The 115,343-nt window shown below is 42.3% G+C and carries 89 protein-coding genes, 2 pseudogenes and 2 CRISPR repeat arrays (1 of these 93 running past the window's edge); of the genes and pseudogenes, 39 read left to right on the top strand and 52 right to left on the bottom strand.

Features of this window, described 5'->3' with window-relative positions; translation table 11 throughout:
- The 3 genes and pseudogenes from N5J47_RS03245 to N5J47_RS03235 all read right to left on the bottom strand — a co-directional run.
- A protein-coding gene (locus N5J47_RS03245) for a DUF4132 domain-containing protein (protein ID WP_279959244.1) crosses the window boundary here: on the bottom strand, positions 1–94 show its beginning. It extends 3,677 nt beyond the left edge of the window; only the first 94 of its 3,771 coding nucleotides appear in the window; the start codon lies at positions 92–94; its stop codon lies off the left edge, out of view.
- 261 nt (positions 95–355) lie between these two features.
- The gene (locus tag N5J47_RS03240) at positions 356–1,147 is read right to left on the bottom strand and encodes an OmpA family protein (RefSeq protein WP_279959245.1); all 792 of its coding nucleotides are present in this window, start codon (positions 1,145–1,147) and stop codon (positions 356–358) included.
- Positions 1,148–1,204: 57 nt separating this feature from the next.
- Positions 1,205–5,620: pseudogene (locus N5J47_RS03235) on the bottom strand (ESPR-type extended signal peptide-containing protein); the annotation flags it as partial.
- Between the two features lie 489 nt (positions 5,621–6,109).
- Here N5J47_RS03235 and N5J47_RS03230 point away from each other — a divergent pair.
- The 5 genes from N5J47_RS03230 (at position 6,110) to N5J47_RS03210 (ending at position 12,224) form a co-directional block, all read left to right on the top strand.
- Entirely contained in the window at positions 6,110–6,697 is a 588-nt protein-coding gene (locus N5J47_RS03230) for a 5-formyltetrahydrofolate cyclo-ligase (protein WP_279959246.1), read from the top strand.
- Positions 6,698–6,842: 145 nt separating this feature from the next.
- Positions 6,843–9,272: an endopeptidase La gene (gene lon, locus N5J47_RS03225; protein WP_279959247.1), complete on the top strand. Its 2,430-nt coding sequence runs from the start codon at positions 6,843–6,845 to the stop codon at positions 9,270–9,272.
- A gap of 316 nt (positions 9,273–9,588) precedes the next feature.
- Positions 9,589–10,068, top strand: a complete 480-nt coding sequence (gene rlmH / locus N5J47_RS03220) for a 23S rRNA (pseudouridine(1915)-N(3))-methyltransferase RlmH (protein ID WP_279959248.1) — start codon at positions 9,589–9,591, stop codon at positions 10,066–10,068.
- Positions 10,069–10,174: 106 nt separating this feature from the next.
- Positions 10,175–10,948, top strand: a complete 774-nt coding sequence (locus N5J47_RS03215; protein ID WP_279959249.1) for a class III extradiol ring-cleavage dioxygenase — start codon at positions 10,175–10,177, stop codon at positions 10,946–10,948.
- Positions 10,949–11,120: 172 nt separating this feature from the next.
- Complete coding sequence (locus N5J47_RS03210) at positions 11,121–12,224, top strand: META and DUF4377 domain-containing protein (protein ID WP_279959250.1); 1,104 nt, start codon at positions 11,121–11,123, stop codon at positions 12,222–12,224.
- 80 nt (positions 12,225–12,304) lie between these two features.
- On the opposite strand, the gene gdhA is transcribed toward N5J47_RS03210, so the two are convergent.
- A complete protein-coding gene (gene gdhA, locus N5J47_RS03205) occupies positions 12,305–13,648 on the bottom strand; it encodes an NADP-specific glutamate dehydrogenase (RefSeq protein ID WP_004776793.1) in 1,344 nt (447 codons plus the stop codon).
- Positions 13,649–14,060: 412 nt separating this feature from the next.
- Between gdhA and N5J47_RS03200 the strand changes: the two genes are divergently transcribed.
- Positions 14,061–14,852, top strand: coding sequence for an RnfABCDGE type electron transport complex subunit B (locus N5J47_RS03200; protein WP_279959314.1), 792 nt, complete (start codon positions 14,061–14,063; stop codon positions 14,850–14,852).
- On the top strand, positions 14,853–15,539 hold the full coding sequence (nth, locus tag N5J47_RS03195) for an endonuclease III (protein WP_279959251.1): 687 nt from the start codon (positions 14,853–14,855) through the stop codon (positions 15,537–15,539). It begins immediately after the preceding gene.
- Here nth and N5J47_RS03190 read toward each other — a convergent pair.
- The 4 genes from N5J47_RS03190 to N5J47_RS03175 form a co-directional block, all read right to left on the bottom strand.
- A complete protein-coding gene (locus N5J47_RS03190) occupies positions 15,536–15,718 on the bottom strand; it encodes a hypothetical protein (RefSeq protein ID WP_279959252.1) in 183 nt (60 codons plus the stop codon). The genes nth and N5J47_RS03190 overlap by 4 nt on opposite strands.
- Positions 15,719–15,778: 60 nt before the next feature.
- Positions 15,779–16,432 carry an adenylate kinase gene (adk, locus tag N5J47_RS03185; RefSeq protein WP_267980963.1) on the bottom strand — a complete coding sequence of 218 codons (654 nt, stop codon included), beginning with the start codon at positions 16,430–16,432 and terminating at the stop codon, positions 15,779–15,781.
- Between the two features lie 82 nt (positions 16,433–16,514).
- Positions 16,515–17,828: a hypothetical protein gene (locus N5J47_RS03180; protein WP_267980964.1), complete on the bottom strand. Its 1,314-nt coding sequence runs from the start codon at positions 17,826–17,828 to the stop codon at positions 16,515–16,517.
- A 60-nt stretch (positions 17,829–17,888) separates the two neighbouring features.
- A complete protein-coding gene (locus N5J47_RS03175) occupies positions 17,889–18,407 on the bottom strand; it encodes a hypothetical protein (RefSeq protein WP_267980965.1) in 519 nt (172 codons plus the stop codon).
- 229 nt (positions 18,408–18,636) lie between these two features.
- Here N5J47_RS03175 and mrdA point away from each other — a divergent pair, with 229 nt between their 5' ends.
- Positions 18,637–20,661, top strand: a complete 2,025-nt coding sequence (gene mrdA / locus N5J47_RS03170) for a penicillin-binding protein 2 (RefSeq protein ID WP_267980966.1) — start codon at positions 18,637–18,639, stop codon at positions 20,659–20,661.
- Positions 20,661–21,209, top strand: coding sequence for a 16S rRNA (guanine(966)-N(2))-methyltransferase RsmD (gene rsmD, locus N5J47_RS03165; protein ID WP_279959253.1), 549 nt, complete (start codon positions 20,661–20,663; stop codon positions 21,207–21,209). Before mrdA ends, rsmD begins: the two co-directional genes overlap by 1 nt.
- Here rsmD and N5J47_RS03160 read toward each other — a convergent pair.
- Both N5J47_RS03160 and N5J47_RS03155 read right to left on the bottom strand, forming a co-directional pair.
- Positions 21,206–21,613 (bottom strand): hypothetical protein, encoded by a 408-nt coding sequence (locus tag N5J47_RS03160; protein WP_279959254.1) that lies wholly within the window; start codon positions 21,611–21,613, stop codon positions 21,206–21,208. The genes rsmD and N5J47_RS03160 overlap by 4 nt on opposite strands.
- Positions 21,614–21,680: 67 nt before the next feature.
- Complete coding sequence (locus tag N5J47_RS03155) at positions 21,681–22,325, bottom strand: GNAT family N-acetyltransferase (protein WP_279959255.1); 645 nt, start codon at positions 22,323–22,325, stop codon at positions 21,681–21,683.
- A gap of 190 nt (positions 22,326–22,515) precedes the next feature.
- On the opposite strand from N5J47_RS03155, the gene N5J47_RS03150 reads away from it, so the two are divergent.
- Both N5J47_RS03150 and N5J47_RS03145 read left to right on the top strand, forming a co-directional pair.
- Positions 22,516–22,863 carry a hypothetical protein gene (locus tag N5J47_RS03150; protein WP_267980970.1) on the top strand — a complete coding sequence of 116 codons (348 nt, stop codon included), beginning with the start codon at positions 22,516–22,518 and terminating at the stop codon, positions 22,861–22,863.
- Positions 22,864–22,904: 41 nt separating this feature from the next.
- The gene (locus tag N5J47_RS03145; RefSeq protein WP_279959256.1) at positions 22,905–23,540 is read left to right on the top strand and encodes a DUF2238 domain-containing protein; all 636 of its coding nucleotides are present in this window, start codon (positions 22,905–22,907) and stop codon (positions 23,538–23,540) included.
- Positions 23,541–23,572: 32 nt separating this feature from the next.
- Here the strand turns inward: N5J47_RS03145 and sohB are convergent, their stop codons facing one another.
- The 7 genes from sohB to N5J47_RS03110 all read right to left on the bottom strand — a co-directional run bounded on the left by sohB (position 23,573) and on the right by N5J47_RS03110 (position 32,720).
- Entirely contained in the window at positions 23,573–24,535 is a 963-nt protein-coding gene (gene sohB, locus N5J47_RS03140; protein ID WP_279959257.1) for a protease SohB, read from the bottom strand.
- A 146-nt stretch (positions 24,536–24,681) separates the two neighbouring features.
- Positions 24,682–25,596, bottom strand: a complete 915-nt coding sequence (gene pstB, locus N5J47_RS03135) for a phosphate ABC transporter ATP-binding protein PstB (RefSeq protein WP_279959258.1) — start codon at positions 25,594–25,596, stop codon at positions 24,682–24,684.
- 14 nt (positions 25,597–25,610) lie between these two features.
- Positions 25,611–27,005 carry a phosphate ABC transporter permease PstA gene (gene pstA, locus N5J47_RS03130; RefSeq protein ID WP_279959259.1) on the bottom strand — a complete coding sequence of 465 codons (1,395 nt, stop codon included), beginning with the start codon at positions 27,003–27,005 and terminating at the stop codon, positions 25,611–25,613.
- Entirely contained in the window at positions 27,002–28,381 is a 1,380-nt protein-coding gene (pstC, locus tag N5J47_RS03125) for a phosphate ABC transporter permease subunit PstC (RefSeq protein ID WP_279959260.1), read from the bottom strand. The genes pstA and pstC overlap by 4 nt, the downstream gene beginning before the upstream one ends.
- 99 nt (positions 28,382–28,480) lie before the next feature.
- Positions 28,481–29,512 (bottom strand): substrate-binding domain-containing protein, encoded by a 1,032-nt coding sequence (locus N5J47_RS03120; protein WP_267980977.1) that lies wholly within the window; start codon positions 29,510–29,512, stop codon positions 28,481–28,483.
- Positions 29,513–29,813: 301 nt separating this feature from the next.
- A complete protein-coding gene (locus N5J47_RS03115; protein WP_279959261.1) occupies positions 29,814–31,346 on the bottom strand; it encodes an aspartate aminotransferase family protein in 1,533 nt (510 codons plus the stop codon).
- Between the two features lie 3 nt (positions 31,347–31,349).
- On the bottom strand, positions 31,350–32,720 hold the full coding sequence (locus N5J47_RS03110; protein ID WP_267980979.1) for a diaminobutyrate--2-oxoglutarate transaminase: 1,371 nt from the start codon (positions 32,718–32,720) through the stop codon (positions 31,350–31,352).
- A gap of 467 nt (positions 32,721–33,187) precedes the next feature.
- Here N5J47_RS03110 and N5J47_RS03105 point away from each other — a divergent pair, with 467 nt between their 5' ends.
- Positions 33,188–33,889 carry an SIMPL domain-containing protein gene (locus N5J47_RS03105; RefSeq protein WP_279959262.1) on the top strand — a complete coding sequence of 234 codons (702 nt, stop codon included), beginning with the start codon at positions 33,188–33,190 and terminating at the stop codon, positions 33,887–33,889.
- A 44-nt stretch (positions 33,890–33,933) separates the two neighbouring features.
- Here N5J47_RS03105 and N5J47_RS03100 read toward each other — a convergent pair whose 3' ends face one another.
- Positions 33,934–34,563: a TetR/AcrR family transcriptional regulator gene (locus N5J47_RS03100; RefSeq protein WP_279959263.1), complete on the bottom strand. Its 630-nt coding sequence runs from the start codon at positions 34,561–34,563 to the stop codon at positions 33,934–33,936.
- 111 nt (positions 34,564–34,674) lie between these two features.
- On the opposite strand from N5J47_RS03100, the gene N5J47_RS03095 reads away from it, so the two are divergent.
- On the top strand, positions 34,675–35,142 hold the full coding sequence (locus N5J47_RS03095; protein WP_279959264.1) for a hotdog fold domain-containing protein: 468 nt from the start codon (positions 34,675–34,677) through the stop codon (positions 35,140–35,142).
- Positions 35,143–35,196: 54 nt separating this feature from the next.
- On the opposite strand, the gene N5J47_RS03090 is transcribed toward N5J47_RS03095, so the two are convergent.
- Both N5J47_RS03090 and N5J47_RS03085 read right to left on the bottom strand, forming a co-directional pair.
- Complete coding sequence (locus tag N5J47_RS03090; RefSeq protein WP_279959265.1) at positions 35,197–36,291, bottom strand: acyl-CoA desaturase; 1,095 nt, start codon at positions 36,289–36,291, stop codon at positions 35,197–35,199.
- A gap of 14 nt (positions 36,292–36,305) precedes the next feature.
- Entirely contained in the window at positions 36,306–37,373 is a 1,068-nt protein-coding gene (locus N5J47_RS03085) for a ferredoxin reductase (RefSeq protein WP_279959266.1), read from the bottom strand.
- Between the two features lie 269 nt (positions 37,374–37,642).
- Here N5J47_RS03085 and fabR point away from each other — a divergent pair, with 269 nt between their 5' ends.
- Both fabR and dps read left to right on the top strand, forming a co-directional pair.
- Positions 37,643–38,341, top strand: a complete 699-nt coding sequence (gene fabR, locus N5J47_RS03080; RefSeq protein ID WP_004755822.1) for an HTH-type transcriptional repressor FabR — start codon at positions 37,643–37,645, stop codon at positions 38,339–38,341.
- A gap of 220 nt (positions 38,342–38,561) precedes the next feature.
- The gene (gene dps, locus N5J47_RS03075; protein WP_279959267.1) at positions 38,562–39,059 is read left to right on the top strand and encodes a DNA starvation/stationary phase protection protein Dps; all 498 of its coding nucleotides are present in this window, start codon (positions 38,562–38,564) and stop codon (positions 39,057–39,059) included.
- A 65-nt stretch (positions 39,060–39,124) separates the two neighbouring features.
- Here the strand turns inward: dps and rapA are convergent, their stop codons facing one another.
- The 12 genes and pseudogenes from rapA to N5J47_RS03015 all read right to left on the bottom strand — a co-directional run bounded on the left by rapA (position 39,125) and on the right by N5J47_RS03015 (position 60,767).
- Positions 39,125–41,962 (bottom strand): RNA polymerase-associated protein RapA, encoded by a 2,838-nt coding sequence (gene rapA / locus N5J47_RS03070; RefSeq protein WP_279959268.1) that lies wholly within the window; start codon positions 41,960–41,962, stop codon positions 39,125–39,127.
- A gap of 145 nt (positions 41,963–42,107) precedes the next feature.
- Positions 42,108–42,752: an RluA family pseudouridine synthase gene (locus N5J47_RS03065; protein WP_279959269.1), complete on the bottom strand. Its 645-nt coding sequence runs from the start codon at positions 42,750–42,752 to the stop codon at positions 42,108–42,110.
- A 171-nt stretch (positions 42,753–42,923) separates the two neighbouring features.
- Positions 42,924–43,911: direct repeats of the CRISPR family, unit length 28 nt; unit sequence TTTCTAAATGACGTATGCCGTCATGAAC.
- 235 nt (positions 43,912–44,146) lie between these two features.
- Positions 44,147–45,448, bottom strand: a complete 1,302-nt coding sequence (gene hemL, locus N5J47_RS03060; RefSeq protein WP_279959270.1) for a glutamate-1-semialdehyde 2,1-aminomutase — start codon at positions 45,446–45,448, stop codon at positions 44,147–44,149.
- A gap of 83 nt (positions 45,449–45,531) precedes the next feature.
- Positions 45,532–46,143, bottom strand: coding sequence for a thiamine phosphate synthase (gene thiE, locus N5J47_RS03055; RefSeq protein ID WP_279959271.1), 612 nt, complete (start codon positions 46,141–46,143; stop codon positions 45,532–45,534).
- Between the two features lie 182 nt (positions 46,144–46,325).
- On the bottom strand, positions 46,326–47,198 hold the full coding sequence (locus tag N5J47_RS03050) for a hypothetical protein (RefSeq protein ID WP_004681346.1): 873 nt from the start codon (positions 47,196–47,198) through the stop codon (positions 46,326–46,328).
- 169 nt (positions 47,199–47,367) lie between these two features.
- A CRISPR array of direct repeats spans positions 47,368–52,021; the repeat unit is 28 nt; unit sequence TTTCTAAATGGCGTATGTCGCCATGAAC.
- Positions 52,022–52,152: 131 nt separating this feature from the next.
- Entirely contained in the window at positions 52,153–52,746 is a 594-nt protein-coding gene (cas6f, locus tag N5J47_RS03045; RefSeq protein ID WP_279959272.1) for a type I-F CRISPR-associated endoribonuclease Cas6/Csy4, read from the bottom strand.
- Between the two features lie 2 nt (positions 52,747–52,748).
- Positions 52,749–53,762 (bottom strand): type I-F CRISPR-associated protein Csy3, encoded by a 1,014-nt coding sequence (gene csy3, locus N5J47_RS03040; protein WP_279959273.1) that lies wholly within the window; start codon positions 53,760–53,762, stop codon positions 52,749–52,751.
- A 26-nt stretch (positions 53,763–53,788) separates the two neighbouring features.
- Entirely contained in the window at positions 53,789–54,673 is an 885-nt protein-coding gene (gene csy2 / locus N5J47_RS03035; RefSeq protein WP_279959274.1) for a type I-F CRISPR-associated protein Csy2, read from the bottom strand.
- Positions 54,673–55,926: a type I-F CRISPR-associated protein Csy1 gene (gene csy1, locus N5J47_RS03030; RefSeq protein ID WP_279959315.1), complete on the bottom strand. Its 1,254-nt coding sequence runs from the start codon at positions 55,924–55,926 to the stop codon at positions 54,673–54,675. Before csy1 ends, csy2 begins: the two co-directional genes overlap by 1 nt.
- Before the next feature lie 18 nt (positions 55,927–55,944).
- Complete coding sequence (cas3f, locus tag N5J47_RS03025) at positions 55,945–59,325, bottom strand: type I-F CRISPR-associated helicase Cas3f (RefSeq protein WP_279959275.1); 3,381 nt, start codon at positions 59,323–59,325, stop codon at positions 55,945–55,947.
- A pseudogene (gene cas1f / locus N5J47_RS03020) lies at positions 59,322–60,286 on the bottom strand (type I-F CRISPR-associated endonuclease Cas1f). Before cas1f ends, cas3f begins: the two are co-directional and overlap by 4 nt.
- 109 nt (positions 60,287–60,395) lie before the next feature.
- The gene (locus tag N5J47_RS03015; RefSeq protein ID WP_279959276.1) at positions 60,396–60,767 is read right to left on the bottom strand and encodes a DUF962 domain-containing protein; all 372 of its coding nucleotides are present in this window, start codon (positions 60,765–60,767) and stop codon (positions 60,396–60,398) included.
- Positions 60,768–60,944: 177 nt separating this feature from the next.
- On the opposite strand from N5J47_RS03015, the gene N5J47_RS03010 reads away from it, so the two are divergent.
- A complete protein-coding gene (locus N5J47_RS03010; RefSeq protein ID WP_279959277.1) occupies positions 60,945–62,402 on the top strand; it encodes a CYTH and CHAD domain-containing protein in 1,458 nt (485 codons plus the stop codon).
- Between the two features lie 232 nt (positions 62,403–62,634).
- Here N5J47_RS03010 and N5J47_RS03005 read toward each other — a convergent pair whose 3' ends face one another.
- Positions 62,635–63,267, bottom strand: a complete 633-nt coding sequence (locus N5J47_RS03005; protein WP_279959278.1) for a hypothetical protein — start codon at positions 63,265–63,267, stop codon at positions 62,635–62,637.
- A gap of 106 nt (positions 63,268–63,373) precedes the next feature.
- On the opposite strand from N5J47_RS03005, the gene N5J47_RS03000 reads away from it, so the two are divergent.
- On the top strand, positions 63,374–63,763 hold the full coding sequence (locus N5J47_RS03000; RefSeq protein WP_279959279.1) for a DUF3144 domain-containing protein: 390 nt from the start codon (positions 63,374–63,376) through the stop codon (positions 63,761–63,763).
- A 56-nt stretch (positions 63,764–63,819) separates the two neighbouring features.
- On the opposite strand, the gene N5J47_RS02995 is transcribed toward N5J47_RS03000, so the two are convergent.
- From N5J47_RS02995 to icd, 3 genes are all read right to left on the bottom strand, one after another.
- A complete protein-coding gene (locus N5J47_RS02995) occupies positions 63,820–66,588 on the bottom strand; it encodes a pitrilysin family protein (protein ID WP_279959280.1) in 2,769 nt (922 codons plus the stop codon).
- 144 nt (positions 66,589–66,732) lie between these two features.
- The gene (locus N5J47_RS02990; RefSeq protein ID WP_279959281.1) at positions 66,733–67,551 is read right to left on the bottom strand and encodes a PhzF family phenazine biosynthesis protein; all 819 of its coding nucleotides are present in this window, start codon (positions 67,549–67,551) and stop codon (positions 66,733–66,735) included.
- Between the two features lie 188 nt (positions 67,552–67,739).
- Complete coding sequence (gene icd / locus N5J47_RS02985; RefSeq protein ID WP_279959282.1) at positions 67,740–68,996, bottom strand: NADP-dependent isocitrate dehydrogenase; 1,257 nt, start codon at positions 68,994–68,996, stop codon at positions 67,740–67,742.
- 197 nt (positions 68,997–69,193) lie between these two features.
- On the opposite strand from icd, the gene N5J47_RS02980 reads away from it, so the two are divergent.
- Positions 69,194–69,997: an rRNA large subunit pseudouridine synthase E gene (locus tag N5J47_RS02980; protein WP_279959283.1), complete on the top strand. Its 804-nt coding sequence runs from the start codon at positions 69,194–69,196 to the stop codon at positions 69,995–69,997.
- A 398-nt stretch (positions 69,998–70,395) separates the two neighbouring features.
- Here N5J47_RS02980 and N5J47_RS02975 read toward each other — a convergent pair whose 3' ends face one another.
- Positions 70,396–72,627 (bottom strand): NADP-dependent isocitrate dehydrogenase, encoded by a 2,232-nt coding sequence (locus tag N5J47_RS02975; RefSeq protein ID WP_279959284.1) that lies wholly within the window; start codon positions 72,625–72,627, stop codon positions 70,396–70,398.
- A 503-nt stretch (positions 72,628–73,130) separates the two neighbouring features.
- Positions 73,131–74,834 (bottom strand): PDZ domain-containing protein, encoded by a 1,704-nt coding sequence (locus tag N5J47_RS02970; RefSeq protein WP_279959285.1) that lies wholly within the window; start codon positions 74,832–74,834, stop codon positions 73,131–73,133.
- Positions 74,835–75,004: 170 nt separating this feature from the next.
- On the opposite strand from N5J47_RS02970, the gene N5J47_RS02965 reads away from it, so the two are divergent.
- The 9 genes from N5J47_RS02965 (at position 75,005) to N5J47_RS02925 (ending at position 85,658) form a co-directional block, all read left to right on the top strand.
- A complete protein-coding gene (locus N5J47_RS02965) occupies positions 75,005–76,327 on the top strand; it encodes a D-alanyl-D-alanine carboxypeptidase PBP6B (RefSeq protein WP_279959286.1) in 1,323 nt (440 codons plus the stop codon).
- A gap of 93 nt (positions 76,328–76,420) precedes the next feature.
- Entirely contained in the window at positions 76,421–77,707 is a 1,287-nt protein-coding gene (locus tag N5J47_RS02960; RefSeq protein ID WP_279959287.1) for an NAD(P)/FAD-dependent oxidoreductase, read from the top strand.
- Between the two features lie 125 nt (positions 77,708–77,832).
- Entirely contained in the window at positions 77,833–78,315 is a 483-nt protein-coding gene (locus N5J47_RS02955) for a peptidylprolyl isomerase (protein WP_267981014.1), read from the top strand.
- 122 nt (positions 78,316–78,437) lie between these two features.
- On the top strand, positions 78,438–79,880 hold the full coding sequence (locus N5J47_RS02950) for a deoxyribodipyrimidine photo-lyase (protein ID WP_279959288.1): 1,443 nt from the start codon (positions 78,438–78,440) through the stop codon (positions 79,878–79,880).
- A 185-nt stretch (positions 79,881–80,065) separates the two neighbouring features.
- Positions 80,066–80,812: a hypothetical protein gene (locus N5J47_RS02945; RefSeq protein WP_279959289.1), complete on the top strand. Its 747-nt coding sequence runs from the start codon at positions 80,066–80,068 to the stop codon at positions 80,810–80,812.
- The gene (locus tag N5J47_RS02940) at positions 80,812–81,717 is read left to right on the top strand and encodes a hypothetical protein (protein WP_279959290.1); all 906 of its coding nucleotides are present in this window, start codon (positions 80,812–80,814) and stop codon (positions 81,715–81,717) included. Before N5J47_RS02945 ends, N5J47_RS02940 begins: the two co-directional genes overlap by 1 nt.
- Positions 81,704–82,954 (top strand): glycosyltransferase, encoded by a 1,251-nt coding sequence (locus N5J47_RS02935; RefSeq protein ID WP_267981017.1) that lies wholly within the window; start codon positions 81,704–81,706, stop codon positions 82,952–82,954. The genes N5J47_RS02940 and N5J47_RS02935 overlap by 14 nt, the downstream gene beginning before the upstream one ends.
- Positions 82,955–84,802, top strand: a complete 1,848-nt coding sequence (locus N5J47_RS02930; RefSeq protein WP_279959291.1) for a hypothetical protein — start codon at positions 82,955–82,957, stop codon at positions 84,800–84,802. It begins immediately after the preceding gene.
- The gene (locus tag N5J47_RS02925) at positions 84,780–85,658 is read left to right on the top strand and encodes a hypothetical protein (protein ID WP_279959292.1); all 879 of its coding nucleotides are present in this window, start codon (positions 84,780–84,782) and stop codon (positions 85,656–85,658) included. Before N5J47_RS02930 ends, N5J47_RS02925 begins: the two co-directional genes overlap by 23 nt.
- A gap of 49 nt (positions 85,659–85,707) precedes the next feature.
- Here N5J47_RS02925 and wecB read toward each other — a convergent pair whose 3' ends face one another.
- Both wecB and N5J47_RS02915 read right to left on the bottom strand, forming a co-directional pair.
- A complete protein-coding gene (gene wecB, locus N5J47_RS02920; protein WP_279959293.1) occupies positions 85,708–86,838 on the bottom strand; it encodes a UDP-N-acetylglucosamine 2-epimerase (non-hydrolyzing) in 1,131 nt (376 codons plus the stop codon).
- A 2-nt stretch (positions 86,839–86,840) separates the two neighbouring features.
- Entirely contained in the window at positions 86,841–88,055 is a 1,215-nt protein-coding gene (locus tag N5J47_RS02915) for a hypothetical protein (protein ID WP_279959294.1), read from the bottom strand.
- Positions 88,056–88,285: 230 nt separating this feature from the next.
- On the opposite strand from N5J47_RS02915, the gene N5J47_RS02910 reads away from it, so the two are divergent.
- Both N5J47_RS02910 and N5J47_RS02905 read left to right on the top strand, forming a co-directional pair.
- Positions 88,286–88,987, top strand: coding sequence for a VIT family protein (locus N5J47_RS02910; RefSeq protein WP_279959295.1), 702 nt, complete (start codon positions 88,286–88,288; stop codon positions 88,985–88,987).
- Positions 88,988–89,105: 118 nt separating this feature from the next.
- The gene (locus N5J47_RS02905) at positions 89,106–90,149 is read left to right on the top strand and encodes a nitronate monooxygenase (RefSeq protein ID WP_279959316.1); all 1,044 of its coding nucleotides are present in this window, start codon (positions 89,106–89,108) and stop codon (positions 90,147–90,149) included.
- Positions 90,150–90,687: 538 nt separating this feature from the next.
- Here the strand turns inward: N5J47_RS02905 and N5J47_RS02900 are convergent.
- Positions 90,688–91,086: a hypothetical protein gene (locus tag N5J47_RS02900; protein WP_279959296.1), complete on the bottom strand. Its 399-nt coding sequence runs from the start codon at positions 91,084–91,086 to the stop codon at positions 90,688–90,690.
- A gap of 392 nt (positions 91,087–91,478) precedes the next feature.
- Here N5J47_RS02900 and N5J47_RS02895 point away from each other — a divergent pair, with 392 nt between their 5' ends.
- Entirely contained in the window at positions 91,479–92,198 is a 720-nt protein-coding gene (locus N5J47_RS02895) for a response regulator transcription factor (protein ID WP_279959297.1), read from the top strand.
- A 110-nt stretch (positions 92,199–92,308) separates the two neighbouring features.
- A complete protein-coding gene (locus tag N5J47_RS02890) occupies positions 92,309–94,063 on the top strand; it encodes an ATP-binding protein (RefSeq protein WP_347815009.1) in 1,755 nt (584 codons plus the stop codon).
- A 51-nt stretch (positions 94,064–94,114) separates the two neighbouring features.
- Here the strand turns inward: N5J47_RS02890 and ppk1 are convergent, their stop codons facing one another.
- The gene (ppk1, locus tag N5J47_RS02885) at positions 94,115–96,193 is read right to left on the bottom strand and encodes a polyphosphate kinase 1 (protein WP_279959299.1); all 2,079 of its coding nucleotides are present in this window, start codon (positions 96,191–96,193) and stop codon (positions 94,115–94,117) included.
- Positions 96,194–96,317: 124 nt separating this feature from the next.
- Positions 96,318–96,992 carry a monofunctional biosynthetic peptidoglycan transglycosylase gene (gene mtgA, locus N5J47_RS02880; protein WP_267981027.1) on the bottom strand — a complete coding sequence of 225 codons (675 nt, stop codon included), beginning with the start codon at positions 96,990–96,992 and terminating at the stop codon, positions 96,318–96,320.
- Positions 96,993–97,116: 124 nt separating this feature from the next.
- On the opposite strand from mtgA, the gene N5J47_RS02875 reads away from it, so the two are divergent.
- From N5J47_RS02875 to N5J47_RS02865, 3 genes are all read left to right on the top strand, one after another.
- Positions 97,117–97,941 (top strand): rhomboid family intramembrane serine protease, encoded by an 825-nt coding sequence (locus N5J47_RS02875; protein ID WP_279959317.1) that lies wholly within the window; start codon positions 97,117–97,119, stop codon positions 97,939–97,941.
- Positions 97,942–98,026: 85 nt separating this feature from the next.
- The gene (locus tag N5J47_RS02870) at positions 98,027–98,404 is read left to right on the top strand and encodes a type II toxin-antitoxin system RelE/ParE family toxin (protein ID WP_004681411.1); all 378 of its coding nucleotides are present in this window, start codon (positions 98,027–98,029) and stop codon (positions 98,402–98,404) included.
- Complete coding sequence (locus tag N5J47_RS02865; RefSeq protein WP_279959300.1) at positions 98,391–98,711, top strand: helix-turn-helix transcriptional regulator; 321 nt, start codon at positions 98,391–98,393, stop codon at positions 98,709–98,711. The genes N5J47_RS02870 and N5J47_RS02865 overlap by 14 nt, the downstream gene beginning before the upstream one ends.
- Before the next feature lie 39 nt (positions 98,712–98,750).
- On the opposite strand, the gene N5J47_RS02860 is transcribed toward N5J47_RS02865, so the two are convergent.
- Together N5J47_RS02860 and N5J47_RS02855 are read right to left on the bottom strand one after the other, a co-directional pair.
- Positions 98,751–101,234, bottom strand: coding sequence for an FtsX-like permease family protein (locus tag N5J47_RS02860; protein WP_279959301.1), 2,484 nt, complete (start codon positions 101,232–101,234; stop codon positions 98,751–98,753).
- On the bottom strand, positions 101,231–101,935 hold the full coding sequence (locus tag N5J47_RS02855) for an ABC transporter ATP-binding protein (protein ID WP_279959302.1): 705 nt from the start codon (positions 101,933–101,935) through the stop codon (positions 101,231–101,233). Before N5J47_RS02855 ends, N5J47_RS02860 begins: the two co-directional genes overlap by 4 nt.
- A 36-nt stretch (positions 101,936–101,971) precedes the next feature.
- On the opposite strand from N5J47_RS02855, the gene N5J47_RS02850 reads away from it, so the two are divergent.
- Positions 101,972–102,601, top strand: a complete 630-nt coding sequence (locus N5J47_RS02850) for an arylesterase (protein ID WP_279959303.1) — start codon at positions 101,972–101,974, stop codon at positions 102,599–102,601.
- A 27-nt stretch (positions 102,602–102,628) separates the two neighbouring features.
- Here the strand turns inward: N5J47_RS02850 and aac(6')-I are convergent, their stop codons facing one another.
- Positions 102,629–103,069, bottom strand: a complete 441-nt coding sequence (aac(6')-I, locus tag N5J47_RS02845; RefSeq protein ID WP_267981031.1) for an AAC(6')-Ighjkrstuvwx family aminoglycoside N-acetyltransferase — start codon at positions 103,067–103,069, stop codon at positions 102,629–102,631.
- A gap of 106 nt (positions 103,070–103,175) precedes the next feature.
- On the bottom strand, positions 103,176–103,790 hold the full coding sequence (locus tag N5J47_RS02840; RefSeq protein WP_004674784.1) for a carbonic anhydrase: 615 nt from the start codon (positions 103,788–103,790) through the stop codon (positions 103,176–103,178).
- 237 nt (positions 103,791–104,027) lie between these two features.
- On the opposite strand from N5J47_RS02840, the gene N5J47_RS02835 reads away from it, so the two are divergent.
- Both N5J47_RS02835 and N5J47_RS02830 read left to right on the top strand, forming a co-directional pair.
- Positions 104,028–105,041: an alpha/beta hydrolase gene (locus tag N5J47_RS02835; RefSeq protein WP_279959304.1), complete on the top strand. Its 1,014-nt coding sequence runs from the start codon at positions 104,028–104,030 to the stop codon at positions 105,039–105,041.
- 20 nt (positions 105,042–105,061) lie between these two features.
- Positions 105,062–106,072, top strand: a complete 1,011-nt coding sequence (locus N5J47_RS02830; RefSeq protein WP_279959305.1) for a hypothetical protein — start codon at positions 105,062–105,064, stop codon at positions 106,070–106,072.
- 317 nt (positions 106,073–106,389) lie between these two features.
- Here the strand turns inward: N5J47_RS02830 and N5J47_RS02825 are convergent, their stop codons facing one another.
- Positions 106,390–108,420, bottom strand: a complete 2,031-nt coding sequence (locus tag N5J47_RS02825) for a ligand-gated channel protein (protein ID WP_279959306.1) — start codon at positions 108,418–108,420, stop codon at positions 106,390–106,392.
- A gap of 226 nt (positions 108,421–108,646) precedes the next feature.
- Positions 108,647–109,285, bottom strand: coding sequence for a Fe-S biogenesis protein NfuA (gene nfuA, locus N5J47_RS02820; RefSeq protein ID WP_267981035.1), 639 nt, complete (start codon positions 109,283–109,285; stop codon positions 108,647–108,649).
- A 153-nt stretch (positions 109,286–109,438) separates the two neighbouring features.
- On the opposite strand from nfuA, the gene N5J47_RS02815 reads away from it, so the two are divergent.
- Both N5J47_RS02815 and N5J47_RS02810 read left to right on the top strand, forming a co-directional pair.
- Positions 109,439–110,056 (top strand): rhomboid family intramembrane serine protease, encoded by a 618-nt coding sequence (locus tag N5J47_RS02815; RefSeq protein WP_279959307.1) that lies wholly within the window; start codon positions 109,439–109,441, stop codon positions 110,054–110,056.
- 165 nt (positions 110,057–110,221) lie between these two features.
- Positions 110,222–111,352 (top strand): helix-turn-helix transcriptional regulator, encoded by a 1,131-nt coding sequence (locus N5J47_RS02810; RefSeq protein WP_279959308.1) that lies wholly within the window; start codon positions 110,222–110,224, stop codon positions 111,350–111,352.
- Positions 111,353–111,373: 21 nt separating this feature from the next.
- Here the strand turns inward: N5J47_RS02810 and epmA are convergent, their stop codons facing one another.
- The 3 genes from epmA to N5J47_RS02795 form a co-directional block, all read right to left on the bottom strand.
- Positions 111,374–112,345: an EF-P lysine aminoacylase EpmA gene (epmA, locus tag N5J47_RS02805; protein WP_279959318.1), complete on the bottom strand. Its 972-nt coding sequence runs from the start codon at positions 112,343–112,345 to the stop codon at positions 111,374–111,376.
- 8 nt (positions 112,346–112,353) lie between these two features.
- On the bottom strand, positions 112,354–113,421 hold the full coding sequence (locus tag N5J47_RS02800; RefSeq protein WP_279959309.1) for a 4-phosphoerythronate dehydrogenase: 1,068 nt from the start codon (positions 113,419–113,421) through the stop codon (positions 112,354–112,356).
- Positions 113,422–113,650: 229 nt separating this feature from the next.
- Positions 113,651–115,180, bottom strand: a complete 1,530-nt coding sequence (locus N5J47_RS02795) for a YadA C-terminal domain-containing protein (RefSeq protein WP_279959319.1) — start codon at positions 115,178–115,180, stop codon at positions 113,651–113,653.
- Between the last annotated feature and the right edge of the window lie 163 nt (positions 115,181–115,343).

Raw genomic sequence — 115,343 nt, 5'->3', positions numbered from 1 at the left:
TTGTGCTGAGCAAAGCTAGGGTTTCTGACTCCAGCGTATTCTGCCCTTGCGGATTGATCAACTGATTCACTTTATTCTTAATACTTTCAAACATGAAATAGCCTCTTATTTTCCCCAATTATTTACTTAATTCTTGATTTCATTTAAAAATCAATTTTAGATTTCTTTTAATGCCCAAATTCTACAACAATACATAACAACCCACTGAATATATTTTTGATGTTTTTATTATAAGGAAAGAGAAAGCAAATACAGCCCAAGATACAGCATAGTGCGACATTTTTTGTCGTACCACTCATCTTGCTTCACATAAAAAATGGCTACCTTAAAGTAGCCATTTTTTATTTAAGATGGATTACCAACTCACATTGACACGTCTATTTGGTGCCAAACACCCCACAAGCTGACTATTCACTTTATTACCTGCACATTGCTGATATAAATCAGTTTGACTATTGGCTTGAATCTGAATACGGTTAGCATCAACACCCTCACCGACCAATAATTTTGCAACTGTATTGGCACGTTGTGCTGATAATTGATGGTTATAGGCAAATTTACCCAATGGATCAGTAAATCCAGCAACCACAATTGGACCTGTTGAATTACTCTGGTTAATGCGCTGTGCAATTGACACAATTGAAGCCCGACCTTGCTCAATGGCATTTGCATTTGACTGATCAAAGGCGAAGAATACACTACCCGAATTAATACTATTCAAGTTTGTATTGGCGGGTACCTGATTATTCTCGCCCCAAGCCATCAAGCCCTCACATGCCTCGCCTTTCCAGGATAGTTTTTCTGACACATAGTTCTTGTCAAAATCAACACGAAGCTGGCAACGTAAATAATCCTGGCTATTGGGTTGACGAATATCCAGAACATAGTTCCAGGTTTTCACAAAGAATATACCCTCACTAAATTGAGGATTCCCCAATAAATGACGGATTTGGTCCTTGGTTAAACCTGTATCCAGACGTGCCACGTTATCGTACTCATAACGCTTTACCTGTTTTAAATAGCTCTTTTCTATGGCTGGGAATTTAATCTCTTCTTGCTGAACTGCTGTTACAGTTTCATCTGCATAAGTTGCCACTGAGAAACCAGCAAGAGCGGCCACCATCAAGCTTTGAATTGTTTTCTTCATCTCTTTACTCTCTTTAATTCTTGAGTAGGGAGAGCGAATGCCCTCCTCGCCAGTTTCTTAATTAATGACACCACTGATACCAATACGAATGCTTGGATCACCTTGAGATGCCGCAGCAACACCACCTGTGATTGACCAGCGCCCGTTGTCAGAAGTTTTACGCAAGGTCACACCAACTGCATTTTCACCACTGTGATACGCCGCGCCTGCTGCATAGGTATATTTACCTGGAACAAATGGTGCAGCTTCTAGCGCCATTGCCGCAGCAATACCTGCATTTGCTTTTTTCTCTACATTATCAATACGTTGATTGGTGTCGTAGAACACCTGCTGTAACTGGTCACCCAGGTTATTAATTCGGTTGCCCAACTCATGGTTTGACTGGTTCAATGTTCCAATCGCATCATTGATGTTGTTTTTACCAGTGCCACCAATATTGTTGGTGGTAATGCTACCATCTGAATTTACAGAAGTTTCACCACCAATGCTGTTCTTGATACCGTTCGAGATGTTATGGATCTGACCACCATTCACCGCTTGGTTAGAACCAGCCTTGATCTCACCCTCTTTCACACCCTGTACAACACGGTCACCCTCTTTACCAGCCATATTGATACTTGTACCACCAGTATCTTTACCTATAGTAATTTCACCATTTGGTGTTTGCTGTTGAATCAGACCAGATTTCCCATTGTTGATGTTATTAATATTGCTCTGGATATTTTGAATATCATTCGAGTTCTGATCGACCTGTTTCTGAACATTCCATAGTTGACCACCATTCACCGCATCTTTAGAACCTTGCTCAACCTTACCATCAGCAACATTCTTTAGGTTTGTACCTGTATCGCCACCACCCAAAGTCACAGAGTTTTTATCAACATTGCCATTTTTATCCTTGTCATACTTCACAGCATGATCAGACAAATCACCAATCTCTTTACCAACCAGATCTTTAACATCATTAATCTGCTTATCAAGCTGACCTTTGTTTACTGCATCTTTTGCATCAACACCATCAGCAACATTAATAATTCTCTTACCGCCAGCATCAATACCATTAATGGTCATGCTTGGACCATCTTTGATGGTGAGACCATTGTTGTTTAATACGCTGTCGCCAGTGGTAATGCTGTCAAACTTCGCATCTTTCAACAATTCAATCTTGATGCCATCTTCTGTGGTACGTGTAATCACGTTCTCACCGCTGGTCTTGTCTTCTGCTGTTGTAGCATCAGCTCCACCGATAATGTTTAACTTGTCGCCCAACTTACGATGAACATCTGCACCTGCATTACCAGCAAAGTTCAGACCTTTATTGGTCAGATCATTCACACCATTAGTGACTTTGACATCTACTGACTTGATTGCATCATTGATATTGTCTTTACCTGTTCCACCAATGTTATTGGTCGTAATGCTACCGTCTTTATTAACAGTCGTATTGCCACCGATGCTGTTCTTGATGCTGTCAGAGATATTCTGAATCTGACCACCATTTACTGCATCTTTAGAACCATTAGTAATTGAACCATCGGCAACGTTAGTAATAACCTTGTTACCTGCATTGATGCCATCTTTAGTGATGCTTGGACCATCTTTGATGGTTAAGCCATTGTTGTTTACTACAGTGTCGCCAGTGGTGATGCTGTCAAACTTCGCATCTTTCAACAATTCAATCTTGATGCCATCTTCTGTGGTACGTGTAATAACGTTCTCACCGCTGGTCTTGTCCTCTGCTGTATTCGCATCAGCTCCACCAATGATATTTAACTTATCACCCAACTTACGATGTACATCAGCACCTGCATTACCTGCAAAGTTCAGACCTTTATTGGTCAGGTCATTCACACCCGTAGTGACTTTATCATCGACTGACTTAATTGCATCATTAATGTTGTCTTTTCCTGTTCCACCAATGCTATTGGTCGTAATGCTGCCATCTTTATTAACAGTCGTATTGCCACCGATGCTGTTCTTGATGCTGTCAGAGATATTCTGAATCTGACCACCATTTACTGCATCTTTAGAACCATTAGTAATTGAACCATCGGCAACGTTAGTAATAACCTTGTTACCTGCATTGATGCCATCTTTAGTGATGCTTGGACCATCTTTGATGGTTAAGCCATTGTTGTTTACTACAGTGTCGCCAGTGGTGATGCTGTCAAACTTCGCATCTTTCAACAATTCAATCTTGATGCCATCTTCTGTGGTACGTGTAATCACGTTTTCACCGCTGGTCTTGTCTTCTGCTGTTGCTGCATCAGCTCCACCAATGATATTTAACTTATCACCCAATTTACGATGAACGTCAGTACCTGCATTACCTGCAAAGTTTAGACCCTTGTTTTCCAACTCGCTCTTGGTGTTGTCAATCTTGGTATTCAGTTCTGTTTTGGTGTTGGTGATCGTGTTGTTTAACTCAGTTTTCGTATCGGTAATTTGAGTCGTTAACTGATCTTTGGTGTCATTTAACTTGTTGTTGGTGTCCGTAATTTGTTTACCCAAATCTTTCTTCGCATCATCTAACTTGGTGTTGGTATCAGTAATCTTGCCATCCAGACCATCTTTGACCTTGGTTAGCTGGTCAACATTCACCGCATCTTTACCATTTACACCATCCGCAACATTGGTAATGACTTTATTGCCTGCATTGATGCCATCTTTGGTGATGCTTGGACCATCTTTAATGGTTAAGCCCTTGTTGTTTACTACAGTATCACCAGTGGTAATGCTGTCGAACTTCGCATCTTTCAACAGTTCAATCTTGATACCATCTTCTGTGGTACGTGTGATAACGTTTTCACCGCTGGTCTTGTCTTCTGATGTTGCAGCATCAGCTCCACCGACGATGTTTAATTTGTCACCCAAGTTACGATGAACATCTGCACCTGCATTACCAGCAAAGTTCAAGCCCTTGTTTTCCAACTCGGTCTTGGTGTTATTGATCGTGTTATTTAACTCAGTTTTGGTATCTGTAATCTGATTGGTTAACTGATCTTTAGTGTCATTTAACTTGTTGTTAGTGTCCGTGATCTGGTTACCCAAATCTGTTTTGGCATCATTCAGATTTTTGTTGGTATCAATAATTTGATTACCTAAATCCGTTTTGGTGTCATCTAATTTTTGATTTAGGTTGGTAATGTTTTGGGTATTATTACTAATATTTTGCGTGTTTTGATTCACACGACTATCAACATTCTTAAGCTGACGTACTGTCACTGCATCTGAATCAGCAGCACCATCTTCAACATTGGTAATACGGCGTTCCTTACCAATAGAGCCCACAGAAACAACACCATTTGACATTGATGCATCACGGTTGGTTAGGAAAGAGTTTCCTGTTGTTTCTGTAGCAACCGCATCTTGCCCCAATGCAACACTATTGTCTACTTCAACCCTACTGCGTGCACCTAAGGCTACACCACCAGTAACCATTGACTGTGCACCTTGACCGACAGCAACTGCATTTTCCTGATCTGCAACTGCGCCTCCACCAATTGCAGCAGCGTTTTTACCTGTAGCTTTTGCACCACCACCCACAGCAGCAGCATTTTCATTTGTTGCTTCAGCACCTTTACCAATAGCAGCAGTATTATCTCCAGTTGCTTGTGCGCCACTACCAATCGCCGCGGCACTGTTTCCTGTTGCCTTGGCTCCCTCACCTGGTTTGTTGCCAGAACCAATTGCCGTTGAGTTCGTACCAGAAGCAAGCGAATTGATTCCCATCGCCGATGCACCATCACCTGTTGCCTGTGCAACAGCACCAAATGCCGCAGCGCCTTTACCAGAAGCATTTGACATAACGCCAAAAGCGGATGAGGCATCCCCAGTCGCCTTGGAGGTCATACCAAATGCTGAGGAAAACGCACCTGTTGCAACAGCCTGGCTTCCCACAGCAGAAGAGCCATGACTTGCCTCAGTACTTGGATAACGTCCAGCCTGTAACTTACCACCTGTAATCTCAGTATATTTTTGGCTTAAATCAGTATCTCTGGCAATCTTATCAACATCATCCCCACCAATCGCAACAGACGAATTACCCAATGCGCGTGTGTTTGAACCCAATGCGACAGACTGGTCACCTGTTGCCCTGGCATCCGCACCAATTGCAACACTCTGCGCACTGTAACCATTATTTCCAGTACCCGATTGTGTGGTTGCAGCACGTCCGATAGCGATTGAATCCGTATTAGGCGCGCAAGCATTTGCCCCTAATGCAATACTGTTGGAAGATTTACGTGTACCGCCAGGATTATTTACGCCGCCATCACGCTCTGTTGAACAGTCAATGCTGGTTGAGCCGCCATTTTGTTCATAGCCCGCAAATGCCGTGGAAGAAAAACTAATCATCCCAACCAGAACAGCAGTAGATAAACTAAAAATTTTTGACTTGGTTTTGGTTTTACTTTTTGCAATTTCAGATGTTGCGACCCATGCTCCAATTGATGCATTCCAAACCACTTTATACACTTTGTTCATAAAAATTCTCGGATTATTACTACAGTTATTGATGGTCTAAAAATGCAGTGAAGCATTTTTAGTTGTGCCGCTAAAAATTGTGCGCATGCTAGTTAAATAATGAAAATTGGTAAATAACCGAGCAAAATCCCACACTTAAAAATGAGATATAATTCTCATTTTTACAAAAAACAAGTAAATTAATTGTTTGAATTAAATCAAATAATATTCGTTTATTTTCTTTTGTTATCTTTTGTTTTTATTTTATAAATAAAGTGAAAAATAGAATAATAACTCTAGTCTTTTATCGTTTTTTATGCTGAAAAAAGACATTAAACAAAATTTTTTAAATATAGAAATAAGACGAAAAATAGAACCAAATGGAAAAATAAAAGTTTAATTCCAACAACAAATCTGACCATTACACCATGAGTATATTCAGGAACTTTCCCAGAAAATCGAGTATTATTCTTCAAAAGAAAATCATTTTTAAATGTTATGAACCAGCCTTTAAATCCATTGAGAAAACAGCTCCGCCTAAAAAGAAGACTTATTTCTCCTACGGAGCATAAACAAGCTGAACAACAGGTTTTAAATCGACTCAGATATTCGCCACAGTTCAAGTCAGCCCAGAAAATTGGTCTGTATTTACATGCCTTTGGTGAAGTGCATACCCGAAAAATCATCCAGTTCTGTTTTCAAAAAAACAAGCAGGTCTATCTGCCCATGATCTGTAATATGAACCAAAACCTGGTATGGGTAAAAATCAGCTCCAATCAATATTTAAATAAACGTTTTTCACACCATCCTCTCGGTATGAAAGAACCAATGGCAACGCGTGGGCAGCATGTTTCCACCCTGGATTTACTGATTATGCCTTTATTGGCCTGTGACCAGCTTGGAACAAGAATCGGCATGGGAGGTGGATTTTATGACCGTACTTTGGCAACTGCCCCACATCGCCCTTTTCGGCTGGGACTCGCCCATTCCTTTCAATATATAAATGAACCTTTATTCAGGCAAAAATGGGATCAACCTTTGGATGCCCTATTTACACCAACACAGAAATATTACTTCAAACGTTAAATGCATCATCTATATATGCTTTTGCCCAAATCCCAACCAATTTAGTCTTTTTTTTATATTTTCTAACTAAAAACCCTTGTAATTTTAAAAATGCACTTCACTATAAAAAACATGGCAACACCGTTGTCACTCATTAGGAGTGCCCATGTCTGAATATATTTTAAATAATGAAACAAGCTTAGAGCCACAGGTTCCAAGTGTATTACCACTATTAGCGCTACGTGATGTTGTGGTTTATCCGCACATGCAGATCGCGCTATTCGTGGGTCGTGAAAAATCGATCAATGCAGTGGATGTGGCTCGTAACGGTGACAATTTAGTATTTGTAGTTGCGCAAAAAGATTCGCTTACAGAAGAAATTGATCACGATAACCTCTATCAATATGGAACCGTGGCTAAAATCGTACAGGTCGTCAATCATGAAAATGATGAAAACTGCATTAAGGTACTGATCGAAGGCCTGCATCGTTCGAAACTGGAACGCATTATTGATGGGGAAGAGTATTTAACAGCTGAACATCATTTAAGCCCGATTACCGTTCCTTTGGATCATGAAGCCCAAGAAACCCGCTTAAATGAATTGCGTACCCTATTCGCCCAATATGCGGAAGCGAAACTGCGTAATGCGCGTGAACTGATTGCAGCGGCAAATAAAATCGAGGACCTGTTACAACTGATGTTCTTCGTTGCGACCCGTGTGCCTTTAAACATTGAAGTAAAACAAAAGTTTTTAGAACATGACGAGTTTGAAGCGCATTTGCAGGAACTGATGAGCTACTTGATGAATCAATCTGCTGAACAGCAAATTGAACAAACCCTACATGACAGCGTTAAACGTCAAATGGAAAAGAACCAGCGTGAATACTTTCTAAATGAAAAAATGAAAGTCATTCAACGTGAGCTTTCCGACATGAATGGTGGTGCTGAGGATGATGTTGCGGAAATCGAGAAACGTCTTGCTGAAGCAGATTTGCCTGAGCACGTACGCAAAAAAGCTGAAGCTGAGTTCCGTAAACTCAAGGCAATGCAACCTGCATCCAGTGAAGCAGCCGTTGTTCGTAACTATCTGGAAGTGATTTTAGATACGCCTTGGAATAAGGCCAGCAAGGTCAGCATTAACCTGGCTAAAGCGCAGGAAATTCTCGATACCGATCATTATGGCTTAGATGATGTTAAAGATCGTATTGTTGAATATCTGGCAGTTCAGTCGCGTGTGAAAAAACTCAAAGGTCCGATCCTTTGTTTAGTTGGTCCTCCAGGTGTGGGTAAAACCTCTCTTGGTGAATCAGTTGCAAAAGCGACTGGTCGTGAGTTTGTCCGTATGGCCCTCGGTGGTGTACGTGACGAAGCTGAAATTCGTGGTCACCGTCGTACCTATATCGGTGCGATGCCAGGTAAAATTGTGCAGTCATTGACCAAAGTCGGCGTGAAGAACCCATTGTTCTTATTCGACGAAATTGACAAGATGGCACAGGACTACCGTGGCGATCCTGCTTCAGCATTGCTTGAAGTACTCGATCCATCACAGAACAGTAAGTTCAACGATCATTACCTTGATCTTGACCTAGATCTTTCGGAAGTGATGTTCATCTGTACAGCCAACAGCATGAATATTCCTGAGGCCTTGCTGGACCGTATGGAAGTGATTCGTCTTCCTGGTTATACCGAAGATGAGAAAGTGAACATTGCTGAACGTTACCTTGTTCCGAAAGCAATCAAGAACAATGGCCTACGTGCTAAAGAACTGACTGTTCATGAAGAAGCGATCCGTGACATCGTGCAACGTTACACCCGTGAAGCAGGTGTCCGTAGCCTAGAGCGTGAAGTGTCTAAAATTGCACGTAAAGTTGTGAAAGAGGCGGTGAGCAAGAAGTCTAAAAACCTACAGGTTGATGTGACTTCTGCAAATCTTCCAGAATATCTGGGTCCACACAAGTTTGACTTTGGTGTTGCTGAAGATGAAGCACAAGTCGGTCGTGTCAATGGCCTGGCTTGGACTTCAGTGGGTGGTGAGTTACTGACCATTGAAGTTGCAGCCGTAAAAGGTAAAGGTAAATTCATTACCACAGGTTCACTCGGTGATGTAATGAAAGAATCGATTACCGCAGCAATGACTGTTGTTCGTACACGTGCGGATGAACTGGGAATTGAATCATCTCGTTTCGATGAAACTGATGTCCACGTTCACTTACCTGAAGGTGCAACACCAAAAGATGGCCCATCGGCTGGTTTGGCACTGACCACTGCCCTTGTATCGGCATTTACAGGTATTCCGATTCGTCCAGACATTGCCATGACAGGTGAAACAAGTCTTGGTGGTCGTGCGATGCGTATTGGTGGCTTGAAAGAAAAACTTCTTGCGGCACACCGTGGTGGAATCAAGCTGGTCTTCATTCCACAGGATAATGTCCGTGACTTGGCTGAGATTCCAGACAATGTTAAGGAAGGCTTGGAAATCAAGGCTGTGAAAAGCATTGATGAAATCCTACCTTTAGCTTTGACGGATACCCCTAAACCTTTGCCAAAAACACCAATTGTAAAACCAGTGGAAGAAGCAAAGGCTGCACGTCACTAATCCTTGAAAAAATTAAAGAGAGCTTCGGCTCTCTTTTTTTGTTACATATTTTGGTTGAAAAATAACCAGTATATTGCATAATGAAATGGAGTCGATAAAACAAAGGCCAAACTTGACTCATGAACTCATTTTAGTGCCATCTGAACTCCAGACAGATGGCTCTTTGATCGCAGCTCATACGCATGTTGAGCTGCGTTTTTTATGGAGAGAATAATCCGCTATTTTGTATCTTTTATGACAAGATAAACCGTTTACACCACCCTATAATTTTCAGCAGCATTTATAATGCGCTGAATGTGTCGATTTAAACAATCCTATGAAAATTCGTATTCTCACCATTGGTCAAAAAATGCCTGCCTGGGTACTTACTGGATTTGAAGATTACTTCAAACGCATCCAGCCCTTTGTACAGACTCAGGTGATTGAGCTGCCTATGGCGAAACGTGGGAAAAATGACTCTGAGGCAGATATCCTAAAATACTGTCAAATTGAGGGTGAGAGTATTTTGAATGCCCTCAGGCCAAATGAGACATTGATCGCTTTAGAAGTAGACGGGCGCGAACTCAGCACTGAAAAGCTGGCAGATACCATGAAGCAATGGATGCTAGAGGGCAACGACATCGCACTTGCCATTGGTGGCCCAGATGGACATTCCGAAGCGGTACGCAAGGCCGCGGCCTGGCACTGGTCATTGTCCAAGCTCACCATGCCCCATCCCATGGTGCGTATCTTGCTTATTGAACAACTGTATCGTGCGATGAGCATTAACCATAACCATCCTTATCATCGGGCATAGCGCTATAGTTGTTCTGATTTTAGAACAATATATTGAAGTTTAGGTAGTGTCATTCCTTTAAAGAATTTGTCACGATAATCAGGTCTCTCCAATCAGGTGCGCTGTTATGAACTTGCAAACTTTACCAGGGTTATTTATCTCTCATGGTTCGCCAATGCTCGCACTTGATCCTGAGCAGGTTGGTCCTGCCCTATACCGCCTAAGCACCAATCTGCCAAAGCCCAAGGCCATTGTGGTGATGTCAGCGCATTGGGAAAGTCAGGCGCTGGAAGTCAGCACCTCCACTCGACCACAAACCTGGCACGACTTTCGTGGCTTCCCACCTGAACTGTATCAGATTCATTACCCTGCGGCGGGCGCACCAAAGTTGGCCGAGGAAATACTGAGTCTATTTGCAGAGGCAGATATTGCGGCCCACGCAAACAGCACCCGTCCACGCGATCACGGCGTATGGATGCCGTTGTTACATATGTATCCAGATGCAGATATTCCTGTGGTTGAAATTTCCCTGCCTATTCACATGAATGCGGATGAAATTTATAAAATCGGGCAAACGCTTGCACCATTACGCGATCAGCAAATCCTGTTAATTGGTTCAGGCAGTATCACCCACAATCTCGCTGAGCTGTCATGGCACAACCCTACAGATGTGCCGACCTGGGCAAGTACATTCAGGAATGCAGTGGTGAGCAAATTGACACACCAGAACTATGATGCGGTACTGGATTGGCCATCCTTACCCTATGTCCAGCGCAACCATCCCACGCTTGAACATTTTGCCCCACTATTTTTTGCTATGGGGACAGGCCATCGTTTTAATATTGTGCACAGCAGCTTTTCAATGGGTTCATTGGGCATGGATATTTATCGGTTTGATTAAAATTTCATATCATAAAAAGGGACGATCATCATCGTCCCGCCCATAAGGCCATAATTGCTGGAATATTACAAATAAATACATTTAGCAAACTGAATACCTAAACGTACTACATGCTCTTTTTTTAAGAATACTTTAAGCTTAAGACTGTTATTTATTTACTGTCGTTTTGAACATGAAAATCAAATATTTAGTTCTTGCCTTACTTCCACTTTCCCTAATGGCCTGCCAATCAGTACAAAATGTAACTGACAGTGTAATTACACAAATGAATACAACAGCCGTAAAAAACCTCACAGAATATAACTGGACTTATCAAGCATCCAAGGCTTCAAAACCATTGGTTTTAACTTTCAATGACAATCAACAACTGACAATTTTAACTGGCTGTAATGGTCAAGGCGGTACTTGGAAAGTTGAGGGTAACAGCATTGTGACCTCTCCACTGGTGTCCACCATGATGGCATGTGCTGATGACCTGATGCAGCAGGAACATTTATCTTCTGATATTTTCAGTGAAAAGCGTATTCCCTTTGAAATCAGTACGGTCAATGGGCAGGCCATCCTGACGGTCACTGATAGCAAAGGTCAAAAGCATATCTTCACGGGAAGCAAAATGACTGATCGCAACATATTAACCAACTATACATGGTCATATCAGCCTGCTAACACCAAAAAACCGATCGTTCTTAGCTTTAGCAAAGACCGCTTATCTGTAGATTCAGGCTGTAACCGCCAAGGGACCACATGGAAAGTCGAAAATGATTTAATCATTACAGGTGATATGTTTTCTACTCAAATGGCATGCGAACCTGCATTGATGAAGCAGGAACAATTTACCGCAGATCTTCTGCAAAAGCGTGAAATCTCGTTTAATGTAAATACCAGCAATCCTGACCAACCAAGTCTAGTCATTAGCGACACCAAAGGCCAGAAATACACGTTCATTGGCACAATGACACCTGAAGCGAAATATCAATCTGAGGGTAAAACAGTTTTTCTGGAAATTTCACCTGAAACCAAGTCTTGTGTTGGTGTCGCGCCAATGACCTGCATGCAGGTTCGTGAAATTAAATATGATGACAAGGGCATCAAAACCTACGCGGACAAAGACTGGTCATTGTACTATGGTCAAATCGAGGGCTTTAAACACAACCCAGAGCAGCGTGTTATTGTACGTGTGAAGCGTTTTGAAATTAAAAACCCAGCCGCGGACCAGTCCAGTCAGGCAGATGTATTGGATATGGTGGTTGAGCAAGAGTTGGTGAAAAAACCATAAACCCATACCATAAATAAAAAATCCGATGCTTTTAACATCGGATTTTTTATGGAAAGTCTTTCTTTATTAAAGAGGGATTTTTAATAAATGCCCTGACCTAGAATTGCGTCAGCCACTTTTACAAATCCTGCAATGTTGGCACCATCCACATAATTAATGCTTCCATCTTCCTGCGTACCATATTTCACACAGTTGCGATGGATTTCTTTCATGATCGCATGCAGCCGCTCATCCACTTCCTCAAATGACCAACCCAAACGATTGGCGTTCTGCGACATTTCCAGACCTGACGTTGCCACACCACCCGCGTTAGAGGCTTTACCTGGCGCATAGAGGATTTTTGCCTCAACAAACTTCTCTACCGCGTCCAATGTAGATGGCATATTCGCACCTTCAGCCACACAGATGACCCCGTTAGCCAAAAGAATTTCAGCATCTTCACCATTCAACTCATTTTGTGTCGCACATGGCAAGGCAATATCAGCACGAATATGCCAAGGTGTTTTACCCTCAAAATATTCAAAACCATGTTTAGAGGCAAACTCTGAAATACGACCACGTTTTACGTTTTTCAGTTCCATCACTTCATCCAGAAGCGCCTTGCTAAAACCATTCTTCAAATAGACCGTACCATTTGAATCAGACAGGGTCACCACTTTTGCACCCAGGAACATGGCCTTTTCTGCCGCATATTGCGCCACATTGCCTGAACCAGAAATGGAAACCGTTTTACCCGCGAAACTGTCGCCACGAGTTTTCAGCATTTCCTCGGCAAAGTACACCGTACCATAACCTGTTGCCTCTGGACGCGCCAATGAACCACCAAACGAGATTCCTTTACCCGTAAACACGCACGAGGTGTCATTGCTGAGTTTTTTCATCATGCCCGTCATATAGCCAACTTCGCGGCCACCTACACCAATATCACCTGCTGGAATATCAGTGTTTGATCCTAAATGACGGTACAACTCAAGCATCAAGGCCTGGCAGAAACGCATAATCTCGGCATCAGACTTTCCTTTCGGATCAAAGTCAGATCCGCCCTTGCCCCCGCCCATTGGCAATGTGGTCAGTGCATTTTTAAAGGTTTGCTCAAAACCCAAAAACTTCAGGATAGACAGGTTCACTGAAGGGTGAAAACGCATTCCCCCTTTAAATGGCCCAATTGCCGAATTGTACTGTACACGAAACGCGCGGTTCACATGGGTTTCACCCTGATCATCCATCCATGAAACACGGAACTGAATCACCCGTTCAGGTTCAACCAAACGCTCTAATAAGCCATATTGAGCATACTTGGGGTTCTTCTCAATGAAAGGCCATAAACTCATCATTACCTCTTCCACAGCTTGCAGAAACTCTGGTTGATGTGGATCACGAGCTTTAACATAATCCAGGAAGTCGCTTAGGCTACTGTATTTCAATGTTTGACCCTCAAGTCGAATGATTCATAAAAGTGCAAAAAACGCACCAAAATAGTTTAACGCACCTATTTAATACTTATTTTTTTTAATTCACAATATTTTTTTCAATCATATTATTTTTAATTTTTATAAATCAAATATTTAAATAATAAAAATAACGAACATTCCTATAAAAAATACCATGTATCATTTTAGTGCATTATTTAATATATTAAAGAATTTCAATTAATTAAAAAAAACAAGAAAGATATGATTTTTTGCAGGATTGCTTGGTTAAAGTGCAATATTCGCACCATTTTTTATCAACATCCAACGCTTTAAGCCAACTGTTGTTTCCAGTTGTTCACCGCCAACACCATCTATTTTTTGTTATACTATTCCGTCCCATTTTGTTTCCCCTGTTGTTATGTCCCTGTCCCCACCACATTCCCTGATTGTCCAGATAGACCAGCTTTTACCACAGACACAGTGTGGTTTATGTGGGCATCGTGATGGATGTTTACCCTACGCACGATCCATTGCCGAGGGTGAAGATGCGAACAAATGTGTTCCAGGTGGACAGCCTGTTGCGGATGCGCTTGCCGCACTGTTACAGCGCCCACAATTGACTGCCGAACCAAGTGTCTGGGAAATACAGGCAGATGGTCGCCCACAGCAAATGAAAGCGGTGATCCGTGAAGATGAATGTATTGGCTGTACCAAATGTATCAGCGCATGTCCTGTAGATGCCATCATCGGCAGTGGCAAACTCATGCATACGGTACTGGCGGATCTGTGTACAGGCTGTGAACTATGCATCCCACCTTGTCCAGTTGACTGTATTGACCTAGTTGCCGACATCAAGCCACTGCCAACCCGAGAACAGCGCGTCAAGGAACAGGATGAATTAAGGCATCGTTACTATGCCCATATCCAGCGTGAAGAAAAACGCCGCCTGAATCGTAAGGGCCCGATTGTACGGGCTGAAATTGATACCGAGTTGTTTGCCCAGTTCTCACAGGCACTCAATAATGTGCCTGTGATTACACTGGCAGACAAACCCAAAGAAAGCACCCCAGTTGATGCAAAAACCACGATTGAACTGGCTAAAATCCGCACCCAGATCAAGAAGCTGGAAAAACAGTTAAGCGTACGGGCCGATGAACAGAAACAGGTGCAGTTGCTTAGCCTACAACAACGTTTAAATGAATTGCAGGAAGTCTAAATGCCCGTTAAAAATATGACCAAAAAGCAAATTCAGGTTTTCTTTGAACGCTTGCGTGAACAGCGCCCCGATCCCCGTACAGAGCTGAACTATTCATCGCCATTTGAACTGCTGATTGCGGTGATGCTTTCAGCACAGGCAACCGATGTCAGTGTAAACAAGGCAACCGATAAACTCTATCCCGTGGCAAATACAGCCCAAGCCATCCTTAATCTTGGTGTCGAGGGGCTCAAGGCATATATCAAGACCATTGGGCTCTATAATGCCAAGGCTGAAAATGTGATTAAAACCTGCCAGATTTTGGTTGATCAATATCAGGGACAAGTACCTGAAACACGTCAACAGCTTGAAGCACTGCCAGGTGTGGGCCGTAAAACAGCAAATGTGGTGCTGAATACCGCATTTGGACAGCCGACTATGGCGGTGGACACCCATATTTTTCGAGTGGGAAACCGTACAGGTTTAGCCGTTGGAAAGAATGTGTTAGAGGTTGAGCATCGTCTGGTTAAGGTGATCCCGAAAGAATTCATTTTGGATGCCCATCACTGGCTGATTCTACATGGCCGTTATTGCTGTATCGCCCGTAAGCCGAAATGTTTTGAATGTGTGGTTGCAGATGTCTGCAACTGGCCTGACCGCTTTGAGTTTGGTGCAAGCAAGACCATTGCAATAAAAGACCTCAGTTAATCCTGAGGTTTTTTATCCTGCCGCAATTTTGGATGTAGCTGACGCGATTTTCCATTCTGCCGATTTTCCAGTGCCTGCTGTTTTTGCACATGGCGCAGCATTTTTTGGCTCTGGTACGCCAGAAACAAGAGTAAAGCCAAACTTAAGACCACTACCAAAATAAGAACCACTTTTAGCACAAGCTTTCTCCCAAATAAAAAGAGCCCTATTCAGAGCCCTTTCATCATTCGCAATTCAGGTTATTTATCCAGAATCGCAAACAGGTCTTTTTGTACATCATCAATGGCACGCAGACCATTCAACTTATCATAAGTCGGTGCATTCTCACCAGAAGCGGCACGCCCCTGATAGAAACCAACCAGTTGCTCAGTTTCGCTATGGTAAGACGCAAGACGCTTACGAATGGTCTCTTCCTGATCATCTGGACGCTGTACCAGCTCCTCACCTGTTTCGTCATCCTTACCTTCCACTTTTGGCGGATTGTAAACCAGGTGGTAAACACGACCAGACGCTGGGTGCTGACGGCGGCCAGAAAGACGCTGAACGATTTCTTCGTCAGGCACATCAATTTCGATCACATGGTCAATGCTGATACCCGCAGTTTCCAGAGCCTCAGCCTGTGGAATCGTACGTGGGAAACCGTCAAAAATACAACCATTTTCACAGTCAGGCTGGGCAATACGCTCCTTGACCAAACCAATAATCAATTCGTCTGAAACCAAACCACCTGACTCCATGACGCTTTTCGCCTTTAAGCCTAGTTCAGTACCTTCACGAATTGCAGCGCGGAGCATATCACCGGTTGAAATTTGTGGGACATTGTAGCGCTTACAGATCAACTGAGCTTGAGTACCTTTGCCTGCCCCAGGTGGTCCGAGTAAAATAATGCGCATAAAGAACATCCTCATTTAAAAACAATAAATCTTAAATTGAGCAATATCATACAGCCTTATTGCCCAACCAACATCAAATTAATTATAAGAAAGCAACAAATAAGTGAATTAAACCAGCAAAGAAACCAGTTACACCACCCAGTACAATCAAGATCCACTCATCTTCCTGAAACGCAGGACGCAATAAATTCTGGAATTCTTTCGGCGTTAGTTCACGGATACGGTCCCTAAACATTTGAAAGATTTTTTGTGCGCGGCTGGCGTTCAAGGCTGGGTCACATACAGGTCCCATGGTAATTTCAATTGAGCGATCAATCAAGTCGGTCTTGAGTCTAGCATATTCCCTAGGGCCAAGTGAAAGCTGCAATGATGTACGCACCAGTGGCGTTTCCATAATTTCATTGATATGACGCTTGACAATACGACGGGTCTTGTCCTTTTTACTGCCATACATCATTTCAGTCATGATGGATTTTAGGGTAATCAGGTCCTCGGTCACCACACTGGCAAACACATCAGAAACCTCTTCCTGACGCTTCATGAACGCACCCTGAACATTATAGGTGCCAATCTTCAACACAGGCACAATCCACGGGAACGTACGGTCTTTGGTTAAACGGAAAATCTGTGGATAGCGGATATAATGTGGTTCGATCGGATTGAACACCATCCAGATCGCAATCCAGTTGGTCAGGAAACCCCAGATGGCAGCCCAGAACGGAACAGTCCAGTGCCAAGGCACCACAAACCAGACAATCATCTGGAACACACCAAAAAACATCCCAATCAACGCACTGATATGCCAAATAAAGTTGATTTCCTTTTGCCCCACTTTCAGGAACATCCGCACCATCAAACGGCGGTCACCCTCCATCTGGCTCACCACCATTTCACGCATGTCAACCAGTGACTCAACGTTCATGGTCAGCTCAGTCACCAGTTCCCTTAATGTATTGGGTAACTGTTTATGTGCCTGTGCATAAATACGGCGCTTGATTGAATAAGGCAGGTTTTCCCACAACACCGCATTACGGTCAATCATGACCTCATCAATCAGGTGTTCAAGTTCAAAACCAACCTGCTCACCAATGATGTTTGCCATATCCTCAGGGTCCATCGCTTCCAGAAACTCTCGCAATGAACCTAATTTTGATAGGGTATTGTCAGTAATGATGCCTGAAATACGTCCTGCTTTACGCGGCACAATCCCTTGCCAACCTACAGGTAATGGTCCTAAATGGAATCCCCAGAAATTAATTGGGTAAAACACCATTTTCAAAGCCATCCACACGTGTGCCCATGTTACAAAGGCAGTCACTGGAATGATACTTAAGACTGCCAGATGGTCAGGTCGATTTAAGAAAATCTGCCACAATTCATTGACGTAATCAAACATGCATGACTCTCAAAGTTATTGATACATTATGGCTTATAAAAGATGAACGCCTGCCCTCTCCTACAAACCAAAACTTAAGGTGTATGAAAACTGAAGCACAGGTTCTGCTTTTTTAACAGTCTTCCCATCTGCCCCCTCCAATGGTTCACGTACGCCCGCACCAACACTGAATGTGCTAATCCGTTCATTATTCAACCACACAAAGGCCATATCAGCCCCCACACCCAAATTCGCCTTTACTTTTCCACCATAATTCTTGCTGTCCAGATGACCTGCATACACCCCAACGTAATATCCGTTTTTATCTGTGCCTGTCAGGTAATATGGATAACGGAAGCCAACCTGACCGCCCGCCTCATTGTCATCGTTTAAAAACGCACCCGCTTTCGCATAGGCAATCCCATATGGATTCACCCATTCAAGGTTGGCGTGTAATAATTTTTTGGTTACACCAGCCCCGATATTCCAGGTTGAAACTTTTGCATCCTTTAGTTTAGGTTCAGGCTTAAATGGATTTTCCTCAGCGTGAACCAAACCAGTAGATGTTAAAACCGCCAGCAAAAGGTAAATTCTTTTCATTATTTTCTCCACTTTCCCTAAGAGTGTGTCCTATTTCAAACAGTTTGTGACTTTAACAGAATTATTTTGCTTCTAATATACAAGACCATACAATTTTAATGTCTGCAAAGTCAAAAACTGTCGCACCACATTTGCATGAAGTACTGAAAATTCTACAGTATGATCATTCAACTTACGTTAAAATAGCCAACCGCTCCATTCTTTTATTTTGTAATTAAGTCGACACCGTATGAAACAGCACTTTCCTTTAAAAAACATGCAACAAGAAAAGCGCATTTACAAGGGTCGAATCTTTTTTGCAATCTTTATTGTCGTGACCTGTCTGCTCATCCTGATCTGCCGCTATGCCTATTTGCAGATTGTGCACTATGACGACTTCACCACCGCCTCCGACAAGAACCGAATCCGCCTGCAACCACTGGCCCCTGCCCGTGGTTATATTTATGACCGTAATGGCGTGCTTTTGGCCGACAACTATCCCGTGTTTACCGCCACGCTCAGCCGTGCAGATGTCAGCGATATAGATGACACAATCAACCGCCTGATTCCTGTGCTGGGCCTGACGGAAGAAGATGTGGAACGCTTTAAGAGTCGGGTGAAAACGGCGCGGAAAACTGAGCGGATTGCCATCAAGCTGAACCTGAATGAAGCGGATATTGCCAAATTCAGTGAAGTGAAATATGCCTTTCCTGGGGTAAAGATTGAAACGCAAATGACCCGCTATTACCCACATGGGGAGCTTTTCGCGCATGTGCTGGGTTATGTGGGCCGTATTAATGATAAAGAACTGAAATCTATTGACAAGGATTTATACGCAGGCACCAACCTGATTGGTAAAATCGGGGTGGAGAAAAGCTACGAAGAATTATTGCATGGCACGCCAGGCTATGAATCGGTAGAGGCCGATGCGCATGGCAATATCCTGCGTAATCTGGGACGACAGGCGCCGATTCGCGGCAATGACCTGTATTTGTCGATTGACTATGGCCTCCAGATGGTCGCGGCACAACAGTTGGCGGACCGTCGTGGTGCGATTGTTGCCATGGATCCACGTACGGGTGAAATTCTGGCACTGGTTTCCAGTCCCAGCTTCAATCCCAATTTATTCGTAACGGGCATTAGTTCGAAAGACTATAGTGGTTTACGCGATAATTTAGACCAACCGCTTTATAACCGTGCGGTTCAGGGTGCCTATCCTCCTGGTTCAACCATTAAACCAATGTTTGGACTGGGTGGGATTCATTATGGTCTGGTTGACTGGGGAACGGCGATTTCCGACCCAGGCTATTTCAACTTACCTGGTGACAGCCACCGCTTCCGTGACCATAAGAAAACGGGACATGGTGCGGTCAACCTGCATAAGGCCGAAGTGGTCTCCTGTGACACCTATTTCTATATCCTGTCCTACCGCATGGGCATTGAGAAAATGAATGACTGGATGCGCCAGTTTGGTTTCGGGGAAAAGACAGGTGTTGACCTGCCAAGTGAAAGCAGCGGCTTATATCCAAGCCCTGAATGGAAAATGCGTACCCGCAAATCCAAGTGGCTGAAAGGTGAAACCATTTCGGTCAGTATTGGTCAGGGTGCATTTACCGCAACACCATTACAACTAGCTATGGCGGTTGCCATTACCGCCAACAAGGGATCGCATGTAACTCCCCACGTGTTACGGGAAAATAAGGGTGCAAAAAAATTCACGGTGCACAATGCCCCTGATGGTAAAATTCAGTTCAATGGGACAGAACAAGACTGGCTGAATATGCATGCAGCCATGATTGACGTGATCCAAACAGGAACAGGTCGAGGCATTAAAGGTGGCCTACAATATTCAATTGCTGGAAAAACAGGTACAGCTCAGGTCAAGAGTATCGCACAGGGCAAACGCTACAATGAAGCGGCCTTATCCTCAAGACAGTGGGATCACGGTTTATTTGTCGGCTTTGCGCCAGCGGACAACCCTGAGATCGCGATTGCCGTGGTGTGGGAAAATGGCAAGCATGGTGGTTCCGCGGCGCAACTGGCACGTCCAGTCTTCGATTACTGGCTGGTGACACGCAACAAGAATCCGCTGCGCCCTGCAAACCATCAGGTGAGTGGAGGCTTAATGACCGCAGGCATCAAGCCAGGCGAATTGCCAAGTGGCAATACCACTGCACCGACAACGGCGCAAACCTCACTGCCAATACCACCTACGGTGACACCTGCCCCAGCCGTTACACCGCCACCGCAGCCAGCCGATGGAATCACTGAATAATGAAGAACCAATTACGCATTATTGGGGGTGAATGGAAACGGCGCTCCCTGCCCTTTGCCAGTATTGAGGGTTTAAGGCCAACACCTGACCGTGTCCGTGAGACCTTGTTCAACTGGCTGATGTGGGATATTCAGAATGCACAGGTGCTAGATCTGTGCAGTGGTTCGGGTGCCCTCGGTTTTGAGGCACTCTCGCGCGGCGCTGCAAAAGTGGTCATGATTGAACCCAACCCAACCCAAGCACGTTTTTTAAAGGATAATATCCAGTTATTGAAAGCGGAAAATTGCCAGTTGATGATCTCAACTGCGCAGCAGGCATTGGTGAAATTACACAGTGGCTTTGACGTAGTGTTTCTTGATCCACCCTACAGCCTTGATTTATGGCAAGAGCTTGCCGAGTTGGCTGAACCATTGATTAGACCGAACGCCTATATTTATGTTGAGGCAGACCGTGACTTGTCACAGCTAAAACTTCCAGCCAGTTGGCAAAAAATCAAGGAAACCAAGGCAGGTATGGTACGTGCAGGTTTATATCAAAAGATGGCCTAAAATATTCGCAACCAGAAAAAGCGAACCAACTGCCCCCGATCAAATGGAAAGCTGGACAAGTATTCATAACCAATTCGGTTGGTTGAATTGAGTTGGTAGATGATGCTATATCCCAATGAAACTGAAAAATCATCCAGAGATAAGTTACTGGTGTCACCTGTCAGCATTTTATGGTTGAACTGGTTGATCTGATAGGCGGTATAGTTATAAACACGCCAACGCTCACCCTGAAAAAACAGGTTATGCAAAATTGAATAATCTGTTTTCTCTTGTTGCGGATAGGCTGAGTCAAACATTTCTTCAGCATCATCCTTGGTCACTGTAAAAAAATTATAATCCCCTGCATGACAGGCACAGGAGAAAAATAAGATAAAACAGGATAAAACTGCTGATTGACTACGCATAGCATGTTGAATTAATTCGATGAAAAATGAGCATAACCTGTTCCAGAAAGTTTAAGCAAATGGAACACTAGATTTTCCATTCCATACGCCGCCCATTGGGCACCCTAGCATTTTTTACCCCCTTGAACTGGTTTTCCTGTGCAACCTTAAACCCAATCCTTTCATATAGACTTTGTCCTCTAGGATTTTCACAAGACACATCCAAAGACAAAATCGAATGCCCCTGCTGTTGGGCAAGCATCTTTAGATGCGATAACAAGGACTGACCAATTCCCTGACTACGATATTCGGGATGCACACCAAAATTTGCAATATGCAAGCTTGATGCAACTGGCTTGGTCACCACGGAAGCTGAATGCAGCGCTCTCGCCAAAACACGAGGTGATCGAAACCGATACATGGTGAGAATGTTTTTAACCGTACCGCTATCCATTTTTAGCAGGTCATCTTTTCCATAGCAGGCCACGGTGGCAATCACCTTGTTATCTTTCTCCACCACCCAGTGCAGTTTGTAGCTTGTATATCCATATTCTGATAAAAACTCTTTATGAATAAAGCTTTCAGCACTGATAGGGTTATGTTGATAAATATAGTCAAACAAGGGAATTCCCGCACTATAAATCAGCGGAACACACTCATTCACATCCGTTTTTTCCGCCCTGCGTATCTTCACATTCTGCTCCTCAAACTGATTGTTATATAAATTTTTCATTTTTGTTTTCCCAGTTATATTACATGATTAAAATCAAATATATAGATAAAAATATGCGTTTCATCTCAAAACTGGATTTTATACCGCACTATTTAAGTCATTTAATTGCTTATGTTAGACATAATTAATTTATTTCCAGAATAAATTCTATATACAATAACAATCTTTAAAAATTTTTATTCTAAATATCATGAAGATCTTATTCGTGCTGATTGTGATTGCCCAATTAACAGGATGTGTATTTGGACAATCAAGTGAAGTTAAACGTGCTGAAAAAATTTTGCAGCGTTTCCAGTGTAACAACGTGGAGACCAGTCAGCTTGCGACTTCTTCCATTACCAATTTTTATCAACAGACACTTGCCGCAAACAAGGACAAAGCCAGCACCTATATTGAACAGTATAAAAATGGTGAGGATCTGTTTGACATTCCGCTCGATGAAGTTGTACAACAAAAGTATCAGCTCTATCTCCAGGCTTGTCAGGCGCTTGGCGGTGTTGCAGCATCACCTTTAATACCAGATTCAACTCAACAATGATAAATCACCCTGCCTGATGATTTTTTCTTCTCGGATGCGGCATGATTGAAAAACAACTTGGCTTAAAACATTATATTGCGCTTGGGATCATCGCCCTTGCCGTAGGGATTGCCAGCATCCACCCGCTTGAGCTTGAGTCTTATTTACTGCATCAGGTGGGCACCGTGTTTATGCTGGTTGTACTGATCATCAGCATGAAAAAAATAGGCATCCGTTTTTCCAGTTTTTGTTTATACCTGCTTTTTCTATTCATCCATATTGTTGCGGCCCATTATCTCTATTCCTATGTACCCTACAATGACTGGTTAAAGTCCCTATTTCATTTTGACCTGAATCAGGCAATGGGCTGGTCCCGGAACATGTATGATCGACTGGTGCATTTTGCTTATGGATTATTGCTTTACCCATTTTTTCTCCGTTGTTTTCAGGTCTGGTTTCCCACAGCAAAACCACTGACATTATTCCTGCTAGTGATCCAGTTTGTGATGGCTTCCAGTATGCTCTATGAGTTGCTCGAATGGGGACTATCCATTGGTTTATCGCCTGAAGATGCGGAAAACTATAATGGACAGCAGGGAGATATGTGGGATGCACATAAAGATATGCTGCTGGCAACCATTGGGGCCATCATTACAGGGTTGATCTATTTAGGCAAAAGCAAAAGAAAAGCACCTTAAACAGGTGCTTTTCTTTGATCAGGACAAATTGATTAAAACTTAGGGTCACGCATCTGAACCAACGTGCTGTTTGCCTTGGCGAGGCCATCAGCGATTTTACCCATCACTGTTGGAATCAGGGTCTCAGCCATTTGTGCTGCCTGCAAACCCAGTTTTTCACCAAATGTAGGACGTTTGCGGGTATTGATCACATAAACATCATGTTGTGATAAAAGACTCAGTAAATATTCATCCGAGGTCTGTAATTTATCCACCAGATTTAATTCACGTGCATCTTCACCATACCAGTGCTCACCTGTTGCAACTTTTTCAACGTTGAGTTGTGGACGGTATTTTTCAATAAAGTGCTTAAACAGCACGTGGGTCTGCTGCAATTCCTCTTCAAACTTGGCCTTACCTTCAGCAGTATTTTCACCAAACATGGTTACGGTGCGTTTATATTGACCAGCGGTGTACAGTTCAAAGTCCACATTATGTTGTTTCAATAAACGGTTAAAGTTCGGTACCTGTGCAACCACGCCAATTGAACCCACCACGGCAAACGGTGCTGAAACAATTTCATTGGCAATACATGCCATCATGTAACCGCCACTGGCAGCAACCTTATCAACACAAATCGTCACATGAAAACCAGCATCACGTAAACGAACCAATTGAGCCGCAGCCAAACCATAGCCATGCACCATTCCACCTGGACTTTCCAGACGTACAATCACACGGTCATGCCCAGCTTTGGCAGTTGCCAAAATCAGGGTAATCTCTTCACGCAGGGTATCAACCGCGGAAGCCTGTATATCGCCCTTGAAGTCTAAAACGAAGATTTTCTGGTCATTTTTCTTACGAACCTTGGCTTCCTTGGCAAGCTGCTGAACCAGTTGTAATAATTCCAAACGGGATGCTGTTGTTTGCGCAATTTTTTTTCTTTGTTCATTCACACGCGCATTTAAATGGCTAATACGAATTTCAGCAGGAAATTTAGGTAAATGGAATAACATAAAGTAAGTGCTCTTGAGTTCGTCTTTATGCCTCTAAGATGTGGTCTGTTCAATAAAAATTCAATAGCGTTTTTGCAAAATAGATTCATTTTCATCTGTATCATAAAAAAAGAGCCCGTAGGCCCTTTGATATATACGGCATGGTATCAACCAAAACGGCCTGTGATATAGGCTTCTGTGAGTTGATGGTCAGGCTGAGTAAAGACTTTTTCAGTCGAGTTGACTTCAATCAGGTCACCCAAATGGAAGTAGGCGGTACGGTCAGACACACGCGCAGCCTGTTGCATGGAGTGGGTCACGATTGCAATGGTGTATTGTTCAGACAGTTCAGAAATCAGTTCTTCAATTTTCGCCGTCGCAATCGGGTCCAATGCTGAACAAGGCTCATCCATGAGGATCACTTCTGGGCTGACCGCAATGGTACGCGCAATACATAAACGCTGTTGCTGGCCGCCAGACAAACCTGTTCCTGGCTGGCTTAAACGGTCTTTCACCTCATCCCATAGACCTGCTTTACGCAGACTATTTTCAACAATTTCTTCCAGATCATATTTGTCACGTGCCAAGCCATGCAATTTCGGGCCATAGGCAACATTGTCAAAAATTGATTTTGGAAATGGGTTTGGCTTCTGGAACACCATCCCTACCTGTGCACGCAGCAATACCACGTCAAGGTTGGGATCATAGATGTCCTGATTATCCAGTGTCACCTTACCTGTCACACGACAGCTATCAATAGTGTCATTCATACGGTTTAAGGTACGTAGGAATGTTGATTTACCACAACCTGATGGACCAATGAACGCAATCACTTCATTCTGGTAAATATCCAGGTCAATGCCTTTGATCGCTTCAGTTTCACCATAATAAACATGAACATCCTTGGTACTGATTTTCACTTCACTGGTTTTTGGCTTTTTACCTGAAGAAGCCGTTTCAAACTGAGAGACAAATGCAGTACTTGATTGCTGAACTTGCGCTTCAGATGACGTAAATTCTGTTTGTTGTGGATTCACTGATTTATCCTTTTCTACGGCGTTCATAATATCAATCGTATTCATTGTACTCTCCTCAATTACCAACGCACTTCAAATTTCTTACGGAGCCAGATTGCAAGGCTGTTTAAACCAATCATGAGGGCAAGCAACACAATAATCGCTGCCGCGGTACGCCCTTCAAAGAAATTACGCAGCTCATTGCCCTGCCATAAATATACCTGTACTGGCAATGCGGTTGCCTGATCCAGTGGTGTGGTCGGAACGCTGGCAACAAAAGCACTCATACCAATCAACAATAATGGTGCGGTCTCACCCAACGCATGTGCAATCCCAATGATTGCGCCAGTCATAATCCCTGGCAATGCAAGTGGCAATACATGATGAAAAACGGTTTGAACTTTTGATGCACCAAGACCTAGAGCAGCCTGACGAATCGATGGTGGCACCGCTTTTAATGAGGCACGCGTGGTAATAATCACGGTAGGCAAGGTCATAAGACTCAGTACCAAACCACCCACCAACGGCGCAGATAAAGGCAACTGCATCCAGCCAATAAAGATTGCCGCACCCAGCAAACCGAACACAATCGATGGAACTGCTGCCAGGTTGTTGATGTTCACTTCAATGATGTCGGTCATCATGTTCTTTGGCGCGAACTCTTCAAGATAGATTGCACTCGCCACCCCAATTGGAATCGAGATGATGATGACGATCAACATCATAAACAATGAACCCATGAATGCCCCAGCCAAACCACTGGTCGCAGGTGAACTGCGTGAATCTGGGCTAAAGAACAGATTGGTATTGAACGTATTGGCAATAATCCCCTCTGACTTTAACTTATCTGCAAGCTGGCGCACTTCTGGATCAAGCTGTTGCTGGTCATCAGGCAGGTTACGGTCAATATTTCCAGCGAGCCAGACATCCACATTGGCATCGGCCAGGAACTTAATCTCCTGCTTGCTTCCAATCAGGGCTGGATTTGCCAACACCATGTCACGTAAACGATAGGCTTCAGAACTGGTGTACAAGCCACTTAAATAATCACGCTGATCTTCAAGCGATTTATCTTTGGAAACGATGCCATTCACGATCAGGGCATCCCAGTCCACCATACCCATTTCAGTTTGCCAGGCCACCATACGCTCTTCAAAGTGCGCAGGGGTTTCACCTGCCGTCTGCTTTGGTTTTGCACCAACATTAATAATGGCTGGGTCAAAATAAACTGGAACCGTCATGCTGCTTTGCCAGAAAGATGGCAGACCTTTTGCCAGAATACTACCAAACAGCAAGGCAACAAATGCAAGGCCAATCACCACTGCCGAGAAGCCAGCAAAACGGAACGCCTTTTCTTTGCGGTGGCGCTTTGCCAAAGAACTCTGGATTTTTCTTTTGCGCTGTTCACGTTGTTCAGCAGCCACTTGTGGATCAAATACGTTCTGATCCAGAGGAGATGTATTTGATGAACTCATTCGTATTGCTCACGATATTTGCGCACGATGTACAGTGCAATAATGTTTAAACCCAAAGTGATCACAAACAAGGTTAAACCAAGGGCAAATGCCACCAATGCCTGTGGACTGGCAAAATCAGTATCACTGGTTAACTGTTTCACAATGGTCACAGTCACGGTTGAAACCGCTTCAAATGGATTGGCATGCAGCAATGGACTGTTCCCTGCGGCCAGCACCACAATCATGGTTTCACCCACCGCACGGGACACCGCAAGCAGGAAAGCACCTGTAATCCCTGGCAATGCGGCTGGCAACACCACCTGACGGATGGTTTCCGACTTGGTCGCGCCCAGCCCCAAAGAACCATCACGCAAGGCACGCGGAACCTGGGTAATGATGTCATCTGAAAGTGATGAAACGAATGGGATGATCATGATTCCCATCACAAAACCCGCCGTTAAGGCACTGGTCGCATTGATATCAATCCCCACACTCTCACCGACCATCTTGAAAAATGGTCCAATGATCATCAAGGCAAATACACCATAAACAATGGTTGGAATACCCGCCAATACTTCAATGGTTGGCTTGGCCCAGGAACGTAGGCGTTGTGATGCATATTCAGCCAGATAAATTGCTATCAGCAAACCAATCGGTACAGCAACCAGCAAGGCAATACCACTCACCATTAAAGTGCCCCAAAGCAACGGTAAAATGCCGTAGCTTCCCTCTGCATTTCCTGTGGTACTAAAACCAGGGTTCCACTCTGTTCCGAAAAAGAAATCCACTGGACTCACAAAATGGAAAAAGTGCAAAGCTTCTTTCAGCATCGAGAGCACAATACCAATTGTGGTCAGAATCGCGACACCTGAACACAGGATCAAGCCAACATTAATTGCTTTCTCAACGGTATTACGGGCACGGTATTGCTGGCTCACATGGCGTTTCGCCCACACCAGACCTGCCAACGCCGCACTGATCACGACCGCTAATTTTGCAAAGGAACCAATCGTCTGAAATTTTGCAAGCTGTTGTGCCGCTGCGACTTCATAGGCTGCAGGTTGATCGGTGACCCCAAAACCCGATGCAATTGCCTGCACACGGTCAATCAGCACATCACGCCCTGCCGCATCCATTGTTGCACTGGCAGAGGCTGGAATATTATTAAAGATAATATGCTGTAGCACACTTGGCTCAACCAAGTTCCAAATGATCAAAATTAAAAAAGCAGGAACACCACACCACAAAGCCACCAACGCCCCATAATACACTGGACGAGAATGGAGTGTTGCCGAGTTACTTCCCTTACCTGCCAGATTACGGCTTTTGCTCAGCCCAATTTGATATGCGATTGCCACAAGGGCCAATAACACACCGATAAGTAGCAGATTCATGTAATCTCCACTGTTTTCTCAATTTTCATGATTTGAAAAAACCTAGCTAGATAAAAAGGCTGATGATCACAAGTTTCACCAGCCTCCCTTTTCACAATATTATTTTACTGATTTGCCAGCTTTAAAATCAGCCAGAATTTTCGCACGCTCTTTGTCGCTTAAAGGAATCAGGCCAGCTTTTTCCAGTTTAGAACCTTTACCAGAAATTTTCTTGTTAAGGAAAAACTCTGGATACTGAGCTAAACCTTTGATTGATTTTAAGTGTTCGCCTTTCACGTAGAAGAACAATGGACGAGAAACAAGGTAGCTACCATCCAGCACGGTTTTCTCTGATGGCGTTACACCATTTACAGTCGCTACACGCAACTTGTCACGGTTTGAGTCATAGAAGCCCAGACCAAACACGCCAACCGCATTTGGCGAGGTTTTCAAGCGAGCCAATGTTTCAGTATAGTCACCCGCAACTTCAATCACACGACCATCTTTACGGAAGCTTGAACATGCTTTCTTCTGTTCGTCTTTATCAAGGTTCTTGAAGTAATCAAATGATTCACAACCTGCATCAATCATTTTTTCCTGGAACACTTCACGTGTACCGTGGTTAGACGCAGGAATCACCAAAGTGATTGCCTCATTCGGTAATGATGGGTCAATCTGGTTCCATGTGGTATATGGGTTTGGAACCAATTTGCCATTTGATGGAAGTTGTGCTGCAAGTGCAGTAAACACGTGTACAGGCTTTAATTTATACGCCGCTTTTTTTACGTTTGACGCGAAAACAATCCCGTCATAACCAACCTTGATTTCCTGTACCTGGTTTACACCAGCTTTCTTACACGCATCAAGTTCAGTATCCTTGATTTTACGTGAAGCATTGGCGATGTCGATGGTGTTGTCACCCACACCTTGACAGAATTGTTTCAAGCCACCGCCTGTACCGCCTGAACCGACAACAGGTGCCTTGAATTGTGGGAAAGTATTACCAAACTCTTCAGCAACAATACTTGCAAACGGCAATACAGTTGATGAACCAGCAATCTGGATGGTGTCACGAGCTGCGTTTGCAGCCGTTGCTACAGTTGCCCCAGATATAGCGAATGCAATTGCGATATGACGTGGATTTAAGCGCATTATGTGTTCTCTCATTTATGCAATTTAATTTACAACGCTTGTTACTTGAAGTGTTGTACTTTGGTTAATTGCATTTTGAGTGGATAATATGACAATTAGGTGACAACTTTATGACGCTTTGATGATGTTAATGATTGTAAGCTAGACAAGGGCATTATTGACTATTTTTTAACCCATTATCTACAGTTTTATAATCATCTTGTTTCTAATGATTTATAGCAAAACGATTAAAAACAACTCATTACAGATCGAATATAAAAAAAGACCGCCTAAGCGATCTTCTTTTCCACATAACACCCGATTAATCAATCGGTGGTGTATAGGTACCATCTGCAATCGACTCTTTAATACGATCGGCTTCTGCAAGCACAAGTGCAAGCAAATTCTGAACGTTTTCAAGCGTTGCAACTGGACTTAGCGTGGTCATCTTCAATGACTGAACATCACCCACTTTAGTGACACCAATATTCGCTTCACCACGCGCAAATAATTCATCTGCCACGTTTTGGTTCAAGCTATCGATAAACTCAGCAGGATAGCCCTGCGGCACAACACGGAACAACACGGAAGCAAATTGTGGCTCAACCAACAATTCCAGACCATCAGTTGCCTTGATATAGTCAGCAACTTCACGTGTTAATTTCACGCCATGATCAATCATTGAACCATAAAGCTCTTCGCCCAATGCTTCAACCGTCATCCATAATTTCAATGCATCAAAACGACGGGTCGTTTGTAATGACTTAGACACAAGGTTAGGTACACCATGTTCTTCATCATAGGCAGAGTTTAAGTACTCTGCTTCATAATGCATAAAGCGATAGTTTGCTTCGTCTTTCAACAAGAAAGCACCACAGCTAATGCTCTGGAAATAATGCTTATGGAAATCCAGCGTGATCGAGTCTGATAATTCAATCCCATCCAGCATGGCCCGATGGTCATTGGAAAGAATCAGTGCACCACCCCAAGCCGCATCAATATGCATCCATGAACCATACTTGGTGGTAATTTCACGGATTTTCTTGAGCGGATCAATCGCACCCGCATCGGTTGTACCTGCTGTCGCTACCACACATGCTACGATTTTGCCTTCAGACTGAAGATGCGCCATAGTTTTTTCTAGCGCATCCACATCCATCTGTGCATTTTCGTTCACAGGAACAGTCACAACTGACTGGAAACCCATCCCCATCATTGCCATGTTCTTTTGCACAGAGAAGTGTGCATTTTCAGAACAGATGACTTTGACGTTTTTCATTGCTTCCGCTGGGATACCATCGCGCTGAACCGACCACGGCTTGCCGTTTTCGTCTTGCCAGTTTTTCGAGATGCACCAGTCACGCGCCAACAATACACCCATCAGGTTTGACTGTGTACCACCAGAGGTAAACACGCCAGCTTGACCAGAACCATAACCTACTTTCTGACGAAGCCAGTCAACCAACTGAACTTCCATCAATGAACCCGCTGGGCTTTGATCCCACGAGTCCATTGACTGGTTGGTCGCATTGATCAGCACTTCCGCAATCTGGCTCATCACCATGGTTGGGCAGTGTAAGTGTGCTAATGAATGTGGGTGATGTACTTTTAGGCTTTTATTGAGGAAAAGCTCAACCATACGTTGTAATGATTGCTGTACGCCCAAACCCTCTTTCGATGGATGAAAAGAAATTGCGGCACGCAAGTCCTTAATGCTTCCACCTGTGTACATTTTGTCGTTTTGCAACCATGCTGAAACGGCCTTAACCGCTTCGCCCATTGCCGACTGGTAGTCAGCAATGGATTGTGCATCATTGCAGAGTAACGCTTTACGATGTTCTGCAAAATCAACCATGAATTAGCCTCGTACCGCTTTCAATGCTTCAGCAACCGCTTTCTTGAAGCGTGCAATCACTTCAACACATTCATCCTGATTGATGATCAATGGGCAAAGTAAACGGATCACCGTACCGTTACGACCACCTTTCTCAAGCAATAACTTGTTGTTGAAACAAGCCGTTTGAATCGCAGCCGCCAATTGCGCATCTGCTGGCAGAGAACCCATATGGTCTGCTGGTTTGCGCTCATCAACGATCTCAACACCGATCATCAGGCCACGACCACGCACATTGCCGATACATGGGAATTCCTGGGCAAGTTTCTTGAACTCAGCCTGTAGGAAATCACCACGCTGTTGCGCATTTTGAGCAAGATTCTGTTCAGTAATGGTTTTTAACACCACCAAGCCAGTACCCATAGCCAACTGGTTACCACGGAACGTACCCGTGTGGCCTGCTGGTTGCCAGGCATCAAACTTACGCTTAATACCCAATACAGCAAGTGGTAAACCACCACCCACCGCTTTAGACATCACCACAACATCTGGCTCGATTCCAGCATGTTCAAAGGCAAACATTTTGCCTGAACGTGCAAAACCAGCCTGGACTTCGTCCAGAATTAAAACGATGTTGTGCTTTTCAGTCACTTCACGGATTTTTTGCAACCATTTTACTGGCGCAGTCACCACACCACCTTCACCCTGAATCGCTTCAAGAATAACGGCAGCAGGTTTGGTCACACCACTTTCAACATCTTCGATAAAGTTTTCGAAGAAGTAGGTTAAGGCATCTACACCTGCCTCACCACCCAGACCCAGTGGGCAACGGTATTCATGCGGGTACGGCATAAACTGTACGCCTGGCATTAAGCCATTTACCGCATTCTTCGCAGACAGGTTACCTGTCATTGCCAGTGAACCATGTGTCATCCCATGGTAACCACCAGAGAAACTGATCACTGAGCTACGACCTGTATAGGTTTTTGCCAGTTTGATGGCTGCCTCAGTTGCATCTGCACCAGATGGACCACAGAACTGTAGGCAATATTCTTCTTTACCGCCTGGCAAATAAGCCAAAAGCGCCTCAGTAAACGCATCTTTTAAAGGAGTCGTTAAGTCTAAAGTATGCAATGGCAAACCACTTGCCAATGTGTCCTGAATACTTTGAATCACCGCAGGATGATTATGACCTAAAGCCAATGTCCCTGCCCCAGCTAAACAATCGAGGTACTGTGTACCTTCAACATCAGTAACCCAGCAGCCTTGTGCTTTCGCTATCGCTAACGGTAATTTACGTGGATAACTACGAACATTCGATTCCATCTGACTTTGGCGAGTCAAATAATATTCGTTGGTTGCATCAGCGGCAGGGTTTACGGAAGTAACGCTCATATCGAATTACCATCTCTGATATGGGTAAAAGAAATAAGTCTGGTGACTTGCGGTCGTTTGACTCGGTGCTTTTTAGAATCTAGTGCAGACACAATGTTTTATATCTTTCAACTAGGTGCGAGATGATACCTAATTTTCAAAGAAAATAAACACTTTTTATGCCCGACATTCATCTAATCTTATTGAAAAAATACTTCTTTCCAATAACTATGATGAATTATCATCATACTATGTGACAAGTGAAAGAAAGTATGCTTTTTTTATTTGCAGTTTGTATTTTAGATAAATGGTCAAACACTTTTACCTAATCCACTATTTTTAATCATTTTTTGCTTTATTTTTCTGTTGCAAAACCTCCCTAATCCATTACAAAGACACCACAAAATATGCAGAAGTTTCCCATCACTTCTTTTTAAGATCAAAGCTGTGAAAAATAATTTTTTAATCCTCATTTTCAGGAAAATTTTATGCGTACTTTAGCACTTGTTACCATGATGGTCGGCGCGGCCCTTAGCCCCTCCCTTTTTGCCCATGACACCGAGAGCCTGAACTACAATATTGTCAATATTCAGGCCGATGCGTCACGTCAGGTGGCCAATGATGAAATGCGTGCTGTTCTCTATATTGAGAAAAGCCACAAGCAGCCCGCTGAGCTTTCCAACCAGATTAATCAACTGATGAATCAGGCACAGGCGATTTCGCGTAAATATTCACAAGTTAAAGTCGAAACTGGGGCGCAAAGTACCTACCCTGTTTATGACAATGACAGCAGCAAGTTAAAAGAATGGCGTGCCCGTGCTGAAATTCAGCTTGAAAGTAAGGACTTTAAGGCGGCAAGCCAGTTGATTAGCGAGTTGCAGCAAAGCTTCCAGACCCAATCCATCAATTTCACCGTGTCGGATGAACAGCGTAAGAAAGTTGAAAATGAATTGATGATTGAGGCCTCTAAAAACTTCCAGCAACGTGCACAGGCGATTACACAGGCATGGAATAAAACCCAATATAATCTGGTCAGTTTAAACCTAAATACCAGTAACTATTTTCCGCAACCGATGATGCGTGGTGGCATGGCAAAATTTGCGATGGCAGAAGCTGCACCTGCACAGGACATGGCAGCGGGTGAATCAAAAATCACGGTTAGCGCCAATGGGTCGATTCAGTTTAAATAACTATCCAGAATCAGGAAAAGGCATGCAATATGCCTTTTCCTGTATCAATTTACACCTAAATTCTGCAAAGAATCCCAGGCTGCTTTTGCCAGCACATCCCGATAGACTTTAGGTGTGGTTTCCACTTTGCCAGATAACCAAGCCCGACAGTAACTTTCAGTTGCCCCAATCACCAGTGACATCATGAGTTCTGCTGGAACTGATTTTAATAAGGCGGCATCGGCATAGCTTGAAACATGGCTGACTATTTTTTGATTTCTTGCTTTATTCTTTTCATTCAATGTCTGTCGGTATTCACCCTGCATCACACTAAAATGGGCGAGCACCAAGAACTGGGCAAACTTTGGTTGCTCAGACACCCAATCGGCATAAGCATAGATCAAGGCATACAAAAACTCTTGTAAAGATTGTGTCTCCTGTAAATACTGCTCCCGTAATTGTGCCTGATCATCCAGCGCGGCAAAAACCAGTGCAGCAATGATTCCATCCTTATTGTTAAAATGATGGTAAATCGCCCCCACGCTACTCTCCGATTTTTCCCGAATCATTTCAATGCTGGTTGTTTCCAGACCATATTCCAGAAAGCAGGACAATGCATCCAATAAGATCTGTCGTTTTAGTAATGATCTACGTTGTGGATATAGACGTTCCAATAATTGCTGAGCTGCCTGCATAGTTCAATCAGATTTACCAATGGTCGGAACTATTGTGGATGACTTGACCACAACCTGCAAACAGAATTATATTCTGTAAAAGAATTTAGTTCTGTTAATGGAAATCTTAAAATGGCTTCAACTTTAGAGTTATGGAATAAAGTCTCTGCCTTACCTGCTGGCAAATGGACATTCACACGCATGCTGTGCCTAAAAGCCCCTTATTTTGGCAGCATTTCGCCCTTATTTGAGGAGCTAAAACCCAATTCCTGTAAAATCTCAATTAGGAAAAAACGTGCTGTACTGAATCATATTGGTACGGTTCATGCGATTGCGATGTGCAATATGGCTGAACTGGCAGGCGGCACCATGACTGAAGTCACGGTTCCCTCTAGCCATCGCTGGATTCCCAAAGGCATGACCGTTGAATATTTAAAGAAAGCGGAAACTGATCTGGTCGCAATCGCCACACCAGTGGACAGTCATTATGATTGGGAAAAGGCAGGCGAGTATCTGGTTAATGTCGATATATTGGATCAGCACAATGATAAAGTTTTCCGTGCAACCATCACCATGTGGATTTCGAAAAAGAAGAAGTAAAAATAAAAAAGCCCTGAATTCAATCTATTCAGGGCTTTTATCTTACTTCAAAGCTTACTTTTTAAAAGGCAGCGCATATTTAAAAATACGTCCAACCACTTCACCAAACTGTTTTACAAAACTCGCATTATTGTAGTTTAGACCATACTTTTCACACACGGCCTGTACTTTCGGTGCAATTTGGCGATAACGGCGTGCAGGAATATCTGGGAACAAATGATGCTCAATCTGATGGCTGAGATGCCCTGTCAAAATATGGAATGCCTCGGACCCCGTTAAATTGGATGAACCACGAATCTGGCGCATATACCAATGTCCACGACTTTCATCTTGCAGCACTGTTTTAGGGAATACTTCTGCATCTTTGGTAAAGTGACCACAGAAAATAATGCTGAATGTCCAGATATTACGGATACCATTGGCAACAAGATTTCCTGTAAACACAGGAATGGCTGATGGCCCTGCAATCAATGGGAAAAATACATAATCCTTAAACAGTTGCTTGGCGATTTTCTTCTGTACAGGATTCCACTCCTGCTTAAACTCTGTCATCGTTTTACGCTTATACACCACCTTACCCAATTCCAGATTCTGGATGGCGACCCCCCATTGAAACAATAGGCTAAATGGTAAAATGTATAGCGGTTGTATGACCGAAAACCTGGTCCAGCGTTGTTCAGGAAACAGGCGAAATACGCCATAACCGACATCATCATCCATGCCTTTAACATTGGTATAGGTATGGTGCTTATAGTTATGGGTTTGTCGCCAGTTATCCGAGGTGCCAACCGTATCCCACTCATAGGTTTGACCGTTAAATTTAGGATCATTCATCCAGTCATACTGCCCATGCATGACATTATGGCCCAATTCCATATTTTCCATGATTTTGGCAAAACTAAGTAAACCTGTACCCAATAGCCATGCAGGCGGAAACCATCCAGCAAACAGTAAGGCACGACCTAGAAAGCTACTATAGCGGATTGACGAATAAACACGGCGAATGTATTTGGCATCTTTCTCGCCCAAATCGTCCAGAACTTCTTGCTTGATTTGATCCAGTTCTCTGGCAAAAGCAGCCAGTTCGGCTTCAGTTAAATTACGATTTTTAGGATTTTGAAAAAATTGATATTTTACAGGCATATTCATATTGTCATTCTCGCTTATAGATCAATCACAAGATCAGATTGAGCTGAATTTACGCAAATCTTGAGTAACTGGCTTGGCTCATGGTTTGCTGAGCCATTGAGCAAGTTTTTGGTCGAACCTTGTGCTTTGCTACAGGCACACTTATTACAGATTCCCATACGGCAACCATGCTTCGGCTTGATCCCCTGATGTTCCAAACTGCTTAGAATCGACTGACCTTTTGGAATAGCAATAGTCTTATTGGATTGTGTCAATGTGACATTGATAAAACCTGTATCAGTTGCATCGGTATCAAACTGGCTTAGGCTAAAGGCTTCGGTCTGGATTGAGGCTGCATGCTTAAACAATGTTTCCGCAGTTGCTGCAAAGCCTGATGGGCCACAGGCATAAACCGTGGTTTCATTTAAAGATTTAAGTTGGTCAACATGAGCCTGGTTTAAACGTTGATCCTGTTCCTGCGTATAAAAAATCTGATAAGTGAAATTCGGAAAGTTTTCAGCGACTTCTTTTAGGTACTCAGCATAAGCCACATCTTCATGCGTTTTCACCCAATACATCAATTGCACAGATATGGCTTTAAGCTGTCTGGACTGACAGAAAGCCTCAATCAAGCTCAGCATTGGGGTAATGCCACTACCTGCTGCAAGTAATAATAGCTTTGGTGTTTGAACCTGCTGCTGCATTTCACCATAAGGCTGTCCCAAACGCAGAATATCACCTGTTTGACTTTGATCAACCAACCAAGAACTGACCAGACCTTGATCAACTTTTTTCACCGTTAGGCAGAGATGGTCTGCATCGACCTGCATCAGGCTGTAGGTTCTTTCATAATGACGACCTGCAATTTCCACCGTCACAGGATGATGCTGCCCTGCAACACCACGTTGCACATGGCGATTACATTGCAAAATAAGGCTCACCATATCTTTTGCCACAATTTGTTTTTTTACGACTTTGGCAAGAGGCTGATTAATTGACCATAAAGGGTTGATTTTCTGTAACCAAAAATTGGCATCATGGCTGTTCATGACACTTTGAGCCATTGAGTTAAACAGGGAAGCCCTCTTTTCGATTGCTTGCATGCGCAGTTACTCTAGTTGTTTTCTTAATTATTATACATATGTATATTTATTTGTATATACACTTGTATATTTATTCAAAAAGAATTGTAAACAGGATTTTTTACAAAATGTTTACCATAAGAGGAAAGGCGTGCAGTCAAGGTCAGTGTCTTGCGGACATGGGGCTTTCCCTGTTTCCCACAGTGGAAAGCAACCCCGATTGATTTACATTTCACAAGCCCATCGACAATCGTTATAATCCCAAGCAGCTTATTTATGTTTTGAAAATGATGGTTCATTCTTCTGTTTTACCACCCAGTCCCAAACCCGCAACAGATGAACAGGATCTTATTCCCATAAAATCTCCTGTACGTTCGGTTGGCCGAAAAGCCACCATTACCAAAGAAGAGTTATTTCAAGCCACCCTGAACCTGATTGGCCCACAAAAGAGCATCTCTTCCCTGAGTTTAAGGGAAATCGCGCGTGAGGCAGGCATTGCACCGAATAGTTTTTATCGTCATTTCAGGGACATTGATGAACTCGCAATTGCCCTGATTGATCGGGCAGGCTTGGTACTGCGTAAAATCATTCGTGAAGCACGCCTACAGGCAGTATTGCAACATAGTATTATCCGCAGTTCAGTCGAAGTTTTTATTCAACTTCTGGATGCAGATGAAGGTTATTTGGGCTTGTTGTTACGTGAAAGCTATACAGGTTCAACTTCCTATAAAGAGGCGGTAGACCGCCAGCTTTCCTTCTTCCAGCAAGAGTTGCACGAAGACCTGATTCGCCTGGAACAGATCAACAATAACAGTCACATGCCACATGCGGATATTGCCGCCAAGGCCATCACCCAACTGGTGTTTAACATGGGTGCGAAAGTGATTGACCTGTCTGCTGAACAACGGATTGAAGTCGCAGAACAAACCATGCTCATGATCCGTATGATCCTGACAGGTGCCCGTCACTTAACAGAAGAACCGCTCTAGTTTTATGTTTCCGTGTGGTGCAGCCCTTACTTGTACCACACCCAATCAACCCACTTACATTTCTTCCCATATTCCCCTCTTTATATTCAGCACAGTATTCAAACTGATACAAAAGCAGCCAAAATCGAAACATTCAGGCGTATTCAACGGCGTAAAATATTTATCGAAATAAATGGTTTTGATCCATTTTCATTCTTATTAAAATTGAAATGAGGTAACTATGAGTTCTTCAGCAGCGAAAGCTTTAAAAGTTTATACACGTAATAATTTAGATGATTCCATCAAAGAAGCAACGGTCAAAATATTAAATCAAATACTTGCAAATCTTATTGATTTATCCTTGCTCACCAAGCAGGCACACTGGAATATGCGCGGCAGCAACTTTATTGCCGTGCATGAAATGCTGGATATGTTCCGCACCTCATTGATCACCCATCTGGACAATGTGGCTGAACGTGCTGTACAAATTGGCGGTACGGCACTGGGAACGACCCAAACGGTATCGCAAACATCACATTTAAAACCGTATCCTGTGGAAATTCATGCGGTACAGGATCATTTGAAAGAACTTGCCGATCGTTATGGCGTGGTGGCAAACCATTTACGTGACACGATTGATGAGATTCAGGACCCGATTTCTGAAGATATTATCCATGCCGCTTTGGAAGACCTGGATCAATATTTATGGTTCCTTGAAGCCAATATTGAACAAAAGTAATTTCTGTTCAGCAATAAAAAAACGAGGGTCAAATGATCCTCGTTTTTTTATTGCATGGTGATGAGTTAAGGTTTGACCACCACCAACACCTGAATCGCTTCTGGGGTGACAGAAAGGCTATCCAGTAAACCTAAGCCTTCCTGTTGGAATTTCTGTAAACGCTCAATTTCATCCTGACGGATGCTTGGATTAAATTGCTTGAGATAAGTTAAACGGTCAATTTCATATTGCCATTTGTGACCATAATGTCCTTTCGCTTGCTCAATTAATTCTGGCAATGAGGTTTTGGCAATATCCAAAGCTTGCGCATAGCGGGTTTCAATCACATCACGACGGGCTTTCACCACCTGGCGACAGCTATTACCATCCAGATGATGCAAATATGGACGTAAAATGCTTGGATCAATCTTGGCAGACAAATCCTGACCATTTTCACTCAGCAACACACGAATCAACTGTTTTGGCAGGCTTGATGGCAAGTTCAATGCCTTCGGCGCAACCACATCAACCTTAAACCACACTTCCAGTAACACCGAACCTTGCTTTAATGCATTCGATTTCAGCAAAGCCACATTGGTACTGCCAAATGACTGTGTACGGATCATTTCCATGACACTTTCAATAAATGGATGCTCCAGTGTCAGATATTGTGCATCTTCACGGATTTGCGCCTGATCACGATAGAACGTTGCGGTCATGCCCTCTTCGTCCAAGGTCAGACCTTGAACCTGCATCTGGTCGGTTGGCTTGATGATGACCGTACCATTGCTTTGCTCATCAAAGTCAATATTGGTTGATGACATAAAACGCTTTACGAACATTGGTAAAGTGGTGTTGTCATCATAATCCTCAAGCGCCTGTACAATGCCCTGCGCCACCACTGGACGACAAGAATTGTACTCAAGCAAACGGTCACGACCTGCCTGTAGTTCAGCTTCCAAAGCTTGGCGTTGTACATTGACTTCTTCAAGCAAGTCTTCAAAGGTTTGCCCTTGATCTGCCAATAGACAGTCTTTCAGTTCAACAATAAAGTTCTCTTGCAGCGTTTGGGCTGTTGGAGAAATATTGCTGAAAATATTCAGTGCTTCGTTATACCAGCGGAACATACGTTCCTGCGCTGTACCGATCAAATATGGCACATGAATCTGAATACGGTTTTCCTGACCAATACGATCTAAACGTCCAATACGTTGTTCCAGCACATCAGGGTTGGCAGGCAGGTCAAACAATATCAAGTCACTGGCAAACTGGAAATTACGCCCCTCTGAACCAATTTCAGAACAGAGTAGAATCTGCGCACCATAGCTGTCCTCAGCAAAATATGCCGCCGCCTGATCACGTTCAAGCAGGCTCATGCCCTCATGGAACATCGCAGTACGAATGCCCGCATGTAAGCGCAATACATTTTCCAAAGCCTCCACCACAGGCCCACTACGCGCGATCAACAACACTTTTTTGTGTTTTAAGTCCTTGCGCAGTACTTCCATCAACCAAGGCACACGCGGATCATTTTCCATCCATGCACCATCAAGCTGCCCCTCTTCTGGCCACATTTGCTCACGCATTTTGCCATCAAATGACCAGTCTTCTGGGACTGGTAGTGGTGCTGGCTGGCAATCACGGCCTGGGAAGCCCTGAATCGCCTCACGGGTGTTACGGAACAGGATACGACCTGTACCATGACGATCCAACAATTCATGAATCGCACGCATACGTTGTTCAGGCTGATCATTAATACGATGACCCAATAAGCCCTCAAGTGCAGCTAAATGCTCTTCGGTCAATGCCTCATCTGACATCAACACTTCAGCCACTTTTGCCGTTTGCTGATATTGCTCTTCCTCATCAAGGAAACGATCAAGGCTGCTAAAACGTTGCGGATCGAGTAAACGAAGACGGGCAAAATGGCTTTCCACACCCAACTGTTCAGGGGTTGCAGTCAGGAGCAACACACCCGCCGTTTGTTCTGCCAGTTCTTCAACCAGATCATAACGGTCATTGCCGCCCTCTTCCTCACTCCACATCAAATGATGAGCTTCATCAACCACTAGCAAGTCAAAACCTGCTTCCAAAGCCTGCTCACGCAGATCTTCGTGGTCAATCATCAAATCGACACTGGCAATAATGCATTGCTCAGTCAGGAATGGATTCAGGTCAGGATCATGCTCCTTAATCGAAGCGGTACGAGTTAGGTCAAACAGGGAGAATTGCAGATTGAAACGGCGACGCATTTCAATCATCCATTGATACTGCAATGAATCAGGTACCAAAATCAGGATACGTTCCGAACGTCCTGTTTTTAGTTGCTGGTGGATAATCAGGCCCGCTTCAATGGTTTTACCAAGCCCAACCTCATCCGCAAGAAGAACACGGGGTGCAAAGCGCTTGCCCACCTCATGCGCGATATAAAGTTGGTGTGGAATCAGGCCAACACGTGCACCGAGCAAACCACGTAATGGGCTGGTGTGCATTTGAGCCTGCAACAACATCGCTTCAATACGCAGGTCATACCATTCCTTATAATCGACCTGACTGGCCAACAGGCGCTCTAAAGGTTTTGACAACTGGATTTGCGCACCAATACGGGTTTCATTCAGTGCCTTGCGTTCCTGTTCGCCATTTGTCAAAGTGCGAACCACATCGTAACGGAGCACGCCATGACGGTCTTCGATGGACTCAACAATCCACTTGATGCCTTCCTGATCCTGAACTTCATCATTCACATTGAAGATGATACGGGACAAAGGCGCATTGTTGCGTGCATAGACACGGGTTTCATCACTTTTGGGGAATAAAATGCTGATAGAACGTTCATCTACATCAATAAGAACGCCTAAACCGAGTTCTGTTTCTGTATCTGATAACCAACGTTGACCAATAGCAAACTGCTGCAATTTTTCCACCTTTATCTCAAGTTAGCCTACATATTGTATTCCGTAGCCCTGATAGGGTTTAAGGTATTTTATGTAGTTTTCAACCATGTATTTTGACACAAAGCGCCATCAAATAGCGTGCATCACATCATGATTTATTAAAAAGTTTTAGCAACTAAAACGGTACGGAACAATCAAAACTGAGTGGTGCACCTGTCTTAGGATGAGTGAAGCTTAACTGCGTTGCATGTAAACACAAACGGTCATAAAGCTGTTGCTGTTCTGGTGTGGCATATAAGGTATCACCCAGAATTGGATGACCTAGATATTGCATATGCACACGAAGCTGGTGGGAACGGCCTGTAATCGGGATGAGTTTAACCCGTGTCACAGCCTGTCCCTGAATCTCAAAATGTTCAATTGCTTGCCATTCTGTTAACGCTGGTTTGTGATGGGAAGCATCCACAATATGCAATGGCGGGTGGCTTGGGTCATAAATCACAGGAATATCGACTGTGCTCTGTCCCTCTAAATGACCTGCAACCAATGCCTGATAAATTTTTGAAGTTTGACGATCCTGAAATTGACGGGAAATGGAACTTTGTCCAAATTTGGAAAGGCCAAATACCAGTATGCCCGAAGTATCACGGTCTAAACGATGGATGAGTAAAGTTTTTGGTTCTAGTTTTAATAAACGGTTGATCAAACAATTTTGTAAATCAGGTGTTTTCCCTGGCACTGTCAGCAACCCTGCGGGTTTATGGATGACCATAAAATCTTCATCACGATGAATCAAATGTTCACTTAGAAAATCACTCAAGGTAGCCTTCCAACGACTGGGTGAAAACAAGCGGGCAATCATAAAAAGCTTACCAGCAAATTACAATCACATTTTACCTAAATTGCTTATTTTTTTATTGCCAGTTATAGCCTGTCTGCTATTCATTTAAGAATCCAACCTGAAATATAACCGTTACAGAACTTCTTTACTTTTTTAAATGACGTATGCCGTTATGAACTTCTTGGGTTGTGTGAAAATTAACACCAGATATTTCTAAATGACGTATGCCGTCATGAACATTTGTAAGGAAATGAACCAAGCCACTTTGACTTTCTAAATGACGTATGCCGTCATGAACATCATCACGAATCTCTACCCCCATGTCCAATGTTTCTAAATGACGTATGCCGTCATGAACAAATCTGGGGGAAGTGCAGAATCAACGATTACTTTCTAAATGACGTATGCCGTCATGAACAACAAATTTCTCTGTTGATGATTCTTTCTTAATTTCTAAATGACGTATGCCGTCATGAACTGTATAGGTGAACGAATAGATAGAAAATGTAATTTCTAAATGACGTATGCCGTCATGAACGTCTGGATCAGACATAACGGCAACAACACGCTTTTCTAAATGACGTATGCCGTCATGAACACTATGAGACGTGGAGGTGGCTGGTCTTTTTTTTTCTAAATGACGTATGCCGTCATGAACAAACGTTTTATTGCCAGAACGCTGGTGTTTGATTTCTAAATGACGTATGCCGTCATGAACTCAGTCATTGTTATTCACCTGCTCAATTCTGTTTTCTAAATGACGTATGCCGTCATGAACTATCGCTGTTCAGCTCAGCATATTCAGACTTTTTTCTAAATGACGTATGCCGTCATGAACGAAATAGGTTTGGATGAGGGGCAAGCCAAAGCTTTCTAAATGACGTATGCCGTCATGAACTGGGCTAGAGAAAATCATCCAAAATTTGCTAATTTCTAAATGACGTATGCCGTCATGAACCTTGGTGCATTTAATTCACAGGATACGAGCGCTTTCTAAATGACGTATGCCGTCATGAACTGGCTTCATTACTACATAAGGTTTTTCGTTATTTTCTAAATGACGTATGCCGTCATGAACTCTAAACTCACTCCGTGGCTTTTTATTCCTGTTTTCTAAATGACGTATGCCGTCATGAACAATCAAATAAAGATAAAAAGAAAGTTATAACAAAGACTTACTATAATTTTTTTCAATTTACCCAATCAAAAAACAACCAATTCTAACCTTTTGATTTTATTAAACTATTTAAATACCCATAAAAATAGGGTAAATAAACTGAATGAAGATATTAGAGGTCAGCTCTGAATTCGTGTACTTGCTAAGAAGTACTAAAAAAGCAAGCATATCTGAAAAATATGCTTGCTATATCATTTTAGCCTTTCATCTCTGCAAACGTTTCTTTCGCTGCCTGAATGGTATCAGCAATATCCTGATCCGAATGGACAGAAGAAATAAAACCTGCCTCAAAAGCCGATGGTGCAAGGTACACACCACGCTTTAACATACCGTGGAAGAATTTTTTAAAGGCTTCAACATCACAGGCCAACATGGAGTCAAAACTGGTAATATCATCTTGATTAGTAAAATAAAGGCCGAACATACCACCCACCTGCTGGGTTTTGAATGGGATTCCTGCCTCATCTGCCGCAGTCTGTAATCCTGCAAGCAATTTTTCTAATTGTGCAGCCAGTCCTGTATAGAAGTTTGGTTCACGTAAATGCTTAAACATGGCAATCCCCGCACGCATTGCCAATGGATTACCTGACAATGTGCCCGCCTGATAGACGCCACCCAAAGGTGCGATACATTCCATGATTTCGCGTTTACCACCAAATGCGCCCACAGGCAGACCCGCACCAATAATCTTACCGAGTGTCACCAGATCAGGCTTCACATTATATAAGGTGTGTGCCCCGCCTAGAGCAACACGGAAACCCGTCATGACTTCATCAATAATAAACACGGATTTGTATTCATCACAGACATCACGAATGGCCTGTAAAAATCCGTCAATTGGTGTAACCAGATTCATGTTGCCTGCCACTGGTTCAATAATTACCCCAGCAATCTCATGACCAAACTTGGCAAAACATTTTTTCAACGCTTCAATATTATTATATGGCAGCGTTAAGGTATGTTTGGCAAAATCGGCAGGCACCCCTTTGGAAGTCGGCTCACCCTCGCCCAAGGTCAATAAGCCTGAACCTGCCTTAACCAATAACGAATCTGAATGGCCATGATAGCAGCCTTCGAATTTTACAATCTTGTCACGACCTGTGTAACCACGCGCCAGACGAATCGCAGTCATGGTCGCTTCGGTTCCTGAACTGGTCATACGCACCAATTCAATCGCTGGCATGATCTCGCAAATGATGTCTGCCAAAGTGGTCTCATGTACCGTTGGTGCACCAAAGCTTAAGCCATCCTCAGCCGCAGTTTGTACCGCCTGGATAATATCAGGATGGGCATGACCCAAAATCATCGGCCCCCATGAACCGACATAGTCTACATAACGCTTGCCATCAACATCCCACAGGTATGCACCTTTCGCCTTTTCAATAAAGACGGGCGTACCGCCAACACCGTTAAATGCACGTACAGGTGAGTTGACCCCACCTGGAATGTGTTTATTTGCCTGTTTAAATAACTGTTCTTGCTTTGGAGATAAACTCATAAACTGCTCAACCTAAATCGAAAACATGGGGAACGATGAAGTCCCAGAGAACATCTCAGATCCCGTAAAATAAATCAAAGAAATTATGCAAATAACTTTGCCCATGCATCTACACGGGCAGGAATTTCGGCTGTTGACCGTCCTAATATATCACTAATCACCGCACAAAGGCTTGCCCCAGCTTCAATTACCACATTGGAATTCTCAACAGTCAGGCCCCCAATCGCACAAATGGGCACATCAAATTTTTGTCTTGCCTGTTGAATAACTTCAATCCCAACATTTCCCGCCTCTGGCTTGGTTGAGGTTGCATATATAGCTCCAAAAGCAACATAGCTCGCACCCTCGGCAATCGCTTTTTCAGCAAGTTCCAATGAGTTGAGGCAGGTACGGCCAATAATCACGCCTTGAGGCAGACGTTGAATTGCATCGGTGATTTCACCATCTGATTGTCCGAGATGAACGCCTAAACCAAATTGTTCTGCCAGCGATAAATCATCATTAATCACAAATGGAACCTGATATTTTTCACACAGGATCTTCATCTGCTCCACTTCAAGCGGCTGATCGGCTTTTGCGATTTTTTTACGACGATACTGCAAAATGGCAATATGTCCTGTTGCCAATGCAAGCTGTAGTTTTTCTAGTAATAATTGGATTGGATCATCATTGGTAATCAGGTAGAGACCGTGCATAAGAAAAGACTCATCAGTTTTATCGAACAAGTATAGATCATGAAAATATCATCGGCCATCCCTACATATTTACCTTTATTATGAATACCAATCTTATAAATTCCAGTATTTATAAAAAAGCCGCACTGGAGATGCGGCTAAAAGTGTTATGACTATATAATGAGATTACGGGATAAATAAAATTAATAATCGTAAACTTCATCCCAAGTAATGGTCTTGTTAATCACTTGTTTTCCATCACTAGATGCTTGATACATCAAAGTTTTGGCATCATTATTTGCGATTAAGATTGAATAGTTTTTGTCATTGGTTGTATCAACCACTTTCAACTGACCATCGTAGGCATCTGAGTCTTCATCGTTAGATTTATATCTAAAAGGATTGATGGTATTGAATTTAGCTGAATAATCTCCAATCTCACTGCCTTTAACCTTAAATATACCCTCAGAACTTAAAGAATATGCCCCATTGCTTCCTTCCTCCTGGAAGCTGGTTTTAAATGCGCTGAGATTATATTCCACTGTCCTTGATTTTTTATTATCGTCAATTTCTGTTGAAACCACTTTCAAGTTGTTGGTTTCAATGGTACCGCTTGTATCATTTGCCGTGCTGGTTACTTTAAGTGCACCATTTACTAAACTGCTTTCTCCATCATCATAACTGATTTTAAAGTCTACATATTGGTATTGATTTGTTGAAAGGTTAATGACACCTGAAACCGCAGTATCATCATCAAATAACCCCCTACAATTATTAAAGGTAATTTTATCACTTGTTTTTACATAGTTTCCTTGAGAACAAGGCGTACCCTCTACAGCCTCATCAGCACCATAGACCAATGCATCAACAAAACCAAAATTAACAAAGGTACTTAAAGCAGAGTGTGTAATTGTATTGACCGTCTTTTCAAGGCCCCAATTGGCGGTAGTTGTTTCAGTTGGTTTATTTTTATCATCAATTTCTTGCTTTATATTATCAATCACATCATCTGAACCACCACAACCTCCCAATAATAAAGTACCCAAGACAGCAGCAGCTGCCATTTTATATTTCATGATATTCTCCTCACTTCACAATATGATTAGTGTTAGAGAAAAGCACTGTTGTGTCTATTCCTCAAATGAGGAGTAGACAGGATCTTTTTTTAATATTTAGATAAAATTATGGATTATCCTAGATGGATATCCTTAACCTAATTTGATTTTGGCAATAATTCAAACCCAATTATTAAATGACGTATGCCGTCATGAACGATAGGGATATACAGCAAAGAACGGTTTAATAATTTCTAAATGACGTATGCCGTCATGAACGTCACTTACAGAACCTTGCCAAGAATCCGAACTTTCTAAATGACGTATGCCGTCATGAACAAGTTACAATGTCAACTGGGCCGAATACTTTTCTTCTAAATGACGTATGCCGTCATGAACCTCTTCGTGTAAACCTGCTTTTGATGGTGTATCTTCTAAATGACGTATGCCGTCATGAACAATTTAATGGCTTCTGTACCCAAAGATGCAGGCTTCTAAATGACGTATGCTGTCATGAACATGTGATAAAAATTAATACCCACATTCTTTGTCTTCTAAATGACGTATGCCGTCATGAACTCCAGCCATTTTGCTAAACGTTCTGCCAATTGTTTCTAAATGACGTATGTCGCCATGAACGAGGGCTTGAAGATCACCACAGCTATAGACAATTTCTAAATGGCGTATGTCGCCATGAACTTAATTCTTGTAATTTCATTTACTACATCATATTTCTAAATGGCGTATGTCGCCATGAACAATTTGATACCTTTCTCAAGACACGCTTGTATTTTCTAAATGGCGTATGTCGCCATGAACACGGGGATGAAAGCCTACTGGCTGGATGAACATTTCTAAATGGCGTATGTCGCCATGAACTTGGGTGTTTTTGGGTACTTGCTGGCACCATTTTTCTAAATGGCGTATGTCGCCATGAACATAGTAAATTTCTGAACAGTGCATATGGATCTTTTCTAAATGGCGTATGTCGCCATGAACGCATCGACAAGCTTGTGATGCACTGCTGGAATTTTCTAAATGGCGTATGTCGCCATGAACAATTCGTTCAAAGTAAGGACGCAACCCAAAGCTTTCTAAATGGCGTATGTCGCCATGAACCTGATGGTTTCAAATTTGAAAGGTTCACTAATTTTCTAAATGGCGTATGTCGCCATGAACCCTTCAAGTTGAGAAATGACTTGGGTTTTTGCTTTCTAAATGGCGTATGTCGCCATGAACCCTTCAAGTTGAGAAATGACTTGGGTTTTTGCTTTCTAAATGGCGTATGTCGCCATGAACATATCAAAGCGCAAGTTAATGAAAAATTTGAATTTCTAAATGGCGTATGTCGCCATGAACTGATGCTAGAAAAGTTAGACGTTGATCATGGTTTTCTAAATGGCGTATGTCGCCATGAACTTTACCTGTGCCTGATGACTTTAAATATGTATTTTTCTAAATGGCGTATGTCGCCATGAACAAAATCGCTTGATTACTCATAACGTTCTCCACTTTCTAAATGGCGTATGTCGCCATGAACGATCAAAAGCCATATGGCAAGAATGGCATAAATTTCTAAATGGCGTATGTCGCCATGAACGCAAAGCCGATGGGAATGATATTGTTCTGGATTTTCTAAATGGCGTATGTCGCCATGAACATGATAAAAATTTGAGGTGACGGTATGAATGCTTTCTAAATGGCGTATGTCGCCATGAACTTCATTATATGATGCTGCACGCAAAGCCGATGTTTCTAAATGGCGTATGTCGCCATGAACATTACCATCAGCTATATGACTAAGATATGATGTTTCTAAATGGCGTATGTCGCCATGAACGGAGCTAAGACAAATTTCCGTTTCGCTTGGGATTTCTAAATGGCGTATGTCGCCATGAACCCAGTGAAAACAGAAGTTGCTGTTTATCATCCATTTCTAAATGGCGTATGTCGCCATGAACCACAGGGTAATTAGATCAATGTAATTAACAACTTTCTAAATGGCGTATGTCGCCATGAACCCTATTTACTGTAGCACGTAAAGAGTGGAAGTTTTCTAAATGGCGTATGTCGCCATGAACCCAATGATGTTCTTCATCTAATTGGAATTAATTTTCTAAATGGCGTATGTCGCCATGAACTTGAAAGGAGCCATTACATAGACTGGCTCGGTCTTTCTAAATGGCGTATGTCGCCATGAACATGTTGTGGAGATCAAGGACTTAATCGAACAATTTCTAAATGGCGTATGTCGCCATGAACCATTGCTCTGATTCTTTAGCAGCAACATGCTTTTTCTAAATGGCGTATGTCGCCATGAACATGAAGCGATGAGGGGCTTGCTCGCACAAGGCTTTCTAAATGGCGTATGTCGCCATGAACCATCTGCAAATTCATCTGTGATCTTACAACGTTTTCTAAATGGCGTATGTCGCCATGAACCTGATAATTGCGTTTGTATGTCCAACTCTTATTTTCTAAATGGCGTATGTCGCCATGAACATTGAATTACAAGATCGGTTCTTCCATTCTCATTTCTAAATGGCGTATGTCGCCATGAACGCAAAACCAAAGAGGAACTTTCGATTGAAATTTTTCTAAATGGCGTATGTCGCCATGAACATAAGCCCGCCTCAACCCCGTTCGACCCATCATTTCTAAATGGCGTATGTCGCCATGAACGAACTCAAGCGACTCGTTGAGAGTGTGGATTTTTTCTAAATGGCGTATGTCGCCATGAACGGCTTATCTGTACAGTTGTTTCAAGCATTGCATTTCTAAATGGCGTATGTCGCCATGAACTGATTTTCGCTCAGACATTACCAAAGGCAAATTTTCTAAATGGCGTATGTCGCCATGAACGGCGGAACAATTTGTCATCCACAACAGCATCTTTTCTAAATGGCGTATGTCGCCATGAACCAGCCCAAGGTTGCATCAATCCATTATCTTCATTTCTAAATGGCGTATGTCGCCATGAACATTGGGTTTTAGGATTTGTTCGGGTTATATTTTTTCTAAATGGCGTATGTCGCCATGAACAAAAAAGCAGCCCAAACAGGACTGCTTTAATATTTCTAAATGGCGTATGTCGCCATGAACTTCGCAATAAGATTTTTCACTTATCAGAAATCTTTCTAAATGGCGTATGTCGCCATGAACTGATAGCTTATGTCGACAGCATTATTGCCAGATTTTCTAAATGGCGTATGTCGCCATGAACATTTTTATGTCATCAATTATAATTGTCTTATTTTTCTAAATGGCGTATGTCGCCATGAACAATGTTCAAGCAATAAAAAACCACCCGAGGGTTTTCTAAATGGCGTATGTCGCCATGAACTATAACTCCTGTTATTTGTTTTATTTGGCATGTTTCTAAATGGCGTATGTCGCCATGAACGCCGAATACCTGGAAGAACCAGATTGCAGTCGTTTCTAAATGGCGTATGTCGCCATGAACATTTAGAAAGTGATGAGCCGAACCCTAATGGCTTTCTAAATGGCGTATGTCGCCATGAACATATCTTTCTGCACCTGTTGACCGCTTAATGTTTTCTAAATGGCGTATGTCGCCATGAACTGACTTTCGCCATGCGTGATGTGTTCGCAAATTTTCTAAATGGCGTATGTCGCCATGAACAAATGGGTAATGACGGTTATTATCAAGATATGTTTCTAAATGGCGTATGTCGCCATGAACCTTCGTACTGATAATTAGAGCCATAGCGACTTTTTCTAAATGGCGTATGTCGCCATGAACACACAGTCCATCTGCCATCTATCACTAAATTTTTTCTAAATGGCGTATGTCGCCATGAACGATATGGCAAAGGTTCTTGGTGGCTTAATCAATTTCTAAATGGCGTATGTCGCCATGAACGAAATTGACCAAATGGATGTCTTGGACATTATTTTCTAAATGGCGTATGTCGCCATGAACCTTTACCTAGTAAAGCACGACCACTTTACTAATTTCTAAATGGCGTATGTCGCCATGAACAATGAAGTTTCACTAGCTGACAACTTTACTAATTTCTAAATGGCGTATGTCGCCATGAACATGAAGCTGGAAGCGCTTTAATCTACATGACATTTCTAAATGGCGTATGTCGCCATGAACGTCAAGTCATTTGAGGGCGCAACAATCACATGTTTCTAAATGGCGTATGTCGCCATGAACCACTATTGAAGATATTTTGGCACTTGGCTCATTTTCTAAATGGCGTATGTCGCCATGAACTATCGCCTTATCCCGCTCATCAGGTTTTGGCTTTTCTAAATGGCGTATGTCGCCATGAACAGTCCAATTCATAAAAGAACATGGTGTTGAAAATTTCTAAATGGCGTATGTCGCCATGAACTCATGGGAGATTGCAGATTTTCTATTGATTGATTTCTAAATGGCGTATGTCGCCATGAACTGATTACACGTATCACTATTGTATTTGTGTAATTTCTAAATGGCGTATGTCGCCATGAACTTCCTACAGATTAAAAGGTTCTACTTTTGATCTTTCTAAATGGCGTATGTCGACATGAACTCTATCATAACAATTAAACCAATTCTTCAGTTTTTCTAAATGGCGTATGTCGCCATGAACCCAATACTGGATTGTCATCCCAAGTTGTGGTTTTTCTAAATGGCGTATGTCGCCATGAACACAACTGTTCCATTGATCCATAACCATTGTCATTTCTAAATGGCGTATGTCGCCATGAACAAACGGGATTAATTCAATTTGAGCTAATGCATTTTCTAAATGGCGTATGTCGCCATGAACTCTCAAGCCGATTGGCGATTGGCCCAAAATCTTTTCTAAATGGCGTATGTCGCCATGAACAGTGATAATAAAGCAAAAATATAAGTTACAACAATCATTTATCATGTATTTTATAAATTTACCCAATCAAAAAATGGCTTATTGTAACTTATTGATTTTATTAAGCTGTTAAAGAATAGAAAAATATTGGGTTAAAACTCTGGTACTGTTGAATTACGACTTAATCCATAGCTTCCAAATTTTCCAATACATGCTTCATCAACACGTTTTTTCCCAATGATCAAACGAAATTTCATATCATTAGTTTCACTTTTCATATTGATATAAGGTTCAAAAGTTAGTGTCAACTCCAACGCTTTAAAGTGTTCTGTAGCATCTTCAATAGAAATTTCACGGCGTTTTGCCTGATGCAAAATACGCTGTTCAATCGTTAATTTCGGATTGGCTTTAAAGTAAGTTGCGTAGCCTTTGATTCGATCAACTGGAACCTCACGAGCAGGTAGCACATGAACATAATCCCAAAGCCTGTTTAACCATTGATTTAAATTCAATTGCTCAAGTGCGTCTATAGACTCAGCAAATATACGAATCTTATCACCCAAATAGCCCAGTTGCTTTTGTTTGATTAAACGATATTTAGGAAAAGACACACCATAAGCGATCTTCCCCTGCTCATCCGCTTGTTCAACAAATGCCAAATGAAGTTGCATATATACTTTTGACCAGATTAAATGCAGAGGAATCTCCTCTTGCTCTAATAAAGTTATTTCTAAATAGTAGAGCATCATTAATCCTTACTACTTTGACCAAAAACACCACCACGCACCAAAACAGCCATGACATAATGTTCTTGTTCAGGATTTTCCAAAGCTTCACCTAAAGCATATTTATCAAATAAAGTAAAAAAGTCTTTTTTATCTTTAGGGGTGCGATAGGCTTTACCCAAGTTTGTAACTGCACCATAGGGTTCAATTGCAATAGCTGTTTTCTTATCTTCAAACTCAGGATACCAAGTATCAATGGTACGTAAAGCATTGCCTACTTTCTGTGAGTGCATAGCCGCAACTTCGTTCACATGATAGAGAATTTTACTTTTATCGCCTTTTCCTTTATCCAGTACCAACTCTTCGCTTGGATAAACTTCCTGTGCTTTCCCTACCAATGCATAGGCTTCCACTTTAATCAATAAATAAGCAGTTTCACCTTTTAATGCCTGTGCAATTTGATCCGCTAAGGCTTGTACTTTCTCGTCTACTTGATCGAAAGTATGAAGTGGATATTCCAAAGCATTAAATGTTACTGCTGGCTGGTCATTAACGCTTACTACGACTTCTACTTTTTCTGCACCAACACGGTTACGCCATAAAAAACGTGCATTGGCAATATTTAAGGCATAACGTTTTGCCAGTTCAGTAAAACCATACTTCTCAATATAATTTTGAGCGACAGACCGATAAGAATTTAAAAAAGTTTCATTATTACAAGCCGATGGATTTTCAATTCCACCCAATACTTTTAATGTAAATCCAACTTTTAAAGTATCTTGATGTTCCCCCAAAGCACAGGCATCTACAGTTTGAGGATTGGCATTAGTAATATCCATATCCAATTTCAACATATCTTTATCAGTTTTATTTTTCAGACGATGTGATACTGTTCCTCGTACTGATTTCTGAATGAGTTTTAATGGTGTTTGTTCATTACGTTTATCCCAACTTGTACCATAAAAATATCCATCAGATGGAACAAGTTTCTTTTCAAATGCGAGTACGCTTGCAACTGCTTTTTCATTTTTAGCCATGAGTTTTTCCCTTTTTCAATATCAGGTTAGTTTGTTGTAAAATTTTGGCAAAGATATAAATTATTTTCTAAATCAACGTGGTATTGCCATAACAGTTGATCAATATATTCGATGCGATATGGCATCAAAAACTCCCCTAAAGTCAGAACACTTTCAGCAAAACGATGTGGTGTATTCACATCACGTTGATTTTTTGCTTGTCCTAAGTCAGAAATCCCCTGAAACCCGACTGCAATCGGCACTAACCAACCTTGCGCGTTACGCTTTGATGTCCATATCACTTTGCCATTTTCATCTACGCTCGAACTATGTGTAACTTTTAAATAGTCTAAAACAGCATCCAAAGCATCTTTGCCTTGTTTCATACTTTCTATAACAAGGTCACGACGCTCAACCAACACATGCCCAAGCATCAGTTTATTTAAAATCGGCTTTAATTCTCGATCCTTATTTGCATCTTCATCAAATTGTAGTATTTGACATTTTTTAACAGCTAGAACATCCCCACTTGCTAACTTCATACTACAAATAAGCTGTTGAGCATCTTCTAAAAACTGTTCTTTCTCATCAGGGTCTATATTTTGACATTCAATTAATAAGGAGACTTCCAAATGACAACGTGCTTCTTCAATAAAAGCAGGTCGACTTCCATCTTTGTCCAAAGGATTGGCTGTACCAATAATTGAATGAACAAAATCTCCTTGCCCTTTATAAGTTTGCAAATTAAATTCATGGCAACTCACCCCTACTTTAGTCAAAGATACCTCACAGCCTTTGCTTTGTAGCTTGCGTTGTAAAGCATGAACTGCACCTAGCCAAGCGGTCATTGCTGGAAAACCAATGGTATAAGGACTACTCATTGCATTGGCATTATGGAGTTTTAAATGAGGTATCAATAAAAACTGACGCATTAAAAAAACTCCTTTGCTTGTTGTAATGATTTTTCTACACTTTGTTTAACATCCAATATCTCGCTAGTTCCTAATTTATAAGCATCACTAATCACTTTTTCATAGCTTCGCAATATCCAACGTGCAATTTCCCTGCTTAATTCATCACGCCAATCATGATCTTCTTCTCGTTCTGTTTGATAAATTTTATCTAACCAAATACGCTGTAATTTTGGCAAACTTGCGTAATAATCCTGATTTGACCACCCCTCAGTAGAATATTCCCGAGTCTTAGATGCCAGTACTAATATCTGATCAATTACAAACTGGATAATATTTCGTATTGCTGTGCGAATATCATCATTATTTAAATCAAGCTGCATAAATTTATGTAGCTGAGTGAAGCTTTCTTGATAATTTCTTCGATATAGACATTGAACAAAAAAATCTGTTTTAGGTAAACGAATTGCTCTTTTTTCCAACACAGGTGGGCAACTTGATAATAGATATGCTCGCCCTGCATTTTGACTATTTAAAACACTGACATTTTGTGGTTTAGAACCACCAAATTTTATTTCTGTTAAATTATATATTTCACTAAAATCATTTACACAAAACTTATTATCCCTTTTCAAAGCTCTTGCTTCTTTAGCTGCATCATTAAATCTTATGAAATTTATACGATTTAATAACTCTGTTGTTACAATTGATGGCGTAAGCAAAGACAACAAATGATATTCATTTTCACCTATAGAAAAATATACTTGCTTTAGTAACTGATGTGTTTTAGATACCTCTGAATCTATCATTAATTTTGAAAAAGACTTTTTTGCTTCTTCAAAATCAACATTCAATCTTGCAACAAAATTTTTAGCTATATCTGATTCATTCTTAAAGTGATACCAAACATTTTTATCTTCAACAGATTCTTGTAGAAAAAGATATATTTCTTTTACAAAAGTATCTGTTGCTGCATTACCAAATAAGTCAAAGCTATTTTTACAGTGAACATTATTAGTTATCAATAAACCATTATTGACACTGCTTTTAGAAAATATAAAGCACGATGTCTTTGCATCTGGATGAGTAAAAGTACCTGCATGTGTAGTAATTGCATGACGAGCTTGTTTAATTGCTTTCATTATCCACGCATTTTTCTCATACCTTATCTCTGATTCATTCAATAAATCCGCATTTGGTTCTTTGCCATTTGCTTTCCGCTCTAACCATAACTTTTTCTGTTTAAGCAAAAAATCTTCAAAAACTTCTTCTATCACATTTTATCTCCTCTCTTATTGATCCAAAACCACAAGTCCAAATTGTTCTGAATACATCAGTTTTTTATTCTCATCATATTCGGGCAACATGATTTCCCCATAACGCTCGGATAATTTTTCTATCTTGCGCTCAATATCCTCATTTTCTTGCAATTTAGCAACAGCCAAACGACGCAAAATGTCGTAATAATTTCGATTTAACCATAATCGCTGTTGTTCTAATTCATTCAATTGAACAGGATAAATGTTATAGAAGCCATTTCGATCAATATACTCACCAAAATCATTTTTTTCACAAAATACAAGCTTATGATTTCTCCAAACTGCAAAAAGCTGAATATTAGGTGAACTTTGTCTAAATGGATTAAATTGCTGTGGTAAAGCCGTCAAAAACCATTTTTGTGTTAGCCATGAATTCAACGGTTTTGCCCCAAATTTATTATATGAGGTTAAAGCATCTGCCATGACTGCATGCTCTAAATCTGCCAATTTCTTTATCGCCTGTAAGGGTTGATTGGCTTTAATTCTTGGAATGGCATTAATACTAAATTCAGTTCCTGAAATATCTAATAAATCATTTAAATTTTTGCTCTGTAATTTAAACTTATCATTATTTATTTCAAAACCAGGCTTTTCAAAGGCAACTTTAGCACCTCTAAGCCCTTTTAAATTGTATTGCATTAAAGCAATATTTGGCTTTTGAATATCTTGCTCTAATTTACGATGTCGTAAAACTCGTCCAGAGAGCTGAATAATCGAACGATAAGACGATGGTTCTACTATAGCCCAATCAAAATCATGGTCTCGTCCAACTTCCTCTACAGGCGTTGCAACCAAGATAAAAATTACATTTTCATCGTGAGTGGAGTCCAAATGATGACGAATCACCTCATCTGAAAATGCAGACGCTTGCTCTCCTGATTTTTCCTTACGTTTTAAAACATGATCTAAATGCTTTTCCTGCTCACTTCGCAACACTAATACTTGGCGACTATGATACGCCATGACACGAGGTGCAATCCCCTGTGACCATTCAGCATTGAGCAGATATTGAGTTAAAGCAACACAAGGTGGAATGTTCGCCACACGAACCACACCAAAAGAGACTTTTTTGCCTGTTTTCTCATCTATACTGTGATGATCATAGTGTAAACACTCAATGTTCTGTTGAATCCGTTCAAAGTATTGAGCTTGTAAACTTTGTTCTAGACGCTGTATTTCCTTTTCAGCGACAAGATCAGCACAATCTACAATATAAGCTTTATGTTTAATCACTTGTTTACTCAAAGCACCTGAGCGTAGATCAACAAACTTATCATGGGCATTTTTATAATGTTGGATTGCCTCTTTTTGATTGTCCAAATCAATAGATTGAATTTGAGTTTTAAACTCATCCACCCACATGGCAACAGTATTGCTATGCTTTAATTTCTTAAACGCACAGTACAACATCCAACCTTGTTGATAGGCATTAAAAAATCCCTCAGCCAATGCAGGCGGAATGGTTGCAGATGAAATCATCACTTTGCGACCTAACATTCCTGCTAAATGGACGAGTCGAGCAATGGCAATTAAGTCTTGACCATTAAAATCATCAACCTCATCAATCACCAAATCAGAAGATGAAAGCCTTAAACTCGGTAAAATATATTTTCCGCCACGTTTAGTTTCAGTCGCAGCCATCAAATGGTCAATGGTACATGCCAACACAGGTTTATATAAAAATGCTTTGTTGCGCTCAGCCTGATTTTGAGGAAATAACGCATCCATAAAATCAGCTTGTGGCATGGATTCATAATCCAGTTCATTGTCTAATAATTCCTCCAATGACTCCGACCCAATTTCTTCTATGAGATGAGATTCATCTTGTTGAGGATTTTTTGCATTTTGATGATGGAGTTCCTGAACCGCTTTTGAACCAATTAAAACAGCAAGTTCATCATTGCTTAAACCAATATCATGACGATAAGAATCACCTGTTTGTAAAGTTAAGGTTCTTAATCCCAACGCCAAAATATAGCGTAATGACTGCGCATCTTTAGACAAAGCTTGCATAATCTTGGCATTGGCAATAGTTTTTCCTTTACCTGTACTTGCCATATTGACAATAAACCAACCCTGTTTTTCAGCAGCTTCATTTTTCTGAATAAATTGCTGAATGCCTTTTACTGCCTGATCTTGCCATTCAAAACCTTGAGGACTTTTCTTTTTTAATTTTTGAATATCATAAGCAGGTTCCATCTCATCGGCTAAACGACTCAATGATTGTGCCACTCGCATCGCATTATCACTGACTCGCACCAAATGCTCATCTAAAAATTGTTTAACTTGTTTAGTCTTAGGATCAGTATTTGCTCTCAATGATAAACTGGTTTTCCATGTTTTATCTGCTTCACAAGATGAATAATAATGATCGCCCAACATCAAACATAATCGGGCATGATGTAAAATGACTCGCCAACTCCCATCTGCAAAGATTTGTTCGGTTGTATGTGATTCTAGTAATAAACGAGCTGACCATTTTTTGATTTGTTTTGTCCATTCAGCAGATTGACTCAATAATCCCTGTTCAAACTCAAAACAGAGTTTAAGACGTTGCTGATAATCTTGTTCATCAAATTTATTTTGATAGCCCCAGTCTACTTTTATACTTTTAAATAAACTTGCCAGTGTTTCTTTCTTTGTATCAGCATAATCCCGACGTCGTTGCTCATCCTTTAAAGCAGGCAAACGATGATGTGAAACAATCAACCAAGCCACTAATTGCGCCAAAGGTGGTAGTTGATCCAAGACTTTAGATTGGTCTGAATTTTTAATAATAGTTTGCTTTAAAAATTCTTCATCCCATTTCTGCGCTATTAATAAATTCAACCATGCTTCATCAGTGTCAATATTGCCTGATGATTGAACTAAAGCATTGAGCAAAAGACAGGAAATCCACTCATGCCGTAACGGATCGCCTTTCTTGGTATTATTACTTTGGGGTTTTAATTTCTCTTGAAAGAGAACTGTTGCTTTGCCCCAATCATGAAGTAAAGCAGATACCGCCACAAGTGCCTTAATTAAAGGCAAATAATGCCAGTCATTTTCCCATTTATTTTGAGCCAAACTTTTTTTGGTGGTATTTACAGGCACAATCCCCTGCGTATTAAACTTATTGCGATTTCCAACAATCCACATCAATTCACTTCTACGACGTCCACGTATCCAATGACATGAAACCGCTGTACTTTTCGTCGCAGTTTTTCTAAGTAATTTTTTGACCGCCAACAATCCATCTTCGGTGATCACCGTTTGCCAAGTGTTATCACCAATACGATCTGCAAAAGCATCCAATACACGGCGAGTACGAGGAATCGCTTTCTTTTCACATTGGGAAATGAATGTGACAATCATAATTCATTCCCCTGATTTAAAAAGTTTCTGCAAGCTTGCAATTTGACCTGTTCAAACATCCAGTCCAGACAGCGATATTCGGTAAATTTTTGAAGTAACTGTTGTCTAAATTCTTGTTCTTTCATACCCTCTTTGGCACAAATAAATGCCCACGGCAACACCACCGCATCTTTAATCAAATCTGCTACATCAAAGACTAAAGCTCCACGTCTGGTTTTTCCATGCATTACCGCGAAACTATGACTAATACCTAAGACCCAAAGCGTTGTCGCACTGAGCCCATAAGCCAAATAATTCCCATGATTCAAAAAATCATTGGCTAAATCCCCCTGTTCTGGATTACGTTCAAAACTGAGTTTGCAACGAGTCGCAGCAATTTTATAAAGCTGTTTAGTAGTCATGGCTTCGGCAAGCAATAGATCTCCAACTTTGTTTTGACGTGGAATTTTTTTCTCAAAACCAGTTAAAGCTTGTTGAATATCCACATCATCCAGATAGAAACCCTCATCTTTTAAGTCTTTATCTTTGGCCCAAATTCTGCGGATAAACTCGATACGGGCAATTTGAAAAGCTTTCGCCACTTCCAAGCGTTTGGCTTCATCAAACCAGAAACTCATCCACCCCTGCATGTACTCAGTCGGGCGATATTCACTTTGTGGGGTCAGCCATTCCACTTCGCTGCCTGAAAATAATGGTGTTCCACCACCACCACAAAAACCAACCAGAACGCCTGCACTACACAACATCCGCATGGCTGCCTGCGTGATGGAAGTTCCTGTACCCAGTAAAATCACAGTAGTATTGGCAATCGGGATATTCCAGTATTGATTTTCATTTTTAGCTTCGTCAGGTATAGAACTCGACCATCTTTCTGCATAACTCGACAATGTTCAAGGTAATATAGATTGGCACGTTTGGAATGTAATATTGCTTTTAAATCAGATGGGTTAAGTTGTTCCATTCTTTTGATTTCTCTTGTTTTTTCTTATACTACTTGAACAGTTCGTAATAAAAAAGCTGCCGAAGCAGCTGAACGACACCTGATGTCGTTTTAATAAGTATTTTTAAAATTAAGACTCAATTTTATCAAACTGGCGATCAATTAGACTTAAGCGACCACGCACGATATCAGACAACATTCTCCAGTCAGAGATAAAGCTGTAAAATGGTTGTTTAAAACTGGCTGGCTTATTATGTTCATGAAAGAAGTGCCCCACCCACGCACAGGCATAACCAGACACTAAACCATAAGCCAAATATTTTGCCTTACGTTGGCGAATGGCTTTACTCCAGAAATAAATACCTAGAGAGCTACCAACTGCATGTAAACGACGGCTATTGATATTACGGTGTTCAGTTAAATAAAAGCGATAAAATTCATTATAATTTTTAATGGGTAATACGAATTCCACTGGCTGAGTGATATTTGCTGGTGCATTCATTTTATGATCGTCCTAATCGTGCAAAAACTCTTCACACGTTACTGCATTTCTTGAACAAAATAAAGTCATTGTGTAGTGACATACTTCAGCTTCAAAAAACTTTAACAATCATTTGCTGGATCAACAGGCTATACTCATTTCAATTTATTATTTGAAATGGTCAGGAGCCATCAGGTCATGGAAATCGAGCTTAAATTTCAACTTCCTGAATCCAAGAAAAAAAGTGTCTTACAAACATTAAATAAGCTTAAGGCACAAAAAATTCATTTACAGGCAAAATATTACGATACGCCTGAACGCCTACTTGCAAAAAACCATGTTGCAATACGCTTGCGTCAGGAGGGCGATGGCTGGGTACAAACTTTCAAGGCAGCCAGTAAAAATTATCTACAACGGATTGAAGAAGATATTGTATTAGGTAAATGTGAACAGGAACCTGAACTGGATTTGTCGCTTTATCAGCATAACCAGACCGTTCAGAGTGTGTTGCAAGACATTCTGGGTGATGCCCCTGCTGATTTACAATTGCAGTTTCAAACTGATGTGCAACGTACTTATCACGTATTTGGGTTTAACAATTCACAGATTGAAGTCTGTCTGGATGATGGTGAAATTCGTACAGGCAAAGATCAGGCAAAAATCTGTGAAGTTGAGTTTGAACTCAAGCAAGGTTCAGCTCAGGATTTAATTGAATTTGCTCAAACATGGGTAGGAAAATATCAACTCTGGCTGGATGTGCGTAGTAAGGCAGAACGTGGCAATTTATTGGCTATGGAGAAAAAATCCTCTCCTGCCACCAAAGCAAAATCACTTAAATTAGATCCGAATCTATCGGCTGAACAGGCACTGAAATTGGTGATTGAAAATAGTCTAAACCATATTCTACCCAATGCGGCTGCAATCGCTGGTGGCGTGGCTGAGGCAGATCATATTCATCAGGCACGGGTGGGTTTACGCCGTTTACGTTCAGCATTAAAACATTTTTCCAATTGGTCAGAACACATCAATCCTGCTTGGGAAAGTGAGTTGGCCGATATTTTTAGAGCATTGGGACAATCACGTGATCATGATGCCATTCAGGATTCCGTCATTCCATTGATCAAGGAAGTCTGTGATTTTGATTTTGCATTAAGCTCCAGTAGCGATCCTGAAATTACCACACAGTTAAGTAGCTCTAGAACCACACAATTATTTTTATCCCTCCTTAGCTTTATTTACAGTGAAAATGAGGCAAAGACCAAATTGTCCAAACAAGTCACTAAAAGCTTAAGCAAGCTCTATCACAAGATTTTAAAAGATGCCTCCCAATTCCCTGAACTTTCCATAGAACAGCAACATCGTACCCGTAAGCGAGTTAAGCAGTTACGTTACTGTATTGACTTTACTGCTGGGCTTTATCCTGAAAAGCAGGTTCAGCAGTTTCTAGATAAGTTGCAACCGATTCAGGAATATTTAGGTTTTTATAATGACCTGTTCGTGGCTGAGCAGATTTTCCAGCAACAAGTTTCTGAAAAGCCAGAATTTTTATTTGCTTTAGGCTGGATCAAAGCCCAGCAGCCTCATGTAGCAAAAAAAGCAAATAAAAAGCTACAGGTGCTTTCTCATAAAGATATTTTTTGGGATGAGGAGCGATAGGTCCACAAGGGAAAACCGCCTTGCACTGCCCCAAACGCTATAAATAATCAGATACTTTTTGTGCAGGCAATATCTTACTTTTCAAGGATGAAAAGTAAGCAAAAATCCTTTGTTGGGCTGATGGCACATCCTTGATGCCACAGCCCAACGGCGGCATCCATGCCGCCTCTCACGATAGCCAATATTTATTCGTATTTGAAAGATAGAATAAGAACTTTTTGAAGTTTGGGATTTAACGATATTTCCCAAAAATTTTCCAAACACCATTATCGGCAATTGGATCACTATAACTATCATTACGCTGTTTACGTGGTTTATCCCGTGCATCAACCAATTGAAAATTTGGCTCAACACTTAAAATCATGCCATTCATATAGAAACGGGTTCGGGTATATTCACTCTGCCCATGCTGGAACACATAGGTCCGTAAATCAATAAATTCTCGATGTGCCACCAAAGCAGCCGTATCATCACTTTCCAGCCATTCCTGCATGGCAAAAATCTGGTCGGTATCAAACTGTCCACATTTTTCAACCAGTGCGGCTACCCCCCGAAAGGTTTTAGATTCTTTAGCGCGGGTTTTATTAATGCGGATGCGATCAACATGAAAGAAAAATAACGGCAAATTTAAATGACTGGGTAAATGAATGGCATCCACCACCTCATCCTGCATAAAAGGCTGACAAAGCTGCTGTGCCCTCTCAATTAAAGGTTGCCACTGTCGATAGTATTCATCCACTTCATGTTTCAGGCCATAATAAATCGGCAAACCCTCCACATGCTGTAAATTTTGTGGTGGATGGATGTGTTGACGCAGTAAGGCAATATCTGTTTTTAAGCTTTGGATCGCAATTGCATCTGACATTTTGGTTATTCTAACTTGCTTAGGCTATTTTAGAGTAAGGCAAAGGTTTAGTTTCAGCAAGGCTTTGTCTATAATAGTGTGTCTTAATTTGTCGCTGGAAATGATCATGTCTCAAAAAATTAACGCTACCGATGTGACGGAAGAAGAAGCTTTAAATGCGGTATTTTTTGAGCGTGCTGATGAATTTATCAAACAGGCCAATGAATTTTGCCGCCCGCCAAAAGGACAAAAAACTGATCCAGCCGAGTTACGTGGGCAAGTCAGTGCAGCCATGTTATTTGGAACAGCCCGTTTTAATACCTGGGTGGCGGCCAATAACTTTAAAGATGGCAATGAAATGCGTGATGCCAAAGAACAGGTCATGTCTTATTTACTGCAACAATTCCAGATGATGCTTGAAGACAACTTTGACGAATATTGTGACCAGTTTGAAAACTATTTACGTTTCCGTAAGAATGAAGATTTTCATGCACATAAACATGATCACGATCATTGATAGTCATTCTGTAAATAATAAAGCCACCGATTTGGTGGCTTTATTATTTTGATCATTTATTTCGTGGCTTGAGCCTGACCATACTGATCAGCCATCACCTCAACAAACTGATCCAGCTTGATATATTTCTTAATCACGGCATCCACATCAGCCTTACTGAGTTTGGCAATCTCCTGATCACGCTTTTCACGATCCAGCAGGGTTTTATTGCGTTCCAACTGTCCAGTTAACATGCCATGAATCTTGCGCTCATCTTCCAAGGAAGTGACACGTTTTTTCATAATATCGGCTTTGGCTGCTTCCAGTTCCTGTTCAGTTACACCTTTACTCAACAAGTCTGTCAACACCTTATGCACAGACTGGGATACCTGATCAGAACGTCCAGCGGTATAGTTCGCTGTAATACTGATTGAGCCACTTTCTGTATCTGAATCCAAGTCCAGATTACTGCCAAAACCATAGACCAGCGCATTCTTTTCACGTAACTCCTGTGCCAAACGCGAGGAAAGCTGCGAGTTCCCCATAATATGACTGAGAATAATCAATGCTGGCGCATCTGGATGATAGGCACCAACAGGCATGGTAAGAACACTTTGGTAACTTCCAAACTCTCGCTGTTCTGACAAGGCATGTACTTTCTGTGCTTTAAAAGCCACATAAGGGGAAGTAATTTTTTGATAAGCCTGTTTAGTTTTCCATGAACCAAACGCTTTTTGCAGCGTTTGCTGCATTTTTTTCGGATCAAAATCCCCTGTTACCGCAATTTGGGCATGGTTGGTCACGAAGAACTGGTTATAGAACTGTTTAATTTGCGCTTGAGTTGCATCATTTAACTGTTTCTTGACCAGATCAGGCTCAAAGTGATAACGCATATCCCCAGGCTGGTAGGTTTCCAACAATCTTGCCAAGGTCATGGACGCGACAGTGGCAGGCTCGGTATACGGACGATCCAGTACCGACAAGCTTTGGTTTTTCGCCAAGTCAAATTCAGACTGGGCAAATTTAGGTTGCTTAACCACCTCAATAATAAAGTTGAGGAAATCTTCAAACTGGTCTTTTTTGGCATTGATGTTAATGATCAAACCATTGCCATTTGACGTGACAGAAGCTCCACCACTTGCAGCAATTGCTCTATCGGTAATTTCCTGCAAGCTATGCTTTTCTGAACCACGCAACATCAGGTAGCTGGTCAGGTCTAAAGTCACGCCCTTGCCAAATAAGGTTTTTTCATCGCCAAAGTCCAGACTGATGGTGGCATAAGTTTTGTCATCGCGTGTTGGTGTTGGGAATAAGGCATAGCGAATACCGTTTTTAAATTCACCACGTTGAATCTTTTGCTCATTCTTTTGCAACTGCTGGGCAGACTGGGTGACAAACTGGGCGACTTCCTGCTTATAAACGCTGGCATCTTTCAATGGCTCAGCTTTCTCAGCGCTCTGGTCCAGCGTTTTAGGTTTTTCCTGAGTATTTTGAGTCATTGCCTTTTTCTGGTCTTCAGGTGTTGGCAAGATGTCTCCAGAAATACGGTGTGATGAAACTAAAAACTGCTTCAATATCTGGTTGGCATCATTCAGCTTTAAGTCCTGAATAGCCTGTAAATCTTTAAAATACTGGTCCCATTGTCCATGTGAAGCCACAGCATAATCACTCAGGCGTGAACCTAAAGCTGTCGCATCCTTGGCAATGGTATCAGCGGCATTTTGGGTCATGTTCTTGACCCGCTGCAACTCTGCATCAGTAAATGGCTGGCTATTTTCCACGCCTGTCGTTAAGGCTTCATCGACTTTTTTGGCATCATGATTCGGCGCATAAATCGCCCCCATAAACACCAGATTAAAATCCTGATCCAGCCATGTTGTCGACTGCACAGCAGTGCTAATACCTGTTTCCACCATACTCTTATAAAGAGTACCGCTCGGCTGCATGGTATAGAGTGCGGGTGCCATCGACAAGGCAGACTGTAGCTGTGCATTCTGCCCATTCATATAGACATGGAATTTGGCCAGGTCACTACCCTTTTGCACAGTAAACTGACGCTGCTCAATCTTGCTGGAATCCAGTACAGGCACTTTTACAGGTGCAGGCACAGCCCGTGCTGGAATGGGGCTAAAATATTGATCAATTTTATTCAGTACTTCCGTTTTATCAAATTTACCCGAAATAACCATAATCGCATTATTCGGTGCATACCATGTCTTATAGAACTGGTTGAGTTCGTTCATGTTAATGGATTTTAATTCAGGTAAATCCCCAATTGGCAAACGCCCCAAGTATTGATTACCGTATGCTGCTTTAAACATCTGATCCATTAAAACCGCAAAAGGCTGATCCATACGGATTTCGCGTTCACGTTTCACAATCTCGATTTCAGACGGTACAAATTTTTCCTGCAATACCAGTTTGTCCATACGCTCAGATTCGAGGTACAGGATTTCATTTAAGGCAGTTTTTTCTGGACGGACAATATTTAAATACTTGGTAGAGTAATAATCGGTACTGGCATTGGTCATCAGGGTATATTGGTCTAAACGGCGCTGAAACTCCTCACCCTTGACATTTTGTGTGCCTTTGAAAGCCAGATGTTCCAGTAAATGAGCCAGACCACCCTTGCCTTTTGGATCATTCAGCGAACCTGTCAGGTAGATTGTGTTGACGTAAACCTTATTTTCTTTATCATTTGGTGCAAGAATAACTCTGAAACCATTATCTAATTTATATTCTTCAATATTTTTTTCAGTTTTGACCAGTACTGTCTGAGACCAGGAAGTTGCACTTAACCCGATTAAACAAAGAGAAAGGGTAAGCTGCTTAAACCGCATTAACATAGATTATCCAAGTATTTTGGGTGATTTAAATAAAAACAATAAGCTATAGTAGAGAACGATTCGCATTTTTAATAGTGATGTTTTGAAAAAAGCTGCTGATTTAAACAGCTTTTTTCTTTGTTTTTATAGAGATTTAGTTACAAATCAGATCATCAGTTCGGCCTGCATGTATAGTTTCGCATAGCCTGAGATTTCAATACGCTGTTCCGACTCAATGACACATTCCAGAATCCCACCGCGAGTCGATGCCTGATAAGCTATCAACCGTTTTTTATCCAGTTTTTCCGCCCAAAGCGGCGCAATTGCAGTATGGATTGAACCCGTTACAGGGTCTTCGGCAATACCAACTGCTGGGGCAAAATAACGCGAAATACAGTCAAACTTTCCCTCACCTCTGGCAGTTATGGCAACATCAGGTTGAGATGCGGTAATGGCGGCACGTAATCTGCCTAACTGTTTTAATTTCTCAAAATCTGGCTGCTCATCCAATACATCCTGTACCGACTCATACTCAACAATATAGGCCTGGGCATTGAGATAGACGGCCTTAAATGGCTTGCTTAGACCCTCACGAAGTTCCTGCGGATAGTCTGACACCTGTTCAGCCTTACGAATTGGAAAATTCATTTTAATTTTGCCATCATCTTCCTGACTGACCACAAAAATTCCCAGCTTACGCACATGAAACTGAATGGTTTTCTCAGCAGTAAAATCCTTAAACAACACAAAGGCACTGGCCAAGGTGGCATGGCCACAAAAATCAACCTCAGCCGTTGGGGTAAACCAGCGGATTTCATAATTGGTCTTATTCACTTTTTTAACAAATGCGGTCTCGGACAGATTGTTTTCCAGCGCAATATTCTGCATCAGGATGTCATCCAGCCATTGCTCGGTGACAATCACCGCCGCAGGATTGCCCTTAAATAATTGTTTGGTAAACGCATCCACCTGATACATTTTCATTGCACAACACTCTCAAGATTTTTAATTTATTTTGAACACATGGTCTATAAATGATAGATACAGATTTTTTTAAATTTACGATACACGGCCAGCTCTGAACATTTAACAAAAACTGAAAGCTCAATGGTTTGATAAAACCATAAATAAAAAAGAGTGGCCGAAACCACTCTTATAGGACAAATAAAAACTTATTCGCCCATATGCTCAATGATTGCCTGACCAAATTCAGAACAGCGCAACAAGGTCGCACCTGGCATTAAACGCTCAAAGTCATAGGTGACAGTTTTCGCCTCAATCGCCCCTGACACACCCTTGATAATCAGGTCAGCAGCCTCTGTCCAGCCCATGTCACGCAGCATCATTTCAGCAGAAAGGATGATTGAACCTGGGTTGACCTTATCCTGACCCGCATATTTCGGTGCTGTACCGTGAGTGGCTTCATACACCGCAATTGCCCCACCAATGTTTGCACCTGGCGCAATCCCAATACCACCGACCTCTGCCGCAAGTGCATCGGAAATATAGTCACCATTGAGGTTCAAGGTGGCAATGACAGAGTAGTCTGCTGGACGCATCAGGATTTGTTGCAGAAATGCATCGGCAATCACATCCTTGATCACAATGTCCTTACCCGTTTTCGGATTCTTGATTTTTACCCACGGCCCACCATCAATCAGCTGACCGCCAAAACGCTCCACTGCAAGCTCATAGCCCCATTCCTTGAACGCCCCTTCGGTATATTTCATGATGTTGCCTTTATGAACCAGTGTCACAGAGGGTTTGTCATTATCAATCGCGAATTGAATGGCTTTCCGTACCAAACGCTGAGTACCTTCTTTGGATACAGGCTTGATCCCGATGCCACAGCCCTCAGGAAAACGGATTTTGGTGACACCCATTTCTTCTTTCAGGAACTTAATGACTTTCTTTGCTTCTGGAGAATCAGCTTTCCACTCAATCCCAGCATAGATGTCTTCCGAGTTCTCACGGAAAATCACCATATCCGTCAACTCAGGATGTTGCACGGGTGATGGCACACCCTCAAACCAGCGTACTGGACGCACACATACATATAGGTCCAATTCCTGACGCAACGCGACATTCAGGGAACGGATACCACCACCAACTGGTGTGGTTAAGGGACCTTTAATTGAAACAATAAACTCACGCAAAGCTTCAAAAGTTTCTTCAGGCATATAAGTGCCATAAATTCTGTCGGCTTTTTCGCCGCAATAAACTTCCATCCATTCGATCGAACGTTTGCCACCGTAAGCTTTTTGAACAGCAGCATCTACAACTGCTTTCATTGCTGGTGTAATATCCACACCAATACCATCACCTTCAATGAAAGGAATGATAGGATGATTTGGAACATTCAGTGACAGGTCTGCATTAACTGTGATTTTGTCACCATCTGCAGGAACCACGATCTTCTGATAACCCATTGTACAGGTTCTCCCTCATGTAGCTGGCGATTAATGTATACCTTGTTTTTTATGGCATACTTTGATTTTTTACTTCCTGATTCAGTGTAATTCAATCTTGTATCTTTTTAGATTTATATGAGAAATAATAACATTTCTCAGTAAAATAAAAGCATACATTTACCAAATACCCCATACTCTTAAAGTAGTATTTTTATATGAAAATTGTCGTATTTAACAAACCTTTTGACGTGCTGTCACAGTTCCGTGAGGATGAAGCCCATCTCACGCTTTCCCATTTTATCCACGATCCTGATTTGCGTCTTGCAGGTCGCCTTGACCTTGACTCGGAAGGGCTCATGTTCCTGACAGATCATGGCGGGTTAAACCAGTACATTACCAATCCAGCGAACAAGAAATACAAGACTTATCTGGCTCAGGTGGATGGTGATGTCACTGAGGAAGCGCTTGAACAGCTTCGTAAAGGTGTGGAACTGGCAGATGGCATGACTCTGCCTGCCAAGGCGATTAAGGTGGATCAACCAGAATGGTTATGGGATCGTGATCCACCTGTACGCTACCGTGCCAATATTCCGACCAGCTGGATTGAATTGCAGATTTGTGAAGGGCGTAACCGTCAGGTACGCCGTATGACAGCGGCGGTTGGCTTTCCAACTTTGCGTCTGATTCGTACCAAGATTGGTGCCATTGATTTAGTACGTCTGGGTTTGCAACCAGGTGAACAAACAGATATTGAACCGCTGCTTTATCCAGATTTTAAAGACCTGCCTGAAGATAAGCCTTACCGTTCTCGTTCCTATGTAAAAAAACCAGGTGGTACTGGCGGCAAGCCAATGCAGCATAAAAAGAAAGAGGGTGATAAAAAGGATGGTGACAAGAAAAAGTCAGGGACTAAACGCATCTGGCAAATGGATGAGAGTGAAAAACCACGTCGTAAAACCAATGGTACAACACGTCCAAATACCAAAGCGCCTCGTGGCCGTAATCGTAATGGCCGTTAAGATTTAATATTTCTTAGGTTAGTCATTAAAACCCACTTCAAAGCCCCATAAAAAAAGCTAGTACCAAGGCACTAGCTTTTTATTAATACCAATTCAAAGTAGGGTCTGTTGATATTTCAGCCATGCCTTGCGTTATCGGCTAAAACGACATAAACAAGGCATGAAACGCAGGCAATGGCAACTCCCTTGTCAAGTTTCATAACGAAGTTTAGGGAAGTTTTAGCCATAACCCTACGGGACAGGGACATTTTTTGCTGCTACTGCGTTATGCCTTATTCATTTAGAATGGCTAAATCTCATAAGTCATGCCTTGTATCATCTAAAAAATGTCCTCTGTCGCAATGAGAGCTGAAAGCTCGCAAGGTGAAATGTCAACAGACCCTAAGTATCTTAGATTTTTAAACAGTTGCAAGCGCTGCATTGAATGTTTCACTTGGACGCATCACCGCATTCACTTTTGCTGGATCAGCAGCATAGTAGCCACCAATGTCAGCTGCTTTGCCCTGTACTTCAGAGAATTCAGCCACAATCTTCTGTTCATTCTCAGCCAATGCTTTCGCAAGTGGTGTGAACTGCGCCTTTAACTCAGCATCTTCATCCTGTGCAGCAAGCGCCTCAGCCCAGTACAGCGCCAAATAGAAATGGCTACCACGGTTGTCCAGCTCACCTGTACGACGTGATGGAGACTTGTCGTTATCCAGTAACTTGCCTGTTGCCTGATCTAAAGTCTTGGCAAGCAATTTTGCACGCGCATTATCTTCTTTAATTCCAAGCTCTTCCAGAGAAACAGCCAGCGCAAGGAACTCACCCAATGAATCCCAGCGCAAATGGTTCTCTTCCACCAACTGCTGAACGTGTTTTGGTGCTGAACCACCCGCACCTGTTTCGTACATACCACCGCCAGCCATTAACGGAACGATAGATAACATCTTCGCAGAAGTACCCAGTTCCATAATTGGGAACAAGTCAGTCAGGTAATCACGCAGGATATTACCCGTCACGGAAATCGTGTCTAAACCACGCGCCACACGCTCCAGCGTATAACGCATTGCACGCACCTGAGACATAATCTGGATATCCAGACCATCGGTATCATGCTCTTTCAGGTATTTTTCGACTTTCTTGATCAGTTCATTTTCGTGCGGACGGTATGGATCAAGCCAGAAAATCGCTGGCATGCCAGAGTTACGCGCACGTGTCACCGCAAGTTTTACCCAGTCACGAATCGGCGCATCTTTCACCTGACACATACGCCAGATATCACCCTGCTCAACATTCTGGGTCATTAACACTTCACCTGTATCAAGGTCAGTGATGTTGGCAATGCCCGCTTCTGGAATCTCGAAAGTCTTGTCGTGTGAACCGTATTCTTCCGCCTTTTGTGCCATCAATCCCACATTTGGCACAGTACCCATAGTTTTCGGGTCAAAGTTGCCATTCCACTTACAGAAATTAATCATTTCCTGATAGATACGTGCGAAAGTTGATTCTGGCATCACCGCTTTACAGTCGTAAGGCTTGCCATCAGCACCCCACATTTTACCACCACCGCGGATCATGGCAGGCATGGATGCATCGACAATCACGTCATTTGGAGAGTGGAAATTATCAATCCCCTTGGCAGAGTCAACCATTGCCAGACGAGGACGATGCTCCTGACAGGCGTGTAAATCCTCAATGATTTCTTCACGAAGCGAGGTTGGCAAGGTCGCGATCTTTTCATACAGGCCTGCCATACCGTTATTGACGTTAATACCCAACTCGTCAAATAACTTGCCATGTTTTTCAAATGCATCTTTATAGTAGATTTTGACACAGTGACCAAACACGATTGGATGCGACACTTTCATCATGGTCGCTTTTACGTGCAGTGAGAACAGGATGCCCGCTTCACGGCAGTCTTCCAGTTGCTTCTCATAGAATTCACACAGCGCTTTTTTGCTCATGAACATTGAGTCGATGATTTCACCATCCTGCAACGCCACTTTTGGCTTCAAGACAATGGTTTCACCCGTTTTGGTGATCAATTCCATTTTCACGTTACGTGCATGATCCAGTGTCATCGACTTTTCACCATGATAGAAGTCACCCTCTTCCATGTGTGAAACGTGGGTTTGTGACCACTGTTTCCATTCACTCATTGAATGCGGGTGCTTTCTGGCATAGTTCTTTACCGCAGCAGGCGCACGGCGGTCAGAGTTCCCTTCACGCAACACTGGGTTTACTGCTGAACCGAGACATTTACCATAGCGGTCTTTAATTGCCTTTTCTTCCTCAGTCACTGGATTCTCTGGATAATCAGGAATCGCATAACCTTTTGACTGAAGTTCCTTGATGCATGCCACCAACTGGGCAACCGAAGCACTGATATTTGGAAGTTTGATGATGTTCGTATCTGGATCCTGCGTGAGACGTCCAAGCTCCGCAAGGTTATTGGTCACTTTCTGCTCGCCGCTTAGGTAGTCCGAAAATTCTGCGAGCACGCGCGCGGCTACAGAGATGTCGCTTTTAACGATCTCGATGCCAGCTGGCTTAGTAAAGGTCTCAATGATCGGCAGTAGAGAGTAGGTCGCCAGTAGCGGTGCCTCATCAGTCAGTGTGTAAATGATTTTTGACTTTCCACCAGCCATATATAGCCCCTTGTGTTAAATGTTAGTTGTGAAGAACTGAGCTTTTGGCCCAGTCTTTGAGAACCGATGTGCTTAAATAAAACCCTGAGAGTATCGGCCCTCATCGCATCTCAGTCAACGCAATATCGAGTGATAACGACATTTCGAAAAAAAATACTACAAAACTCTATAAAAGTTGCAGCCATGTTTAGCCACCTCACATGAAGTTTTGGCTTTTCAAACACAAAACCGTTTCAGCTTAAATTAGATCTTTAAATTTACCATTTCGCAAACAAATGAACATAGTGCCTTAGTATGAGTACGACACTAACAAAGTTTAATGAATAACATATGACTTTGGTCATGGTAAAATCAATCTAAATGCCAAACCCTCAACTTTAGCAATACGCCACTTTGCAAGGTGAACAGCACACCTGTATTCAGACCATTTCTATGGTTCTACAGATATTCATTTTAGATAATCATAAAAAAGGCACTGATTCACAGTGCCTTTTTCATGTAGATTAAACTTTCAACCAACGATCAAGTTTATTCTGATCTTCAATTTTCAACTCAACGGTGGTCAGTGCATTTTCTCCACCCGAAATTTCAAACTGCAACAGCTCATCACGGCGGAAAGCATAAACCGTAAACGTTCCCTGCTGTTTTGCATATTTCGCCAGAAGCTTTTCTGATGCTTTAATGCCATCAATCGCAAGGATCACATCATTGGCAGACAATCCAGCTTTTGCAGCAGCACTGTCACGGCGAACTTGCTGAATCACCACACCCTCAGCCTTATCCACAACTTTTAAACCAAATGGCAGCGCCTTATCATTTTTAAGTCCATAACTTAAACCAAACTCAGGAAAAAGCTGATCCAGCGGCAACTCATCTGTGGTATTGACCAAATGATTGATTTGCTCAACCCAGTTATCCCCTGTCAGTTCATGACATAACTCAAAAATGGTGCGTTCATTGACCTGAATACCTTTCTGGGTATTTTCGTATAAACGACGCATCAAGGCATCAAGGTTTGAACCACGCAAACGCAGCCCTAAGTCCAGACAAAGCGCCACCAGACTGCCTTTGTTGTAGTAACTGGTGCCTGCATTGTTTGAGTTTTCATCCTGACGATAGAACTTGATCCATGCATCAAAACTCGATTCTGCAACAGATTGAACAGAACGTCCTGGATTCTGCAAATAGCGGTCAATCTGTGCCTTTAATAAATCCAGATAGGATTTCTGCGAAATCACCCCACTACGCAACAAAATCAGATCATCATAATAAGAAGTAAAACCTTCAAATATCCAAAGTAAGCTGGTGTACCCCTCTTTGTGCAAATCATAATGGGCAAAATTTTCAGGACGTATAAATTTCACCAGCCATGAATGGAAATATTCATGGCTACATAAGCCCAGAAAACGTTGATAGTCTTTGGAAGGTTCCTGTGTTTCATTCGCTTTCGGCAAGTCATCACGTGGCGTGATCAGGCTGGTACTGTTGCAATGTTCCAGACCACCATAACTATTGCCCGTCGCCATGGTCATAAAGGTATAGTTTTGAAATGGTGCTGAACCAAACAGATTAATTTCAGCCTGACAAATCTTCTCAATATCTGCGTGTAAACGATCCAAATTGGTATTGTGCTTGCCTGAAATCACAAACTCATGCGGAATGCCATTGGCTTCAAAGCTAAAACGGCTTTGTTCAGCCAGCTCAAATGGACTGTCAATCAGTTGGTCATAATTGTCTGCTTTTAAGGTGAAGCGTCCCTTGACCAGACTTTTACTTGGCAGTCCCGTGGCAATCTGGAAATGCCTGAGTTCATCAGGCAGGAAAATTTCAACCTCACAAGGTGATTGTTCCTGATCTTGCAGACCTAAACAGACACAGGCAGGATTGACATACAAACGGGTTTGATCAACATACGCCCCACGCACCGATAAATCATAGGCATAGACATCATACTCAACCGTAATCAATTCATGGTCGTTATTGAACAAACGCCAGCGGTTTTTCTCGGTTTTTTTAATGCTGAGTAAACGCCCTGCTTCATCAGAAGCCTGAACCGATTCAATATGTTTTGAGAACTCACGGATCAGGTAGCTACCTGGAATCCAGGTCGGCAACCATAGCTCCTGATTGGGATTGGCAAGGAAACGCAGGGTCACATGAATAAGGTGTTGGCGATAATCGTCGAACTCAATTTGATAGTGCAACATAGCTTTAGATCGTAAAAATAAGACTCACTTCACACAGCTTAGCATTTTTTTACAAAGTCATGCGTAGATGTCTTGATTGTCTGTAGAAATTGCTAGATTCTTCAACAAAAAAGTCATAGCATGCTTTTTTCGCATTCCATGCCACTGGATCGGCAGCACAAGGTGTTTACGTGAAATTTATCCTCTCCCTGTTTACGTTGTTTAGCTTCATCTGTACCCATCTCGCCCATGCCAATTTACTGAATATCGCACCTGAATCGGTGGAAGCGCAGGCATGGTCAATTATGGATGCCCAGTCAGGTCAGGTCATTGCTGAACATAATAGCCACGTACAACGTGCCCCAGCCTCATTGACCAAAATGATGGTGGCCTACATTACCCTCAAGGAAATTGAAGCTGGAAAACTGCGTAAGGAAGAGGTGCTGACCGCGACACCTGTGGTTAAAATGGTCATGTGGGATGAATCGCAAATGTATCTGAAAGAGGGTGAGCAGATTTCGGTTGATCAGTTACTTGCTGGCTTAATCGTCATGTCTGCCAACGATGCCGCTGTCACCTTGGCCGAAAAGATTTCAGGCAGTGTGCCTGAGTTTGTTGCCCGCATGAATCGGGAAGCACAGGCCTTGGGAATGAAAGATACCCATTTCAGCAATCCTGCTGGTATCACCATGACTGACCATTATTCAACTGCGGCAGATCTAGGCTTGCTGGCAAAGGCCATCGTCAAGCAAACCCCTGAATACCTACATTATTCAAAAATGCCAAGCTTTAGCTATAACCAGCGTTTTCACCATGCCACCAATTTTGCATTAAAGCTTGACCCTACGGCGGACGGTTTAAAAACAGGTTATACCAAGGCTGCTGGCTATAATCTGGCCTTGACTGCGGAACGCCCGACCTTTAATCCACACGTTGATAAACGTCGTTTGATCGTGGTTGTATTGGGTACACCGAGTGCGGTTAAACGTGCTGAAGTCGCACACAAGCTGATGGACCTGGCCTATACCTATACCCGTGATGAGGAAGTCATTCCAAAGCAGAGACTGATTGCCGAACTGCCTGTGATCAAGTCCACCCTAAAAATGTTTAAGGTCGAAACCAAGCAGCCAACTATTGTGACTACATCCTTATATGACCAAGCAACGCCAATTGACCTGAATAGTTTTGATTTGTTGACCCAGCGCATCCATCTGGTTGATGCAAACCAGCAGGTCAGCACCGTTGAACCACTGCAAACCACCAATACCCATATTAACATTGAGTTGAATGAACAGCATTTGACTGCACCTTTAACCCAGGTCATGAATCTGGCAACCGTGTCGATCTACCAAAATAACCAGTTGATCCGTAGTTTACAGATTGAAAATGATGTGCAGATTGAGGAAGCAAGTATTTTTCAGAAAGTCATGATCTGGTTTGCAAACCTGTTTTCGTTATTTTCAACACAGGATTCTTCCAAGACTGCCAAACTCTACCCACTAAATCAAGGTTAAAAACAGACTATTTTGCTCAAGATTTACCATACAGCCTTGTATGCAAGGATGGCATAATCCAGTCATCCTTTCACAAAAATAATGAGGCTCATCATGAGCAAAACCTTACATCATATCGTGATCGTGGGTGGTGGCGCAGGTGGTTTGGAACTTGCGACCCAACTGGGTGAACGTTTTGGTAGGAAAAAGAAAGCCAGAATTACGCTGGTTGACCAAAACCTCACCCACATCTGGAAACCCCTGCTCCACGAAATTGCTGCTGGCTCCCTCAATCCCCACGAAGAACAGACCAATTACTTTGCCCACGCGGAAAAGCACCATTTTGAGTTCGTGCTTGGCACCCTGCTGGATGTCAACAAGGATCAAAAGCAGATTACCATCTCTCCTCCCCAGCTTTCCAAAGAACACACGCCACTGATTCAAAGCCTGAGTTACGATACCCTGGTGCTTGCGGTGGGTTCAGTCTCCAATGATTTTGGCACAGAGGGAGTACGTGAATATTGCCATTTCCTTGACAGTCGCCAACAGGCGGATATTTTCCAGCAGGATTTATTTCACCTCTACATTGAGGCGCAAAACCATTCCACTGAACGCGCCCTAAACATCGGTATTGTAGGTGCGGGCGCCACAGGTGTGGAACTGGCGGCAGAACTGATCGAAACCACTAAAAATTTCTATCGTTATGGCTTAAAGAAAATTGATCCGAAACAGGTCAAAATTACCTTAATCGAAGCGTCTGACCGTATCCTGCCTGCACTGAATGAAAAAACCGCAGCACATAGTGCCAAGCAACTCAGGAAAATGGGCATTGAGATTCTGACCGAGCATAAGGTGCAAAAGGTTGATGACTCCAATGTCTACTTTAGCAATGGTGATGTGCTGCATTCCGATATTACTGTGTGGGCGGCAGGTGTAAAGGCACCCAAAGTTTTGGAGGCATTAACCGATTTTAAACGTGACAAGATCAATCGACTGATGGTTTATGCAACGCTGCAAACCTATTCTGATCCAAACGTGTTTGCCTTTGGTGACTGCGCCAACTGTCAGTTGGATGCCCGTCAACCACCGCTTGGCCCACGCGCACAGGTTGCCAGCCAGCAGGCAACGTTCTTGGTGGATGCAATGGCGGCCCGTTTATCAGGCTCATCTCAACCGATGTTTACCTTTAACGACAAGGGATCGCTGGTTTCATTAAGCCGTAATCAGGCGGTGGGTGAATTGCTTGGTGATGTTAGCGTACAGGGATTTATTGCCAAAACCATGTATGTTTCCCTGTACCGACTGCATCAGGCCAATATTCATGGCTACACCCAGGCTGGGGCGTTGACCGTGAAAGATTTCCTGACCCGTCGTGTACGTCCAAAAATTAAACTCTATTGAGTTGAAATTTTAAATTTCGCTCCTATTTATAACTAAATCGTTTCAAAAAGTGGAAAATAGTCAACAAAAGCTATTTTTCACTTTATGATATACAGTTAAAACTATTGATGACATGGATTCAAAACATGACTGCTATTGCAAATAACCACGTGGTTTCATTCCACTACACTTTAACAAACGCTGAGGGTGAAACACTTGATCAATCTCAAGGTGAACCACTTGCATATTTGCACGGTGCGGGCAACATCATTCCTGGTTTAGAAAATGCACTTACAGGTAAAACTGTAGGTGAAAAATTTACTGTAAATGTTCCAGCTGCTGAAGGTTATGGTGAATACAATCCAGACTTAGTTCAAGAAGTTCCAGCTCAAATGTTCCAAGGCGTGGACAATATCCAGCCTGGTATGCAGTTCCAAGCACAAACTGATGATGGCGTTCAAATCGTAACGGTTAAGGCCATTGAAGGCGACAACGTGATCGTTGACGCAAACTTCCCACTTGCTGGTCAAGACCTGACTTTTGAAGTTGAAATCATTGAAATTCGTGATGCATCTCAAGAAGAGCTTGATCACGGCCACGTTCACGGTGCAGGTGGTCACCACCACTAATTCATTTTTAAATGAATTGATTAAGGCAAAGCTTCGGCTTTGCTTTTTTATTGCCTGATACTTTTATAAAATAGAAAAATCGCTTAACTTCAATGGGACTCTCTTCTCTTGATATTCTGTCTATGTCCCATGCCTATCAACTAATCTGGTTTCGTCAGGACCTTAGAATCCATGATCATGCTGCACTTTGGCATGCAACGCAGGCTGGTCAGTGTATTGCACTGGTGATTCTGTCACCTGAACAATGGCAACAACATGACGATACCCCCATCAAGATCGAGTTTTATCTACGTCAGCTACAACAATTAAAACAGCAGCTTGCTACCCTTAACATCCCATTAATCATCCAGCATATTCCTCTATGGAAAGATGTGGGTAATTTTTTTACGGACCTTATCCAGCGCATAAATATCGGCAATGTCTATGCCAATATTGAACTGGGCGTAAATGAATTAAAGCGTGACCATGATGTACAGGAAGTATTAAACCAGCAGCAAAAAGAACTACTCCTGTTTCATGATCGTACAATGTTCCCTGTGCGTTCCATTCGCAATCAGTCCAACCTACCTTATCAGGTTTTTGGGGCATTCAAGAAAACCTGTTATCAGCGTTTACAACTTGGGTTGCCGCAATGTTACCCATTGCCTGACGCTCAGCGACCGCTTGCAGAGGACTTCTCATTTTTTAACCAAGCCAACCTGACCACCCTACAACAAACCTATGCCTCAATGCTTGAGCAAAACATGATTGATCATTGGCCTGTTGGAGAGACATACGCCTTAGATTTATTAGATGAGTTTGTAAAGGAAAGGTTGAGTAACTATAAACAAGCACGAGACTTCCCAGCACAAGTTGGCACCAGTCAACTTTCAGCCTACCTGAATATTGGTATTCTCTCTATCCGCCAATGTATTCAGGCACTGTTTAGGCAACAACATGGTGATTTTGTCATTCAGTCTGAAAGCCAGCAGGTGTGGCTGGATGAGCTGTTATGGCGTGAGTTTTATCAGCATATCCTGTTTGATTTTCCGCAGGTTTCCAAACATCTTCCCTTTAAATCCTCAACACAGAATATCCCGTGGCGTGATGACCCAATTGCGCTGGAACAGTGGCAACAGGGAAACACAGGCATTCCAATTGTGGATGCAGGCATGCGTCAGTTACTGGCAACAGGCTGGATGCATAATCGGGTGCGGATGATCTGCGCCATGTTTTTAAGCAAAAACCTGTTCATCGACTGGCGTAAAGGTGAGCAATGGTTTATGCAGCATTTGGTTGATGGCGACCTGGCGGCAAACAATGGTGGCTGGCAATGGTGCGCCTCCACAGGCACTGATGCGGTTCCCTATTTTCGGGTATTCAACCCAATCAGCCAATCATTAAAATTTGACCCGAACGGCGACTACATTCGTCGATGGGTGCCTGAACTCACTGATCTAGATGCAAAAACCATACATGAACCTTATGCCAATCCTAGGATTCAAAACTTGAATTACCCTATCCCAATTGTGGATTTAAAGACCAGCCGCACACGGGCAATTGAGACCTTTAAGACATATTTATAATCATTTAACGGCTACTGCCGAAATGGAACCGTTCCATTTCTTAACATATCAATATAGACAGAACAAACTGTATGTTACTGTTTATGCAATTAAATTCTAAAAAGGAATAACATAAAACCTAACGAACCCATAATCCAATAATGTTACATTGGTCACAAAACAGATTTAATAAAATTATAAGCCCCATGCAAAAGAACCCTGCACCAGCACTCGTCTTATGGATTATTTTAGCCCAAGTATTCATGGGAATTGTTGCATACGAGTGGTTGCCAGCAACCTATCGTGGAAGCTGGATATTGTTACTGATTTTGCTGATCTCTGGTGCTTTTCTGAATATTGGAATGGCACTTATTCTGGGTTTGGTCGCGTTTGTGGGTATGGCTGTTTATTTCTCGTTTGATCTCGCCAATCAAACCTATATTGAAAGGCAGTTGCTACTTTTGTTTGTTATTCCAATGGCACCCATCTTCCTGAGTGCGATACGCCATAATATCCAAAATGCGCTGAGAACCTATCGGGCAATCCAGAGCTACGACCGCAATTACCAGCATGATATTTTGCCGCTTACGGCACTCAACCATTTTCAGGTCGAACTGAGAAAACTGTTAAAGCTCACGCATAAAGACCACTATACGGTTTACACCACCCACATCAACAATGCCCTGCTGATCCGTGAAATGCTGGGTGAGGATGTCTGGAAAGAAACCCAGAACCAGATCATGGCCATTCTCTCCACCGACCATAACAACGTGATTTACCACTTTATCAATGAACAGTTGAGTGAAATCAGGAGTATTGTGATTCATGAGGCCAAACCTACGGATGATCAGTCTCCCCCACAGTTTATACAGGAATTGCAGGCCCTCAGCGTACTCAAGCTACAGATTGAACACCATAAGGAATCCCTACCTCCAACTGTGGGGGTGACTTGATGTCAGTGATTGTCAATATTTGTGGAATGCTCATCGCAACATCGAACTTTCCAGACACCACGCTGCAACAGTTTTACCAGCAGTATTACCACTGCAAGATTGAACGTAGTTATGATGAGGCCTCCACCCAAATACAGCCTTCGCAGGCGGTTGCCCAGTTATTTCCACAGCCACCCACCTGGTGGCCTGTGTTCACCGCTGACCAGTTAAACTCCGAAAGCTTCAGGTTGCTGATCGATCAGGGCATCAAGCCAGGCGTGATTCTCCCCAATGAATATTTCAGTCTGCTGGACTATTTCAGGATTAAAAAGGCGGTCAATGAGGGTGCCATTCCAGTTGCCATCTACCAGATGAAACATTCCAAATATTTTGCCGCAAAGGCCACTTTCTCCACCGCCCTGGGGTTAAGGCCACTTGCGGCAATCATCCAGACAGGCTGGGATGAAAACCTGATTTCCCAGCCTGCAGGAAGTTATATTGTCCAGAGTGATGAGGAGGGAGACCTTGATCTTCCCGCCCGCGCCATTCAGCACCACCAACACTATTTCTATAGCGCCACCACCGATGCGGTACAAAGCTCAGGCTATCAGGTCATCATTAATCCTCCGACAGATATGTCAGTAAACAATATTGAATATCCACACCTTGGGATTTCCTGGCGCATAAATGGCACTGATTATCAAAGTACTCCAGAACGGGTAAAGACCAATCTCTTTGGTTATTTCCTGATTGCCATGAGTACGGTGGTAATTCCACTGGACTATATTTTTTCAGCACATTATCCAAGTTTACTCAGCACCTTTGGTAGTTCCATTTCATGGATTTCATTATTACTTGGTGGGTTCTTACTCTTCCTTTTAATCATTTCCATTATTCGTAGGAGAAGAATAAATGCCCGCGATTGACATTCTTTTCCTATTTGGTTTTTTAGGCATCTGGATTCCCCAGGCATTTTGGGCATGGCTTAGTTTTCAGGCATGGAAATACTCAAAAAATGCGGCAAAGGAACTGGAAAATATGCCTGTTCCTGATCAATGGCCTGTGTTAAGTGTCCTGATTCCTGCCTATAACGAGGGCGTGGTCATTGAAGACACCCTACATGCCATTGCCCAGCAGGACTATCCTGCACATGCCTATGAAGTGCTGCTGATCAATGATGGTTCAAAGGACAATACACTGGAAATTGCCGAACGCATGGCGGCCATTTATCCCTGCATCAAGATTGTCAATGTGCCCAAAGGCATGGGTGGCAAAGGCAAATCACGAACCTTAAACAATGGCTTGCCGCATGCAAAGGGCGAACTGATTGTGGTCTATGATGCTGACAGCACGCCAGAATCCAATTGCGTTCGACTACTCGCCCAAACCCTGCTGGCAGATAAAAAACTGGTTGCAGTCAATGGCAAGGTCAGGACACGGAACTGGCGGGACAGCATTCTGACCCGCTTTATTGCGATTGAGTTTATTTTCTTCCAGTGGATTTTTCAGGGTGGCCGCTGGCAACGTTTTGAGCTTTCCACCCTGATGGGAACCAACTACGTCATTTGGCGTGATGCGCTGGAAACACTGGGCGGTTTTGACGAAAAATCGCTGGTGGATGACACTGAAATGAGCTTCAGGATTTTTCTGGGGCAAAAGCGGATTAAGTGGGTGCCGTATGCAGTGGGCTGGCAGCAAGACCCTCCCTCATTGAGTGTATTTATCAAGCAGCGTTCACGCTGGACCCAGGGCAATTTCTATGTCACCAGCAAGTATCTGCCGATTGCACTGAGAAAACCTTTCCCTATTGGCATCGAAATCTTTAACAACATTATGTGCTACGTCCTGTTCGTGCCCGCACTGATCTGGAGTCACATTACCTTAACCCTGGGTCTGCTAGGTATTGCGGGGATTAGCGTTGCAGGTCCATTTACCCTACTTTGGGGAATGTCGTTCTGCCTATATGTGGCGCAAATGTGGTTCACGCTTTCACTGGAACGGGCCAAACCCCAGTTGTATTTCTTCTCGGTTTTATCCTATGTCACCTATTCCCAAATCTTCCTGTTTATTGTTTTTAAAGCGGCGTACGACATGCTGAAAAATAAGATTCAAGGCAACTCCCTGCAATGGTACAAAACCGAACGTAGCAAAGAGAGAAAATAAATGAAGAAAAATACCTTACGCCACCATATCCTCAGTATTCTTTTGGCAAGCACCACCCTCTCTTTGCCAGTGTTGAGCTCTGCGGATACATGGAACACATGGACCTTTGACAACATCAACACATCCAATAAATATACGATAGAGCCCCATTTCTTCTATGTCGGTAAAGGTTCGGAGTGGCAAAGCATCCGCTTTAGCAGTGAATACTCAACCGAGCACTTCACCACCTTGCTGGTCAAATATGATGACAAGCTGATCTATAACACCACCCTGAATGGTGCGGGCGAGTTAAGTTTTAACATCCCAGCCAGCGAAAGTGGCTTTCACCGTCTGGACTTTATTTTACAGCAGTATTCACCACCGACCTCACCAGCTGCTGACCGCACAACATTCTGTAGTGAGGATGTTGATCAGGTGACTTACTTAACCAATTCAAAAATGGATTATCTACGCCATCGACCTGTCTATAAGTTAAAAGACCTGCCCGATGCTTTATTTAATCCGCAGATTGTACGTCCAACGCCTTTTGTGGGTGTGCTCAAGTTCAACTCAGCCAATATGGCTGAGGCCACCATGCTGAGTCGTTTGATCAACGCATGGACACCTGTAACACCAATTCGATGGTATGAACAGAGTGCACCTGCGGATCAGGCAGCCAACTTCTTTATTGAAATCAGCCGTTCCGCCACACCACTGCCAAACGGCACCTTGGTGGAAATCAGCGCGCAAAATGAAATTCCAACCCTGCGCATTCAATATGACCAGCCTGAAAAGCTCGCTTCCGCCATTAATGGTCTGCTCAATCCTGAGTATCTAAAACAGCTCGACACATCGGCCACATTTCTTCCTAATAAACTAGCTGCACCGAACTGGGCAAAACTAAAACAGATCAAAACCCTTGCAGACTTGGGTATTGAGGATTTCAGGCTCAATCAGGCGGACAAGAACCTGTTTCTAAACTTCCCAGCAGTTTGGCAACCCACTGATATTTTACAGGGCCAGATTGCCTTGCGGGTTCAAAGTGGCTTACTGGAGGGTTCCAATATCACCACCTGGATTGATGGTGGTCTTGCAGGCAGCCTGAAAACGGCGGAGTTGGAATCAGACCCAGTCAACCGACAGTTTAACTACTTTGCCAAAACCATTTCTGACAATACCACCTTTAGCATGAAGCTGGAAAACTCGGTGATTGTCAACTCCCAGTGTTTGCCTACCGCCAAAGGTTCTTTATGGATTGACACCAAGAAATCGACGGTGAAACTGCCGCATAAAATCAAGAATGGGGTGGCCTCCCTGTCCATGAGCTTTGCCACCCACCCAACCATTGCAATTGACGGCAATCCAGGCAGCCTGGAAATGGCGATCGCCATCAGTCAGGCTGCGAAAAAGATGCTGATGACCAATGACCCTGTTCCATTGAATCTGGTTAAATTTGACAGTTCCAAACCAGAAGTCCTGAATATTCGGGTAAATCCGAATATCTACCGTCAACAGATTCTCATGCATCCCGACATTATTTATGCACCTGCGGCTGCACGTGGTTTTCTGGTCAATGTCCACAACCAGCGTTTCGATGTGATTACCGATTCGGTTGAAGGTGCGCAAAACTTCACCAGACTTTGGGACAAGGTTCAACCGAATATTCCGAATAATGTCAGTAAAATTCTAGTGGCAGAAAATGGGCAGATCTTTACGCTGCAAAAAATTATTATTGGCAACCAAAAAGCGCCTCTGGTACAGCAATCTTCTTTCTTTATACTGATCGTTATAATCTCTGCTATCATGATTGTGGCAATTTTGCTTTGGTACTGGCGCAAACGACCTCATGATCAGAAGAAGGCGGATTAGAACAACACTTATAATATTATCAGCCTTGTTGTTTTTAGGAGGTTGCATTCACCTGATGCAGTCAGAAGTGCAGCCTCCCCAGATTGAAGGTATTTTCTGGCAACCTGACTTGGCCAGCACCCCACCCTCAGGCAATTGGCACCTGCTGGGTGTTTCGACTTTTATCCCGCAATGGTCAGTGGTGCAGTCAAAGGCATGGTTTGACCATGACACAGGTTTTAGCAAATGGGAAAGAAACATCAACCTGAAACAGCTCAGTCAAAACGCATGGGCACAACATATTATTCTCGGTTTGGCGGGTGAATATAATGAAAGAACAGCCCGTGCTGAGGTGTTACGTCTCGGTAAGGAATCGCAATCGATTATCAGCAAGGCCCAGCCCGTTTCCCTAAAAGGTTACTACTTTCCTGTTGAGGCCGACCCCACATGGTTAGGTGTACATCGACTTGCCCAGACAATTGAAAGCCTGCCTAAACCAATGTGGATCAGTATTTATAGTGGAGAGACAACACCTGAACATATAGATATGTGGCTTAAAAGCTGGCTACCCGAAGATACAGGTGTGTTTTTTCAGGATGGGGTTGGCGTGGGTACACGCTCACCCCAGCAGGCACGAAAAATACTGAATCAACTTCAGCAGGAATTTGGCGAAGACCACATCATTATTGTTTTGGAAGCCTTTCGCCCAACCTCAAAAGGGACCTTTCGCCCAGCCTATCCCTGGGAAATCATCCAGCAGTTGAAAGCTTATGAGGGCGAAAAAGTTTATATTTTTGATGGTCCCCATTATATGAACCGTTTTAACGTTTACAGTGTTGCATTGTGGTATCGGCTGCATTACGGCTCACCGCACTGAATAGATAAAGGCGAACACAGTTCGCCCCTAGGCCTTATATTTAATTTTCCTATGAGGATTGTGCAATCACATCCAGAATCCGTTGTGATGCCTGACCATCACCAAATGGATTCTCAACATTTGCCATCGCAGCATAATGAGCCTGATCTGAAAGCAATTTTTCTGATTCTACAATAATCTTGCCCTGATCTGTGCCCACCAAAATACCCGCTCCCACTTGCACCACCTCTGGTCGCTCAGTGGTGTCACGTAAGATCAACACAGGTTTATGGAATGATGGGCTTTCTTCCTGCAAACCACCAGAGTCCGTCAGGATAAACTCGGCACGGTCAATCACAGCCAGTAAACTTGGATAATCAAGTGGTTTCACCAGATGTACCTGAGCGTGATCGACAAATTGGGCATGCACTACATCGTGTACCGCTGGATTTAAATGCACAGGCCAGACAAAATGAACATCTGGATATTTTTTCGCCAAATGTTCCACCGCATTACAGATATTCTGGATACCCTCGCCAAAATTCTCCCGACGATGCGCCGTAATCAACACCACCCGCGCATTGGCTGGAAAAGCTAAACCATGCTGTTGCAGATAATTGTGCTGTGTCGCTTGCTGTTGAATCAGTTCCCGCCCTAAATAGACGGCATCAACAACGGTATTACCTGTTACGGTAATGGCATCATCAGCAATATGTTCCTCCAGCAAGTTCTGTCTGGATTGTGTAGTGGGCGCAAAATGCCATCGGGTAATTCTGGAAACCAGCTGACGATTTCCCTCCTCAGGGAATGGATGGTCCAGATCAAAAGAACGCAGACCCGCCTCGACATGCGCCACAGGAATTTTCATGGAAAATGCCACCAGCCCAGCGGCAAGCACGGTGGTGGTATCCCCCTGAATGATGATTGCATCACGCTGCTGACCATCAGTAAAGATATTTTCCAGTTGACCTAACCCTTGAATGAGTAACTGATTTAGGCTCTGTCCAGCATTCATCATTTTTAAACGTTGATCAATTTTGATATTGAAGAACTCAATCGCGTCACGCACCAGTTCATCGTGTTGCCCTGTAAAAATCACTTCAACATTAAAACGGTCATCCTGTTGCGCCAATAGAATCACTGGAGCGAGCTTAATTAGCTCTGGACGTGTACCAAAGACAATCGAAATCAGTTTTTTCATGCTTAGAAATCCTTATAAAACACCAGTTCAGTACGTGTATTGTTATAACTGTCCTTACCATCATCCAGACCACCATTAAAATAGTGTCCATATAGACGTTCTACACGCAGCTTGACTGGAGCATAGTTAAATGGTTGCCATGCGATGCCCGCACCATATTCAAATAAATTGTTGTAATTTTCATTTTTGGAATCAGCCAAGCCATGTAGTTTGCCATAGGCCTGCACCGTACCTGTTTCACCACGGTAAAGATTAAAGCCTGAACGCAATCTCAGGTCAGCAATCACGTTATAGTCTTCACGGGAATAACTGGCAACATTGCCATACAGGTCGGTAAAATAATCATTCCAAACCTTACTCTGCTCCATCGGGGGATTGGCATACCATTCCTGATAGCCTGCAAGACCACCCACCACGCTTTCACGAAATTTATCCCGATTACGGTCAATCAGGTCATAGCTCCCACCAACTTCCAAATATGCCCGAATGGGTAGTGTTTCCCAAGGTTGGTAATTGGCTCCCACACCCACCGTAACCGCATTCTCATCAATAATTTCTGGACGTACCCCACCCTTTGATTTTGTGTCACGGTTCAGGTTTAAAAACCCATAAACCTGTGCCCGACCATTATCCAGATTTCTTCCATAGCGCATTTTTAATGGAAAAATAAAGTCGTCATAACGGGACTCATAGGATGGCGCAAAATAAATATCCTTAAAGATTGGCTTCACCACTGCACCACTCAGGTTTTGTACAGCCTGCTGGGATTTAGCCGCAATTTCCGCATCTGAGGAGCTGGACAAGTTTTGGAAAATCTCCAATGCATCCTGATTTCTTTTTTGTTGATTGAGCAAATAGGCTTCCTGTAGCTTAAGCTGATCGTCCTGCGGTGCAAGCTGTTCAGCCTTGCGGACGCTCTGAATCGCCTCATTTTGCTTGTTCAAACGAATCTGCAAATAGGTCAGGCTTTTCCAGACCTTTATGTCCTGTGGAGTCAGTTGCCCAAGTTCAATCAGGATTTTTTCAGCATTTTCTGGCTGGCTCTGTTCAATTTTATAGAACTGATCCCAACGGTCATAAATAGGATTGCCTGGTTTATAGGCGGCATCACCCTCTTTAACAAAATCAGGTTCAGCACTCATCGCCTGCTGGGCTGAGAAAGCGAGGGCCAAGATCAAGAATGAATGATGAATACGCTTTTTTTTCGAATGGTTCATCTAATATCTCAACTAAAAATAGCAACAGGGTGAGTCATGAAAAGTTAATTTCATCTAAATAAAAATGTTAAACCATTCACATATTATAACGAAGTCCCCCGTTATCTTATCGTTAAAATAAGTTATTTTATAGCTAAGTTAAGTGGATGAATCATTGATAAAATTTTCATAAAAATGATTTTTCATAATGGACTTGAGACTTGTTTCATTATTTTTATAAGAGCCGAATTATGTCTTTTTCCCATCATGCAGAACCTCATGTCATACAACGCTCAGGCTGGTTACGTGCCGCCGTGCTTGGTGCAAATGATGGCATCATCTCCGTGACCAGCTTGATTATGGGCATGGCTGCCAGTGGTGCCAGTTCACATACCCTATTGATTACCTGTATTGCAGGACTGATCTCTGGGGCAACCTCAATGGCTGCTGGAGAATATATTTCCGTTAAGTCGCAGGAGGATATTGAAAAGTCAGACCTGCGTTTTGAGGCCAGAGAGCTTGAAAAGAATCCCCTTGCGGAACTTGGCGAACTTACCCAGATTTATATTTCACGTGGCTTAAATCCTGAACTGGCGCATGAAGTTGCCAAACAGTTGACTGAACATGATGCGCTGGGTGCACACGCCCGAGATGAAATTGGCATTCATGAAAATACCGCCGCCAATCCTGTTCAGGCAGCACTTTCTTCTGCCGCCTCCTTTTCATGCGGCGCCGCCCTCCCCATGCTGGCCATCCTGCTCAGTCCAGACACTTTTATCGCCTATGCTGTTCTAGTGACAGGCATTATTTCACTAGGGCTGTTGGGTGCACTTTCCAGCTATTTTGCGCATACCTCAATGCTAAAAGGCAGTTTGCGCATTATGTTATGGGGCATTTTAGCCATGGCTTTCTCAAGTTGGGTGGGGTCTTTATTTAATGTCTCAACCATTTAAAACCATTATTTTTTCAGGAATAAATATTATGTATATTCAATAATTAAATACTGGTTATTATTTGCAAGCGTTTTTGTTTTTGCGTTATGGTGACTAAAAGCAAAGTGAGAATATAATGATGTCAATCCTAGAATTACTAGAAATAAAACACCCTATTTTTCTTGCACCTATGGCAGGTGTATCAACGCCTGAACTGGCCGCTGAAGTTTCCAACCAAGGCGCGTTTGGTTCTTTGGGATTGGGGGCAAATACGCCAGAAACGGCAAAATCTGAGATTTTAAAAACACAGGCACTTACGGATAAACCGTTTCAGGTCAATTTCTTTTGTCACCAACCTGAACGACTTGACCAGCAAAAGGCCCAACAATGGATTGAATATATACGACCTCAATTTGCCAAGTTTGGTGCTGAGCCACCGTCCGAATTACGCTGTATTTATCCAAGTTTTTTAGACAATGATGATTTTTTAAATGTGGTTCTGGAAACAAGTCCCAAAGCTGTGAGTTTTCATTTTGGTATTCCCCATTCTCACCAGATTAAGGCACTCAAAGATGCAGGGATTGTCACCATGGTTTCTGCCACCAACCTGATTGAGGCACAGCAGATTGAGGCGGCAGGAATCGAAATTATTATTGCACAGGGTATTGAGGCTGGCGGACACCGTGGTATTTTTAACAAGCACTTTGATGCATCAATTCGAACCAGTCATTTGGTTCAGTTGATTAGCAGGCACTGCAAATGTCCAGTGGTGGCTGCTGGTGGAATCATGAATGGTGACCAGGCCAAATTGATGTTTAAGCAAGGTGCCTCCGCCGCGCAACTGGGAACAGCTTTTGTACAGTGCAGGAGCTCAAATGCCAATGCAGCTTATCGCAAGGCATTATTCAGCCAAAATATTACCCAGCTCAGTGCCAGTTTATCAGGTCGTCCAGCCCGTGGATTGCTAGGCACATGGCACACCCAGATTGATGCACCCAACCGTCCAGCATTACCTGAGTATCCATATACCTATGACTTAACCAAACAATTGATCAGTGTTGCCAGTCAGCACAATGATCCTAGTTATGGTGCATTCTGGGCTGGCATGAATGTGGGACAGATTCGGGAACTGGAAGCAGCCGACCTGATTAATCAATTGGTGTTGGAAATGAAGACCCATTAAAACGTTTCAATTAAAAAAACCCGTTCAATTGAACGGGTGTTCCACTTTATGCTTTAAATTTTACCAACCAAAACCAACGCCTACACCACCCGAACTTTCTTCCTTGGTAAATGCGCCATCAATGGTGAGTGAATTAGTCACATAGCACCTTGATAGTTAAAGCATTCAGCCACTTTCTGCATATAACTATAGACATCCGTTTGGTAAAATAATTTTTGAATTTCAATTTCCCCTTTTTGAGGATATTCCAATACATAAAATTAGCGAAACATCTATTTCCTTTGCCGCTATAAAATATAAGAAATTGTTATACTTTCTATCAACCTAAATTGATCTAACATTAGGTTCATCCTGAGTAGACGGGTTTATAAATAAAGCTTATAAAAAAAGTAAAGAGATTAAAATATCTACAGTAAATTCTCTATCACTAAAAATTAGAATTTAGAAAGGAAATAATTTTTATATTAAAGTTTCCCGTCAAAACAATAAAAGATAAATTAAAATTATAGAAATTATTTATATGAATTAAATTTAATACTTAATGTTCAATATATACAATAATTTCATATTGTAAGATTTCCCTGAATTCCCTAAGTTTATTCTTTTCCTGCAACATCATATAACTAATCTTATGAAATGGATTAACTGTTTCAACATATACCTTTCGCTTTCCTTGCCTCATTTTTTTATCATTTAGGTCAATTTCCTTACCATCCCAAAGATCTTCATAAAGCACCTGATCAGAACCAACAATTCTTTCCTGCCTTAAGTTAAAATGTGGCAACGAACATCCATCAGGTACAACAATCTTAAATTTTAGTTTACCTGCCTTAGGTAAATTCCAGTTTTTAAAATTTAAAGAACAACGATTTTGCTGCCCCAAATAAGGTTTATAGCAAACCATGATACGATCCATGATTCTCAACTGATCAGACATTGTATTTTCCCCTAAAATGCCAATATATTGATCTGCAATCCTGTAGAAATAATATAGAACTTCCATTCTTTACTTATTACTCCCCCAGTATTAAGTAATCCTTAAAAATAGCTTTTTAATTCAGCCATCTTTATAAAATCCTTTTAAATCTTAATTATTTATATCTTTCCCAACCATACAACAAAGAAAGAATAATTTAACGAATCCCAAATAACTTCGTCTATCACTGAAAACTGGTATTTTTACTAAATGGTAATTAATTTTGAACAAAGATTATATAGGTAATCACTGAAAATTTTATGGGAAATAAATGCGCTCAAAATGACAAATTTTGTCAAAATAAAACCTAAAATACCAAATTACAGTGATAGCCAAAACCCTGTATTCTGCCTATGCTAGAAACTGGGAATCACTTTTTAAGTCTTATTATGGTTCATGTATCTCAAACTGAGTTGATCTTGCCTGTACCTGTCTTTATTCTGGAAGATGATGCAATCATGCAACAGCGTTTAAAAAGAATACTGTTTGAAATTGGCTATGCAGAAGACGCCCTTATTTTTGCCCAGACCTTATCTCAGGCAATAGAGATGCTTAAACAGTACCCGATTTCCTTTTCACTGGTTGACCTCGGTTTACCCGATGGCAATGGTATTGATTTTATAGAAAACTTAAGACATACCGATGAGGTCTCACCTGTTTTGGTCATCTCGGCATGGAGTACACAGGAAACTATTTTAAAAGCCATACAGGCGGGCGCAACGGGTTATCTTTTAAAAGAACGGGATGATTTCGAAATCACCTTGTCGATTCGTAGCATATTACGTGGTGGAGCACCCATAGATCCGTTTATTGCCCAACAAATTCTGTCAAAAATTCCATTTGAGCAAAAAGTAAAAGATGTGACTACAGCAGAACAAAATAATTTACTCTCTACTCGGGAATTTGAAATCCTGCAACTGGTTGCTCAGGGAATGACCAATCGAGAAATCGCAGATTTTCTTCACTTATCAAAATATACCATCGAATGTCATATCAAACATATTTACCGAAAGCTTTCGGTCAGCAGCAGGTCAAAGGCTATCAATACAGCACGCTCAATGGGTATTTTATAAATTTTTTTATCAAATCTCTATGGTTGTGCGGGCTACTCTTGTCAGGGCAAAATGTTTTTGCTGGGCTTTCATTATCAGATCATTCCCAATGTATAGCAAGCATCCAATCGATACAGGTAGCAAAAGCAACTGGACAGGATGGGGTTCAGCGTCCAACGACAGGCTGGATTAAAATTAGGCGATTTCCTGATTTAATTGAATCACACTGGAAAGGTTATTCGGGAAATGTGTGGTATCAGGTGAAATGGAACTATCAATGTTCTCAGCTTAATCCATTACCAATAACTCTAGTAATCAGCAATATCAATATGGCGGGACAGCTTTATCTGAATGATGATTTAGTTTGGCAAGATCGCTCTCTGGTTGAACCTCTATCCCGTAGCTGGAACATGCCCCGCTACTGGAATATGCCTGCATCCAGTCTCAAACAGGGTGAAAATATTTTCTGGATTCGGGTCGTTGGTGTAATGACCCAAGGTTCTGGAGTCGGAAATGTCGTATTGGGAACAGCCGACCAGGTTATGCCTAAATTTCAGACCTTTTGGAATCAGCAACGTGTATTAATGTTCTTTAATCTCATTTTTTCTTTAGCACTCAGTACTATTGCACTTCTGATATGGATGTTCCATCGCAAAGACCAGTTATTCGGTTGGTTTGCATTAACCACAGGTGCGTGGAGTTTGGTGATGACCAATATGGTACTGTTAGATGCTCCATTTGGTTTAACCACCTTACAGATTGCCCGTATTAGTGTGGTTTGTTTTTTTGCGTATAGTATTTTTTCCTGTTTTTATGCATGGCGTTTGGCACAGCAAAAATTTCCACATTTAGAAAAAATATTATTATTGCTGTTGTTGATTGCAAGCAGTATGGCAATCGTGCTACCAGATCCAGCCCTATATAATTTTATCCCTACAACTTTTTTTCTTGGCGTACTGATTTTATTACTGAACTTTATCAGCTATCAATGGATCGCCTATCGTTCCAAATTATTGGAAGCCTATTTACTTGCTTTTGTATTTATATTTTTTATCATTGTAAGTATTCATGATGCTTTATTTTTACTTAATCAAGTCGATGGTTTTATTTGGATGCCTTATACTGCACCTTTAACTACATTATTGATTGCAATTATTTTAGCGTTACGTTTAGCCAAAAATTTAAGAGCAATTGAAAACTTTAACCAGACACTCAAACAAAATATTCTTGAAGCCCAAAATGAGTTGACACTTTCACTCAATACCCAACATCAGCTTGAACTGGACAATGCAAAACTACAGGAGCGTTTACAACTTTCCCATGATTTACATGACGGTTTGGGTGGTTCCCTCGTCCGATCAATGGTCACAGTCGATCAAAGTCAGGCCAATCTCAGCAATCAACAGTTTTTATCCATGCTCAAAATACTAAGGGACGATTTGCGGCAGGTGATTGACAGTGGTTCAAGTACAGGTGCCAAAGTGCCCGATACGCCAAGTTTATGGGGAGCGCCCTTAAGGCATCGTTTCACCCAACTGTTTGATGAGCTGGACATCACAACAAAATGGTCTTTTCCTGAATCATGGCAAAAACAGCCAACTCCGCTGGTGTGTTTAACATTGCTTCGGGTCGCAGAAGAAGCCCTGACCAATATCCTGAAACATAGTCAGGCAACATCGGTAAAATGCACCCTGTTTTTCTCCAATGGGCAACTGGTACTGGACATTGAAGATAATGGTATTGGCTTTGATGTAGAAGCGGTTCAGAATGCAGGAATGAGTGTTGGGCTAAGAAGTATGCAAACACGTCTGGAACGTCTGGGTGGACATCTTACGGTTCAATCCGAGGCTGGAAGAACCTGTTTAAAAGCCTGCTTACCTGTTTAATTGCAGAATGTTCCAGCACACCAAAATGGTATGCTGGAACAACACTATCCATTATTTAATTGCATCCAGCAAAGTCTGCTGTGCATTATGAGGTTCTTCACCAGCGGCAGGTTTGGCTCGTTCCCACACACCATCACCCTGTAACAACCATGCCTGTTGATTATCCTTGAGATAATTAAGTAAACCAAGTTGATAAATACGTTTTTTTGATGCTGGGTCTTCAATTGGGAAACATGCCTCAACACGATTAAACAGGTTGCGATCCATCCAGTCTGCACTTGAGCAATAAATACGTGGATTGCCATTATTGCTAAAATAATAAACACGGGTATGTTCAAGGAAACGCCCGACTATTGAACGGACACGAATATTCTCAGACAGATTTGGCAAACCTGGACGCAGGCAGCAAATTGAGCGAATAATTAAATCAATCTGTACGCCCGCCTGAGAAGCCTCATACAGTTTATTGATCAGTTGCACTTCGGTTAAGGCATTGACCTTGACAATAATTTGCGCAGATTTCCCTGCTTTGGCATTGGCAATTTCTTCATCAATATAATTGATCAATTGTGCATGCAAGGTAAAGGGCGCATGTAGAAGCTTTTTCGGCTTCGCCATTTTGCCCATTCCTGTCAATTCCTGAAAGATACGGTGTACGTCTTCGCAGATATCTTTATCCGTGGTCATCAAACCATAATCGGTATAAATACGCGCATTGGTGGCATGGTAGTTCCCTGTTCCCAAATGTACATAACGCACCAGCTTGTTGTTTTCACGGCGCACCACCAGAATCATTTTGGCATGGGTTTTATAACCGACAATGCCGTAAACCACGACAGCCCCTGCCTCTTGCAGCACATTGGCCACTTCAATATTTGATTCTTCATCAAAACGGGCACGCAACTCAATGACAGCTGTCACCTCTTTACCATTACGCGCTGCTTCTGCCAAAACCTGTACAATTTCCGAATCCGCACCACTACGGTACAGCGTTTGTTTAATTGCCAATACTTGTGGATCACGTGCAGCTTCACGAAGCAATTGAATCACAGGTGCAAAGGACTCAAATGGATGATGCAGCAAAATATCCTGTCTTTGCATGGCAGAAAAAATACTTTCAGTCTTTTTAAAGACTTTTGGAATCACAGGTGTATGCGAATCATAACGCAAGTGCGGGCGTTTAAAGTTGGAAAGCAACCGTGCCAGATTGACTGGGCCATCGACTCGGTACAGTTGTTCTTCATTCAGATCAAATTCATCCAACAAATATTCATAAATATGTTTTGGACAGTTGTGAGTCACTTCCAGACGAACCGCCCGACCAAAACGGCGTGAACTTAATTCACCTTTTAATGCCTTTGCCAAATCCTCTACATCTTCATTCAAGGCCAAGTCCGCATTACGGGTGACACGGAATTGATAACAGCCTGTTGCGGTCATACCAGGGAACAGGTCAGACACATGCTCATGGATGATTGCGGACAACATCACATGATGCTCTTTACCACCTGTCAATTCATCAGGTAAACGCACCACACGCGGTAAAGAACGTGGTGCAGGCACAACCGCCAAGTCAATCTGACGGCCAAAGGCATCCTTACCCTCTAGTGTCACGATAAAGTTCAGGCTTTTATTAACCAAACGTGGGAATGGATGTGCAGGATCAAGGCTGATTGGTGTTAAAACAGGTGCGACCTGTTCCTGAAAATACTTTTTAATCCATGCCGACTGTGCAGGAGTTAATTCACCACGGCGTAAGAAACAAATATCTTCCTCACGTAACTTCGGCAGGATTTGTTCATTCAGGATACGGTATTGACGTTCAATGGCAGCATGTGCAGTTTTAGAAATCTGATCAAGCACCTGTTTCGGTGTTAAACCATCTGGACTACGGCTTTCATTGCCCAGCGTCAATTGTTCCATCATTCCTGCAACACGAATTTCAAAAAACTCATCAAGGTTACGGGAAAAAATCAACAAGAAATTCATCCGCTCCAATAATGGATGAAGTGGATCAACTGCCTGTTCCAAAACGCGCAGATGGAAATCGAGAATCGAAAGTTCACGATTAATATAGCGGTCATTATAGCTGTATTCTATTGGGGTCGTTGGAGCCACTGCCGTATTCATACCAAACCTTGTTGATTTATCATTGATCAAGACATGGTTTAAGTATGCTGCAAAATTATTTCAATTTGGTAAAAAAGCCCAAAAATATTGGGCTTTTTTCACTTCATCACACTTTAAGATGGGCTTACTCTGGAATCTGGGTTGCATTCATATATTTCAGGATGCTTCTTTTACGGTACTGAAGTTTTCGGTCATCCCTATGATCCTGATAATATTTTGGGTTAGGTAATAATGCAGCAAGAAAAGCAGCCTGTTCACGGGTCAGGCTTTTTGAACTTTTACCATAATAAAACTGTGCTGCCGCCTCAACCCCATAGATATTTTGTCCAAACTCCACCGAGTTCATATACACTTCCAGAATACGGCGTTTTGACCACATTCGCTCCATCATCCATGTCGCGACCACTTCCTGCCCTTTTCGGATAAAGGAACGTTTATTGTAGAGAAACAGGTTCTTTGACAGTTGCTGTGAAATGGTGGAGCCACCCGCCACAATTTTGCCCTTTTCATTATTTCGTTCCAAAGCATCCTGAATACCCTCAATGTCAAAGCCATGATGATGGATAAACTTGGCATCCTCAGCCGCTAGAATCGCATGCTTAAAATTATCGCTAATATCATCATAATCACGCCATTGCTGCTTGATTGGCTTAAAGTCAGTCAGATAATCCCAACGCATAAACATGGTGGTTTCAACAGGATGGGTACGCCACCACACCAGACTGCTAAAAATCCAGAGCTGGATTAACAATACCAGACCAATAATCAACATGAGCGCGCGCGCTAAAAAGGCTTTCATTAAAGTGCATCACTCCTTGGGACATCTGTTCTGCAAAATATCAACAAATGCCGTAAATACCGTTGATATTTTGTAGGATATATTCATGCTAAGCTATTTTTACATCAATCACTTGCTTAAACCTATGACTGAAATGACACCACCACAGATCAATAATCAAAAATTACAGATACAGGCATGGTGGTTTACTGGGGTACTGATTGCAGTGAATGTCGGATTATTTGGCTGGCAAATTGTTTCAGGGGTGAATATTACCGACCCAGCGCCTGTGGATGCAATTGCCTGGGGTGCAGATTTTACCCCACTTACATTTCTTGGGCAGCCTGAACGTTTATTTACCAGCATGTTTTTTCATTTTGGTTTGATTCACCTGATGCTGAATATGTGGGCACTGTACATTTTTGGCAGCGTGGCAGAACAGTTGTTTGGTCGAATGTATTATATCGGAATGTATGTGCTGGCAGGCCTCATGGGGAGTGTGCTTTCCAGCTATCTCAGCATTCGTGATGGCTATGAATTATTACAACATTTTGATCGCCTTGCGGGACTACAATCGTCCCTCATTCCACATATCAGTGCAGGCGCGTCTGGAGCAGTGATGGGACTGGGTGCAGCACTCACTGTTATTTCACTGTTTCCACCTTTGCCCCAGCAACGTTTTTGGCTGGATAAAAAATCCTTATTGATGGTGATGGCAATTAACCTTGTGTTTGGTTTTACCGTGGCAGGGATTAATAATGCAGCACATATTGGCGGCATGATCATGGGTGCTTTACTGGCAGCTATATGGTTCTTGGGTGAAAAAATACAGAAACCCGCTTTGGTTCAAATGTTTGCCTTAGTGGTAGGTACTTTATTACTGGCTGCTTTTTATGGCTATTGCACTGAATTAAGTACAGGGCTTGATCCATTATGGAATGAGATTTTAAGGCAGAATCAGTTGAATTAATTGTGATTATTTATATAGATGGCAGGTTGCCATCTGCCCCTACAACATCTCCATGATGATATAACTATTGCATACTTACCCATAGATGTATAAAATTTTATACATGACTCAACCACAACCTGAAAAGCCCATTTACTGGATTGGATCATCTTTAGATGATTTAAAAGAATTTCCAGCCGACGTGAAAAAACATTTTGGTTTTGAACTTCACGCAATTCAGCATGGCACTGAACCTGCTCAATGGAAACCTATTCCCAATTGGGGCACAGGAGTCATTGAACTTAAATATAAAGATTCATCTGGCGCATATCGAGTTGTATACGTTGCAAAATTCAGACATGCAATTTACATACTCCATTCTTTTCAGAAAAAAACACAACAAACAGCCAAACCAGATGTTGAGATTATCAAAGCACGTTATAAAGAAATTGCGTTATTGGAGGAACAATATGAGCAAGATTGATACACAAATTCGCCATATCACTCAACCAACAGACAATATTTTTGCAGATTTAGGCTTAGAAGATGCTGGAAATTTAAAAAAAGAAGCAGATGCTTTAGCCAATGCAAAATTAGCTTTAACCAAAGTTGTTGCTGATTGGGTACAAGAAAATCATTTCAAGCAAGAAGAAGCTGCTGAAATATTAGGTATTAGTCGCCCTCGCTTATCCGATGCAATCAATGCAAAAATATCGAAATTTACATTAGATGCTTTAGTGACAATGGTTTCTAAAACAGGACACTCAATTACTATTAGCATCACAAATTAAGGGATTCTTGGAATCCCTCATTTTAAAGCCTTTCTTTCATCAAGACTGATTCATTTCCCTTAAACTTTGCAACGGTGGAATATCGCATAAATAACTGAGGCGATAACGACCAATCAACATACAAATCAGCATCATGCTTAACGGTAAAATCAGCCAGATCGCAGGATGCCACTGAATCGCCATTTGCATCTTATAACTGGCAATTGCACTGATCACCTCGGCAAACAAACAGGCCACCACTCCCGCCAATAAGCCAATAAAACCAATTTCCAGACTTAACATCTGTTTTAGCCTGTTTTTACCACTGCCAAAAGAGCGTAATAACGCTACTTCCTTACGACGTTCATCCATCAGCACATTGAGGCAGGCAATCAATACCAACACACCAGACAGTCCAACCAACAATGCTAATACGGTAATGATCTGTACCAATACATCCACCAGACGTTTGACTTCATCCAGAATCCGCCCGACATCAATAAATACGGTGTTAGAAAATTGCTGAATCAGTTGCACCATTTTGGGCTGATCTGCTGGCGGTACATAAAAACTGCCCAGATAGCTGCCTGCATTTTCATCCATGCTTTGCGGTGAAAAGATAAAGAAAAAGTTCGGGCTAAAACTTTCCCACTCCACTGAACGCAGGTTAATTACGGTTGCCTGTAAAGTTCCCTCGGGTAAGCTAAAATCAAGACGATCACCAACTTTAATGCCTAATTCATTTGCCAGTTTGGCTTCTACTGACACCTGCCCCACTTGGCTAAATTTCGGATTACCCTCGGTAATCACATTATCTTTCGGATATTCTGTAGCCTGCGTCAGATTCAGTTCCCGACGCAAGGAGTTATTTTGCTTGACCAGCTCAGGCGTAAAGGCCTGCCCATTTTTTGCAATTAAACGTCCCCGAATATTTGGATAAAGTGGTGTCGATTGCCAGTGATTTTGTTCAAGTTGCTGCTTCAACTGTGGCATATCAAAAGGTGGTAAACCATAAACAAACTGATTGGGCGTACCCTCAGGGAGTTGCTGTTGCCAGCGCTGTAATAGATCCGTTCTGAGCACACTGAGTACAGTAATCAGACTTAATCCCAAAGCCAGCGCAGTGACCTGTAAGGCCGTCTGATGCGGAATCCGCACATAAGCCGAAATTGGATGCTTCAATTGTTTAATGGCTTTTAACATCAACCAAATTACGGCATAAAGCACAGCACAAAGAATTAAAATTGCAGCCAAGACCAATAGGCTGAGTTGCAGATTATCGCTCAATACCAAGCTAAAAATGCTCAAACTCATCACGCCCACTGCAAACATGGCGAAATAGGATTTACGCGAACGTTCCTGTTGGCGGATGACCCGAATCGGTGGCGTATTTAACAATTCCCAGATACTAGGCAGGATAAAACCAATCAGCACCATCACACTGGTAAAAATCGCCACAGGCAAAGCCAGCAAGAGATCGGTTACAGCAAAACTCAGTTGCAATTGTGGAATCAGTTGCAGCATCAACTGCAATAAACTGTAGCCCAAACCAATCCCAATCAGGCTACCAAGTACAATGGAGATAACACTAACAATGCCAAGTAAAGCGACATAGGCAAATAAAATCTGACGCTTACTCGCCCCTAGACAACGCATCAAGGCAATATGATCCTGATTTTGCTGTACATAACGCTGGCTGGTCAATGCGATGGCAATGCCACACAGCAAAATGGTCAATAAATTGGCAAGTTGCAGGAATGTATCCAGATTTTCAATCGGTTTCATCAAGCGCGTATTGGATTGATTGGCATCCCTAAGCTTGAGTGAAGTTTGTTCATTATTCTCGAACTGCTGGTCTTGCTGCTGTTCAGAATGTAACTGATTTTTTTGCTGCTTAAAGATTTTCTTAAAGGCTTTGATCTGTTCAGGCTGACCTGCCATAAGCAGACGATATTCAATACGGCTACCGACCTGAACGGCATTGGTTTTGGCAATATCTGCCTGATGAATGATGACCGTCGGTGAAAAACCTGAAAATCCCAGCTCCTGATTGGAATCATGCTCAATCACGCCTGTTACGGTAAACTGCCCATCGGCAATCGCAACCCGATCCCCCAGTTGAGTATGCAATAAATCCATGGCACGGGGACTTAACCACACCTGACCTTGTTGAATAGATTGTGCTTTAGGCTGAATTTCCAGTTTGCCACGTAATGGAAAATGCTCATCCACTGCCTTGACATTGACCATCACAAACTGGTCTTGGGTATGCGCCATTGAGCCAAATACTGTCACAGGTGCCTGTTGTAAATTCAGCTTTTGTGCCTGTTGTACCCATTGAGTTTGTATAGGATCATTATCCGTCATCACCAGATCAGCACCCAGCATTTCCGCAGCCTGTAATGCCACCGCATTCTGGACCTGACTATTACTAAATTTTAATGCGGTAGTGGCACTAATCGCCAAAGACAGGGCAATAATCAGTAAATACAACCCACCTGTACGAAAACTTTGCAGTAATAATGGCTTGAGAATTGAATTCATATTCCCTCCCCAGCCTTGACGATTTCCTGAATCTGACCATCAAACAGTTTGACATGACGCTGACACAAGGCCGCCAGATTCTGGTCATGGGTGACCAGCACCAAAGTTGTACCTAATTCTCTATTTAGATCAAATAGCAGTTGCTCAACTTCTTCTGCCGTCTGTCCATCCAGATTGCCTGTCGGTTCGTCAGCAAAGATAATTTTAGGCTCGGCAATTAAAGCACGGGCAATTGCCACACGTTGCTGCTCACCACCTGACAAAACTTTCGGGGTTTGCTGTGCCTGACGAACCAGCCCAACTCGTTCCAGCCATGCCAGTGCTTTTTGCTCAGCCTGTCTAAAGTTAAAATCAGGTTGCAAACGCAACGGCAACATCACATTTTCCAGCGCACTCAGTTGTGGTAAAAGCTGGAATGCCTGAAACACAAAACCAATATTTTCCAGTCGTACCTGTGCGCGCTGCTCTTCCGTTAACGTGTGAACCGCTTGCCCACACACCACCAATTCTCCTGAACTTGGTCGATCCAGCGTTGCCAAAATACCCAGTAAAGTCGATTTCCCTGAACCTGAACGCCCTGTTATGGCAATCTGTTCACCCTGATAAATGTCCAAATCAATGTCTTTTAAAATGGTTAAACTTTGCTGGTGAATCTGAATATTTTGTGTAACTTTTCGGGCAGAAATAATTGGTTGTGGCATGATGTCACGTATCCTTTAGGACAAATTTTAAGTGCAATGCAAAAATCTAAGCTTATTTGGTCAGTCCCTAAAATACTTGGAATCATGACCCTTTGTGTGATACCAACACTGGTTTCAGCCAAGACCATTTTAATTTTGGGTGATAGCCTGAGCGCAGGTTATGGCATAGATGCCAAACAAGGTTGGGTAAATCTGTTACAGCAACGTTTAGACCAACAGTATCCGAAACAGCACAGGGTGGTCAATGCAAGTGTCAGTGGCGAAACCACCAGTGGTGCATTGGCGCGACTGCCTAAATTATTGCAAACCTATAAACCAGAAGTTGTTGTCATTGAACTGGGCGGCAATGATGGATTGCGTGGGCAACCACCACAGATGATTCAAAAAAATCTCGCCCAATTGGTACAACTGAGTCAAAAACAGAAAGCCACTGTTTTACTGTTTGGTATGAAAATACCACCGAATTATGGAACTGCGTATAGCAACGCTTTTGAAAATAATTATAAAATTGTAAGCCAACAGTATAAGGTGAAATTACTACCTTTCTTTTTAGATGGTGTAGCAGGCAACAAGACTTTGATTCAGAATGACCAGATCCATCCCAATGCCAAGGCACAACCGATCATGCTAAATCTGGCTTATCCTTATATCAAAGGCGCGTTATAAACCGTGCCTTTGACTCAATAAAAAATTTCAACTGATATTTTTCTTAAAATACACCACACGTTCAGTTTCCTGAAAACCCAGCGCGCGATGCATGGCATGACTGATCGTATTATCAATCGCAGCATCTGAAGCAAATTCTGTACATGCAAATTGCTTTGCCCATTGTTCTACCTGTTGCACCAAAGCGGTGGCTATACTTGAGCGTCGATATTCAGGCAAGACATAAATGCCTTCAAGAAAAGCTACAGGTGACGTTTGCGTGCCATTTACATATTCGTATCGAATAGAAGCTTCCAGCATGGCAATCGCTTGTTGCTGATCGGAATAAGCTAATAATTGTAGCGTATGTATTTGTCCAAGTAGCTGCTGCATTTCTACTAAATGCGCATCTTCAGATTCAGGCCAGAGTAAGATTCTTAATTGCAGCCAGTCAGCCAAAAGTGGCTCAGTTACCGTGATGATGTTCATATGTTTTCTGTTCTTTTATCGCCTTGGCATTTATTTTAATTCAATCAAAAATAAAGTTTAAGCTTGCAGCAAACTGAATAGGGCGAGTTAAAACTCGCCCTGATCCTTAGAAATCAAAAAAAGTGACTTCGCCTGTTTCCAATGAGTATTCAGCACCGACCACAATCAGCTTGCCTTTCTCAATCAACTGTTCTAGCACAGCAGAACCATGACGCAACTGATTCACTGATGCAAATACATTGGAACGAACCGCATGGGCAGACAGCTTTTTCAAATCACCTTTGAGTTCGGTTTGCATCAAAATCTCAACCGATGGACGAACCCGATTCACAATCGACATCAGGTTAGACGATGGCGGCTGCTCTGGATGCATCAAGGTATCAATGGTGGCCTGAATCGCACCACAATGGCTATGCCCCAGCACCACCACCACGGCACAGTCATATCGCTCTGCCGCAAACTCAACACTTCCTACCTGTGACGGCGCAACGATATTGCCTGCAACACGAATCACAAATAAGTCACCCAAGCCCTGATCAAACACCATTTCCGCAGGGACACGTGAATCTGAACATCCTAAAACAATTGCAAATGGGTTTTGACTTCCTGCCAATGCAGCACGTTCCTGGTGAGACAGGTGATTCTGTGAGGTTGCCTCACCTTTCACAAAACGAGCATTACCAACTTTTAAACGTTCCAGGGCTTCTTTAGCAGTGAGCATGCGTGCATCCATCTATGATTGACATGAGCCAACAGTTTAATGTGCGCCTGTTTGAAAGTCACTGACAAAAATAGAATCCATCTAAATACCAGCCTGTCTTTTAATCAGGAAAATAGCGAAAAACGAATGATTTCATTGGCAAGAATTTCCATACATCTGTAGATTATGCAAATGACTCCCCTAATATCTTCCCCAATAATCAATGGGTTTAAAAATAGATCAAGGATAGAACAAATCATGATGAAGCGTCTTTTTTCCATCTCCTTTCGCAAGACCTTAACCGCAGCTTTAATTTCATGCAGCTTGGCGACCATCGCAATCAGCTCAACACAGGCAGCCGAAATAGAAATGAGCTTCCAGAATGTGCTGCAACAGGAACGTGCATGGGCAGGTTTACAGACCAAAACCTTAAAAGTCGGCGATATCACCTGGTCATATAGTGAGGGTGGTCAAGCTGGAAAACCGATCGTGATTTTAATTCATGGCTTGGCGGGCAGCCGTGACAACTGGAACCGTGTGGCACGGGCCTTAACCGCCAACTACCATGTGATCATCCCAGACTTGCCAGCCAGCGGTGAAACACAGGTTCCTAAAGATTTTGACTATTCCGTTCCAAACGTCACTGAAAAGTTACGCCGTTTTGTTGAGGCAGCCAACCTAACCAGCCCAGCACATATTGCAGGTCACTCACTTGGTGGTTCAATTGCCATGCTCTATGCAGGGCAATATCCATTTGAAACCAAAAGCCTGTTTTTAATTGATGCTGCGGGCGTATATAAGGCTGCAACCACGCCATATTTAAAAGATCCAAACCAGATCAAGAACATGATTGTCAGCAAAAAAGGCGATTTTAATTATTTAATGCAACAAGCCATGTTTACCCCACCATTTATTCCAAAAGAGATTGCTCAGGCACAGGAAAAAATGATGATTGGTCAGGTTGAACAAACCCAGAAAATGGTAGATCAGTTAATTGCTCTCAATAAGTTATATACGCCAGATTCATTTGCTTTATTGGCAAGATCCATTGATGCACCAACACTGATTTTATGGGGCAAGCAGGATAAAATTATCAATGTTGAGGTTGCACCTGAGTTAAAATCACTGCTAAAAAATGCCCAGACACCTGTCATTCTGGATAATGTGGGCCATATGCCTATTCTGGAGGCAGACCAATTGGTGGTTCAGCAATATTTACCATTCCTGAGCAAGATTCAGTCACAAAAACCTGTAACTGCGCCAACTCCATAAACTTAAAGTTATAAAATCCTATGCCTAAACATCCAATGATAGAACAACTGATTGACGCACAACTTGATTTTCTGGATCAAGAGTTTACACAGGCCGAAACCATTCAACATGAGTTTAAACAGTTCTATCATTGGTTGCGCTTACAGCAACTCCAGCATATCTGGTCATTTGAACAAATCTTTAAACTGATTGAGAAACAAATCCTGAATACACCTGCCAGTTCATTTCTGATTGAACAAATTGCAGAACATATCCGCTTTGCCCTGATTCATCCACGCAATGATCAAACCAACATTGAAGATGTGATTCCTGTTTTAACCATTGACTCAATTGCGCAATATGTCGCAGGTAAAAGTGGCCATCGCCAGCGCCTGATTAAAACCATTGTCGATAATCCTGCCTTTTCTGCCCTGATTACCCAACTGATTCAACACTCCATTCAGGATTATCTGGACAATTCAGTGATGTCCAAACGTGTGCCAGGCGTTGGGCATTTCATGAAAATGGGCAAATCAGTTTTGGAAACGGTGACCGATTCCAACCTGAATGACACCATTGGTCATTACCTACAAAAAAATATATTGAAGATCAGCCAGATGAGTGAACGGGTGTTAAACCAGCACTTTAATGATGACAAGCTGTACCATTTCCAGGCCAACATTTGGCATAAAATTAAGGTTATGCCCTTATCAGTCTTACGCAACTATGTTGAGGTACAAGACCTACCCCAAACTGTGGGAATGGGACATGAAATCTGGGATCATATCCGTCAAACAGATTATTTAAAACAGCAGGTCCATGATGGCGTCTATGCGTGGTATGCGCGTAATCAGGAACGCACATTTGATTTATTACTCCGCGATCTGAATATTGATGAAACCCTGATTGAAAATGAATTGAGTGATTTACTGACACCTGTGTTACAGCAAGTGATTCAAACAGGTTATTTAAGACAACGTGCCCGCACCTATTTAGAAAAATTTTATTATTCAGAACAGGTTTCTGAAATTCTGATAAAACAAGGCGCATGATGTGCCTTGCTCAATAACAATTTATATTTAACTTGATTTTAATATAAAATCTTCGATGAAATATGGTACTCGGAAACGTCATCCGCAATTGTTTGAGGCAGGACTTTATTAATAGCGTGCCGTTTCTGCGATTTATTAAACTGGCTGACGATAGTCAACGAGTTTTGCGGATGACAATGGTTTTGCCTACTTTTCCCGAAAGAAAAGTAGGGCTAGCCGCAGGCTGATCCTGAAATTGGCTGAGAACTCGGCAAGACTCCATCAAGATAATTTTTTTCAATAAGTTAGAAAATATTTGAATCGAACTCAGGTCATATTTAAAAACTGTAAGTCACACCCAAGTTATAACGACGACCATCCAGAACATAACTATAAGTTTCTGTATCAATCTCTTTATCAAACAGGTTATAAACGCCTGCGGCAATCGCGATATTCTGGGTAGGCTTATAGTTTAACCCTACATCAACCAGGGTATAGGCTGGCTTGCCTTTCGCCATCGCGGTACGGCTTAAATAATCCGATGTCTTACTGCGATAGTTGACACGTCCCCAGCTAGAAAACTGGTCACTGATTTCCCAGTCTGCGGTGGTATTGAACATATGTTTTGGCATTTCATTTAAAGGCTTGCCTTTATTCACACCACTCTTTTGCTCTGTATCGGTAAAGGTATAGTTTGCACTCAGGTTCACATTTGGCAAGACTTTCCAGCCCAATGTTGCTTCCGCACCACGCATATTGGCTTTATCCACATTTTCCCGCAGGCTAACAAAGTCAAACTTTTCACCCAACCAATCACAACTCAGTGACCCAGAAGCACCCTGACAGGTTCTGATTTCAGTAATCTTGTCCTTAAATTCACTATTAAACAGGGTCAGTCCCGCATTCAGGTTATCGAGGTTATCCCAGTTGAATGACACTTCATAGTTTATGCTTTTTTCAGGTTTAAGCTCAGGATTACCCACAATCACACCCTTGCTCTGACCACCACCTGTTGCCTGTCCCCACTCTGCAACTGTTGCACGTAGTGCTGGTGTCTTATAACCTGTCGATACGCCACCCTTGATTACCCAGTGATCATTTAAGCCCCAAACGCCATAGACTTTAGGACTCCAGTGATCACCAAACTTCTCATCCTTGTCCAAACGAAGTGAACTGGTCAAGGTAAAGTCATCGACAATATTCCATGCATCTTCAGCAAACAATGCCCAGCTATAACGATCCAGACTTGAAATTGGTGTCGCACCACCAAGACTTAACTGGTTGCCTTTATCATCCAACTCTTCCTTTAAATACATGCCACCAAAACTCAGGCTGTGCTGATTCAGGTTAATCTTGTTCAATGTATTAAATGTGGTGTTGACCGCTTCCATATTGCGTGATGGATTGTCATTTTCTTCACGCTGGATATAGGAATGGGTTTCCACTGCACCAATCTGCCCACGATGAGTCAGGTTGTATTCAGTACGGTAATAATCCGTTAATGAATTGACGGGTGGATTTCTACCTGTTTGCACAGGTGAAATGGTTTTCCCCACAGTTGCATCACGGTTCTGGATCGAACGCTGATATTCCATCTCAACGGTATGGTCATCATTTGGTGTCAAACTTAATGCCGCTCCACCTGCACGAATTTTTTGCTTGTTATATCCGCCATAGATTTCATCTTCTTCACGCTGTGAAAATAATCCATTGGCCTTGAACGACAATAAGTTGGCGATCAGGGGCCCTGAAAGATAGACATTGGATTGATACATATTTCCTGATCTGGAATCTTCCTGCAATGTGGTATCCAGCTTGATTGATCCCTGCCATTCATTGCCTGTTTTCTTGGTAATGATGTTGATCACCCCACCCATTGCATCTGAACCATACAAGCCAGACATTGGGCCACGAATCACTTCAATACGCTCGATTGCGCCAATATTTGGCAACCAGCCCTGTTCAATCCCAGAATTGTCACTATTTGGGCGGACTGAACGTGTATTGATTTTTTTGCCATCGACCATAATCACGGTATAGGCACTGCCCATTCCACGGATACTGATGTCGCTTGAACTGCCACCACCTGTGACCACCACACCTGGAACATCCTTTAAGGCATCCGTTACATCACGGTAGGCCTTTTTATTGATTTCTTCCTGAGTCAATACTGAAATGGAAGCCGCAGCCTTTTTAATATCCTGTTCAAACCCGCTTGCCGTAACCACAATTTTTTCCAGCTGAACTGCCGCATGATTATTTGAAAGTTCACCTTTATTTTGTTGGCTTTCTGCCGCATGGGCATACGCCATCATGCCACTGAGAATTGAGAGGGTAAGTAATGATTGATGGGATATTTTATTGGACATAGTCACACCTGAATCAGATAAATCTTAATAATTTCTTAAAAATTCATGGGAATTCTAACAAAAAATAAATAAAACACAATAAAAATGATAATTATTATTATTTATAAATCCTCTTTTGATTTATTGTATCCTGTTATGAAACAAGAAGAAATATGGTTATTTTTTATCTAAAAATAAAAAAGCCCTTGATAGGGCTTTTAAAAACTACTGTATATTTCCAGCTTTATTACTTGAAATATGCGCCCTCAGCCTGAGTATGGTCGGTTTGGTCAACCACACGCTGCAACTCAGGAACATGCTGTCTCAAGGTGGTTTCCACACCCTGTTTTAAAGTCACATCAATCGCTGAACAACCCTGGCAACCGCCACCAAATTTCAACACAGCGGTTAAACCATGTTCAGGATCATTCTGTACCTCAACCAGGCTACAGTTACCGCCATGCCCTTCCAATCCAGGATTAATCTCAGATTGCAGCACATAGGTGATCCGTTCTTCAATTGACGCATCTGGCCCTACACGAGGTACTTTCGAGTTAGGCGCACGGAATGTTAATTGACCACCAAAACGGTCTTTGTTGTAGTCAATCACGGCATCAAGCAGATATGGTATAGATGGCGCATCGATATAAGCTGGAAAGTCAGGGTAATCCTGCTTATAGTCAGTTGGCACCACTTCTTCAGGTGCACTATAGGCCATACAACATTCGGCACGTGGTGTACCTGGATGTTCTACAAAAACTCGAACGCCAATTCCTGGAGTATTTTGCTTTGTTAATAAATCACTTAAATACTCTTGTGCAGAGGGAGTAATCAAAAGGTTTGGAATTTCTTCTGCGACAGCAGTGTTGGTGTTCTCAGTCGACATAACAATAATCCTCAAGCTGATGTCGTTATATTAACCGAAGATGGAGGGGATTTAAAAAAAATCAACCATTTTTGTAGGAATTATATGCAAGATGATTGTTTATTCACTTTTTAATGGCATTATTGCCTAGACACTGATCAATCTAAAATTTTTATGTTACATCTACCCTTTAGTCACACTGTGACACTCATCATTATTACCATTGCAATTTCCCTGTTGGCATTTTCCAATCAGGCCGTCATGAACCGCCTGATTTTCTGGCCACCCGCCATGCAGCGTGGACAATATGACCGTTTCATCACTCATGGTTTTATCCATGCCGATGGAGCACATTTACTGTTCAACATGATCACGCTGTTTTTCTTTGGCAATATTATTGAAAGCTTTTATCGCCAATTCTTTTTTGACATGGGCTTTGTGCTGTTTTATCTGGGTGGACTGGTCTTTGCTATTCTACCCAGCTACCTAAAGCACCGTCATGATGTGCACTGGGCAAGTTTAGGGGCCTCTGGCGCAGTTTCAGCGGTCTTGTTTGCCTATATTTTATTTCAGCCCTGGAACCTGATTTTTGTCTTTTTTATTCCTGTGCCTGCCATTATCTTTGCAGTTTTATATGTTGCTTACAGCATCTGGTCTGGTAAACGGGGTAATAGCAACATTAACCATAGCGCCCATCTCTGGGGAGCAGCCTATGGTGTGGTGGTCACCATTTTGCTGGAACCACGGGTGATTCCGCATTTTCTCAACCAGCTCACCAAATTACCATTTTAATAAATATTCAGGACTGGCCCCATATTTGGGGCTTTTATTCATCACATCTCATTTCGTCAGATAATTGCACAAAAAATCACAATTCCCTCAGAACCCGATTTTATTTAGCCAAAACCCATATAAAATATAGAAAATATACTTTATTCATTTTAATAGGGTTTTTAAATGAATCCAATCCAGCAGAGCACTGTTATGGGGATCTTAAACAAGGTTCAGTGTGCTGATGACTGGATTATTTTTCTGGAACAACTGAATCATCATTTTAATGTACAGGCTTCCCAAATTCTGGCAATTGACCTTGAAGTTGAGGCCCTATCCTTTAGTATTCATCACGGCGTAAATTTTGATTCCAACCAATTAGAACAAGCAGCCCTAAAACAAATTCGTCTGGAAATTGATGATGATCCACGTTTAAGAAAGTTATCGTCAGCACCATTAAATGGCTGGATGCATTGTACAGAACATTTTGAGGAGCATGAGATTACCCAGACACAGGTCTACCAGCAGGTGCTACAACCTTTAGATCTACGCTTCTGCTCGGCAATTCAGGTGATTTATGATCATAAAGTCTGCGTGATTCTCTCATTCCTCACCAGTTTTAGTCGTGGCCCCCTTGGCTGTGCCGAACTCCAGCCAGTTTATGAAATCTTGCCCCTGTTGCAGCAAAAGATGCAGCAATATCGCCATCATTTTGAATATTCCACTATGACCCTGCTGGGATCACAGCTGATTCAAAAGATGAAGCAGCCCATTGCAATCATTAACTTAAATGGCGATATTCTGGAGATGAATCCAGAGGCCAAACATTTACTGGCAAATAATCATCATATTCAAACCAGACAACGCCGTTTCACATTCAGCCATGAAGATAACCAAATGGTGTTTAACCATAAATTAATGGAACTCGAACGCAACTATAAAAACAGCCATGACCTCGCCTATTCGGAAAGAACCAAGATCATGATGCTGGACCACCATTTATTCCTGACCCTGGATTTACTTAGCCCAGAAAAAACCCATAAGATTTTTGGATTGCGCCCAGTTTTACTGGCAACTTTTTCAGGGCTCAAACACAAGCCAAAATATCAAAAGGAAATCTGTACCCAGCTTTTTATGTTTACCCCTGTTGAGCATAAAATTTGCGAACAGCTACTGGAGGGTAAAACCACCAAGGAAATTGCACTTTCATATGAGATTCAGGCAGATACTGTTAAGAAACATCTGCAATCCATTTTTAAGAAAACCAAGACCCACCGCCAGGGTGAACTGGTTCAGTTACTAATGCAATTTTCATAAAAGTATTTGATACATCAATCATTAAGCAATTTCAGCTGGAAATGCAATGACCTGATCAATCTTGACCTGATTCATTGCCACCATCAATAAACGGTCTATACCGAGCGCAATGCCTGAACATTCAGGCATATTGGGCAAGGCTGCCAGTAAATGCTGATCTATCGGAATCACAGGTAATCCCTGCTTGGCACGTTCTGTATTATCCGCTTCAAAACGGGAAGCCAGTACATCCGCATCCAGAAGTTCATCATAGGCATTGGCCAGTTCAAGCCCCTCGATATAAACCTCGAAACGCGCTGCGACCTGCTCTCCATCCTCATCCTGTTTAACTTTTGCCAACGATGCCATCTCAGGTGGAAAATCAGTCAAGAAAACGGGGGCATCAAAACCCAGACTCGGCTCAACAAAATGGGAAAACAACAGATCTATATAGCCTAAACGATCATCTCCCAAGTCAAGGTTAAGTCCAACCCGATGGGCTGTGTCTTTGAGTTGCTTCAGTGTTGCCTGCAAGGGATTAATATCCAGACGATCCTGAAAAGCATGTTTATAGCTGAGAATAATGGGACGAATTTCACCAAAACGATGCATCAGACAGATTTCCAGCAAGTCTGCGGTTTCATGCATCAACGCCTTTAAATCCAGTCCAGGTCGATACCATTCCAGCATGGTAAATTCACTGTTGTGTTTACGTCCATGCTCATCATCACGGAAAACTTTACAGATTTGGTAGATCGGCCCACTGCCACTGGCCAGCAAACGTTTCATGGGGAATTCTGGCGAGGTCTGCAAATATTGGATATTTAATTTTCCATGTATATGACGCTGCACCTGTACAGAAGCCAAATGAACATCGGTTACACCTGCCTGGGATAAAATAGGCGTTTCCACTTCCAGCACATTGCGCTCAGCAAAGAACTGGCGAATTTTCTGGTACATCTCCGCACGTGTTTTTAAGGCTTCAATGGAACAGGTGGGTTGATAGGTTTTCATCGCTTGACTCACGCCTTTGGCCCTCCATGTGCAGCCCATTCACGACGCAAAGGGTAGTTCTTACGGAGTAAATCAAAAGCTTTCTGCTCTACCTTAGCTGCCTGAACACAGGCACGAAGCTGCTGATCATCCTCAGTAATATTATAAATCTGGACCAGATGTTGCTTTAATGAGACTTTTAAATCCTGCTTTTCAAAATACTGTTCAACGGCTGGCAACTGACTTTCAAACCGTTTTGATGGTTGATAGCCAAATGTATGACAAAAGGCCTCATAAATCATCTGTGTGCCTCTCGCCTTACCCTCCAGACTATAACCCGCAATATGCGGCGTTGCCAAAGCCAATCTTTCTAAAAGCTCTTGAGGAATTTCAGGTTCAAACTCAAAAACATCCAGCACAACCTGACGTTTGGCCTTTTCAATATCTGCCATCAGTGCTGATTGTTGAATCACTGGACCACGTGCGCTATTTATCAAAATAGCGCACGGTTTCATTTCAGCCAATGCAGCTTCATCAAATAAATGCTGTGTTGGATAATCACCAGATGTGGTTAGAGGCACATGAATCGAGATCGCATCAGCCTGTTTTAACAGCTCCTGAAAGGATACATTTTTAATGCCAGCGAGTTGCACATAAGGATCATAACCAATCACATTCCAGCCCAATAATTGCGCCATCACTGCCAGCCGTTTTCCAACATTACCCAAGCCAACAATCGCTAAAGTAAACGCCTTATTTTTTTCCAATAAATCAATATTTAGATGCAGTAAGGCGGTAATGACATATTCAGCAACTGCCTGCGCATTGCAACCTGCCGCATTGCTCCATGCGATGTTCTGTTGTTCTAAAGCTGGAATATCGAGATGGTCTGTGCCAATGGTGGCACTGCCCACAAATTTAATTTGAGTTTGATCAATTAAATCATGGTTGACCTTGGTCACGGATCGAACCAAAAGTGCATCGGCATCCTGTACATCGGCATGGGTCAGTATACGCCCTGCCTTTTGCTGTATTTCTGCAAATTCCGCAAAGAAATAATCGGTAAACGCCAAATTTTCATCTGCGACAATTTTCATGCAGTGTTTTCCATAAGTTAACCAGTACTTATTATCCTTGGAGTACTGTTGATTGACAATTCATAAATGATTTCTTTATCTTTTGGTTCTGATGGTTGAATAAATACAAAAAAAGGTTGTTCTTCATGCTGAAAAGAACAACCCAAGAGGTGATAACCTAAGAGAAGAAAACCTGTATCTTGTACACATCCATCTCAGGTTTTCTTCATTATTATTCTTATCTCATCTATTACTTACCGCCAAAGACGTAAGCAACACCTACACGTCCACCAAACTCATTACCACTAGCGAAACCTAAGGCACCACTTGCAGAGATACGGTCAGTGAAAGCAGTTACCACACCGATAGAGCCAGCAGTTTCACCCTCATAGTGACCTACACCACCAAATACAGCAACTTGACCTGGTTGAATGCTAGGTACAGCTTGTTGTGCAGCCAACGCAATTGCGATACCACGGTATGCTGTTTTTTGTACATCATCAACACGGCTGTTTAACTGATCTACACGGGTGTTGGTATAAGCATTTGCCGCTGATAATGTTTCAGCCGCTTTAGTATCTGTGTAAGTATTTGCAGATGCTAGAGTAGATGTTGCTTTAGTGTCTGTATAACCTTTAGCAGAATTTAAAGTTGCTGTATCGGCTGCTGCGAAATCAGTACGAATTTGAGCATCTGCTGCTGTGAAGTCAGTACGGATTTTTGCATCTTCTGCTTTACGGGCTGTTTCTTCTGCACCAACTTTAGTGTCTGTATAACCTTTAGCAGAAGTTAAAGTCGCTGCATCTGCTGCTGCAAAGTCAGTACGAATCTGAGTATCAGCTGCTTCACGAGCAGTTTTTTCAGCTCCAACTTTAGTATCTGTATAAGTGTTAGCAGTAGCTAAAGTATCTGCTGCAACCGTATCAATACGACCATCTAAACGATTAACTTCTGTTGTTACACGACCATCAAGGGTTGTGATCGCTGTTTCATTCGCTGTTACACGAGCATCAACTGCATCAACACGTCCATCTAAACGACCAACTTCTGTTGTTACACGGTTATCAAGATTAGTAATCGCTGTTTCGTTAGCTGTCACACGAGTATCCAAACCTGCAATCGCAGTTGTGTGTGCATCTAATGTATCTTTAACATTTGTACCACCAACAATCAGTGTATCAGTTGTAATACCTGTTGCATTAACAATTGTTGATTTACCTGATACTACATCTGCAACAACAATACCATCAGCTGTTAAAGTAGTAGTATTATCTGCTGTTACAGTACCATCAGCAGCTGTTACTTTAGATTTAGCAGTTGTTCCATAGATATTATTACTATTTGAATCAGTTCCAATAATACCTGTTACAACAGACTGGTTATTTACATCTACTGGAGCGCCAGTACCAACGTTCACATTAATGTTTTCATTATTGTTCAAAGTACCATTTACAGTTACGGCATCTTGTTGAGTTTTAATTTCACCATATGTAACAGCTTTGTCAGTTACTTCTTTCACTGTTGCAGTTGTTGTATTCAATACTGATTGAGTTTGTGTTGTACCACCTGCTGTTGGTGCAACAGTTTTACCTAAAGCGCCAATAACAGTTGCATCTGTATATTCAGTTGCCACACCACTATTAATTGTATAATAAGTACTTACACCACCAGATTGAGTTTCATATATAGTAATTGGAGAACCATTTCCATCAATTGTGTCATAGCGTGCAGTCAAACGATTAGCACTTGGAGCAGTATTTGTTGTTACAGTTGAACTCATTGTACCAAGGTCAACCACAGATGTTTTTACGCTGCCTGCTGTCAACTTACCAGTTACATTTGCATCATTATTTACAGTGAATAAACCATTTACAGTTGCAGCATTTGTTACACTCAAGGAATCAAGTGTTGATGCACCAGCAATTAATGCCCCAGTTACAGTT

Source organism: Acinetobacter sp. GD03645, assembly GCF_029845285.1.
Classification (GTDB): Bacteria; Pseudomonadota; Gammaproteobacteria; order Pseudomonadales; family Moraxellaceae; genus Acinetobacter; species Acinetobacter corruptisaponis.
Note: the sequence above shows the minus strand (reverse complement) of the source record. Positions and strands in the feature narration are given on the sequence as shown.

Excerpts from the sequence above, each read along its gene's own strand:
- N5J47_RS03240 (WP_279959245.1), bottom strand. The coding sequence starts at position 1,147 with ATGAAGAAAACAATTCAAAGCTTGATGGTGGCCGCTCTTGCTGGTTTC.
- N5J47_RS03230 (WP_279959246.1), top strand. The coding sequence starts at position 6,110 with ATGAACCAGCCTTTAAATCCATTGAGAAAACAGCTCCGCCTAAAAAGA.
- lon (WP_279959247.1), top strand. The coding sequence starts at position 6,843 with ATGTCTGAATATATTTTAAATAATGAAACAAGCTTAGAGCCACAGGTT.
- rlmH (WP_279959248.1), top strand. The coding sequence starts at position 9,589 with ATGAAAATTCGTATTCTCACCATTGGTCAAAAAATGCCTGCCTGGGTA.
- N5J47_RS03215 (WP_279959249.1), top strand. The coding sequence starts at position 10,175 with ATGAACTTGCAAACTTTACCAGGGTTATTTATCTCTCATGGTTCGCCA.
- N5J47_RS03210 (WP_279959250.1), top strand. The coding sequence starts at position 11,121 with ATGAAAATCAAATATTTAGTTCTTGCCTTACTTCCACTTTCCCTAATG.
- nth (WP_279959251.1), top strand. The coding sequence starts at position 14,853 with ATGCCCGTTAAAAATATGACCAAAAAGCAAATTCAGGTTTTCTTTGAA.
- adk (WP_267980963.1), bottom strand. The coding sequence starts at position 16,432 with ATGCGCATTATTTTACTCGGACCACCTGGGGCAGGCAAAGGTACTCAA.
- N5J47_RS03180 (WP_267980964.1), bottom strand. The coding sequence starts at position 17,828 with ATGTTTGATTACGTCAATGAATTGTGGCAGATTTTCTTAAATCGACCT.
- N5J47_RS03175 (WP_267980965.1), bottom strand. The coding sequence starts at position 18,407 with ATGAAAAGAATTTACCTTTTGCTGGCGGTTTTAACATCTACTGGTTTG.
- mrdA (WP_267980966.1), top strand. The coding sequence starts at position 18,637 with ATGAAACAGCACTTTCCTTTAAAAAACATGCAACAAGAAAAGCGCATT.
- rsmD (WP_279959253.1), top strand. The coding sequence starts at position 20,661 with ATGAAGAACCAATTACGCATTATTGGGGGTGAATGGAAACGGCGCTCC.
- N5J47_RS03160 (WP_279959254.1), bottom strand. The coding sequence starts at position 21,613 with ATGCGTAGTCAATCAGCAGTTTTATCCTGTTTTATCTTATTTTTCTCC.
- N5J47_RS03155 (WP_279959255.1), bottom strand. The coding sequence starts at position 22,325 with ATGAAAAATTTATATAACAATCAGTTTGAGGAGCAGAATGTGAAGATA.
- N5J47_RS03150 (WP_267980970.1), top strand. The coding sequence starts at position 22,516 with ATGAAGATCTTATTCGTGCTGATTGTGATTGCCCAATTAACAGGATGT.
- N5J47_RS03145 (WP_279959256.1), top strand. The coding sequence starts at position 22,905 with ATGATTGAAAAACAACTTGGCTTAAAACATTATATTGCGCTTGGGATC.
- sohB (WP_279959257.1), bottom strand. The coding sequence starts at position 24,535 with ATGTTATTCCATTTACCTAAATTTCCTGCTGAAATTCGTATTAGCCAT.
- pstB (WP_279959258.1), bottom strand. The coding sequence starts at position 25,596 with ATGAATACGATTGATATTATGAACGCCGTAGAAAAGGATAAATCAGTG.
- pstA (WP_279959259.1), bottom strand. The coding sequence starts at position 27,005 with ATGAGTTCATCAAATACATCTCCTCTGGATCAGAACGTATTTGATCCA.
- pstC (WP_279959260.1), bottom strand. The coding sequence starts at position 28,381 with ATGAATCTGCTACTTATCGGTGTGTTATTGGCCCTTGTGGCAATCGCA.
- N5J47_RS03120 (WP_267980977.1), bottom strand. The coding sequence starts at position 29,512 with ATGCGCTTAAATCCACGTCATATCGCAATTGCATTCGCTATATCTGGG.
- N5J47_RS03115 (WP_279959261.1), bottom strand. The coding sequence starts at position 31,346 with ATGGTTGATTTTGCAGAACATCGTAAAGCGTTACTCTGCAATGATGCA.
- N5J47_RS03110 (WP_267980979.1), bottom strand. The coding sequence starts at position 32,720 with ATGAGCGTTACTTCCGTAAACCCTGCCGCTGATGCAACCAACGAATAT.
- N5J47_RS03105 (WP_279959262.1), top strand. The coding sequence starts at position 33,188 with ATGCGTACTTTAGCACTTGTTACCATGATGGTCGGCGCGGCCCTTAGC.
- N5J47_RS03100 (WP_279959263.1), bottom strand. The coding sequence starts at position 34,563 with ATGCAGGCAGCTCAGCAATTATTGGAACGTCTATATCCACAACGTAGA.
- N5J47_RS03095 (WP_279959264.1), top strand. The coding sequence starts at position 34,675 with ATGGCTTCAACTTTAGAGTTATGGAATAAAGTCTCTGCCTTACCTGCT.
- N5J47_RS03090 (WP_279959265.1), bottom strand. The coding sequence starts at position 36,291 with ATGAATATGCCTGTAAAATATCAATTTTTTCAAAATCCTAAAAATCGT.
- N5J47_RS03085 (WP_279959266.1), bottom strand. The coding sequence starts at position 37,373 with ATGCAAGCAATCGAAAAGAGGGCTTCCCTGTTTAACTCAATGGCTCAA.
- fabR (WP_004755822.1), top strand. The coding sequence starts at position 37,643 with ATGGTTCATTCTTCTGTTTTACCACCCAGTCCCAAACCCGCAACAGAT.
- dps (WP_279959267.1), top strand. The coding sequence starts at position 38,562 with ATGAGTTCTTCAGCAGCGAAAGCTTTAAAAGTTTATACACGTAATAAT.
- hemL (WP_279959270.1), bottom strand. The coding sequence starts at position 45,448 with ATGAGTTTATCTCCAAAGCAAGAACAGTTATTTAAACAGGCAAATAAA.
- thiE (WP_279959271.1), bottom strand. The coding sequence starts at position 46,143 with ATGCACGGTCTCTACCTGATTACCAATGATGATCCAATCCAATTATTA.
- N5J47_RS03050 (WP_004681346.1), bottom strand. The coding sequence starts at position 47,198 with ATGAAATATAAAATGGCAGCTGCTGCTGTCTTGGGTACTTTATTATTG.
- cas6f (WP_279959272.1), bottom strand. The coding sequence starts at position 52,746 with ATGCTCTACTATTTAGAAATAACTTTATTAGAGCAAGAGGAGATTCCT.
- csy3 (WP_279959273.1), bottom strand. The coding sequence starts at position 53,762 with ATGGCTAAAAATGAAAAAGCAGTTGCAAGCGTACTCGCATTTGAAAAG.
- csy2 (WP_279959274.1), bottom strand. The coding sequence starts at position 54,673 with ATGCGTCAGTTTTTATTGATACCTCATTTAAAACTCCATAATGCCAAT.
- cas3f (WP_279959275.1), bottom strand. The coding sequence starts at position 59,325 with ATGATTGTCACATTCATTTCCCAATGTGAAAAGAAAGCGATTCCTCGT.
- N5J47_RS03015 (WP_279959276.1), bottom strand. The coding sequence starts at position 60,767 with ATGAATGCACCAGCAAATATCACTCAGCCAGTGGAATTCGTATTACCC.
- N5J47_RS03010 (WP_279959277.1), top strand. The coding sequence starts at position 60,945 with ATGGAAATCGAGCTTAAATTTCAACTTCCTGAATCCAAGAAAAAAAGT.
- N5J47_RS03005 (WP_279959278.1), bottom strand. The coding sequence starts at position 63,267 with ATGTCAGATGCAATTGCGATCCAAAGCTTAAAAACAGATATTGCCTTA.
- N5J47_RS03000 (WP_279959279.1), top strand. The coding sequence starts at position 63,374 with ATGTCTCAAAAAATTAACGCTACCGATGTGACGGAAGAAGAAGCTTTA.
- N5J47_RS02995 (WP_279959280.1), bottom strand. The coding sequence starts at position 66,588 with ATGTTAATGCGGTTTAAGCAGCTTACCCTTTCTCTTTGTTTAATCGGG.
- N5J47_RS02990 (WP_279959281.1), bottom strand. The coding sequence starts at position 67,551 with ATGAAAATGTATCAGGTGGATGCGTTTACCAAACAATTATTTAAGGGC.
- icd (WP_279959282.1), bottom strand. The coding sequence starts at position 68,996 with ATGGGTTATCAGAAGATCGTGGTTCCTGCAGATGGTGACAAAATCACA.
- N5J47_RS02980 (WP_279959283.1), top strand. The coding sequence starts at position 69,194 with ATGAAAATTGTCGTATTTAACAAACCTTTTGACGTGCTGTCACAGTTC.
- N5J47_RS02975 (WP_279959284.1), bottom strand. The coding sequence starts at position 72,627 with ATGGCTGGTGGAAAGTCAAAAATCATTTACACACTGACTGATGAGGCA.
- N5J47_RS02970 (WP_279959285.1), bottom strand. The coding sequence starts at position 74,834 with ATGTTGCACTATCAAATTGAGTTCGACGATTATCGCCAACACCTTATT.
- N5J47_RS02960 (WP_279959287.1), top strand. The coding sequence starts at position 76,421 with ATGAGCAAAACCTTACATCATATCGTGATCGTGGGTGGTGGCGCAGGT.
- N5J47_RS02955 (WP_267981014.1), top strand. The coding sequence starts at position 77,833 with ATGACTGCTATTGCAAATAACCACGTGGTTTCATTCCACTACACTTTA.
- N5J47_RS02950 (WP_279959288.1), top strand. The coding sequence starts at position 78,438 with ATGTCCCATGCCTATCAACTAATCTGGTTTCGTCAGGACCTTAGAATC.
- N5J47_RS02945 (WP_279959289.1), top strand. The coding sequence starts at position 80,066 with ATGCAAAAGAACCCTGCACCAGCACTCGTCTTATGGATTATTTTAGCC.
- N5J47_RS02940 (WP_279959290.1), top strand. The coding sequence starts at position 80,812 with ATGTCAGTGATTGTCAATATTTGTGGAATGCTCATCGCAACATCGAAC.
- N5J47_RS02935 (WP_267981017.1), top strand. The coding sequence starts at position 81,704 with ATGCCCGCGATTGACATTCTTTTCCTATTTGGTTTTTTAGGCATCTGG.
- N5J47_RS02930 (WP_279959291.1), top strand. The coding sequence starts at position 82,955 with ATGAAGAAAAATACCTTACGCCACCATATCCTCAGTATTCTTTTGGCA.
- N5J47_RS02925 (WP_279959292.1), top strand. The coding sequence starts at position 84,780 with ATGATCAGAAGAAGGCGGATTAGAACAACACTTATAATATTATCAGCC.
- wecB (WP_279959293.1), bottom strand. The coding sequence starts at position 86,838 with ATGAAAAAACTGATTTCGATTGTCTTTGGTACACGTCCAGAGCTAATT.
- N5J47_RS02915 (WP_279959294.1), bottom strand. The coding sequence starts at position 88,055 with ATGAACCATTCGAAAAAAAAGCGTATTCATCATTCATTCTTGATCTTG.
- N5J47_RS02910 (WP_279959295.1), top strand. The coding sequence starts at position 88,286 with ATGTCTTTTTCCCATCATGCAGAACCTCATGTCATACAACGCTCAGGC.
- N5J47_RS02905 (WP_279959316.1), top strand. The coding sequence starts at position 89,106 with ATGTCAATCCTAGAATTACTAGAAATAAAACACCCTATTTTTCTTGCA.
- N5J47_RS02900 (WP_279959296.1), bottom strand. The coding sequence starts at position 91,086 with ATGTCTGATCAGTTGAGAATCATGGATCGTATCATGGTTTGCTATAAA.
- N5J47_RS02895 (WP_279959297.1), top strand. The coding sequence starts at position 91,479 with ATGCTAGAAACTGGGAATCACTTTTTAAGTCTTATTATGGTTCATGTA.
- ppk1 (WP_279959299.1), bottom strand. The coding sequence starts at position 96,193 with ATGAATACGGCAGTGGCTCCAACGACCCCAATAGAATACAGCTATAAT.
- mtgA (WP_267981027.1), bottom strand. The coding sequence starts at position 96,992 with ATGAAAGCCTTTTTAGCGCGCGCGCTCATGTTGATTATTGGTCTGGTA.
- N5J47_RS02875 (WP_279959317.1), top strand. The coding sequence starts at position 97,117 with ATGACTGAAATGACACCACCACAGATCAATAATCAAAAATTACAGATA.
- N5J47_RS02870 (WP_004681411.1), top strand. The coding sequence starts at position 98,027 with ATGTATAAAATTTTATACATGACTCAACCACAACCTGAAAAGCCCATT.
- N5J47_RS02865 (WP_279959300.1), top strand. The coding sequence starts at position 98,391 with ATGAGCAAGATTGATACACAAATTCGCCATATCACTCAACCAACAGAC.
- N5J47_RS02860 (WP_279959301.1), bottom strand. The coding sequence starts at position 101,234 with ATGAATTCAATTCTCAAGCCATTATTACTGCAAAGTTTTCGTACAGGT.
- N5J47_RS02855 (WP_279959302.1), bottom strand. The coding sequence starts at position 101,935 with ATGCCACAACCAATTATTTCTGCCCGAAAAGTTACACAAAATATTCAG.
- N5J47_RS02850 (WP_279959303.1), top strand. The coding sequence starts at position 101,972 with ATGCAAAAATCTAAGCTTATTTGGTCAGTCCCTAAAATACTTGGAATC.
- N5J47_RS02840 (WP_004674784.1), bottom strand. The coding sequence starts at position 103,790 with ATGCTCACTGCTAAAGAAGCCCTGGAACGTTTAAAAGTTGGTAATGCT.
- N5J47_RS02835 (WP_279959304.1), top strand. The coding sequence starts at position 104,028 with ATGATGAAGCGTCTTTTTTCCATCTCCTTTCGCAAGACCTTAACCGCA.
- N5J47_RS02830 (WP_279959305.1), top strand. The coding sequence starts at position 105,062 with ATGCCTAAACATCCAATGATAGAACAACTGATTGACGCACAACTTGAT.
- N5J47_RS02825 (WP_279959306.1), bottom strand. The coding sequence starts at position 108,420 with ATGTCCAATAAAATATCCCATCAATCATTACTTACCCTCTCAATTCTC.
- nfuA (WP_267981035.1), bottom strand. The coding sequence starts at position 109,285 with ATGTCGACTGAGAACACCAACACTGCTGTCGCAGAAGAAATTCCAAAC.
- N5J47_RS02815 (WP_279959307.1), top strand. The coding sequence starts at position 109,439 with ATGTTACATCTACCCTTTAGTCACACTGTGACACTCATCATTATTACC.
- N5J47_RS02810 (WP_279959308.1), top strand. The coding sequence starts at position 110,222 with ATGAATCCAATCCAGCAGAGCACTGTTATGGGGATCTTAAACAAGGTT.
- epmA (WP_279959318.1), bottom strand. The coding sequence starts at position 112,345 with ATGAAAACCTATCAACCCACCTGTTCCATTGAAGCCTTAAAAACACGT.
- N5J47_RS02800 (WP_279959309.1), bottom strand. The coding sequence starts at position 113,421 with ATGAAAATTGTCGCAGATGAAAATTTGGCGTTTACCGATTATTTCTTT.
- N5J47_RS02795 (WP_279959319.1), bottom strand. The coding sequence starts at position 115,180 with ATGAGTTCAACTGTAACAACAAATACTGCTCCAAGTGCTAATCGTTTG.